Source organism: Arthrobacter zhaoguopingii, assembly GCF_009828595.1.
Taxonomy (GTDB): Bacteria; Actinomycetota; Actinomycetes; order Actinomycetales; family Micrococcaceae; genus Arthrobacter_D; species Arthrobacter_D zhaoguopingii.
Map to the genome: position 1 here is coordinate 57,672 of NZ_WPNY01000011.1, position 89,666 is coordinate 147,337.

Sequence of the window (89,666 nt, forward strand, 5' to 3'; positions counted from 1 at the left end):
AACGGCAGCGAGCCGCTCTTCTACGACGAGCGCGGCTACGCCGGGCTGTCCGACATGGCCCGCTGGTACATCGGCGGCCTGCTCAAGCACGCTTCCGCCGTCCTGGCCTTCACCAACCCGACCGTGAACTCCTACCGCCGCCTGGTGAAGGGCTTCGAGGCCCCGGTCAACATGGTGTACTCGCAGGGCAACCGCTCGGCCGGCATCCGGATCCCGATCACGGGCTCCAACCCGAAGGCCAAGCGCATCGAGTTCCGCGCTCCGGACCCCTCGTCCAACCCCTACCTGGCGTTTGCGGCCCAGCTGATGGCGGGCCTCGACGGGATCAAGAACCGGATCGAACCGGCCGACCCCATCGACAAGGACCTCTACGAGCTGCCCGCCGAGGAGGCCAAGGACATCCAGAAAGCCCCCGGCTCCCTTGAGGAGGCGCTGCTCGCCCTCGAGGCGGACAACGAGTTCCTGCAGGCCGGCGGGGTCTTCACCCAGGACCTCATCGAGACCTGGATCGCGTACAAGCGCGAGGTGGAGATCTTCCCGCTGTCGCTGCGACCGAACCCCTACGAGTTCGAGCTCTACTACGGCGTCTAGCCCGACCCCAGGGACGCAGCGGGTGTTTACCCGTAGACCGTCCTGACGACCTGGCACCGGCGCCTCACGCTGGCCGCCCGGAAGGCCCCTCCACCCGATCCGGGCGGAGGGGCCTTCCGCGTTCGCCCGCCGAAACTGCACCTCACCACGCTTCACCGCGTGCAGAACGTGGTGAGCTGCAGTTTCGAGGGGGTGAGGTGCGTTGAGGGGATCCCCCGGGATCGGCTGGGACCTGTTCAAACTTCCGGTTCGGCGCAACAATCGACCATGGAGAAAACTTATGAGGTCGAAGTTGAACTGGATCCCGGTGCTGAGGTTGAGGACAGCAAGGTCTTCGCGGTGGGGGCAGCGCAGATCCAGACGCTCGCCGCTGCCGACGGCCACACCCTGACCGATGAGGAGGTCCTTCAGGGCCTCCGCGCGGAGCGGGTCGCACCCGGCAGCAACAAATGCAGGGTCTCAAAGACCATCCAGATCTGACTCCGTCACCGCGACGCAGCCCCGGTCCGCCCGCCGGGTAGACGGCGAAGCGGGCCGGCCCCCGGACTACCGGGCGCGAGCCCCCGCACCGGACACGGACACCCAAGCACGCAGGACACAGGCGCGCGGCGGCACCAGCACGATGGCACACGGGCGCGGACAGGCCGGGATCAGCGCAGCACCGCGACGCAAGATTCCCGCACTGAAGCGGCGCCCTGACACAGCGCGGCCGGGACCGCCACCAAAAACTGGGTCGCCATCGCGCGGTTCGCCGATGAAAAAATGGGCCGGTGCCCGTCGGCTGGACGGTGGATGTCCAGCGTCACCTAATTGGGGAAAATCCTCAGCACCCTTATAATTTCCCGAGCGCCGAAAAACGAACAGTTCGACGGATCGAGGTGTCAGAGAATGAGCAACGCCGTGCGCACGATGACGCCTCCACGCCGCGCCAGTACACCGGTCAAAGAGGTCCGCAAGGATGTGCAGGGCCTCCGGGCCATCGCGGTGCTGCTCGTGGTGATCGCCCATCTCTGGCCTGCATGGCTGCCCGGTGGATATGTCGGAGTGGACGTGTTTTTCGTCATCTCGGGCTTCCTGATGACGAAGCACCTGCTCTCAGAGCTCGGTCGCACCGGCGGCGTCCGGCTTGGAGTCTTTTACCTCCGCCGCATCAAGCGTCTGTTGCCCGCCGCGCTCACCGTGGCCCTGGTTTCCCTCGCCGCGGCGTGGGCCTTCCTGCCCTTCCCGCGATGGGCCTCCCTCGCCTGGGAGACCATCGCCGCGACCGTCTATATCGAGAACTGGGTCCTTGCTGACAAGTCCCTTGACTACTCGGCGGACAACGCGGCACCCTCGACCGTCCAGCACTACTGGTCGCTGTCGGTCGAGGAACAGTTCTACCTCGTCTGGCCGCTGTTCCTGCTGGGGCTCTTCCTGCTCGCCTCCCGGTGGAGGCTCCCCTCCGTTCAGGTGGTCCGCGGCGGCCTGGCCGCCGCCGGGGTGCTCTCCCTGTTCGTCTGCATTCACCTGACCTACACCAGCCCCAGCGAAGCCTACTTCGTGACACAGACAAGGGTCTGGGAATTTGCCGCCGGCGGACTCATCGCGACCGTCCTTACGCTCCCCCGCTCCCGCGCCGGGGCAGGGTTGCTGGTGAGCGGAGCCGCTCAGTGGGCCGGACTCGGCCTGATCCTGTTCGCCGCGGTCAGTTTCAGCGACGAAACTCCCTTCCCCGGCGCCGCCGCGCTCGTGCCCGTGGTCGGCACCCTGCTCGTCCTGGTGTCGGGGCCACACCACCCCGGCTGGTCCCCGAACACGCTCCTGGCGGCACCGCCGGCCCAGTTCATCGGAGACATCTCCTACTCCCTCTACCTGTGGCACTGGCCGCTGATCGTCCTGGCTCCCAGCATCCTGAACCGTGACCCCGCTCTCGGTGACGAGGTGCTGCTGCTCGCCGTTGCGGTGGCCCTGGCCGCGCTCACCAAGTCCCTGATTGAGGATCCGGGGCGCTCGGTCCTCTTGGCCGGTGCTTCATTCGGCCGGGTCCTCTCCGCAACGGCCGCTTCGATGGCCGTGGTCACCGCGGTGGCCGCTGCAATGATCATCAGCGTCGACAGCGCCGAGCGTAACCACAGCGCCGTCCTCAAGGATGCGTCGCGGAGCGCCTGCTTCGGCGCCGGCGGCCTCCAGCCCGACCGGCTCTGCCCGGATCCCCTTGGGCCGCCCGCCACGGAGGTAGTGACCGCCGCCGAATCCTACGACACCTCCCCTCCCGAATGCGGGCGGGCCGCCGACCCCCTCTGGATCAAGAAGGCGAACCGGCTGATCGAATGCGACTTCGCCGGCGGAGCCGATCCGGCAGCCACCGTATGGCTGGTTGGGGATTCCCACGCCGAGCAATGGCAGGCGGCAATCTTCGAACTTGCCCGGCAGAACCGCTGGATGGTCAAGAAGAGCGTCGTGGACGGTTGCCCGGTCGTCGACGTGCCCCGGGTGGCGTTCAAGGGCAAGCCGACCACCAGCGAGGCGTACCGGAAGAAGTGCCTGAAGTGGAGCGGCGCCGTCTCCGAGCGGATCACGGCCGAGAAACCCGAACTCGTCTTCGTCTCCTCCTTCGGCGTGGTGGAGAAAATCGACGACGGAAGCGGCCGCTCACAGCCCGAGCAGTACCGCGACGGATTCGCCCGCCGGGCCCTGCCCTGGGCCGAGGCAGGCATCGAGGTGTTCGTCCTGCGCGACACGCCCCTGACCATCGAACGTACCACCGCCGAGTGCCTGGCGCAGAACCCCACCGCGCCGCGCGCCTGTTCCAACGACGGCGCTGACGCGCTTCCCGCCGATCCCCTCGCCGAAGCCGCGAAGGCGGCGCGATCGGACCGGATCAAGGTCCTTGACCTGTCGGACCATTTCTGCCCGGACGGGCGGTGCTACGCCTCCATTGGCGGAGCAAACGTGTACTACGACGATAACCATGTGACCTCCACCTACATGCGCTCCCTCGCCCCGGCCCTGGCGGCCGATCTCGAGGCCAGCCGCGCAGGCTGAGCCCTCCACTTCGGATCCGGTGGACCGGCCCAGCTGCCGGGAAGCAACCGGTGCCCCCACGAAAACGCTGCCGCCCACCGGGAACGGTGGGCGGCAGCGTTCATACGCACCGAACGGTTCAGCAGCGGTTGCGCCGCTGTTCGGCCGTCGCGGGATTCTTGTAGCAGGTCTGGCCGGTGGTGCGGGTGTCGGTTGTGACGATCGGAACACCCGGAGCCTCGGTCTCGACAACGAGAGGATCAATCTCCTCACGGGTCACCGTGACGGTGGGCTCCGCGGGGACCGTCGCCGTCTCCACGTCCTCCCTCGTGTCACCGTCGGCACTGGTGATCACCGGAGCGGTCGGTGTGCAGACAACGTCCGATTCCGGCTCGCCGGGCCGGGTTCCGGTGGTGACGACCGGAGTCCCCGGGACGTCCGCCGTGGTGATGATTGAGTCACCCGCGGCAGAGGAGGTCGATATCGCCGGAGTGCCGGTGGGGGTAGGTATGTCGGTGCCGCGCGGGAAGTTGAATGCGGTCTTCGTCGTGGTCGTCGTGCGTGTCGTCGGCTGGGTGGTGGTCGCCGTGCGCTCGGTCTGCTGCGTGGTCGCCGTCGCGATCTGCGTCTGGAAGGTCGTGGTGGTGCACGACTCCCGCGGCTGCGTGGTGGTGAACACCTCGGTGACCGGCGTGGTCGTGGTGACCAGCGTCTCCCGTGGCTGCGTGGTGGTGGTCACCCGCTCCTGGGGGGTGGTCGTCGTGGTGACGACCGTGGTGGGTGTCGTCCTGGTGGTCAGGACGGCGCGGTCGCACTTCTCGACGGGCTTTGCCGACCGCTCGTCATTGACCCTGCGGCAGTTGGTGGTCGTCGGCTGCTCGGTGGTCGTGGGCGTGCCGCGTTCGGTGCGGGTGGTGGACGTCGGGGTGCCGGCGACGACGACGTCCTCACTGGTGTCCTCACCGGCATCGCGCTCCTCCTCGGTGACGACGGGGGTGCCGGCGCGCTCGGTGCGGACGACGGTTGCCTCGCCGGTATCGCGTTCCTCAGTGGACATAGTGGGGTTCGGCTGGCGCACCGGCCGGGAGGTGTCCACGGTGACCGGATCGCCCACCGGGCGGTCCTCGCTGAAGGTGGTCGTCGCGGTGCCCGACGGAACATCGGGGCTAACGACCACCGTGGTGACGGTGCAGGTCTGATTGTTGCCGCTTCCGCTCAGCGTTCCGCCCAGCGCAGTGCAGTTGGCCTGCCGTTCGGCGGGCCCGGCGAGGACGGGTCCGGCTGGTGCCAGTGCGACGACGAGTCCAAGCGTCGTCGCGGCTACCAATGAAGAAAAACGCATAATGAACTCTCTCGTCGGGGCGCACCCGCGCGTGCGGGATGCCCCGACCGTAAGGCTACTGATCAATTCGCGGCAACGAAACCGGGCCCGACTTGGAAGGGTCGGGTAGCGTACGGACACGAAACAGGTAATTGCCTTAAGCACCGAGTGCCGAGGGGTGCGGTCCTACAGGCAGCCGGGTCCGCGGATGGGAGTAGCTGCCGGCGCCTCCGGACGGACCAGCAGAAGCAGGGCGGAACGTCAGGTTCCGTAGAAGTTGCGCTCGAAGATGGCCCGGCTCCGGCGGGTCAGACGGAGATAGTCCTCCTCCAGCTCTGCGCCCTTTCCGGGCCCGTAGCCGCACCAGCGGGCCACCGCCTCGAGGTCGCGTCGGGAGGAGGGCAGCAGGTCGGAGCTGCGCCCGCTCCAGATGACGTTGGCCGCACGGAGCCTGCTGGCCAGCAGCCAGCTGCGCCGCAGGGTTTCCACTTCGGCGGCCGGCAGCAGTCCGGCGGCCTCCACGGCGTCCATCGCCTCAAGCGTGGAGGCGCTGCGCAGTTCGGGCACCCGGGCGGCGTGGCGGAGCTGCAGCAGCTGGATCAGCCATTCGACGTCGCTGAGGGCGCCCCGGCCCAGCTTGAGGTGCCGGGAGGGGTCGGCCCCGCGCGGGAGGCGTTCGGCCTCCATCCGTGCCTTGATCCGGCGGATCTCCCGCTCGTCGGTCTCCGACAGTGAAGACGGGTAGCGGATCGGGTCGATGAGCTCGAGGAAGGCGGCCGCCAGGGGGTCGCTGCCCGCCATCGGCCGGGCCCTCAGCAGCGCCTGGGCCTCCCAGATCAGTGACCACCGCTTGTAGTACTCGCGGAATGAGTCAAGGGAGCGCACCATCGGCCCCTGCCTGCCCTCCGGACGCAGGGCGGCGTCGATCTCAAGGACCCGCTCCGCTCGAACCGGCGGCTTGGACGGCTGGGTGAGGTTGGCGGCCAGCTGTGACACGACCTTCTCCGCCTGCCGCTGGGCGGCGGCCGGATCGGCTCCGGGCAGCGGCCGGTGGACGTAGAGCACATCGGCGTCGGAGCCGTAGGTGATCTCCCGGCCGCCCTGACGTCCCATGGCGATCACGACGACGTCGGTGATGCGGGGCTCGGACGCATGGATGGAATTCTCCGCAACGTGGAGGGCGCCGAGCACGGCGGCCCGGTCGGCGTCGGCGAGCGCGTTTCCCACCGCGGGCTGTGTGAGGAGCCCGGCGCTGTCGGCGATGGCGATGCGGAGCAGTTCCCGGCGGCGGATGAGGCGGATCAGCCGCATCGCGTCCTGGGGCTGCGGGTGTCGCGACATCTTCGACCGGATTTCCTGCCACTGCGACTCGAAGGTGTCGGGGACCAGCTCGGGGTCCGAGCCCAGCCACTTCGTCGATTCAGGCGAGACTTCGAGCAGGTCGGTGATGAACCTGCTCGATGAGAGCACGTTGCACAGCCGTTCCGCCGCGGCCTTCGAGTCCCGCAGCATCCCGAGGTACCAGTGGCTCTCCCCCAGCGACTCGCTGAGGCGGCGGAAGCCCAGCAGCCCGGCGTCGGGGTCAACTCCGTCGGCGAACCACGCCAGCAGGATCGGCAGGAGCTGACGCTGCAGCACAGCCCGGCGCCGGATGCCGCCGGTGAGGGCCTCGATGTGGCGCATCGCGCCTTTCGGGTCGGAGTAGCCAAGGGCCGCCAGCCGCGCCTGGGCCGCCTCCGGGGTGAGCTTGGCGTCTTCGAGGCTGAGGTTCGCCGCGGTGTTGAGCAGCGGCCGGTAGAAGATGCTCTCGTGGAGGCGCTCCACCAGCCGGCGGGTCCGCTGCCACTTCTCGACCATGCTTCGTGCGGTGGGGCGCACGCTGACCATCGCACCCTCGGTGGAGCGCGCCAGCGCGTGCCGGGCGGCGTCGCCGTCGGGCATCAGGTGGGTGCGGCGCAGCTGCGTCAGCTGGATGCGGTGCTCAAGGAGGCGCAGGTACCGGTAGGCGTAGTCGAGGTCCGCGGCGTCGGCCCGGCCGATGTACCCGGCGGCGCTGAGGGCCGCGATCGCCGAGACGGTGTCCCTGACCCTCAGGCTTTCATCGGCCCGCCCGTGCACCAGCTGCAGCAGCTGCACGGTGAACTCGACGTCGCGCAGCCCGCCGCTGCCGAGCTTGAGCTGTTTCGGCCCCTCGTGCCGCGGGATGTTCTCGGTGACCCGCCGGCGCATCGCCCGGACGGACTCCACGAAGCCCTCCCGCTCCGACGAGGTCCACACCAGCGGTGCCACCGCCTCCTCGTAGCGGCGCCCCAGCTCCGGGTCCCCGGCCACCGCCCGCGCCTTGAGCAGCGCCTGGAACTCCCAGGTGGAGGCCCACCGGGAGTAGTAGGTCAGGTGCGATTCGAGGGTGCGCACCAGCGGACCGTCGCGGCCCTCCGGCCGGAGGTTGGCGTCGACCTCCCAGAGCGCCGGTTCGGGCCCCGGGGAGTAGACCCCGCGGGAGATGCCGGTGGCCAGGGCGGTGCCGATGCGGCTCGCGAGGGCCTCGTCGAGGGACGGGGCGTCGATCACGTAGATGACATCGACGTCGGAGATGTAGTTCAGTTCCCTCGCTCCGCACTTGCCCATCCCGATGACGGCGAGCCGGACGGCGGCGATGTCGTCGGCGGAATAGCTTTCGGCGAGGTCCGCACGGGCCACGGCGAGGGAGGCCTCGAGCGCGGCCGCGGCCGAGTCCGCCAGTTCGCGGGCCGCGGTGGGCAGGTAGTCGACAGGAGAGGGATGGGAGAGGTCGCGCACGGCCAGTTCGGTCAGGTGGCGGCGGTACGCCGCGCGCAGGCACTGGTGGGCGCCCGTCCCGGTCTTCCCGGCGACGGGGTTCTCCACCGCCGGGTCGGCGTCGACCGCGGCCAGCAGGGAGGCGCGGAGCTGCTCGGGAGCCACGGCGGGTGCCGCCCGAGCCGGGGGCCGGACCGCGTCGAGGTGCCCGGGGTGGCGCATGAGGAACTCCCCCAGCGCCTCGGAGGCACCGAGGAGGCGGAAGAGCGCCGTGGCCCGGTCCGGTTCCCGCGTGAACAGGTCCGCCACTGCCGGTTCGACGGCCAGCAGGCGCACGTACGACTGGAGGGCGAGGTCCGGGCTGGCGGCGTGGCCCAGGGCGGCGAAGAGCAGCTCCGCGTCAATGCCGGCCAGTTCGGGAGCCTCGAGGAACCGCGTGCTCTTCTCGAGGTCGGTGAAACCGGCACTGATGAGCCGTCCCGCCAGGCTCATCGGGCACCAGCGGCCCGGCGGGTGCCGTTACAGGATGCCCAGGTTGCGGCGCAGCTCATAGGGGGTGACCTCGATACGGTAGTCGTGCCATTCGGCGCGCTTGTTGCGCAGGAAATTCTCGAAGACCTGCTCGCCGAGGATCTCGGCGACGAGTTCGGAGTCCTCCATGGCGCGGACCGCATCGTGGAGGCTCGCCGGCAGCGGATCGTGGCCCATGGCGCGCCGCTCTGCGGCGGTGAGGCTCCAGACGTCGTCCTCGGCTCCCAGGGGCAGTTCGTAGCCCTCCTCGACGCCCTTCAGCCCGGCGCCGAGCAGGACGGCGTAGGCGAGGTAGGGGTTCGCGGCGGAGTCGATGCCCCGGTATTCGATCCGGGCGGACTGGCCCTTGTTCGGCTTGTACAGGGGGATGCGCACCAGCGCCGAGCGGTTGTTGTGGCCCCAGGAGATGTAGCTAGGCGCCTCGCCCCCGCCCCAGAGCCGCTTGTAGGAATTCACGAACTGGTTGGTCACCGCGGTGAACTCGGGGGCGTGCCGCAGGATGCCGGCGATGAACTGGCGGGCGGTCTTGGAGAGCTGGAACTCGGCGCCCGCTTCGAAGAACGCGTTCGAGTCACCCTCGAAGAGCGAGAAGTGTGTGTGCATGCCCGAGCCGGGGTGGTCGGAGAACGGCTTGGGCATGAACGTCGCGTAGCTGTCCTGGGTGAGCGCCACCTCCTTGATGACGGTCCGGAAAGTCATGATGTTGTCGGCGGTCTGCAGCGCGTCGGCGTAGCGCAGGTCGATCTCGTTCTGCCCCGGCCCGCCCTCGTGGTGGCTGAACTCGACGCTGATGCCCACCGACTCGAGCATGGCGACGGCGGTCCGCCGGAAGTCCTGGGCGACGCCGCCGGGCACGTGGTCGAAGTAGCCGGCCTGGTCCACGGGCACCGGGCGGCCGTCGGTGCCGAGTTCGGCGGACTTCAGCAGGTAGAACTCGATCTCGGGGTGCGTGTAGCAGGTGAAGCCCATGTCCGCGGCCTTGGCGAGGGTCCGCTTCAGCACGCTGCGCGGATCGGCGGCCGACGGCTGTCCGTCCGGGGTGAGGATGTCGCAGAACATCCGTGAGGTCTGCTCCTTGTCCCCACGCCAGGGCAGGATCTGGAACGTCGACGGGTCCGGCTGGGCGAGCATGTCGGATTCGAAGACCCGGGCCAGGCCCTCGATGGAGGAGCCGTCAAACCCGAGGCCCTCCTCGAAGGCCCCCTCCACCTCGGCCGGGGCCAGGGCGACGGACTTGAGCGAGCCGACGACGTCGGTGAACCACAGCCGGACGAAACGGACGTCACGCTCCTCGATCGTCCGCAGTACGAATTCCTGCTGCCGGTTCATTCCTACCCTCTTTCCTGCCGCGTCTGCGCTGCGCCGAGCCGTTCCCTGCCCGCGCCGGTTGGCCGGCTGAGCCGGAATCTCTCCATACTCTACTGACCCGGACGCCGGAATCGCGTCCGCCGGTGCCTGCCCAGTATGGCGCGGCGATGTTACAGGCCGGTTACCGGGCGGCGGGGACGCGGCTCAGGGAAGCCCGGGGCCGTGAAGTAGGCTCGGAACCATGACTTCCGCCGAAATGCCCGCCCCGTACGGCACCGGAGCTTCCACCCCGGAAGAACCCCGCCCGGCCCCGCGCCCGGCCAGGATTCGAACCCACCACCTGCAGCAGGCCAAGGCGGAGGGCCGGCGCTTCGCCATGCTGACGGCCTACGACCAGTACACGGCGCAGATCTTCGACGAGGCCGGCATCGAGGTGCTCCTGGTCGGCGACTCCGCCGCCAACAACGTGCTGGGGCACGCCACGACCCTGCCCATCACGCTCAATGAAATGGTGCTGTTCACCCGTGCCGTGAGCAGTGCGGCACGCCGTCCGCTCATTGTTGCCGATCTCCCCTTCGGCAGTTACGAGGTTTCGACCGCCCGGGCCGTTGAGTCCTCGGTGCGGCTCCTGAAGGAGGGCGGGGCACATGCGGTGAAGCTTGAAGGCGGCGCGCAGTTCGCCGACACCGTGCGCGCGCTGGTGCGGGCCGGGATCCCGGTGATGGCGCATGTCGGCTTCACCCCGCAGAGCGAACACGCCCTCGGCGGCTACCGGGTGCAGGGCCGTGGGGACACCGGCCGGAGGGTCATTGACGATGCCCTGGCCCTCGAGGCGGCGGGTGCATTCTGCGTCCTCATGGAGATGGTGCCGGCCGAGGTCGCGGCGAAGGTGGATGCCGCGGTGCAGGTGCCGACCATCGGCATCGGTGCCGGCGCCTCGACGACGGGCCAGGTGCTCGTCTGGCAGGACATGGCCGGCCTGCGCGGCGGGAAGCAGCCGAAGTTTGTCAAGCAGTTCGCCGAGGTCCGCTCGGTGCTGACCGATGCCGCCACCCGTTACGCCGAAGAGGTCCGCAGCGGAAGCTTCCCCGGCCCGGAGCACTCCTTCTAGCCGGGGCGCGGGCGTTCAGTCCTCGTCCTCGGCGTCCCACGCCTTGTTGCGCTGCTGGACCTTCTCAAGGGCCCGCTCGGCCTCCGCGCGGGTCTCGTAGGGACCGATGAGCTGCTTCCAGTCGGACTGCGCGTCAACCTCGACCTCATGGGTCCGAACATTGAACCAGTACTGCGGCATCGTCTTCTCCTCCTGCGTCGTCGATGGCGGCCGCCTCCGGTGCCGGCCTTCCGGCAGCCGTCCGCGGCCTTCTGGGCGGCGCTTTCAGCTCTGAACCCCGCCGCCTATAAGATCAAGGGTATGCCCCACAATCCTGGCACCGCACCCGTTGGCACGCTCCAGCGCGGCATGGTCAGTCCCCGGCTCCCCGTCCCGTCCGGAATCGCCCGCCCCGAATACGTCGGCCGCAAGGCCCCGGCGCCCTTCACCGGCTCCGAGGTGAAGACCGCCGAAACCATCGAGAAAATCCGCAAGGCCGGCAGGCTGGCCGCCCAGGCCGTCGAGGAGGTGGGGCGCCACGCCCAGCCCGGCGTCACGACCGACGCCCTCGACCGGATCGGCCACGAATTCCTCATCGACCACGGCGCCTACCCGTCGACGCTCGGCTACCGCGGCTTCCCCAAATCGATCTGCTCCTCAGTCAATGAGGTGATCTGCCACGGCATCCCGGACAGCACCGTCCTCCAGGACGGGGACATCCTCAACATCGACATCACCGCCTACCTCGACGGCGTCCACGGCGACACGAACTCCACCTTCCTCGTCGGCGACGTCGACGAGGAATCCCGGCTGCTGGTGGAGCGGACGAAGGAGGCGCTGAGCCGCGCCATCCGGGCCGTCGCCCCAGGCCGGGAGATCAATGTGATCGGCCGCGCCATCGAGTCCTACGCCCGCCGCTTCGGCTACGGCGTGGTGCGCGACTTCACCGGCCACGGCGTGGGCGAGGCGTTCCACACCGGCCTGATCATCCCGCACTACGACGCCGCCCCCGCGTACAACCGGGTGATTGAAACCGGAATGGTGTTCACCATCGAACCGATGCTGACCCTTGGCACCATCGAGTGGGACATGTGGGCCGACGACTGGACCGTGGTGACCCGCGACGCCAAACGCACCGCGCAGTTCGAACACACCCTGGTCGTCACCGACACCGGCGCCGAGATCCTCACCCTGCCCTGACCCGCTGACCGGCGGTCAGGGAACACCGACCACCCCCTCGAAACGGCCCGGGACGGGCGAACCGCCCACCCGGCCACGAATATCACCTGGAGAATCATGCCCAAGGACGTCGACAAGAAGAAGCCCGGCCGGAAGCTGCCGGCCACCGTCATCGGTGTCGATATCGGCGGCACCGGAATCAAGGGCGGCATTGTCGACCTGGCCAAGGGCGAAATCGTCGGTGAGCGCTACCGGATTCCGACCCCCCAGCCCGCCACCCCGGAGGCGGTCGCCGGCGTCGTTGCCGAAATCGTCACCGAGCTCTCCTCGCGGCCGGGCGGTCCGGCCGCCGATGTGCCGGTGGGTGTGACCTTCCCGGCCATCATTCAGCACGGCGTCGCCCGCTCGGCGGCGAATGTCGACAAGAGCTGGGTCGACACCGACGTCGACGCCCTCTTCACGCGGGTGCTCGGGCGGAGCGTCCACGTCATCAACGACGCCGACGCCGCCGGCCTGGCCGAGGTCCGCTACGGCGCCGGCAAGGGCGTCGCCGGGACGGTCCTGGTGATCACCCTGGGCACCGGCATCGGTTCCGCGTTCATCTTTAACGGGCAGCTTGTGCCCAACGCTGAACTGGGGCACCTCGAGATCGACGGGCACGACGCCGAGTCCAAGGCGTCGGCGGTGGCACGTGAGCGGGACGGGATCGACTGGGACGAGTACGCGGTGCGGCTCCAGCGGTACTTCTCCCACGTCGAGTTCCTCTTCTCCCCCGAACTGTTCATCGTCGGCGGCGGGATCTCCAAACGCAGCGCCGAATACCTTCCCTCACTGAACCTGCGCACCCGAATCGTCCCGGCCCAGTTGAAGAACCAGGCGGGCATCGTCGGCGGGGCGCTGCAGGCGGCGCTTCTGCTGTCCCCCTCAAGCACCAAGTAGCCCACGCACCAAGCGGCCCAGGGACGGGCAGCGCAGGAAAAGACCCGTGCCTTCCGGCAGCACCGGAGGGCACGGGTCTTTTGTGCGTTGACCGAGGGAAGATCCGGACATTCGATCCGGTGGAACGTGGTACCGGTGGTGGCGCCGGCTTCCCCTCCGCCGCCACCACCGGGGTCTCAAGGCGCACCTAGTGCGCGGACAGGGGCCGCTGCGCCCCCGAGGGTACCTTCGCGTTCTCGGATGACTGCAGCCGAAGGGTGGCGATCGCCTCTTCGAAGTCCTCAAGGGATTCAAAGCCCTGGTACACGCTGGCGAAGCGCAGGTAGGCGATCTGGTCGAGCTTCCGCAGGGGGCCGAGGATCGCCAGTCCCACTTCGTGGGCGTCGATCTCGGCGACGCCGCTGGCGCGCACTGATTCTTCGACTTCCTGGGCCAGGAGGGCGAGGTCGTCCTCGGTCACGGGCCGGCCCTGGCAGGCCTTCCGCACACCGTTGATCACCTTGCCGCGGCTGAAGGGCTCACCGGCACCCGAGCGCTTGATGACGCTGAGGCTCGTCGTCTCCACCGTGGTGAACCTGCGCCCGCAGGTGTGGCACTGCCGGCGCCGGCGGATCGCCGAACCGTCGTCGGCCAGCCGGCTGTCAACGACCCGCGAGTCGGAGTTGCGGCAGTAGGGGCAGTGCACTGCGTACTCCTGTCTCCGCTCGGGCCGGATGGGCGGGTGCCGGACCGCTGGGCGCTCCGGTTGGTTCAAGTGTAGAACCAGATGTAGGGAAACTACAAGCGTGCAATTACCACATCTAGTGGTTATTGCCGGGGAAGCGCGCCCGGACGGCGTCGCCGTGGGCGGGCAGGTTCTCCGCCTCGGACAGCGCCAGGATGGGCGCGCTGACCTCCGAAAGCGCATCCCGTGAGTACTCCACCACCTGCTGCGCCCGCAGGAAGGTTGTCGTGTTGAGCCCGGATGCGAAGGAGGCGGTCCCCCCGGTGGGCAGGACGTGGTTGGAGCCGGCGCAGTAGTCGCCAAGGCTGACAGGGCTGTACGGCCCGACGAAGACCGCGCCCGCATTGCGGACCCGGGCGGCGGCGGCCGCGGCGTCGGCGGTGTGTATCTCGAGGTGCTCGGCGGCGTAGGCGTTGCAGACCTCAAGGCCGGAGTCGAGGTCGTCGACCAGGATCACCCCCGACTGCGGGCCGGACAGGGCCGTGAGGACCCGTTCGCGGTGCCGGGTGGCGTCCGCCTGCCGGCCGAGTTCGATGCGCACCGCGTCGGCGAGGGCGGGTGCATCCGTAATGAGCACCGAGGCGGCCTGCGGGTCGTGCTCGGCCTGGCTGACCAGGTCCGCGGCGACGAGGACGGGGTCGGCGCCGGCGTCGGCCAGCACCGCGATCTCGGTGGTGCCCGCCTCCGAGTCGATGCCGACGACGCCGCGGACGAGCCGCTTGGCCGTGGCAACGAAGACGTTCCCGGGCCCGGTGACGACGTCGACCGGCTCAAGGGAGGGGTGGCCGTCGGCCTCCTCGAGGCCGTAGGCGAAGGCGGCCACCGCCTGGGCGCCGCCGATCGCATACACCTCGGTGATTCCCAGCAGGGCCGCCGCCGCCAGGATGACCGGGTGCGGCCAGCCGCCCTCCTCCTTCTGCGGCGGGGAGGCGAGGGCGATCGAGGCGACGCCGGCCGCCTGCGCGGGAACGACGTTCATCACCACCGACGAGGGGTAGACCGCCAGGCCGCCGGGCACGTAGAGGCCCACCCGGTCGACGGGAACCCACCGGGACACGAGCCGCGCCCCCGGGGCGGGTCGAACCTCCACCTCCGCCGGCACCTGCGCCGCGGCGAACAGGCGGGCGCGGGTGATCGCCTCGTCCAGGGCCTCACGGACCTGCGGATCGAGGTTCTCCAGGGCGCTGCGCAGGACACCGGCGGGCACCCGGGGGTGGTCCTGCTCCACGCCGTCGAAGCGGCGGGCGAGTTCCCTCAGGGCCGGCAGGCCCCGGTTCCGCACGTCCTCGAGGATCCGTCCGACCGCCTCTTCGGGCGGATGCTCCCCCACCAGCGGCCGGGGCAGTACGCGCTTCAGCTCACGCCGGCTGAGGGAGAGACCCCTGAGGTCGATGGTTCGGAAGCCCTCGCGGGCCGGGGCGGCAGCTGGATTTTCCACTCGATTAGTCTACCGGCGCCCGGGACACCGGCCCGCGGTCAGGGACGGCCGCGCCGCAGCCAGTCGAACAGGGCGGCCGCGAACACAATGAGGGCTGCGGCCGCCGGCCAGATGGCGGCGGCGCCCGGCGAGTGCAGCCCGAAGCCCGACCCGGGGATCTCGGGACTGCCGTGCGGGCCGATCCAGGCGCCGAGCGCGGTGCCGATCAGGACGGCGAGCAGGGACCCGAGGATTGAGCCGCCGACCGCGGCGAGGAGCCGCCGCAGCCCGCCGGGCCGCCCGAGGCGCCGGGCCAGCACCGTTCCCACGGCCACGCCCGCCACGAGTTCAAGCCCCGCGAGGGTCAGGTCGCGCAGCAGCCAGGTGCCGGGGAGGCGTCCGTCACCGTAGAGGATTCCGCCCGGGGCGCCGAGCCACCAGAACACGCCCAGGACGATACCGAGCACCGCCGTCGAGCCCGCCCACCACAGCAGGCCCACGGGAGGGGCCGCCGCGCGGTTCGGGGCCGGGGCGTACACCGGGGGCGGGTAGGAGCCGGCGTCGTGCGGGCGGGAGGGGTGCATGACTTCTACATTAACAAAAGCACGCCCCCGCCGCCCGGCTCGCCTAGGGTTGAGGGATTGCCGGAGCCGCCGGCGGCCGCCCCCGCACGCGGGGTGCGGATCGCGATCGTTGAAGGAGGAGCCATGGAGGGAAACCTGGTGAAGGAAAGTCCTGCCGCCGCCGATCCGGGCCCGGGATCGGCATTCCGCGGAGTTTTCCGGCGCCACGCGGCCGGGGTAGCCATCATTACCGCGTCGTACCAGGGCAGGCCCTTCGGGTTCACCGCCACGTCCGTGGCGTCCCTGTCGGCCGACCCGGCCCGTTTCACCTTCAATATGTCGCGGGGATCCTCCTCCTGGCCCGCGGTCGCCAACACCAGCTACGTTGGCGTTCATATGCTGGGCCTGAACAACCAGGCCCTCGCGGACCGGTTCGCCCGCACCTCGGACCGCTTCGGCGGGGACCACTGGAGCCCCGGCTCCCACGGGGTCCCGCTGCTGCACGGGGTGGCCGGCTGGCTGATCGGGCGCATCACTCTGAGGCTGTCCTTCGAGAACAATGCGGTGGTCGTCGCCGAGGTGACCGAGGGGGGCACCGGGGCCGACGGCGCGCCGCTGCTGTACCACGGGGGCGGCTATGCCGCGCCCACCGACTACATCATCTGAGGCATCAGCCGAGGAGTGCAGCCTGAAGTCTCACGCGCCCGGCAGTCCCACGCGCCCGGCAGTCCCACGCGCCCGGCAGTCCCACGCGCCCGGCAGTCCCACGCGCCCGGCAGTCCCACGCGCCCGGCAGTCCCACGCGCCCGGCAGTCCCACGCGCCCGGCAGTCTCACGCGTCAAGGCAGTCTCACGCGTCAAGGCAGGCGGGGCCGAGCAGCACCTTCAGGTCGCCGAACAGCGACGGGGTGGGGTTCACCCGCAGGTCCACGCCGAGCTTCATCACCTCGACCTTGCGGTTGCCGTTGAGCCGGATCTGCACCTCGCTGGTGCCCGGATGGGTGCGCAGCACCTCGCCCAGGGCCGTCACCGCCGCCTCGGTGGCCTTGTGCTGGGCCATGGAGATGACGACGGGCCCGGAGTGGCCCTCGCTGAGGTCGGGCACCGAGAGTTCCTGCGCGTTGAGCATCACCGCGCCGTCGTCCCGGCGCTGCAGCCGGCCGCGCACCACGACGATGAGGTCCTCGGCGAGCACCCCCGAGATCGGCCCGTACACCTGCCCGAAGAACATGACCTCCATCGATCCGGCGAGGTCCTCTACCTCCGCGCGGGCGTAGGCGTTGCCGCTGTTCTTGGCGATCCGCCGCTGCAGTGAGGTGATCATGCCCGCGATGGTGACGATGGCGCCGTCTGCCGGGCCCTCGTCGCTGATCACCGAGGGAATCGTCAGGTCGGCGTGCTGGCTGAGGATCCCCTCGAGGCCCTGGAGCGGGTGGTCCGAGACGTAGAGGCCCAGCATGTCGCGTTCGAAGGAGAGCTTGTCCTTCTTCTCCCATTCGGGCAGGTCCGGCACCTCGACCGAGAGGCTGCTGCCGGCGCCCGGGTCGTCGAAGGCGCTGAACAGGTCGAACTGGTTCGCGGCCTCGTTGCGCTTGAGCACGATGACCGAGTCGACGGCCTCCTCATGGATCATCGCCAGCGCCCGGCGGGGGTGCTTGAGCGAGTCGAAGGCCCCTGCCTTGATCAGGGATTCGATGGTGCGCTTGTTGCAGACGACGGCGGGGACCTTCTGCAGGAAGTCGCTGAAGGAGGTGAAGTCGCCCTTCTCCTCGCGGGCGGTGACCATCGCCCCGACGACGTTCGCGCCGACGTTGCGGATGGCGCCCATGCCGAAGCGGATGTCCTTGCCGACCGGGGTGAAGTTCACGCTCGACTCGTTGACGTCCGGCGGCAGGACGGTGATGCCCATCCGGCGGCACTCGTTGAGGTAGATGGCCAGCTTGTCCTTGTCGTCGCCGACGCTGGTGAGCAGGGCGGCCATGTATTCAGCCGGGTAGTGGGCCTTGAGGTAGGCCGTCCAGTAGGAGATCAGCCCGTACGCGGCGGTGTGGGCCTTGTTGAACGCGTAGTCCGAGAAGGATTCGAGGACGGTCCACAGCTTGTCCATGGCGGCCTGGGAGTAGCCGTTTTCCTTCATACCGGCGAAGAAGTCGGCCTGCTGCTTGTCCAGCTCCGACTTCTTCTTCTTGCCCATGGCGCGCCGGAGCATGTCCGCCTGGCCGAGGGTGAAGTTCGCCAGCTTCTGGGCCGCGGACATCACCTGCTCCTGGTAGACGATCAGGCCGTAGGTGCCGCCCAGGATCTCCTCGAGCGGGCCTTCGAGCTCGGGGTGGATCGGCTCGATCTCCTGGAGCCCGTTCTTGCGCAGGGCGTAGTTCGTGTGGGAGTTCACGCCCATCGGCCCGGGGCGGTAGAGCGCCAGCACCGCGGAAATGTCTTCGAAGTTGTCGGGGCGCATGAGCTTGAGCAGGGAGCGCATGGGCCCGCCGTCGAGCTGGAACACGCCCAGGGTGTCGCCGCGGGCCAGCAGCTCGTAGGAGGCCTTGTCGTCGAGCTCGAGGTCCTCGAGCACCAGGTCGATGCCCTGGTTCGCGGTGATGTTCTCCACGGCGTCGGTGATGATGGTGAGGTTCCGCAGCCCCAGAAAGTCCATCTTGATCAGTCCGAGCCCCTCGCAGGTGGGGTAGTCGAACTGGGTGATGATCTGGCCGTCCTGGTCGCGGCGCATGATCGGGATGATGTCGATCAGCGGGTCCGAGGACATGATGACGCCGGCGGCGTGGACGCCCCACTGGCGCTTCAGCCCCTCGAGGCCGAGCGCCGTCTCGAACACCTTGGCGGAGTCGGGGTCGGTCTTGAGCAGTTCACGCAGCTCGTCGGCCTCGGAGTAGCGCTTGGCGTCCTTGTTGTGCACGTCGGCCAGGGCCAGGCCCTTGCCCATGACGTCCGGCGGCATGGCCTTGGTAAGGCGCTCCCCCGTGGAGAACGGGTAGCCCATCACGCGCGAGGAGTCCTTCAGGGCCTGCTTGGCCTTGATGGTGCCGTAGGTGACGATCATGGCGACGCGCTCGTCGCCGTACTTTTCGGTGACGTAGCGGATCACCTCGGAGCGGCGCCGATCATCGAAGTCGACGTCGAAGTCGGGCATGGAGACGCGCTCGGGGTTCAGGAACCGCTCGAAGATCAGGCCGTGCTTGAGCGGGTCGAGGTCGGTGATGCGCATGGCGTAGGCCACCATGGAGCCGGCGCCGGAACCGCGGCCCGGGCCGACCCGGATGCCGTTGTTCTTGGCCCAGTTGATGAAGTCGGCCACCACGAGGAAGTACCCGGGGAAGCCCATCTGGGTGATGACGCCGACCTCGAACTCGGCCTGCTTGCGCACATCGTCGGGCACGCCGGCGGGGTAGCGGTAGGCCAGGCCGGTCTCGACCTCCTTGACGAACCAGGACTGCTCGTTCTCCCCCTCGGGCACCGGGAACCGGGGCATGTAGTTGGCCTTGGTGTTGAATTCGACGTCGCAGCGCTCGGCGATGAGCAGCGTGTTGTCGCAGGCCTCGGGGTAGTCGCGGAAGATGGCCCGCATCTCGGCGGGCGACTTGAGGTAGAACTCGTCGGCGTCGAACTTGAAGCGCTTGGGGTCCGCCAGGGTGGAGCCGGACTGGACGCACAGCAGGGCCGCGTGGGCCTTGGAGTCCTCGGCGTGGGTGTAGTGGAGGTCGTTGGTGGCGACCAGCGGCAGGCCCAGTTCCCGGGCGAGCTTGATCAGGTCGGCCTGGACATTGCGTTCGATGTCGAGCCCATGGTCCATCAGCTCGCAGAAGTAGTTTTCGGCGCCGAAGATGTCCCGGAAATCCGACGCCGCCTGCTTCGCCTCCTGGTAGAGCCCCAGCCGCAGCTTGGTCTGCACCTCGCCCGAGGGGCAGCCGGTGCTGGCGATCAGGCCCTTGCCGTAGGTCTGCAGCAGGTCCCGGTCCATGCGGGGTTTGTAGAGGTAGCCCTCGAGGGAGGCCAGCGAGGACATCCGGAACAGGTTGTGCATGCCCTCGGTGGACTCCGACCAGAGGGTCATGTGGGTGTAGGCGCCGGCGCCCGAGACGTCGTCGCGGCCTCCCCCGCCCCACTGGACGCGGGTGCGGTCGGAGCGGGCGGTGCCCGGGGTCAGGTACGCCTCCACCCCGATGATCGGCTTGATGCCGGCGCTGCGGGCTTTGCTCCAGAAGTCGAAGGCCCCGAACACGAACCCGTGGTCGGTGGTGGCCAGCGCATTCATGCCGAGCTCTTCGGTGTGGCTGAAGAGGTCGGTCAGCTTCGCGGCCCCGTCGAGCATCGAGTACTCGGTGTGATTGTGAAGGTGGACGAAGGACTCACGGGACGCTGCTGTTGAAACCACTCGACCATTCTAGGCCCGCCGTTCCGTCCCCGGGCCCCACCCCGGCGACCGCAGGCGTGTTAGGCCCGGTCCCCCGACAGGGCGCCCAGGGCGTACTCGAGGTCCAGCGGGTAGGGACTCACAGCTCGAACCGGCTCGCCGGTGCGCGGATTCTCGAAGCCCAGGCGGTGGGCGTGGAGCCACTGCCGGGTCAGGCCCAGCTCCGCCGCAAGCCGCGGGTCGGCCCCGTAGGTGAGATCGCCCACGCACGGGTGGCGCAGCGCCGAGAAGTGGACGCGGATCTGGTGGGTGCGGCCGGTTTCGAGGTGGACCTCGACGAGGCTGGCACGGCCGAACGCCTCGATGACCTCGTAGTGGGTCACGGAGGGCCGTCCGTCCTCCAGCACGGCGAACCGCCAGTCGTGGGCCGGGTGGCGCCCGATGGGCGCGTCGATGGTTCCCTCAAGCGGGTCGGGCAGGCCCTGCACGACGGCGTGGTACACCTTGTCCACGGTGCGCTCCTTGAAGGCCCGCTTCAGGGCCGTGTAGGCCCGTTCGGTCTTGGCGACGACCATGGCTCCGGAGGTGCCGACGTCGAGCCGGTGCACGATGCCGGCCCGTTCGGGGGCGCCGGAGGTGGAGATCCGGTAGCCGGCCGCGGCGAGGGCGCCCACCACGGTGGGGCCCACCCAGCCCGGGGAGGGATGGGCGGCGACGCCGACGGGCTTGTCGATGACCACGAAGTCCTCGTCATCGATGAGGATGCCCATGCCTTCGACGGCCTCGGGGATCACCCGCAGCGGGTCGGCGGCATCGGGGACCACCACGAGCAGTTCGGTGCCGGCCTGCACGCGGTCGGCCTTGGCCAGGACCGTGCCGCCGCGGCTGACCCTGCCGTCGGCGCACCAGGCGGCGGCCACCGACCGGGAGACCCCGGCCAGCTGCGCCAGCGCGGCGTCGGCGCGGGACCCGCCGAGGTCCTCGGGCACCGTGAAGGCGGTCGGGGTGCCCACCTTGGCGGCCCCGCTCACGAGGCGTTGCCCTCCGGCCGGGGCGTGTCCGGACCGGTTCCTGCGGCGCTTTCGCCGGGGGCGCTTTCCCCTGGGGCGCTTTCCCCGGCCGTACTTTCCTCGGCTGGACTGTCGCTGCTGCGCCGCCCATCCATGCCGATGCCGCGCAGGGTCATCAGGCACACGAGGATGACGCCGCTGACGACGGCGGAGTCGGCGATGTTGAAGATCGCGAAGTTGGGCAGGGCGATGAAGTCGACGACGTGACCCTGCCCGAAGGACGGTTCACGGAAGAGGCGGTCGGTGAGGTTGCCCAGCGCGCCGCCGAGCACGAGTCCCAGGGCGGCAGCCCAGCCCCAGGAGGCGACCTTGCGGATCTGGGTCAGGATGGCCAGGGAGACCAGCGCCTGGATGATGGTGAAGATCCACGTGACGTTGGTGCCGATCGAGAAGGCCGCCCCGGGGTTCCGGATGAAGTGCCAGTTCAGCAGCGGGGGCAGCACCGGCGTGACCTGGCCTTCGGTCATGGTGGAGACCACCCAGGCCTTGGTGACCTGGTCCAGGACGTAGGCGGCGAGCATGCAGCCCAGCAGGAGGACGGCGTACCGGGCACGGACCCGCTTGCTGTGACCGGGCCCGTCGGTCCGTTTCGTTTCCGCGGGGGTTTGCTCTGCCGGTGGATTCTCGCTCATAACGCTTTCATGCCGGGTGCATACGCTTCCGCACGGCGGCAGAGGTATGGAACAGGTGGATCGGACTGTCGTGGGGCGACTCCTCAAGGGTACGGCAAAGGCCGGCCCCTTTTCCGGGGCCGGCCTCAATCCGGTACTGCGCTGCGGTGCCCTGCCGGGCACCTCCGCGCGGTGCGCCCGAGGGGCTTTTAGGCGTCGGCAGTCTCCGAGGCGACCGACCCGCGGGAGTCGAGGTCGCGCAGCTGGCCCTCGATGTAGGCCTTGAGGCGTGAACGGTAGTCGCGCTCGAAGCTGCGGAGCTGTTCGACCTTGCGCTCCAGCACGCTCTTCTGCTGCTCGAGGGCGCCGAGGACCTTGCGGCTCTTGTCCTGGGCGTCGTTGACGAGGCTGCTTGCCTCGATCTGCGCTTCGGCGATGATCTTGTCGCGCTGCTCAACGCCCGCGTTGACGTACTCGTCGTGAAGCTTCTGGGCCATGGCGAGGACGCCGGCGGCGGACTCGGCGCTGGCAGCTGCGGGAACGGCGGCAGGCGAGACGGTCTCGACGCGGGGCTCGGGCTTTGCGGGCTCGGGCCGCTTCTCCTCCTCGCGGACCTCTTCGGTCTTGGTGCTGGCGGCAACCGGGGCGGGGACCGTGCCGGTCGAGGCGGTGCCTGCGGGAGCGTCCGAGAGCCGGCGGCGCAGCTCCTCGTTTTCCTGGTTCAGACGGCGCAGTTCGACGACGATCTCGTCGAGGAAGTCATCCACCTCGTCCTGGTCGTAGCCCTCGCGGAACTTCGTCGGCTGGAACCTCTTATTGACAACATCTTCTGGCGTCAGGGCCATCTGGTCACCTCGTAGTGTTAAAGACCTGCCTGCCCGGGGGCGGACCTGCCTGCGGTACCGAATTGTGGACGTGAAGAACTGGATTCACATCAGAATGGAATTCAGCTTATATCTATTGGGACTCGAAAACTAAACCGGACCTATGCTGTGGCGAAACCCCGTGACACACCCATCAGGATCACCACGGCGAAAAACAACACAAGAAAAGCCAGGTCGAGGGAAACTCCCCCAATTCGCAGCGGCGGAATCACGCGACGCAAAGCTTTGATCGGCGGATCGGTCACTGCATAAATACCGGAAGCAACGACCAGCGCAATTTTCTGGGGACGCCAGCTTCGGGCGAAAATCTGGACGGCGTCGTAAATAATCCTGATGATCAGCGCAAGCTGGAACAACATCAGAACGAGGTAAATCAGGGCAAATACCAAACTCACGGAGCGGTTCCAGTCCTTAGGGCCTTACAGGGGGCGGCAGGCACGGACAGCCGGCCGGCTTCAGCTCTGGTTGAAGAAGCTGGTCTGAGCTTCGCTGGCCTTCTGATCCTCACCCAGAACTTCAATATACGACGGCGAGAGCAGGAACACCTTATTGGTGACCCTTTCGATGCTTCCGTGCAGGCCGAAGACCAGCCCCGCGGAGAAGTCGACGAGGCGCTTGGCATCGGATTCGCCCATATCGGTGACGTTCATGATGACCGGGATGCCGTCGCGGAAACTCTCGCCGATCAGCTTCGCATCGTTGTAGGAGCGGGGGTGGACTGTGGTGATCTGCCGCAGCGCGGAGTCGTCGCGGGTCGACTGCACGCGCTTGATCGGTGTCACCGGGGCCCGGTACTCCTCGCTGGGGACGCTTCGTGGGACGGAGGCGGGTTCGGGACGGCGTTCGTCACGGTCATAATCCACTGCGTAATCCTCGTTCCTGCTGTGGGCGCTCTTCGCCTCGGGCTCGTAGTGCTCGTCACCATCGGCGAGCCCAAGGTAAATCATTGTCTTGCGCAGTGCGCCAGCCATGGTAACTCCTGTCATTGAGAGAGTGGATAGTTCGCTTCGTCCCGGTGCCGAAACCGCGCGCTGCGGGTCTCACTGCCGTCCCGGTGCAGACGCTACCGCAACGGTGGGCGGGGACCGAGCACATCTGAGCCAACCCGCAGGTGTGTCGCGCCCGCCTGGATGGCGGCCTCGAGGTCCCCGCTCATGCCGGCCGAGACGGCAGAGGCGCCGGGGTGGTCTGACCGCAGGTCGGCGGAGATGCCGGCCAGGCGCTGGAAGGCGGTCAGCGGGTCGGCGCCCAGCGGCGCCACCGCCATGACGCCCTCAAGGTGCAGTCCGTGCGCCCCGGCGAGCCGGGCGGCGATCTCCGGGACTTCCGCTGCCGCCGCCCCTCCCCGTCCGCCGGCGCGGGCGTTGGGGTCGAGGCTGACCTGGATGAAGCAGCGCAGGTCGGGCCGTTGGGGAAGGCCGGCACCGGACCGGCGTTCGGCCTCGGTGCCCGCGGCCTTCGCCAGGGCCTCCGCCGCCGAGGGCCGGTCCACGGAGTGCACCGCGGCGGCGTAGCGGAGCACCGAGCGGGCCTTGTTGCTCTGCAGCTGGCCGATGAAGTGCCAGCGCAGGTCGAGGTCGGCGCTCTCGGCGGCCTTGGCGGCGGCCTCCTGGTCGCGGTTCTCTCCCACGTCCCGCACGCCGAGCCCGGAGAGCAGCCGTACGTCCGCGGCGGGGAAAAACTTCGTCACCACGATCAGCGCGGGCGCGTCGGTCCGTCCAGCGGCGGCGCAGGCCGCCGCGATCCGCTCGCGTACCGCTCCCAGCCGTTCGGCGAGTTCCTGCCGGCGCGCGCCGGCGTCCGCCGTCAGGTCCGTGCCGTTCACGTGCGCCAGACCAGGCCGGCGAGCCGGCCGGCACCGGGTTCCCTGCGGTGCGAGAACAGCCGCGGGTTTTCGAGCGTGCACGCCGAAGATCCCGACGGCACCGCCGCCACGACGACACCGGCATCGCGCAGCTGCTGCCGCACGGCGGCCGGCAGGTCCAGCGCCGGGGTGCCCTGCCGTGTCTGCGCATAGGAGGCCGGCACGGCGGCGGCCACCTCGTCCCTCATTTCGGCCGGCACCTCGTAGCATCGCCCGCACACCGAGGGGCCGATCCAGGCGGTGAGCTCCCGGGCGCCGTGGGCGCGCAGGCCGGCGACGGCGTTGGGCACGATGCCGGTCAGCACACCCCTGCGTCCGGCATGGACGACACCGGTCGCCGGGCCGGAGCGGTCGGCCAGGACAATGGGGACGCAGTCCGCCACGAGCACGGCCAGCGCCTGGCTCCCGTCCGGGCTGAGCAGGGCGTCGGCCTCCGGCGGACTCCAGTGGGCGGACCCGGCCGGCACCTCGGCCACCGTACTCGAGTGCATCTGGGTCATAAACCGCAGGGAACCGGGGGCCACGCCCATCGCCGTCTCCACCCGTGCCCGGTTGCCGGCCGCCGTCGAGGGCCGCCCGAGGTTGAGTGCGAGGTTGCCGGCAGCGGAATCGGTAAAGGCGGCGTGCAGCCCGGGCTGCACGCCGCCTTGCCAGAAAAACATCCGCAGAAGATCCCGGTTACTTCAGGAAGTCGGGCACGTCGAGGTCGTCCGAGCGGCCCGAGGAGAGGTCCGGCTCCACCACGGCGGGCAGGTCGACGTCGAAGCCGGCGTCGGCCGGCACCGTGTTGGACTGGGAGAAGCGCTGCTGGGACCACGCACCGAGGCCCGCGGAGGCCGGAGCGGCGGCACGGGCGGTGTCCCCGCCGACCGTGGGTGCCGAGGCGGGCTTGACCGCAGGTACGGCAGGCTGCGAGGTCGCATCGACCTGGTCGAAGCCGGCGGCGATCACGGTGACGCGGGCCTCGTCGCCGAGGGCGTCGTCGATCACCGCACCGAAGATGATGTTGGCCTCCGGGTGGGCGACCTCCTGCACCAGCCGGGCCGCCTCGTTGATTTCGAAGAGGCCGAGGTCGGAGCCGCCCTGGATGGACAGCAGCACGCCGTGCGCGCCGTCGATCGATGCCTCGAGCAGCGGCGAGGCGATCGCGAGTTCGGCGGCCTTCACGGCCCGGTCCTCGCCGCGCGCGGAGCCGATGCCCATGAGGGCCGAGCCCGCACCCTGCATGACCGACTTGACGTCGGCGAAGTCGAGGTTGATCAGGCCGGGGGTGGTGATCAGGTCGGTGATGCCCTGCACACCGGAGAGGAGCACCTGGTCCGCGGACCGGAAGGCGTCGAGCATCGACACATTGCGGTCGCTGATCGAGAGCAGGCGGTCGTTCGGGATGACGATGAGGGTGTCGACCTCGTCGCGCAGGGTGTCGATGCCCGACTCGGCCTGGTTGGACCGGCGGCGGCCCTCGAAGGTGAACGGCCGGGTGACGACGCCGATGGTCAGCGCGCCGAGTGAACGGGCGATGCGTGCCACGACGGGCGCACCGCCGGTGCCCGTGCCGCCGCCCTCACCGGCGGTGACGAAGACCATGTCGGCCCCGCGCAGCACCTCTTCGATCTCCTCGGAGTGGTCCTCGGCCGCCCTGCGGCCGACCTCCGGGTCCGCGCCGGCGCCGAGCCCGCGCGTCAGTTCCCGTCCGACGTCGAGCTTCACGTCGGCGTCGCTCATCAGCAGCGCCTGCGCGTCGGTGTTGATGGCGATGAACTCCACCCCACGGAGCCCCACCTCGATCATCCGGTTGATGGCGTTTACGCCGCCCCCGCCGATGCCGACGACCTTGATGACGGCCAAGTAATTCTGCGGTGCTGCCACGTCCTGTGTCCCTTGTTCGAATCTGTGCGCTGTTGTCTGGGGTTACACCCGGCCGGAACCGGCTTCAACCTTCACCCGGCATAACGTTAACTCTCAGGTTGAGGGTTAATGTTATGTCAAGTAACTTCTATCTGAGACGCTATGGGCACCGGGAGTCTTCTGCAATGACCGGTGCCGCGTGTCGCCTTGTTTCTTTGAAATCCCGCTCACCGGGTAACCGGACGGTCGGGGGTGCTGACGTCATATTCCTTCACCGGTGGATCCGATGCCGGGACCTTCAGCAGGGCCGAGAGGACCTTCGCCTTGGCGGTGTTGCGCTCCGCGCTCCCCCAGAAGATTTTCTGGTTGCCGGTGAGCGAAAGCGAAACCGAGTCCACGCTTCGGGCGGAGGCGTGGTTGAGGCGGGACAGGATGTCCGGGGGCAGGTCGGCCAGCACCGCGGTGATCGAGCGGAAGACCTCCGAGTTGACCGCCTCCGTGCCGCCGTCGATCAGCGGAAGCTTCACCGCCTTCCGGTCCGCGACGGTCTTGAGCTGCCGGCCCTCCGAGTCGATCAGGATGAACTGCTTGTCCTTCTGCACGATGGCCACCGGCACCCGTTCGCGGATGGTGACCACGAGGGTTGACGGCGGCTCGGCCGCCACGCGCACCGACTCGATCGGCGCCTTGTCCCGCAGGAGGCCTTCGACCTTCTCGTCCGGGAGCCGGGTGAGCGAGGTGCCAAGGAGCGGCTTGAGCGCCGTGGTGACCTCCTCGGTGGAGACCAGCGTGTTGCCCTCGACCCGCAGGTGCTTCAGCGCCAGGACCGGAGAGAAGATCAGGTACGCGAGCAGGCCGCCCACCACCAGGACCAGACCCAGGAGGGTCCACAGCAGCACCCGCCGCCGGCGCCGGGACGGCGGTTCCGGGAATTCAAGGACCGTCGCTCCGGCCGGCTCCGCGTCCTCCCGGGGCAGCACGGAGACCTTGCCCGAGTTGGCCCGCGCACCGGCGGCGGCGCCGGTCCCGGCTCCGGCCGGACCGGTTGGCTTCCTAGGCTTCATCGTCCGCCGTTCCGGTGCTTTCCCGGCCGCGGAGGGCCTCAACCAGCCCGGAGGCAAGGTGCGTGACGTCCCCGGCACCGACGGTGAGGATGATGTCGCCGGCGGAGGCGCGGGCGGCCACCTCACGGACGGCGGCCTGCTGATCCTGGACGTATCCCCCGGGCCGGGTGAGCTTCGCGGCGATCAGGTCGCTGCTGACGCCCGGGATCGGGTCCTCGCGGGCCGGGTAGATGGGCAGCAGCGTCGCCGAGTCCGCCGAATCGAGGGCGCCGGCGAACCCGTCGGCAAACTCCCGCGTCCGGGAGAAGAGGTGGGGCTGGAACAGCACGTGCACCGCATGCCCGGCGGCGACGGTGCGGGCGGCCGCCAGGGCCGCAGCGACTTCCGTGGGGTGGTGGGCGTAGTCGTCGAAGACCCGTACCCCGGCGCCCTCGCCGCGGGCCTCGAAGCGCCGGGCTGCCCCGGAGAACGAGGCGAGGCCTTCGGCCGCGACCGCCGGGTCCACGCCGAGTTCGAGGCCGACGGTGAATGCGGCCGCGGCGTTGAGGATGTTGTGGGCCCCCGGCACGCTCAGCTGGAGTTCCTGCTGGGCGTCGAGTCCGTCGACGGCGAAGGAGAGCACGCTGTTGGAGGTGCTGCCCAGGGCACGGGTGGAGCCCAGCTGGATGTCGGCGGTCGGCGAGTACCCGTAGGTGCGCACCCGGCGGGTGGCGGCGGCAGCGGCGGCCAGGGCGGCCGCTCCGGGATCGTCGGCGCAGGCGACGATCACGCCGTCCTCGGGCAGGAGCCCGACGAACTGCTCGAAAACCGCGGTGACGGCGGCCGCCGTGCCGTAGTGGTCGAGGTGGTCCGCTTCGACGTTGGTCACCACGGCGATCTGCGGGCTGTAGTTCAGGAATGAGCCGTCCGACTCGTCGGCTTCCGCAACGAACACGTTCCCGCCGGACCAGCGCGCGTTGACGCCGAGCGCCGCGACGTCCCCGCCGATGGCGAAGGAGGGCTCGCGCCCGGCCGCCTGCAGCAGTACGGTGATCATCGCCGTTGTCGTGGTCTTTCCGTGGGTTCCGGCGACGGCGATGACCAGCTGGCCGGCCATGGCCGCGGCGAGGGCCTCGGAGCGGTGCTGGATGGTGATCCCGCGGTGGCGTGCCTCGAGCAGTTCGGGGTTGTCGGGCCGGATGGCCGAGGAGATGACCACCTGGCCGGCGCCGGTGACGTTCTCGGCGCGGTGGCCGACGTGGACCTCGGCGCCAAGGGCGGCAAGGGCCTTCAGGGCCTTGGAGTCCGCGGCGTCCGAGCCGGAGACGGGGATGCCCTGGCCGAGCAGGACCCGGGCGACAGCCGACATGCCGGCGCCGCCGAGACCGATGAAGTGGACGCGCCCGGCGGTTGGGCCCCCCGGCTGACGCTCGGGGGCGGAGTCCTGTGGAATGCCGGTCATGAGGAGGCTCCTGCCGCGTCGAGGACGAGTTTGGCCATGGTCCGGTCGGCGTCGCGGATGCCCTGCGCCGCGGCGGCAGAGGCCATCCGGTCAAGGGCGGCGGGGTCCTTCAGCAGGGCGAGGGCCTCCGAGCCCAGCCGCGCCGGGGTGAGGTCGGGATCTGAAATCAGCACCGCTCCCCCGTCGGCGGTGAGGGCTGCGGCGTTGAGGGCCTGCTCGCCATTGCCGTGGGCGAGCGGCACGAGGATCGAGGGCAGCCCGACGGCGCTGATCTCGCAGACGGTGGCGGCACCGGCCCGGGCCACGAGCAGGTCGGCCGCTGCGTACACGGCGTCCATGTCGTCGACGTACTCGAGCTGGTGGTAGCCCGGCAGCGTGAGCGGGGAGCCGTCTGCGGCGGTGATGGTCTTGCCCCGGCCGGTGATGTGGAGGATCTGGATCCCCTCGGCGCACAGGCCGGGAGCGGCCGCGGCGGCTGCGCGGTTGATGCTCAGGGCCCCGGAGGAGCCGCCGGTGATGATGAGGGTCGGGCGTGCCGGGTCGAGCCCCAGGGCCCGCCGGGCGGACTCTCGTGCGGTTGCCCGGTCCAGTCCGGCGATGGTGCGGCGCATGGGCATGCCCACCCACTGGGCCTTGGGCAGCCGGGTGTCCCGGAACGCCACGGCGACGGTCCCGGCGATGCGGGCGCCCAGCCGGTTGGCGATGCCGGGGCGGGCGTTGGCCTCGTGGATGACCAGGGGCACGCGCCGCAGGAACGCCGCGAGGTAAAGCGGCGCAGCGACGTAACCGCCCACGCCGACGACCACGGAGGGCTTGACCGTGTCAAGGATGCGCAGCGCCTGCCGGACGGCGGCGGCCAGGCGGTAGGGCAGCTTTAACAGGTCGGTGGAGGGCCGGCGCGGCAGCGGCACCCGGTCGATGGTCTCCAGGTCATAACCGGCGGCGGGGACCAGCCGGGTCTCCATCCCGGACTCCGTCCCGACGGCCGTGATCCGGGCGCCGGGGGCGAGGTCGGTGATGGCGTCGGCGATGGCCAGCAGTGGGCTGATGTGGCCGGCGGTACCGCCGCCGGCCAGGACGACGGACACGGGTGTCGGGGAGTTCATGACGCTGCGGTTTCGCTTTCGGTCTTGATGAAGGCCGCGGGCATGCGCCGGGCGAAGGAGAGCAGGACGCCCACCGCGGCGAGGGTGAAGGTCAGCGCCGACCCGCCGTAGGAAATGAAGGGCAGCGGGACGCCGATCACCGGCAGCAGGCCGGTCACCATGCCGACGTTGACGAAGGCCTGGCCGATCAGCCACACCAGGATCGACCCCATCAGGATACGCACGAAGGGGTCGCTGTAGCGCATGGCCACCTGGATGGTGGCCACCGCGAGAATCCCGAACAGGGCGACGACGACGATCGCGCCGACGAGGCCGAACTCCTCGCCGATGATGGCGAAGATGAAGTCGTTGTGCGCCTCGGGGATCCAGTTCCATTTCTGGCGGCTTTGGCCGATGCCCACGCCGAACCATCCGCCCGAGGCCATGGCGAACAGCCCGTTGTCGGACTGCAGGCACAGGTCGGCGCCGTCCTCGCAGTTCAACCGCAGCCACGCGCTGATGCGCCCGCCGCGGTTGGCGCTGGTGGCCACCATGAGGGTTCCGATGAGCGCAGAGCCGGCGCCGGCGAGGAGGAACATCTTCAGCGGTGCCCCGGCGAAGAACAGGGCCGCCGCGAGGATCATCATCAGGATCATGCCTGTGCCGAGGTCGCCTCCGAGCAGCACCAGGCCGATGGGCAGCCCACCCAGGGGCAGGGCGGGAATCAGGGCGTGCTTCCAGTCCCGGATCAGGCCCTTTTTGCGCTCCAGGACCGTGGCGCACCACAGGGCCAGGGCGAGTTTGGCCGGTTCGGAGGGCTGGAAGGACTGGCTGCCGATCATGATCCAGTTCTTATTGCCGTTGATGCTGACCCCGATGACCAGCACGAGGATCAGGAGCACCACCGCAATGCCGAGCCCGGGCCAGGCCAGGGCCTTGTAGAGCCGCGGACCGACGCGGGAGAGGATGAACATGAGCACCACGCCACCGCCGGCCCACACGGCCTGCTTGAGGAAGAGGTCGAACTCCTCCTTGCCCTCGGAGATCGCCTCGACGGAGGACGCCGACAGCACCATGAGCAGGCCGATGGCCGTCAGGGCGAGGGCTGCGCCGAGGATCAGGTAGTAGCTCGAGCCGCTCGGGCTCCGGCCGGTTCCCTCGAGGAAGCGCCAGCCCCGCGCCGCGGCTGCCCTGAGCCCGCCGCGCGGCGCCGGGGCGGTGGAGCCCGGAGTCTGCGTGGTGCCGCTGGCACGCCCTGCCGGCGCTCCGGCGGTGCGGCCGGCCGCGCCGGCGGTGCGGGCGCCCGCGGGCCTGCGCCCGGAGTGCCGGGTGGGGGTGGTAACCATCTAGAGCTCCTTCGCGGTTGGTGCCTGCCCCTCCACCAGCGCTCGAACCGCCGTGGCAAAGGCATCACCCCGGTGGGCGTATGAGGAGAACTGATCCATTGAGGCGGCGGCCGGTGCGAGCAGGACAGTGTCGCCCTCCCCGGCGAGGCGGGCCGCCTCGGAGACCGCCCACTCCATCACCTGTGCACCCTCTTCCCCGCCCTCGGGGTGTCCGTTTCCAGTGTGACTGGTGTGCCAGCTGATGATCGGCACATCGGGAGCGTGTCGGTGCAGGGCCTCCTGCAGTGCCGTGCTGCCGGCTCCGATCAGCACCACGGCCCGCAGGCGGGCGGCGTGGGTGCGGACGAGGTCGTCGTACGCGACGCCCTTGGACAGGCCGCCCGCGATCCAGACCACCGAGGTGAAGGCGGCCAGGGAGGCCGAGGCGGCGTGCGGATTGGTGGCCTTCGAGTCGTTGATCCAGAGCACGCCCCCGGCGGACGCGATGGCCTCGATGCGGTGCGCGCCCGGGGAGTAGGTGCCGATCCCCTCCCGGACGGCGGCCGGGGAGATTCCCGCGGCCCGCACCAGGGCGGCGGCCGCCAGCGCGTTGGCCACAAGGTGGCGGGGCACGACGTCCCCGAGTTCGCGGACCGACGCCAGTTCGGCGGCGGAGTCCCTGCGCTGTTCAATGAAGGCCCGGTCGACGAGGAGGTCCTCAACGACGCCCATCATGCTCACCGCGGGCGTGCCGGTGGTGAATCCGACCGCCCGGCAGCCTTCAATCACGTCGGCTTCCTCGACCATCACCTCGGTCTCGTGCTGTTCGGCGTTGTAGATGCAGGCGATGCGGGTGCGATCGTAGATCTTGGCCTTCGCCGCGGCGTAGGCCTCGTAGCTGCCGTGCCAGTCGACGTGGTCCTCGGCGATATTGAGGCACACGCTGGCCAGCGCCGAGATGGACTCGCTCCAGTGGAGCTGGAAGCTGGAGAGCTCCACGGCGAGGAAGTCGAAACCCTGCGGGTCGCGGATCACATCGAGGATGGGCGTGCCGACGTTCCCGGCGGCCACGGCGCGCTTCCCGGCGGCCAGCAGCATCGACTCGGTCAGGCCGACCGTGGTCGTCTTGCCGTTCGTGCCGGTGATGGTGAGCCATTCGGCGGTGGGCCGGCCCTCGCGGATGCGCACCCGCCAGGCCAGCTCGACGTCGCCCCAGATGGGGATGCCCGCCCCGGCGGCGGCCGCCAGCAGGGGCTGGGCCGGGCTCCAGCCGGGCGAGGCGATGATCAGCTCGGGCGCCTGTCCGTCGACCAGGGGGATGCCGGTGGTGGAGCCTGCGCCAAGGAGCACCTCGCGGACGCCGACGATCCGCAGCGTGTCGGCCTTGGCCCGGTTGTCCTCCGAGTCGGAGCCGTCGACGACGACGACGGCCGCGCCAAGCTCCACGAGGGTGTCGGCGGCGGAGAAACCCGAGGCGCCGATGCCGGCGACGACGACGCGCAGCCCCCGCCAGTCGGCGTCCCAGCTCGTGAGCCCCGCCAGCCGTCCGGCCGCATCCGATTCCGAAATGTCCGTCAACCCACTACCCAATCCGCATAGAAAATACCGAGTGCCACGGCCACGAAGAGGCCTCCGAGGATCCAGAACCGCACCACGACCGTGACCTCCTGCCAGCCCTTCAGCTCGAAGTGGTGCTGCAGCGGCGCCATCTTGAAGACGCGTTTTCCGCCGGTGGCCTTGAAGTAGCCGACCTGGATGATCACCGAGAGGGTGATCATCACGAACAGGCCCGCCATGACCACGAGCAGGAGTTGGGTCCGGGACAGGATCGCGAAGCCGGCGATCGCGCCGCCGATCGCGAGGGAGCCGGTGTCGCCCATGAAGATCTTCGCCGGCGAGGTGTTCCACCAGAGGAAGCCCACCAGCGCGCCGGCCATCGATCCGGCGATGAGCGCCAGGTCCAGCGGGTCGCGCACCTCGTAACAGACGTTCACGGGGACCTGCAGGGAGCCGCAGCTCTGGTTGGACTGCCAGATGCCCATCAGCATGTACGCGGCGAAGACGAGGATGGAGGCGCCCGCGGCGAGCCCGTCGAGCCCGTCGGCGAGGTTCACGCCATTGGTGGCGGCGGTCATGATCAGGTTCGACCAGAGGACGAACAGGATCGCCCCGACCAGGGTGCCCGCGAAGGCAAGGTCCACCGAGGTGTCCCGAAGGAAGGAGATGGCCGTCGAGGCCGGTGTGCGGCCCCTCTCGTCCGGGAACTGGAGGGCCAGCACCGCGAAGAGGATGCCGACGAAACTCTGCCCGGCGATCTTCGCGCCGGCGCTGAGCCCGAGGCTGCGCTGCTTGGAGATCTTGATGTAGTCGTCGAAGAAGCCCACGGCGCCCATCCCGGTCGTCACCAGGAGCAGCAGCAGGCCCGAGACGCTCGGCCCGGTTGAGGCGCCGAGCAGCGCCATCACGCCGTGGGTGAGGAAGTAGGCGAGCAGCACCGAGCCGACGATCACCGCCCCGCCCATGGTGGGGGTGCCGCGCTTGGTGTGGTGCGCCGTCGGGCCGTCGTCGCGGATGAACTGGCCGTAGCTTTTCCGGACTAGGAGTCGAATGAACAGCGGAGTGCCGACAAGTGCGAAGAACAGCGCCGACGCCGAACCGATCAGGAGGGCGATCACGGCTGCGGGCTCCTTCGAGGGGCAGTGCCGTCCGGGCTGGCGGCAGGAGGCTGAATGGGGTTCGCGGGGTGCGGTGGCACTGAATCCGGCGAGCCGGCAGCATCAGGGGCCAATGCTATCCGATCCCCCAGGAACCTCAGGCCCGCCCCGTTGGAGGACTTGAACAGCACGATGTCACCGGGCCGCAGCTCGGACCGCAGCAACCGTTCGGCCGCCTCGGCATCGGGCACCTGCTGGATCTCGTCGCCCCAGGAGCCTTCGAGCAGGGCGCCGTTGAACAGGGCGCGGACGTTGTCGCCGCCGACGACGACGAGCTTGGAAATGTTCAGCCGGACGATGACGCGCCCGAGGAGGTCGTGCTCCTCGATGGAGGACTCCCCCAGTTCGAGCATTTCACCCAGCACCGCCCAGGTGCGGCGCCGGCCGGCTCCGAGTTCGGCCAGGGTGCGCAGGGCCGCCCGCATCGACTCCGGGTTGGCGTTGTAGGCGTCATTGATGACGGTGACTCCGTCGGCCCGTTCGGTGAGTTCCATCCGCCAGCGGCTCGCCGCGGCCTGCGTGCGCAGGGCGGAGGCGATGCGCTCTCCGGGCACGCCGAGGGCCCAGCCCACGGAGGCGGCCGCGAGCAGGTTGGCCGTGTGGTGGAGGCCCAGCAGCGGGGACACCACCGGGTGGGAGGTCCCGTCGGGGAGCCCGAGGTCGAAGGCGGGGTGGCCCTCGGGGGTGGTGGTGCTCCCGGCCGCGGTGAGGATGTCGCCGTCGGCGGCCTCGAAGTCGCCGGAGGAGGTGAAGTAGACGCGCCGGGCGCCGGTGCGTGAGCGCATGGCCAGCACCCGCTCGTCGTCGGCGTTGATCACGGCCGTCGCCCCGGGGCCCAGGGCGGCGAACAGTTCGCCCTTGGCGCGGGCAATGGCCTCCACCCCGCCGAACTCGCCCACGTGGGCGGACCCGACGCCGAGCACGACGCCGACGTCCGGCCGAACCATGTCCGCGAGGTAGGTGATGTTGCCGGCTTTGGTGGCGCCCATTTCGATGATGAGGTAGCGCGTTCCGTAGTCGGCACGGAACACCGTCAGCGGCACCCCGACCTCGCCGTTGTAGGACCCGGTGGGGGCCACGGTGGGGCCTTCTGCGCCCAGCATGCCGGCCAGGAGGTCCTTGGTGGTGGTCTTCCCTGCCGACCCGGTGATGCCCACGACGGTCAGCGGCCCGCTGGCGCGGAGCCGGCGCACGGCCTCGGCGGCGAGGACCCCCATGGCGAGCACCGCGTCGGGCACGATCACGGCGGGCAGGTCGGATCCGTCGGCTCCGCTGACCGGGCGCTCGGCGAGGGCCAGCACGGCGCCCGCGCCGAAGGCCTGGGCCGCAAAGTCGTGGCCGTCGGTGACCTCGCCGGGTTTGGCGATGAACAGGCCCCCCGGGAGGACCTCGCGCGAGTCGGTGGCCGCGGAGGTGACGGTGAGGGTGGGGTTTTGGCCGGCACCCTGTGAAAGGTGGCCGCCGGTGAGTGCCGCGATGTCGGCTGCGCTGAATTCAATCATGACGGTCTAGGACTCTATCGCCACAGGCGTGCGCACAGAGAATCCGTGCCTTGTCAACGAGGCGGCGAGCTCCACGCGGTCGTCGAGGGCGTGATTCACGCCCTTGATCTCCTGCCAGACCTCGTGGCCGCGGCCCGCGACCAGGACGGTGTCCCGCTCCCCCGCCATCGCCACGGCCGCCTCGATGGCCTCCGCCCGGGGGAACACCTCGAGCACCTCGCAGGCAAGGTTTTCGGCCCGCACCGCGGCCAGCGCGCCGTCAAGGACGCCGCGCCGGATCTGCGCCTCGTCCTCGTCGTGCGGGTCGTCATCGGTGACGATGACCACGTCGGCGAGCCGCGCCGCGGCCGCCCCCATGATGGGCCGTTTGGTCTCATCGCGCTGGCCGGTGGCGCCGAAGACGATGATGACCCGGGAGCCGGGATCGGGGCGCCGCACCGCGGCGAGGGTGCGCACCAGGGCGTCGGGGTTATGGGCGAAGTCCACAATGCCCGTCGGGGCGTCGCTGATGAGCTGCATCCGCCCCGGCACCTGCGCCGTGAAGGGATCGTGTGCGGCGGCGGCCCGCTGCAGGTCCTCCGGGTCCACCCCCGAGGCGAGCACCATCACCGCGGCGAGGGCCGCGTTGGAGACGTTGAACGTGCCCGGAAGGCCCGTGGATAGCGCCAGGGCCGTCCCGCCGGGCCCGCGCAGGGTGAACCGGTGGCCCAGGCCCGCCGGTTCGATCGCCTCGACCGTCCAGTCCGCGGGCGCTTCCGGCGCATCCGGGTCGGTGCGCAGGGTGACCACCGGCCCGGTGGCGGCCGCGGCCATCCGCGTGCCCCACTCGTCGTCGACGGTGACGACGCCGACGCCGGAGCGTGCGGCGCCGAAGAGCGAGGCCTTGACGGCGAAGTAGGACTCCATGTCGCCGTGCAGGTCGAGGTGGTCCTGGGTCAGGTTGGTGAACCCGGCGACGTCGAACACCACGCCGTCGACCCGGCCGTATTCGAGGGCATGGGAGGAGACCTCCATGGCGGCCGCGCCGAGTCCGCGTTCGCGCATCAGGGCCAGAAGGGAGTGGACCTGCGGCGATTCGGGGGTGGTGAGGGTGCTTGGGATGGCTTCGGCTCCGGCGAGGATCTCGATGGTGCCGATCAGCCCCGTGGTGCGGCCCAGGGCCCGCAGGAGGGCGTTGATGAAGTAAGTGGTGGTGGTCTTGCCGTTGGTGCCGGTCACCCCGAAGAGCGCCGGCCGCGCCGCGTCGGCGGGCTGGCTGGCGAACACGGCGGCCGACAGCGGGCCGACGAGCAGCCGGGGCCGCTCCGCCACGAGGACGGGGAGCGCGGAGGGGTGGGGGCCCGCCCCGATCAGGGCGGCGCCGTCGGCGTCCGTCAGCACGGCGACGGCCCCGCCGGCGGCCGCCTGCGCGGTGAACTCGGCCCCGTGGCGCTGCGCTCCGGGCACGGCGATGTAGAGGTCGCCGGGCGCTGCGTCCCGGGAGTCCACGGCCACTCCGGTCACCTGCAGTGAGGCCACCGCTGAGTCCCCCACCGGCGCCCCGTCCACGGTGATGGCGGGCAGGGCGGCGTCGAGCCCGCCGAGGGCAGCGGCAAGGGACACCGGCTGGACACGGCGGGGCCTCATTCCAAGGCCTGCGGCGCTTGGAGGGGTGCGAATTGACACGGAGCTTTTACTTTCGGATCAGTACTCGACGGGGTAAGCCTCGGGCTTACCCGCCGACGGTGGAACGTTCGACGCGTTGAGGACCTGCTTCATCACCTTTTGGAACGACTCGCCCGGCACCAGGTAGTAGAGGTCGCCCTGCGGTCGCTGCAGGGTCACCACCACAACATATTCGGGGTCCTCGATCGGGGCGATCCCGGCATACGACAGAGTGTAGCCGTCGTATCCGCCGTTGGGCCCGGGCGCTTCGGCCGTGCCGGTCTTCGAACCGACCCGGTACTGCTCGAGGGCGCCGGACTTGCCCGAGCCTTCGACCGTGACCGTCTCAAGGAGCTTCTGCAGCTTTTTGGCCGTCGGTTCCGAGACGACTTCGGTGCCATCGCCCTGGGGCACCTTGTGCTCGGTGCCATCCGGGTCGATGTAGGCGTCGATCAGGCGGGGCGGGAGCCGGACGCCGTCATTGGCGACCGTCTGGAACACCATGGCGGTGTGGAGGGCGGTCTGGGCCAGACCCTGCCCGAAGAGGACCGTGTACTGCTGGCGGTCGTCCCAGGTTTCCGGCTGGGGCAGGAGCCCGCGGGTTTCGCCGTTGAGCCCCGTGTTCAGCTCCTCGCCGATCCCGAACTTCTTCAGCCAGTCGTAGCGCTGCTGCTTGGTGAGCTGCTCGCCGATCTTGACGGTGCCCGTGTTGAGCGACTTGGCGAAGATGCCGGCCACCGTGCGGCGCTCCTCGCCGTGCGCGTAGGCGTCCTTGAACGTCTGGTTCCCCACGGTGTACAGCGGGGGGATCTCGAACCGGGTGGTCGGCTCGATGATGCCTTCCTCGAGGCCGGCGGCGAGGGTGATCAGCTTGGTGGTCGAGCCGGGTTCGAAGGCCGCGGTCACCGACAGCGGGCTGCGGAATTCCGGCGGGGTGGCCCCGGGGTTGTTCGGGTCCGGCGTCGTCGATTCGGCGAGGGCCTTGATGGCCCCGGTCTTGGCCTCGACGACGACGATATTGCCCCACTCGGCGTTGTAGTCCTTCACCTGCGAGGCGATGGTCTGCTGGGCGAACCACTGGAGGTCCTGGTCGATGGTCAGCCGCACGGACTGGCCGTCCTTGGCGGGCACGTCCTCATTGGTGGCGTAGGGGATGCGGATCCCGTCGCCGCCGATCTCGTAGGTCTTGCTGCCGGCCTTGCCTGTCAGCTTGTCGGTCAGGGACAGCTCGAGGCCCTCGCGGGGCTCCCCGTCCGGGCCGACATAGCCGATGATCGACCCGGCCACCGAGCCGGCCGGGTAGGTGCGCACGCTCGTCTTGTCCGCGTACACGCCCGGCAGGCCGACGGCCAGGGCGCGGTTCTTGACCTCGGGGGTGACGGTGCGGGCCACGTAGTTGAAGCTCTTGTCCCCCTGGATGGAGGCGCGCAGGGTTTCCGCGTCGATGCCGAGCACGGCGGAGAGTTCCTGGAAGCCCTGCTCGATCGGCAGGTCGAGCTCCCGCTCACCCAGCTCCTCGTTGTACCGGTCGAAGGTTTCGCCGCCGCTGAGGCGCTGGTCGACGACGATGTCGAAGCGTTCGACGCTGCGGGCGAAGTACTTCCCGTTGGAGTCAACGATGGACCCACGCACCGGCTGCACCGCAGTGGTGGTGAGCCGCTTGGAAAGCCCAGCCTGGGCCAGCCCGTTCAGGTCGAGGGCCTGCAGCTGGAACAGCCGGACGCCGAGGACCAGCAGCAGGACCAGGACGAAGGCAAGCCCGACGCGCAGACGCCGTGATCCGAGCGCTACGCGGAGGGCGTCCTGGCTGCCGGGGTTGGGGTGTGCCACGTGGGGTCCTTGGTGATCGCGGGGAGTTTCTGGGCGAAGGCGGTGGCCCGGCGGGGCCGGGGTTGCTAGCGGGAGCTGGGGAGCTGTGCAGGGCCGGGGATGGTGCCGCCGGCGGGGCGCTCGGGTGCCGCACCCTGCCCGGGCGCACTGCGTGCCTGCTCCGGCAGCTCCACGGCCGCGCCGCGGGGCGCGGGCTCCTCGGCGGCCTGCCCTTCGGCGGCGTCGGCCGGCGCCGGGGCGGGCGCGGCCTCGGCGGGTGCCGGGGCGGGCGCGGCCTCGGCGGGTGCCGGGGCGGGCTGCGGCTCCGCGGCGGCCTCCGGTGCCGCGCGCGGGGCGGGAACAGGGGCGTCCTGGGCCGTGACGACCTCGGGTGCGGCAATGAGCGCCTCGGGGGCGCTGCCCTCCTTGGCCGGCTCGGGGGTGCCGGTGACCTTTCCAATCTCAAGGTCGATGGAGCCGAACGTCGGGGAGGACACCATGCCGAGCTTGGTCGCCGCGGCCGCCAGGTTCTGCGGCGCGCCGCGGTCTTCGAGCCGCTGGACGAGGGCTTCGTTCTCCTGGCTCAGCGCCACCTGCTGCCCGCGCAGCTGGACCAGCTCGTACTGGGTGCTCGAGACGGAGATGTTAAGGATCAGCACGGCCACCAGCGCGGCGACCAGCAGTGCGCAGCTGAACACGGCGAAGGGCACGCGGCGGCGCGAGGCGCGCGCCGGAACCACCGAGAGCGGTGTCCGGGGACGCTGGGGCGTTTCGGGCGAGGGCCTTCCACGGCGGACGGGATGAGAGGCAAGGGCGCTGCTGCCGGAAGTCGCGGGTGGCCGGGTGTGCGCACTCAATGCCTGGCTCATGATGTTTTCCTGTCCTTGGGACCTCGTGTGATTTTTTCGACAGCCCTGAGCTTCGCCGACGCCGCCCTGGGGTTTTCCTGTATCTCCTGTTCCGTCGGAGCCTCGGTGCCCCGGGTGAGAAGTCGGAGATATGGCTTGTGCTCCTCGAGTTCCACAGGGAACCCGACCGGAGCCGAAGACTTGCTTCCGGCCGCGAAGGCGCTCTTCACGATCCGGTCCTCGAGGGAGTGGTAGGACAGCGCGACGATCCGGCCATCGACATTCAGCGCATCAATCGCGGCCGGCACGGCCCGTTCGAGCACTGTCAGCTCTTCATTGACCTCGATCCGCAGCGCCTGGAAGGTGCGCTTCGCGGGATGGCCGCCGGTGCGGGCGGCCGAGGCCGGCACGACCGAGCGGATGACTTCGACGAGGCGGCCCGTGGTCGTGATGGGAGCGGCGGCGCGTGCCTCGACGATGGCGGAGGAGATCCGTCCGGCGAACTTCTCCTCGCCCCAGGAGCGGATGATCCGCAGGAGGTCCTCGCGGGAGTAGGTGTTGACGATCGTGGCGGCGGTGGGCCCCCGGCTGGTGTCCATCCGCATGTCGAGCGGCGCGTCGTAGGAGTAGGCGAATCCCCGCTCGCGTTCGTCGAGCTGCAGCGAGGAGACGCCGAGGTCGAAGAGGACGGCGTCGACTCCAGGAATCCCGAGATCGGCAAGGGCCTCACCGATCTCGTCGTAGACGGCGTGGACGAGGTCGAGCCGATCCTCGAACCGGCTGAGGCGGGCACCGGCGAGGCTCAGGGCCTGGGGGTCGCGGTCGATGCCGACGAGGTGCGCCGTCGGGAAGGCCTCGAGCATGGTTTCGGAGTGGCCGCCCATGCCGAGGGTCGCATCGACGATGACGGGCCGGCGGCCTGCCGCGGCGGCGGCCTCGACTGCGGGAGCCAGGAGGGTGACGGAGCGTTCGCGCAGAACCGGGATGTGCCGATCGCCGGTCGGGCGCTCATCGCTCATGCACTGACTCCTTCCTGAGTGTGGCTGTCCACCCGCACCACTTAGGCGGTGTTGGTGCGGTCGGTTGGTACGAATGGTCCACGCGTCGGGAGGTGTCCTTGAATCAGATCCCCATCCGGCCGGCCGTCCGTCCGCCTGGCTCCGGGGAAGTGAAGCCAGGTGATTCAGGGCGTCCGGCGGCTGGAGATCTCATCCAAGAAATTCACGCCGCAATGGTTTTGTGCAGTTGTTCCGGACCGGGCGGTCTGGTCTTTTCGGTGGTTCCGGCAGGGTCGCCGGTGCCGCCTAGAAGATTCCCGGCAGTCCCTCATCATCCGTTTCGGAGAAGGCTGTTTCCTTCTCTTCCAGATAGCTGTTCCAGGCTTCCGCGTCCCAGATCTCGGCCCGGCTTCCCGCGCCGATCACTGCGAGCTCTCGGTCCAATCCGGCATACGAGCGAAGCGCCGGCGGAATGGTTATCCGGCCCTGCTTATCCGGTACTTCATCCGAAGCCCCGGAGAGGAAAACCCGAATGTAATCCCGTGCCTGACGGGAAGAAATCGGAGCCGACCTCATTTGCTCGTGAACCTTTTCGAATTCGCTCTGGCTAAAAACGTAAATGCAACGTTCCTGCCCCCTGGTCAACACCAAACCGGACGAAAGTTCCTCCCGGAACTTCGCCGGCAGGATCAACCTGCCCTTCTCATCGAGACGGGGGGTATGGGTCCCGAGGAACATCCCCCACCGCCTGTTCTGACTCGGGCGAAGGCCGGTTCGTTACCGATTCGCTCTTATACTCCCCACTTTACTCCACAACGCTCCACAGTCAATCCACCGACACCACCAGTCCCTCCACTTTTATTTCAGGCGCGCCGGAAGCATTTTTGGTACGCATGTGAAAGCGCCGCAGCACCCTGGCGGGGAGGGGCGGAAGGCAGGAAAGCTTCGGGGGGCGGCCCCCGGACGCACGCCGGCCGGGGCCTTAAACCACGAAAGACCCGCGGCTGCGGGTCTTTCGGAAAGTTCAGTTCGGGGCTGGTCCGCTCACCGGGGGCGGGCCGTCAACGGCGGGATCAGGGTTGATCCCGCTTCCGCTCCTCCCACTTATCTTCGAGGCTGCTCATGAAGCCGCTCCTGCCGGCGGAGGCAGGTTTGGAGGGAATCCCCGCGGTGTGCCCTGTCTCGACGGTCTTGGCCTTCGTCGTCGCGAAGTAGACGCCGGCGCCCATCACGATGAAGCCGGCCACCCCCACCACGATGAGCTGGGATCCGATGCCCGCAAGGAGGACCAGGATTCCGGCGATGGTGACAAGCGAGCCGATAACGAGCCTTCGGGTTGACATCGACCGGCGTGTACTTGACGCCATCGAGTGTGCGAATTTCGGATCGTCGGCGTGAAGCTGCTGTTCGAGCTGGTCGAGCAACCTCTGCTCGTGTTCCGAGAGTGCCATCACGGCCTCCTTGATGTAAGTGCCAACGTTCCTTCATCCAACCAACGAGTCCGGCCCCGGGATGGTTCCCGGCTGGGCCCGCCGTTCCGGTCTGCGCCGCGCGGCCGTGGGGGCTGCGTGGCGCGGGTGCCGGAGATCGATTGACCTACACCAAGAGTAGTTCTCACCACGGTAACTTGAAAGTCACAATGTAGCGTTACCGGGCGTATTTCCGCCCCGGGCCGTCCGGGGCGCCGGAGGGCCCAGCAGACCCGCCGGCCGCACGCCGGCGGCGCCGAATTTCCGGTTCACCGCATCAAGGGCAACCTCGGCCGTCCGCCAGTTGTCATCCTGCCTGTCGATCGTCAGTTGGTGCGCCCCTGCTCCCCCGGATCCAAGCTGGTCGGCCCGCAGCCCGATCAGCCGCACGGCCAGTGGACGCTCACCGAGCGCGGTCAGCAGGGCCGTCGCTGCGCCGTAGATCGCGTGAGCGCTGTCGACGGGCTCGGCCAGCTTTTTCGATCGGGTCAGGGTTGAGAAGTCGGCATAGCGGAGCTTGAGGGAGACGCCCTGCGCCGACAGGCCCGCCGCGCGCAGCCGGGTGGCGGTCCGGTGGGCGAGCCGCAGGAGTTCCCGGTGCAGGACGGCGGTGTCGGTGACATCCTGCGCGAAGGTCTCCTCCGCCCCGATGCTCTTCTCGGCGCGGGAGACGACAACCTTCCGTGGATCCCTGCCCCAGGCCAGTTCGTGGACGTGCCGGCCGGAGGTGCCGAGGAGCTTGGTGAGCGCCGAAACCGGAGTGGAGGCGAGGTCCTCCACCGTCCGGATGCCCAGGCGGGCAAGGGTCTCCTGGGTCTTGGCACCCACTCCCCACAGCACGGAGACCGGCTGGGCGTGGAGGAAGGTGACGGTGTCGCTGCCTGGCACCAGCAGGAGTCCATCGGGTTTGGACTGGGTCGAGGCGATCTTCGCGACGAATTTGGTGGTGGCGGCCCCCACGCTCGCCGTGATGCCGAGGCTCCTGCTGATCTCCGCGCGGATCTGCTCCCCGATCTCCCGGGGATGCCCCAGCCGGCGCGTGGCTCCGGCGACATCGAGGAAGGCCTCATCGACGCTGAGCTGTTCAACCAGCGGGGTGACCGATCGGAAGATTGCCATCACCGCCGCCGACACCTCCGCATAGCGGTCGTGGTGGGGCTCAAGGACCACCGCCCCCGGGCAGCGCCGCATCGCCACGGCCATCGGCATGGCTGAGCGGACGCCGAACCGGCGGGCTTCGTAGGAGGCGGAGAGGACGACCGAGCGGCCCGACGGGCTGCCGACGATGACCGGCACGCCCCGGAGTTCGGGCCGGTTCATCAGTTCGACCGATACATAGAAGGCGTCCATGTCGATGTGCAGGATGGTGCACTCCGCGCCTACCGGCAGCTGGTCCCGAGTCCCGTTCACCACGGAGCCATCGTATCCGAGGTCCCCGACACCGCAGGCCGGGCCCGGCCCCGGCTGGGGGCCCCGGCCGAGGGGGTTTAGAGTTGGATCCGTTCACGCCTGCCTAGCCGTACGGGGAATTCATGCAGTCCGCCACCCGACCCGCCGACCCGGACAACCGCCTCACTGACTCGGTCCGCCGGGACCAGGGCGCCTTCCTCTCGTCCATGTCCGAGGAGACCGGAGCGTTCCTCGCAGCGCAGGAGGAACTCCTCGCGGAGATCTCCCCCGAGTCGCTGTCACTGCTATCCGCCATCCGCGGGCTGACTTCCGGGGGGAAACGGATCCGCGCCCTTCTCTGCTTCTGGGGCTGGCGTGCTGCCGGCGGAACGGGCGACCTGCAGCCGGTGGCACGGGCGGGAGCGGCGCTTGAGTTCTTTCAGGCCGCGGCGCTCATGCACGACGACGTCATCGACCGGTCGGAGACGCGCCGCGGGGCCCCCAGCATCCACCGGCAGTTCAGGCAGCAGCACCTGGACGCCGGGTGGCACCTCGACGCCGACCGCTTCGGCACGTCGTCGGCGATCCTCGCCGGAGATCTGTGCCTCGCTTTCAGCGAAGAGCTGTTCACCGGGGCGTGCGTCGGGGCCGGGGCGTCCTCCGCCCGGGCCATCTTCAACCGGATGCGTACCGAGGTGATGGCCGGCCAGTACCTCGATCTCCTGGAGGAGGCCGTGGGTCCGGACCTGCCGCCGGCCACCGCGGCCGATCGCGCCCTCAACATCCTCCGGTACAAGTCGGCGAAATACTCGATCGAGCGCCCGGTGATGCTCGGTGGCGCGCTGGCGGGCGCGGACGCGGCCACGCTGGCGCGGTTCTCAGCGTTTGCGCTGCCGCTCGGCGAGGCCTTCCAGCTGCGCGACGACGTCCTCGGGGTCTTCGGCGACCCGGCGGTGACCGGGAAGCCCGCCGGAGACGACCTCCGGGAAGGCAAGCGTACCTACCTCGTGGCCCGCACCCTGGCCGGCAGCAGCCCGCATGATCAGGGCGTGCTCAACTCGCTGCTGGGCGATCCGGCCCTGGACGACGAAGGAGTCTCCCGGCTGCGCGAGCTCATTACCGCCAGCGGGGCCCTGCGGGATACCGAAAAGCTGATCCAGGACCGCTCGGCCGAAGCCTTCGCCGCCCTTGGCGGCCTTGGGACCGATGAGGTGTCGGCGGCTGCCCTGGGGCTCCTGGCGGAAGCGGCAGTGACCCGGACCTTCTAAACCGTCCACACGCCGGGCGGACCCGCCTGCGCACGACGTGGGCGCCGGCGGGCGCCCGAAGGACGGCTGTCCACCAGCCGCCCTCTACCCTGCTCTGGCTACCAGGCCGCAGCCTGCGCCCGGCGCCGAATCTCGGTCTTGCGGCCTCCGCGGAGGGCGTCGATAGGACGGCCCGGCAGCGAGTCGTCCTCGGTGTAGAGCCAGCGGATGATGTCCTCATCCCCGAACCCGGAGTCCGAGAGGACCACGACGGTGCCCTTGAGGCTGTCGAGGACCGCCCCGTCGACAAGGAATTCCTCGGGGACGCTCCGGATCTTTCGGTCGGTGATCCTCAGGGCGACCAGTGCGCGCTCATCGAGCAGCGCATGGACCTTCGTGATGGGGACGCCAAGCAGTTCGGCGACCTCCGGGAGATTTCTCCAGTGGGGCACAAGTTCTTCGATTTCAGTCACCTTCTAAGGGTGCCACGACCCGGCACACACGCTCTACCCTCCGCCTGCAGGGGAACCGACACGCCGTACGGGCTCCTGATGTGGAGTTCCCACCTGTTGTGATACGCCCACCATCGTGTACATTCACTACAGTCACACATGTAACTGGAGTCACAGAAGACCCATTGCTTAACACTTACACCTTGGCTTGCCGGGACAGGAGAACGATTGCTCCCGGTGGTCCGACGACCGTGCGGCTCCGGCCGCCCATAGATGAGGAAATGCCCATGACTGCCCAGCCACCGTCTACACCCCTGAGCGGAGCCTCCCGGCGCGCCGCCGCAGGCACCTCCTCCTCCCGGCGGCGGAACCTGGCCGTGTCCACGGCCGCCATCCCGGCCGTCATCCTGTCCTCGGTGGCTCTGGCGGAATCGGCAGCCGCCCACCAGCCCTCCCCTGCCACCTCGGTGCGGCAACACGTGCCTACCGTGCAGGCCTCCCCTGCCCGCACCCTCATTCCGGCCGCCGAGGTCGCCGCCCGGGTTCCCGCCCTGAAGGTTCCAGCCGTGACAACGCCGGCGGCCTACACGATCAAGGCCGGCGACACCATGGGCGCCATCGCCCGCAAGCACGGAATCGAGCTCGGCGCCCTGCTCAAGCTCAACCGGATGAGCGCCGCCACGGTGATCTACCCGGGACAGAAGATCCGGCTGGTGGCCGGATCATCCCCTGCACCCGCCGCTCCTGCGGCGGTCCGCGCCCAGACCACGGGCAGCTATGTCGTCAAGCCCGGTGACACCCTCGGCGCGATCGCCTCACGCCACGGCGTCAGCCTCGACAGCGTGCTCAAGGCCAACAACCTCTCGATGACCTCGATCATCTACCCGGGCCAGAAACTCGCCCTGGGCGGACAGGCCGCCGTCAAGCCGTCGGCTCCGGCCCCGGCCAAGCCCGCTCCCGCCGCCCCGGCCGCTCCGGCCGGCAGCTACGTCGTCAAGCCCGGAGACACCCTCGGCGCCATCGCCTCACGCCACGGCGTCAGCCTCGACAGCGTGCTCAAGGCCAACAACCTTTCGATGAGTTCGGTCATCTACCCGGGCCAGAAGCTGGTCCTCGGTGGGAAGCCGGCAGCCCCTGCGGCTCCGTCTGCGCCGACCGCACCGTCCGCGCCCACCGCGCCCGCCGCCCTGGCGGGAAGCTACACGATCAAGGCCGGAGACACTTTGGGCGCCATCGCGGCCCGCCACGGTGTGAGCCTTGCCGCGCTGCTCCAGGCGAACAACCTGCAGGCGTCGACGGTGATCTACCCGGGCAAGAAGCTCACGATTCCCACCGGCAACGGCGGCTCCCCCACGACACCGCCCCCGACGAACCTCGTCCCCTCGACCTTCCTTGGGGTCACCTACCCCCAGGCGGTCGTCGCGGACGCGAACCGCAACAAGCAGATCCTCAACTCGCTGCCGGTCCCGAGCTCGGCCGAGATGCGTACGATCGTGGCGAACACCGCACGATCGATGGGCGTCGATCCCAGCCTCGCCATGGCCTTCGCCTACCAGGAATCGGGCTTCAACCAGCGCGCGGTCTCCCCGGCCAACGCCATCGGCACCATGCAGGTCATCCCGATGTCCGGCCAGTGGGCCAGCGACCTGGTCGGGCGCAAGCTCAACCTCCTCAACCCGCAGGACAACGTGACGGCCGGCGTGGCGATCATCCGCTCGCTGCTCGCCACGAGCCCCTCGCAGGACATCGCGATCGCGTCCTACTACCAGGGCGCGTATTCCGTGAAGACCCATGGAATGTTCAGCGACACCAAGAACTACGTCGCCGCCATCAAGGCCCACCAGAAGAACTTCCGGTAGGAACGGTGGAGGGCGGGGCCGGGTGTTGATCCTGCCCTCCACCGCAGCCAGGACTTAGTATCAATAGGTGCACCAACGGCTGAACGACCCCCTGATCGGCGAACTTGTCGATGGGCGCTACCTCGTCGAGTCGCGCATCGCGCGCGGAGGAATGTCCACGGTCTACCTCGCCCTCGACCGCAGGCTGGACCGCAGGGTTGCGTTGAAGGTCCTGTTCACGCACCTCGCCGAAGACCGCACCTTCCTGGACCGGTTCGAGCAGGAAGCGAAATCGGCCGCCCGCCTCTCCCACCCGCACGTTGTGGGTGTCCTTGACCAGGGCGTCGACGAGACGGCCGAACGCAGCACCGCCTATCTCGTGATGGAGTACGTTCCCGGACGCACGCTTCGGGATCTGATCCGCGAACGCGGACGGCTCACCCCGCGGCTGGCCCTCGCCCTGATCGACCCCGTCATCGAGGGCCTCGCCGCCGCCCATGAGGCGGGGCTGGTGCACCGCGACGTCAAGCCGGAAAATGTGCTCCTGTCCAGCAACGGGCAGATCAAGATCGCCGACTTCGGGCTCGCGCGCGCCGTCACCGCAACCACCGGCACCGCCACGCTTGTCGGCACCGCGGCCTACCTCCCGCCCGAACTTGTCACCGGCTCGCCTGCCGACGCCCGCAGCGACATCTACTCCGCGGGCATCATGCTCTTTGAACTTCTGACGGGGCGGCAGCCCTTCACCGGCGATGCCCCGGTCCAGATCGCCTTCCAGCACGCCTACGAGCATGTACCGGCGGCATCGGAGTTCCTGCCGGGGCTGGCCGAGGACATCGACGAACTGGTGCAGTGGTGCACCTCGCGGGATCCCGAGGACCGGCCCGTCGACGGCACCGCCCTGCTCGGCGAACTCCGCCATGTCCGCACGACGCTCACGGGCGCCGACCTCGATTACTGCCCGCCGTCGCCGGTGGGGCGCGTCGACCGCGGAGCCGGAAACGCCGGCTCACCGGGGACCGGCGGGATGCCGGAGGGCGGCGGTACGACCATGGTGCTGGGCGCCCCCGCAGGCAGCCCCACTGAAGTGATCGGCGGCCCCATCGATGGAATGGGCATCGGCAGCCCCACCGAAGTAATCGGCACCGGCATCCACGCAGCCAATCCCACCGAAGTGTTCGGTGAAGGGCGCTCGGGGGCGACCGCGCTTCCGCCCGGACCGGCGGACTCGCCAACGGTGGTCCTGCCGGCCCATTCGGGCAGCCCGAACGCCACGACCCGGATCTTTCCGCCGGAGCCCCAGGTCCGGCCGGCCGGTCCGGGCAGGGACAACGCCACCCGCGTCCTCGGCAAGGCGGTCCAGCGGAGCGCCGCTCCGCCTCCTGCCGTCCAGCCCCGCGCCCAGCCTCATCCCGCGCAGGTCCATCCGCCGCAGTCCCAGACTCCGCATTCGGCGCAGCCCGCCCCCAAGGTGGGCCGGTCCCAGCAGCGCAAACAGGCACGCGCCGCGCAGCGGCCGGTCAAGCGGCTGCGCACCCGGCGCGCGGCGCAGTGGCAGGCCGTGCTGGTCCTGCTGCTGGTCCTGCTGGCCTTCCTGGCCGCGTCCGCGGGCTGGCTGCTCGGGATCAGCCAGCCCGGTGCCGGCGTTCCCGTGGGGGCCGGGCTGCCCAGCCCCGCGGCGTCCGGCTGCGAAGCGGATCAGTTCTTGGAGAGCGCCCCGGCCACGAGGAAGGCCATCTCGAGCGACTGCATGTGATTCAGCCGCGGGTCGCACACGGATTCGTAGCGCTCGAGGAAGGATTCCTGGTCCACCGGGTCAGCCCCGCCGAGGCACTCGGCGACGTCGTCGCCGGTCATCTCGACATGCAGCCCACCGGGGAACGTCCCGAGGGCCTTGTGGACCTCGAAGAATCCGCGGACCTCGTCCATGACATCGTCGAAGTTCCGGGTTTTGTACCCGTTCGGCGAGGTCACAGTGTTCCCGTGCATGGGGTCGGTCACCCACAGAACCTGTGCGCCGGAGGCCGTAACCTTCTCGACGAGCTGGGGCAGCTTCTCGCGGATGTTCCGGGCACCCATCCGGGTGATGAACGTCAGGCGGCCGGGCTCGCGGTTGGGATCGAGCTTGTCGATGAGGGCGAGCGCGTCGTCACCGGAGGTGGTGGGGCCAAGCTTCACCCCGATGGGATTGCGGACCCGGGAGAGGAAGTCGACATGGGCGCCGTCGAGGTCGCGGGTACGCTCCCCGATCCAGAGGAAGTGCGCCGAGGTGTCGTAGGGCAGATTGGTGCGCGAGTCGATGCGGGTGAGCGCCCGCTCGTAGTCCAGGAGGAGCGCCTCGTGGCTGGCGAAGAACTCGACGCGCTTCAGCGCTTCGAAGTCGGCGCCGCAGGCGTCCATGAAGCGCACCGCCCGATCGATCTCCCGGGCGAGCGACTCATAGCGTGAGTGCGCCGGATTGGCGGTGAAGCCCTTGTTCCAGTGGTGCACCAGGCGCAGGTCGGCGAACCCGCCCTGGGTGAACGCCCGGATCAGGTTCAGGGTGGAGGCCGAGGTGTGGTACGCCTTGACCATGCGGGAGGCGTCGTGGCCGCGGCTTTCGGGGGTGAAATCGTAGCCGTTGACCATGTCGCCGCGGTAGGCAGGGAGGGTGACGCCGTCGCGGGTCTCGTCGTTCGAGGAACGGGGTTTGGCGAACTGGCCGGCCATCCGGCCCATCTTGATCACCGGCAGGGACGCACCATAGGTGAGGACGACGGCCATCTGGAGGATCGTCTTGACCCGGGCGCTGATCCGGTCGGCGGTCGCGCCCTCGAAGGTTTCGGCGCAGTCGCCGCCCTGGAGCAGGAATGCCTTGCCCTGGGCCGCCGCGGCCAGCCGTTCCCTCAGGACATCCACTTCACCGGCGAACACCAGCGGCGGAAGCGACGAGAGTTCCTTGATGGAGGAGGTGTGGACCGCGGGGTCCTGCCACTGGGGCTGCTGCGAAATGGGAAGGCTCCGCCAGTGGTCGAGCCCTGCTGTACCGGCGGCGGGGAGCGGAAAAGGAGGCAATAACGCTGAGGCTGCAGTATCGGTCACCCCTCAAGCCTAATGGCTTCGACACCGCGGTTCGTCGCCGCCCGTCACGTAGCCGCCCGGCTGTGTCACATAGGCCACATCAAGCCCACCACCCCGCCGGCGGGCGGGAAAAGCACCTCAGGCGGTGTCCTTCTTCCGCCCCTTGGGCGGCTGGGCCTTGCCCACTTCGGTCACGGCCCCCGGTGCCGGTGCCGGTGCCGGTGCCTGCGGAACCTCCGGCGGCGGCATCCGCACCGCGGCCCTGCGGGTGTCGGCACCGGGGCGGTGGTGCTTCCTGCCGGCGGCTTTCTCCGCTGCCAGCTTTTCCTTGACGCTGCTGGCGTAGGCGTCGACGTACTCCTGACCCGAAAGGCGCATCAGTTCGTACATGATCTCGTCGGTGACCGAGCGCTGGATGAACCGGTCATCGGCCATGCCCTCGTACCGACTGAAGTCGAGGGGCTCCCCCACGATGATGCCGACCCTGCGGATGTTCGGGATCCGCCGCCCGATGGGCTGGACCTTGTCGGTGCCGATCATGGCGACGGGAATGACGGGAACCCCCGTGGCCAGGACCAGCTTGGCGACGCCGGTCTTACCGCGGTAGAGGCGTCCGTCGGGGCTGCGGGTGCCCTCGGGGTAGATGCCCAGGAGGCCTCCGCCGTTGAGGATGTCCATGCCGGCCGTCAGCGAGGAGGAGGACGCGGCGCCGCCGGAGCGGTCCATCGGCAGCTGGTTCGAGAGCCGGAAGAACATGGCCGTCAGCCTGCCCTTGAGGCCCTTGCCGTTGAAGTACTCCGATTTGGCCAGGAACACCACGGGCCGGGGCGCCGCCACGGGGAGGAAGATCGAGTCCGAAAAGGAAAGGTGGTTGCTGACGAGGACGGCCGGCCCCTCCGCGGGAATGTTGTCGAGGCCCTTGACCCAGGGTCGGAAGAGCACTCTCAGAATCGGACCGACGATGATCCTCTTCATGACCCAATAGAACACGCTGCCAGCCTTCCCTGCAGGGACCGTCCGGCTCCCGCCGGACGGCACGCTTTTTCCTTTTGTGACATTACTCTAAGGATCCCGCCGGCTGGTACGGCGTGGTGAACGGGTGCGACCATTGACCCATGACATCGATTCCCGGGGCGGTTGCCTTCTCCCACGACGGCACCGGAGAGGCGGGCCGGACCGGCGTGCTGCTCAGCCATGGATTCACCAGTTCGCCGGCGAGCGTCCGGGCGTGGGCGGAACACCTTTCGGGGCAGGGGTTCTCGGTGCGGCTGCCGCTGCTGCCCGGGCACGGCACCTCCTGGGAGGAGCTGGCGCGCACGCCCTGGCGGGCCTGGTACGGCGAGTACGAGCAGGCCTACGAGGACCTGGCACGAAACACCGACAGGATTGTCGCCGCCGGGCTCTCGATGGGAGGTGCGCTGGCGCTGCGCCTTGCCGCCCAGCACGACGTCGCGGGGGTGGTCGTCGTCAATCCCGGACTGACCTTCGCGGATCCGCGCGCCCGGTACGCGGGGTTCCTTAAGTACGTGATGCGCTCGGTTCCGGCGATCGGCAACAGCATCCGGCTCGAGGGCCAGGACGAGGGCGCCTACCTGCGGACTCCGGTCGCCGCCGTGCACCAGCTGGCCGGGCTGTTCCGCGATACGACGGCCCTGCTGCCACGGGTCACGGCACCGACCCTCGTCTTCCGGTCAGACACCGACCCGGTGGTTCCCGAAACCAGCATCGAGGTCCTGCGGCAGCACCTGGGCAGCGCCGACCTGGAGATTATCCGGTTGACGAACAGCTACCATGTGGCCACGATGGACCATGATGCACCCTTCATTTTTGACCGGTCCGCGGACTTCATCAGGCACGTGAGCGCAGGTACCAGCGTATGACCCCCCGAGAGCCGAATGAGTCCACCGACGACGCCGTCTGGCGGGACCTCGTGGCACGGTTGGAAAGCACCCCCGGCGGCCCGGAGGCCGAGGCATCCGACGACCCGGAGCTCAGCGACCGGGACCGCGTCGAGGCGATTTTCAGGAACCAGCCGCTGCGTCCGGCCGGCCCGAGGGACTACGAGGAACCCGAGGACGACGAGGGCTTCGACGGCGGGGCGGGATACGAGCCCCCCGAACCTCCTCCGCTCGGCATGGGAGACCCCCTGGTGGTGCTGGCCTGGCTCGGCGCTGCGGGCGGGCCCGTCCTCCTGCTGCTCTTCGCCATGTTCTGGCGGGACGCGCCGACGGCGGTGACCCTGGGTGTACTCGCCGGGTTCCTGGCCGGCGTGGCGTTCCTGGTGCTGCGCCTGCCGCGTCAGCGCGACGACGACGGCGCGGAGGTCTGATCCTGCTCCCCCCGGCGCGGGAGGCTTCCTAGCGGCCGCGCGGCAGCGAGCGGGAAAGGTCCGCCGCCCCGATCAGGCCGGCCGACGGTCCCAGGGCAGCCGCCTCGATGGCGGCGGCCGGCCGGAAACCCCTCCCGGTGAGGTTGCGGGCGAAAGCCCGGCGGGCCGGTCCGAGGAGGAGCCCGCCGGCCTCGCTCAGTCCGCCGCCGATGACGAAGGTGCCCGGGTCCAGTGCCGCCGCGAGGTTGGCAAGTCCCAGCCCGAGCCACTGCCCCACCTCCTCGACCAGCTCCTGGCAGGCAGGATCCCCGTCGAGGGCAAGCCGCGTCACCAGCGCCCCGGTGATCGCCTGGACATCCCCACCGACTGCCGCTCGGAGCGACTGCGCCACGGGCGAGTTCGCCGCCGCCAGCTCCCGTGCCTCCCGGCCCAGCGCGTTGCCCGACGCGTACTGCTCCCAGCAGCCCCGGTTGCCGCACTCGCAGCGGTGGCCGCCCGGCACTATGACCTGGTGACCGAACTCCCCGGCCACGCCGTGACGGCCGCGCTCCACCCGCCCGTCAAGGATCATGGCCCCGCCGATGCCGGTCCCAAGCGTCACGCACACCAGCCGGGGCTCGCCGCGGCCGGCGCCGAACCGCCATTCCGCCCACGCGGCAGCGTCGGCGTCGTTGACAACGGTCACGCGCCGCCGGAGCAGTTCCTCGAGATTGCTGCGCAGCGGCTCGTTGCGCCACGCCAGGTGGGGACTGAAAAGCACGGTCCCGTTCGAGAGGTCCATCCAGCCGGCGGCGCCGATGCCGATCGAGCGGATCCGGTGCCCCCGGCCCAGTTCAGCCACGAGGTCGACGATGACGGCCTCCACCTCGCGGGCATCGCTTCCCGGTGTGGACCGGCGGGCCTGCGCGAGGAGGCGTCCGGAGCCGTCGACGACGCCCGCTGCGACCTTGGTCCCACCGACGTCAATGCCGATGGCGAGTCCGCGCCGGGCCGCGGGAAGCCCGGCGCGTCCGGCCCGGCCGGGCAGTCCGGCCCGGCCGGGCAGTCCGGCCCGGCGGACCGACCGCGGCTGCCCTGCCGCCCAGGGCGGTGCGCCGCGGCGCCGCGGGTAGGACGACGCCGGCTCCGCTCCAGCTGCCATCTCGTCCTCCTTCAGGATCCCGCGGCGGGAGCCGGTGCGCATTTTCCTCCACCGTTATCAATTCGTACATTACTGGACAGTAACGGGGACTGCGGCACCCTATAGTCTATGAAAATGCCTGTAGTCGTCGGCGATATCAAAGGAGCTATTGTGCGCGAAATCAGCGTTCCCGTCCTAGTGGACGTCCCCCGCAACAGCAACACTACCGACCTCGTGGTGCGGCAGGCGGAAAAGGCGTCGAACCCGGCCCTGTTCTCCGTCCAGGACGCAGCAGGCCAGTGGCGGGACATTCGCGCCACCGAGTTCCGCGAGCAGGTCGAGGCCGTCGCCAAGGGCCTGATCGCCTCGAACGTCAATCCGGGTGACCGGGTGGCAATCATGGCCCGCACCCGCTACGAGTGGGCCCTTGCCGACTTCGCCATCTGGTTCGCCGGCGCCGTCCCGGTTCCGGTCTACGAGACCTCCTCGCCGGCACAGGTCGCGTGGATCCTCTCCGACTCGGGCGCCGTGGCCGCCTTCGTTGAGTCGGCCCGGCACGAGAACGTCGTCCGTGAAGCCGCTGCCTCCGAGAGCACGACCGCCCTGACCCACGTATGGCAGTTCGACGGCAACGGACTCGAAACCCTCCGGACCGCGGGAACCCTCGTCGAGGACTCGACCCTCGCGGACCGCCGGTCGCTGGCGAACCTCGACGACATCGCGACCATCATCTACACCTCCGGCACCACGGGGCGCCCCAAGGGGTGCGAGCTTACCCACGCCAACTTCGTCGAGCTCTCCGAAAACGCCGCCGCCGCACTGTCCGAGGTCGCCCACGAGGGTGCGCGCACCATCATGTTCCTGCCGCTGGCGCACGTCTTCGCCCGGTTCATCTCGGTGCTGTGCGTCGCTGCCGGAGCGACGGTCGCCCACACGGCGGACGTCAAGAACCTGCTGCCGGACCTGCAGAGCTACCAGCCAAGCTTCATCCTGGCCGTGCCCCGGGTCTTCGAGAAGGTGTATAACAACTCGATGCTCAAGGCCGAGGACGGCGGCAAGGGCAAGATCTTCCACGCCGGCGCCGACGTCGCCATCGCCTGGTCGAAGGCCGACCAGGCCGGGAAGGTCCCGCTGGCGCTGCGCGCCAAGCACGCCCTGTTCGACCGGCTGCTCTACCGCAAGATCCGGGCTGCCATGGGCGGGAAGGTCGAATACGCCGTCTCTGGCGGGGCGCCGCTGGGCGACCGGCTGGGCCACTTCTTCCACGGCATCGGCCTGCTGGTCCTTGAGGGCTACGGGCTCACCGAGACCACGGCGCCGCTCACGGTGAACACCCCGCGCAAGGTCAAGATCGGCACGGTCGGCGCTCCGCTGCCGGGCAACGCCGTCAAGATCGCCGACGACGGCGAGATCCTCGCGAAGGGCGTCGCGGTGCTTCGGGGCTACTTCAACCGGCCGGACCTCACGGCGGAGAACTTCATCGACGGCTGGTTCCGCACCGGTGACATCGGCGAACTCGACGCCGACGGGTACCTGAGCATCACGGGCCGCAAAAAGGAAATCATCGTCACGGCCGGCGGCAAGAACGTGGTGCCCGCGATGCTTGAGGACACCATCCGCGCCAACGCCATCGTGTCGCAGTGCGTGGTGGTCGGCGACCAGCGGCCGTTCATCTCGGCACTGATCACCCTCGACGAGGAGGCCCTGCCGGGCTGGCTCGAGCGCCACCAGCTGCCGGCCGGCACCACCATGGAGGAGGCTGTCAGCCACCCGGCCGTGCTGGCCGAGATCCAGACCATTGTCGACGAGGCGAACAAGACGGTCTCCCAGGCCGAGGCCATCAAGGTGTTCCGGATCGTCCCCTCCGACTTCACGGAGACCAGCGGCCACCTCACGCCGTCCCTGAAGATCAAGCGCTCCCAGGTCCTCACCGACTACTCCGACATCGTCGAAGGGATCTACGCCACCCCCCGCGTGTAGGGAGCCGGGCGCCGTCGAAAACGACCGGCGGACCTCATAACGACAAACGCACCCGAATTATCGGGTGCGTTTGTCGTTTTCGGTGCGTTTGTCGTTTTCGGTGCGTGCGTCAGTTTCCGGCGGCGGCCGCAGGCCTCAGTCGTGCAGTTCGTCGACGACGAGCGCGGCCAGTTCGATCACCGCGTTGCGCGTGGCCGGCTGCAGCTTCGCCAGGTCGATGCGTGAGCCTTCGGCCAGATGCCGGTCGTACGGGATGCGCACCACGGTGCCGACCCGGGAGAGGAAGTGCTCCTCGATCTCCCCGACCCTCACCTGCGTTCCATTGCCCGAGGAAAGGTTGATCACGACGATGGCCTTGGCCACCAGGTCGTGCCGGCCGTGGGCCTCGAGCCAGGACAGGGTCTCCGAGGCAAGCCTCGCCTCGTCGACGCTTCCGCCGGAGACGAGCACCACCGTGTCCGCCTTCTCGAGGGTTCCCTTCATCACCGAGTGCACCATTCCCGTGCCGGAATCGGTGAGCACGATGGAGTAGTACCGGCCGAGGATGTCGGTGACGGCGCGGTAGTCGGCATCGTCGAAGGCCTGCGCCACCGCGGGGTCGGTGTCCGAGGCCAGGACGTGCAGCCGGGAGCCGTCGCGGGTGACGTAGTGGGCCAGCTGAGCGAAGGAGTCGACCATGAACCGGTTTTGCACCAACTGGCGGGCGGTGAAGTCGGCGCGTCCCGGGGAACGGTCGGACAGCGTTCCCCGGTCGGGGTTGGCGTCCATCGCGATGATGCGGTCCTCGCGCATATCGGCGAGCGCCATGCCGAGGAGGGTGGTGACGGTGGTCTTGCCGACGCCTCCCTTGCGGGAGAGGACCGGCACATAGCGGGTGTGCCCGCCGAGGCGGACGGCGATCCGGTGTTCGGTCGCCCTGCGGATCCGCACCGCGTCGGAGTCGCCGAGGTTCACGTAACCCAGCGTCGCCGAGTAGAGCCAGCGCCGCCAGCCGCCGGAGGGAGGCCGCTCGGTGCCGGTCAGCAGGCGGTCGGCGGTCAGGGCGGACGCCGGTTCCGGCCCGGTTTCGCGCACGCGGCGGGCGCTGGGCGGCTCCTCGGCGGCGGAATCTCTGGTCCCTGGGGCGGCACTGCCGGCCGGCTCCCCCGCGGAAGGCTCGGCGGACCCGCTGGGGCGCCACCCGGTGGGCTCGGCGGACACCGGGATGGAGAGGAGGTTCGGCGCGGAGGTGGCCCCGATCTCCGGAATGAGCGTGGGCGGCAGCGGTGCCTGGATGACCGGGACCGGGCCGACCTGCACCCCGCCGTTCCACAGGGCAGCGGCCGAGGCCTCCGGAACCGCCGGCAGCGCATCCGTTCCGTTTCCCGGCTCGGCGCCGGGCCCGGCGTCCTGCCCGGACGCGGCCGGGAGGGCCGGGGACTGCGGAGGCGCGGCCGGGGCCCCGCCCGGGGAGGGCGCTCCGACGGCGGGATCCTGGCCCGAGGCAGGGAACCCATCAGAGGGGCCCTCGTCACTGGAGGGCACACCGGTGGAGGGCACGTCGGTGGAGGTTGCGGCGCCGGCGGCGGGGACCGTACCGGCGGGGGTTTCCCCGCGGGCCGATGATTCCGCGCCGGAAACTGTGTCCACGTCTGATGCCTTCGCCGCGTCCGAGGCCTTCGCCTTGGTCTTGCCGGCCGGGGCCGGACCGGCTGTCCCCCTGGCCGCCGTCCCGGATCCCTCTGCCTCCCCTGCGCCCTGCCCCGGCTCGGCGGCGGCGTCCGGTTGTGCCGGGTCGGGTGGTGTGGGACTTGAGGGGGATTTCGAGACCATGGTTCCTCACGGGGTTGGGTACGGGCCGGGCGCGCCGGGAGGCGCGGGGCATCAACGATGAACTCTAGCGCAGCGCGTCCGGACCGGGACGGGCCGCGTCCCGGTCCGGAGGCCGAACGCTCAGGCGGGGCTGATGACGACGAGCAGGTCTCCGCCCTGGACCTGCTGGGCGCCGTCGGCCGTGATGCGCTGGACGGTGCCGGCCGTCGGGGTGGTGATGTTCGCTTCCATCTTCATCGCCTCGATGGTGGCGACGGTGTCACCGGCGCTCACCGTCGCGCCCTCCGTAACGGTCACCGTGACCGCGCCGGCGAAGGGTGCCGCGATGTGGCCGGCATTGGACGGGTCGGCCTTTTCCGCGGCCTTGACGTCGCTCTGGACGCTGAGGTCGCGCACCGAAACGGGCCGCATCTGGCCGTTGAGGGTGCACATCACCGTGCGCAGTCCCTTCTCATCGGCGTCCGAGACGGCCTCGAGGGTCGCGATCAGCCTCACGCCCTTCTCGAGCTCGATGACGTGCTCGCCGCCCTGCTGCAGTCCGTACAGGTAGTCGGCAGTGTTCAGCACCGACACGTCGCCGTAGGTCTCCCGCGTCCGGGTGAAGTCCGCGGCCGGCCCGGGGAACAGCAGGCGGTTCAGCGTGGCCCGCCGCTGGGCGGAATCCCCGGCCAGTGCCTGCTCGTCGGCGGACTCCAGGTCAACGATGCGCGGCTTCACGGCCCGGCCCTGCAGCGCCTTGGAGCGAAACGGTTCGGGCCAGCCCCCCGGCGGGTCGCCGAGTTCGCCGTTGAGGAACCCGATCACCGAGTCGGGGATGTCGTAGTTCTGCGGGTTCTCCTGGAAGTCGGCCGGGTCGGCGTTCGCGCCGACCAGCTGGAGCGCCAGGTCGCCGACCACCTTGGAGGACGGGGTGACCTTGACCAGCCGGCCGAGGATCCGGTCCGCCGCGGTGTACATGTCCTCGATCGCCTCGAAGCGTTCGCCGAGGCCCAGGGCGATGGCCTGCTGCTTGAGGTTTGACAGCTGTCCGCCCGGGATCTCGTGCCGGTACACCCGTCCGGTCGGGCCCGGCAGCCCGGACTCGAACGGCGAGTACGTCCGCCGCACGGCCTCCCAGTAAGGTTCGAGGGAGCTGACCGCGTCAAGGTCGATCCCCGTATCCCGCGGAGTGTGGGCGAGCGCTGCCACGAGTGCCGACGCGGAGGGCTGGCTGGTGGTGCCGGCCAGCGGGGCGCTGGCGGTGTCGACGGCGTCCACCCCGGCGTCGATGGCGGCAAGGAGCGTCGCGAGCTGCCCGCCGGCGGTGTCGTGGGTGTGGAGGTGGACCGGCAGGTCGAAACGCTCGCGGAGGGCGGTCACGAGCTTCGCGGCCGCGGCGGGACGGAGCAGCCCCGCCATGTCCTTGATGGCCAGGATGTGCGCGCCTGCGGCGACCATCCGCTCGGCCAGCCCCAGGTAGTACTCGAGGGTGTAGAGGGTTTCCTTCGGGTCGAGCATGTCCGCGGTGTAGCACAGGGCCACCTCGGCCACCGCCGTGCCGGTGGCCCGGACGGCGCGGATCGCCGGTTCCATCTGGGACACGTCGTTGAGCGCGTCGAAAATCCGGAAGATGTCGATGCCCGAGGCGGCGGCCTCCTTGACGAAGGCCTCGGTCACGGCCTCCGGGTACGGGGTGTAGCCGACGGTGTTTCGCCCGCGCAGGAGCATCTGCAGGCAGATGTTGGGAATCTCCCGCCGCAGCGTATCGAGGCGGTCCCACGGATCCTCCCCGAGGAAGCGCAGGCCGACGTCGTAGGTGGCACCGCCCCAGGCCTCAACCGACAGCAGCTGCGGGGTCAGGCGTGAGACCGACCCGCCGGCGGCCGCGAGGTCGCGGGTGCGCACCCGGGTGGCGAGCAGTGACTGGTGGGCGTCCCGGAACGTGGTGTCGGTGACGGCGACGGCCTCCTGGGCGCGCAGCCGGGCGGCGAATCCCTCCGGGCCGAGCTCCTGCAGCAGCTGGCGGGACCCGGGCGGCAGGTCCTGCCCGCCCTCGGGCGCCGTGGGCAGCTTTTCCCGCGGGTCGAGGTGGGCCGGGCGCTCTCCATTGGGCTTGTTGACCGTGACGTCGGCCAGCCAGGTCAGCAGCTTGGTCCCCCGGTCCGCCGGGACCCTCGCGGTGAGCAGCTCGGGGCGTTCGTCGATGAAGGAGGTGGCAACGTTCCCGGAGATGAAGTCAGGGTCGTCGAGCACGGCCTGCAGGAAGGAGATGTTCGTTGAGACCCCGCGCACCCGGAACTCCGCCAGCGCCCGGCGGGCACGGGTGACCGCCGTGGGGTAGTCCCTGCCCCGGCAGGTCAGCTTTACGAGCATGGAGTCGAAGTGCGGGCTGATCTCCGCGCCCGCGTACACGGTGCCGCCGTCGAGGCGCACGCCCGCGCCGCCGGCTGAACGGTAGGCGGTGATCCTTCCGACGTCGGGGCGGAACCCGTTGGCCGGATCCTCGGTGGTGATCCGGCTCTGCAGGGCGGCCCCGCGGAGCTGGACCGTCTCCTGGCTCAGGCCGAGGTCGGCCAGGGTCTCCCCTGCCGCGATCCGCAGCTGGGACTGGACGAGGTCGACGTCGGTGACCTCCTCGGTCACCGTGTGCTCGACCTGGATGCGGGGGTTCATCTCAATGAACACGTGCTGGCCGGCGCGCTCACCCACGGTGTCGACGAGGAATTCGACCGTACCGGCGTTGACGTACTTCAGGGCCTTGGCGAAGGCGACGGCGTCGCGGTACAGCGCCTGGCGGATGGAGTCGTCGAGGTTCGGCGCCGGTGCGATCTCGATGACCTTCTGGTGGCGGCGCTGGAGGGAGCAATCGCGCTCGAATAGGTGCATCACGTTGCCCTCGGCATCCGCCAGGATCTGCACCTCGATGTGGCGGGGGCGCAGCACCGCCTGCTCGAGGAACATCGTCGGATCGCCGAAGGCCGATTCGGCCTCGCGCATTGCCGCCTCAAGCGCTCCCGGGAGGGCCTCGCGGGTGTCAACCCGGCGCATCCCGCGTCCTCCGCCGCCGGCGACTGCCTTGGCGAAGACCGGGAAGCCGATTTCGTCCGCCGCCGCGGTCAATTCGTCGAGGTCCGCGCTCGGCCTCGAGGATTTCAGGACCGGGATGCCGGCCTGCCGGGCGGCGTCAAGGGCCTTGACCTTGTTGCCCGCGAGTTCGAGCACGTCGGCGGGCGGCCCGACGAAGGTGATGCCCGCCTCGGCCGCGGCCCGTGCGAGGTCCGGGTTCTCGGAGAGGAAACCGTACCCGGGGTAGATGGCGTCGCATCCTGATTCCTTCGCGACGCGCACCACCTCGGCGACGTCGAGGTAGGCGCGCACCGGGTGGCCCTGCTCCCCGATCAGGTAGGCCTCATCGGCCTTCTGCCGGTGGATGGAGTTGCGGTCCTCGTATGGGAACACGGCGACGGTCTTGGCTCCCGCCTCATGCCCTGCCCGGAAGGCCCTGATGGCGATTTCGCCGCGGTTTGCTACAAGAATCTTGGAGAACATGCCGCTCCTGCTTATTTACGGTGAATATGCTGGGGAATGTGCCGATAATTCGGTGGTACGCCGTGCGGGGAAGGATTGCGTGGTTTCAGCACGAGCCTACAGTCGGTTGACCACACCCGCTCAAATTGCGTCCGAATACTGGCCGCAGGACGCGGCGCGGCATGCCGGACGGAATTACCTCCCGCGGGACCATACAATAGGGAAGCGCATCAGTGCCGCTGTGCCCGCAGCCGGAATTCCCGCGATTTAAGGTAGAGGTCCAACCAGTGCAAGTAGTGAGTATCAGCAGCCTCAAAGGCGGCGTGGGGAAAACCTCCGTGACCCTGGGGCTGGCATCGGCGGCACTCGCAGCTGGCATCCCGACCCTCGTGGTCGATCTTGACCCGCATGCCGATGCGACAACGGGCCTCGGCGTCCGCGCCGGTGGGCAGCTGGACATCGGCCGGCTCCTGAAGAACGCCCGCCGCGCCGACCTCGCGGCCAACACCGTGCCCAGTGGGTGGGTCGGGACGGCGATCGAGCAGAACCTGGCCGGCTCCGGCGTGAAGCCGGTCCTCGACGTCGCCATGGGCTCGGCCTTCTCGGGCATCTACGACCGCCCGGACCTTGGGCGCCGCGACCTGCGCCGCCTCTCTACGCTGCTCTCCCGGGTGACCGGCTACGGCCTGGTCCTCATCGACTGCCCGCCCTCGCTCAACGGACTCACCCGGATGGCCTGGACGGCGAGCAACAGGGTGCTGCTGGTGGCCGAGCCGGGCCTGTTTTCGGTGGCTGGCACCGAACGCACAATGCGCGCGATCGAACTGTTCAAGGCCGAGTACGCGCCGGGCCTGCAGACCGCCGGGATCGTGGCGAACCGGGTGCGTTCCTCCTCGAACGAGCACACCTTCCGTCTGGCGGAGATGAAGCAGATGTTCAATGACCTGCTGCTCAGCCCCACGATTGCCGAACAGGCCAACTGGCAGCAGATCCAGGGCGCGGCGCACGCGGTCCATCACTGGCCCGGCGAGTCGGCCCGGCAGGCCTCGGAATACTTCGACGAACTGCTGCGCTCCCTGGTGGGCGCCGGCCGCCTGCGCAGCCGCGTCGCCCGCCGCTGACCGCGCCGCGGAGCAAACACAGGCTAAAAAGAACAACCGCTGAGTCAGGCCGCTGACTTACGTCACCTCTCCGGGAAACGGCTGACCCGGGAAAACACCTCGAACAGGGCGATACCCGCTGTCTGATGCTCTACGGGGAGGGCGCTGTCAACGCGAGCCCACCGATGCGCGGGTGAGGGGAAGAGGATGCAGCCCGGCGGAGGCCGGTAAATCCGGCCGCTCGCCGAGGAAGGCCGGGGGCGGCCCTAGCCGATCCGGCGGGCCGTGCGGCGCTTGCTGAGCTCGTCGTCAGGGAAATCCTGGTCGGCCGCGTGCTCGCTCGGGAGCGCGGCGAGGCTTCCTTCGACCTCACGCCACACCCGGCCGACCGCGATGCCGAAGACGCCCTGCCCGCCCTGGACCAGGTCGATGACCTCGTCGGCGGAGGTGCACTCGTAGACGCTGGCGCCGTCGCTCATGAGCGTGATCTGGGCGAGGTCCTCAACGCCGCGTTCGCGCAGGTGTTCGACGGCGGTGCGGATCTGCTGGAGTGAAACCCCGGTGTCGAGGAGCCGTTTGACGACCTTGAGGACGAGGATGTCGCGGAAACCGTAGAGCCGCTGCGTGCCGGATCCTGAGGCTCCGCGGACGGCCGGTTCGACGAGTCCGGTGCGGGCCCAGTAGTCGAGCTGGCGGTAGGTGATGCCGGCGGCCTTGCACGCGGTGGGGCCGCGGTATCCGGCGTCTTCGTCGAGCACGGGGAGATCTTCGGTGAACAGGAGGCCCTGGGCGCTCGAGGGTATGCCAGTGCCCGCCGCTGCCGGGCTTTTCAGCTTACCGGCGTCACCCTTCGGACTCACGCGTGCCTCCTCATTGGGTTCCCGGGGAAGTAGCCTCTGGAGGCCGGATCTCAGGGCTCTGTTACAGTGTGCCCCGAGTTCCTCTCCGTTGCAATGGGAACCGTATGCTTTGACGTTAGATCGCGCGGGACACAAGGTCAAAGATGCGGGCCTCGAAGATTTGCGTGTCGGGCGGTCAGGGCTCGAAATCCTCGGGCTCGACGTCGGCGAGGAATTCGCGGAACTGCTTGAGTTCCTTCTCGGCCGTTTCCTGATCGCCGGTTTCCTCGTCGTCGGCCTCGGGGTCGGCGATCTCCACACCGGCTGCATCGAGGACCTGCTCCGCGCAGTAGATGCTGCAGGGGACGCGCAGGGCGACGGCCAGGGCGTCGGAGGCACGGGAGCTGACCCGGGTACCGTCGTCGAGCACGAGTTCCGCGTGGAAGACGGTGTCCTGCACTGCGACGATGCGAACCTCGGTGATGGCACGCCCCGCGGCGGCGACAACGCTGACGAGAAGGTCGTGGGTCATCGGCCGGGGCGGGACGATGCCCTGCTGGACGAACGCAATGGCACTGGCCTCAGGTGCCCCGATCCAGATGGGGATGTGCCGCTCCCCCGTCAGTTCCTTCAGCAGCACAAGGGGCTGGTTGGAGGGCAGCTCAATTCGAACTCCGACAACTTCGACTTCGATCATGGCCGGCCTAACTGTCCATTCTGGCTATCTGAGAGTAAACCAGGGCGCTGTGAAGGTTGAGGCACAATTCGCTGATCTCGCGGGCGGTTTCGGCCGCCCGGGCCTTCGAGGCCACGTCGCGGCGGGAGGCCACCGGGGCGACGACGCGTTCGACCAGTCCGAGCTCGCGGTCGGCGGCGGCCCGGAAGGGGCGCAGGTGGCGGGGTTCGATGCCGTGGCTCTCGAGCTGGACGCAGGCCTGGGTGACCTTCAGGGCATGCTCGTCGAACCGGCCCTCCACCGGGGCGATCAGCCCGAAGCTGACCAGGTCGTCGACCAGGCGGCGGGGGGCCTTGGCCTCGGCCGCGAGGGTCTCCGCGGTGAGCCTGCGGGCGTGGGAGCTGAGCTCGCGGGCCAGCTGGTCCGAGACCATCCGCGGGGACAGGCTCATTCCCCCGGGCAGCGACTCGGGCCGTTCACCGCGGTCGATGGCGTCGACGTAATCCTTGATCACCTTCAGCGGCAGGTACTGATCGCGCTGAAGGGCAAGGACGAACCGCAGGCGCTCGACGTCGGTGGGAGCGTATTTGCGGTACCCGGCACGGGTGCGCTGCGGGCTGATCAGTCCCTTTTCCTCAAGGAACCGGATCTTGGACGCCGTGACCTGCGGAAACTCCGCCGCCAGCTCCCGCAGCACTTCCCCGATATTGAGGACTCCGGGGCCGGGATGGGCCGGGGCGATGCCGACGCTGCGCCGGCTGGGCTGGGGTGTCGGCATGAAGTGGATCAGGCCTGTGCCGCGGGCTGGGAGGGCGTCTGGCCGGCCATGGTGGCGCGGGCGGCGTAGAAGGTAAGCCGGAACTTGCCAATCTGGACCTCGTTGCCGCTGCGCAGCACCACGCTGTCCACGCGGTCGTTGTTCACGTAGGTGCCGTTGAGGCTCCGGGTGTCGACGACCATGAACCCGTGGGGGGTGCGGCGGAACTCGGCGTGCTGCCGGGAGACGGTGACGTCGTCAAGGAAGATGTCGGCATTGGGGTGGCGCCCGGCCTTGGTGACGTCCTCATCCAGGAGGAACCGCGCTCCGGCGTTGGGGCCGGAATGGGCCACAAGGAGGGCGGAGCCTGCCGGCAGCGCTGCCACCGAGGCCTGTTCCTCCTTGGTGAGGTGCCGCTCAACCTCCGCGAAGGCTGCCTGCGGAGGCAGGCCGATCGTCGTAGTTTCCGGGGACTCCTCGTGGTGCCCTCCGACGTTTACGGCTGCGCTATCGTCGCCAACCATTGGTGTTTCCTCCCACATTAGGCGGCCAACCGGACAATGCCGGTTGGCCGTGAAGTACTGCCAGAGCCGGTGTGTCTAGCCTACCTGCTGTGAGTATTCCGTTGAACTCAGCAAGTCCTCGACAACCGATGCACTCTCGACCTTGATCTCCATCAGCCAGCCCTCGCCGTAGGGATCGGAGTTGATGAGGGCGGGATCGTCGTCGAGCCCCTCATTGCGTGAAACAACCTCGCCGGTGACGGGAGCGTAGATGTCGCTGACGCTCTTCGTCGACTCGACCTCCCCCACAACGTCCGCACCGGTCACCGAAGTACCGACCTCGGGCATCTGGACGTACACCACGTCGCCCAGGGCGTCCTGGGCGAAGTCGGTGATGCCCACCCGGACGATGCCGGCCGCATTGGGCTCGGTGACCCACTCGTGTTCGGCGGTGTAGTAGAGGCCTTCGGGGACGTTGCTCATGATTGCCTTTCGTCGTTCTTCGGGGGGAGGAGAGGGGCAGCGCTGCCCGAGCCGATCCTGATCGAGTATAGGCATAAATCATCGGCGGGTAGCGTGCCGTCCGGTTCGAATGAAGGCCTTATACGCTCCCCCGCGAACCTGAGGAAGTTATCCGTGCGGTACCGGATTTATTGCCCATGCGGTTTATCCCTGCCTAGGGTTAACCGCGCGATCAGGGCGGGAGGTGATCAATATGATCTCCACAAAATTGAAGACTCTCCCGGCGGCGCTGGGTGTGAGTGCGCTGCTTCTCGTTGGTTGTGGCGGGACCGGCGGTCCCGGCCCGGAGAACCCCGTCGAGGAGGTGACCCAGGACCCGACTGTGCCGGCCGCTGAGTCCGCGACAGCCGAGGCGTCCTGCGAGCCGCGCGGCGGGGAAGGAGGAGGGACCGGCGGAACCGGGACCGAAACCGAAGGCACTGGGGCCACGGATCCCGAGAGCGTTCAACCCTCGATCGGAGCCACCGGCACCGGCGCAACCGAAACCGGCGCGGCCGGAGGCGGCGAAACCGGAGCCACCGGCACCGGAGCGACCGGCACCGCAGCCACCGGCACCGATGGCACCGAAACCGGAGGCACGGGCACCGATGGCACCGAAACCGGAGGCACGGGCACCGAAACCGAGGCGGCCGATGGAACCGGCACGGGCCGGGGTACCGACGCCTGTGAGCCGACAACCGGGGCTACGGACGCCGGCGCAACCGGGACCGACAACACCGGCGGCGGGGGCACCGGGACCGAAGGCGAAGGGACCGGGCCGGAAACCGCGGGACCCGATGGCGAGGAGGAGGGCACCGGCGGCGGTTAGCCGCGGAGCGGATTTCCGGCGGCGGCCAGCGCCGGGCGGAACGGACGGCGGTCGTGAGCACACCGCTCAACGCGCCGGATAACGCAGCAGGGGCCGTTTCCGGTTGTTCCGGAAACGGCCCCTGCTGTGTTTTCTCTGTCGGGATGACAGGATTTGAACCTGCGACCCCTTGACCCCCAGTCAAGTGCGCTACCAAGCTGCGCCACATCCCGATCGGTTCAACCAGCCGGTCAAACCACCTCAATTACTGTACAGCATTTTCCGGGTGGCTCCGGACAATGCTCAGCGTTTGCGTCCCCGCTTTTCCCTCACGCGCATGCTGACCTCGATGGGTGTCCCCTCGAAACCGAAGGTTTCCCGCAGGCGGCGGGTGATGAAGCGCCGGTACCCCGGGTCGAGGAAACCTGTGGTGAAGAGCACGAACTTGGGCGGACGGCTTGAGGCCTGGGTGCCGAAGAGGATGCGTGGCTGCTTGCCCCCGCGCACCGGGTGCGGGTGGGCGGCCACGAGCTCGCCGAGGAACGCATTGAGCCGCCCCGTGGGGATACGGCGGTCCCAGGACTCGAGGGCGGTGTCAAGGGCCGGTACCAGTCGGTCCTTGTGCCAGCCGGTCAGTGCGGAGATGTTGACCCGCGGCGCCCAGTCGACGTGCGCGAGGTCCTGCTCGATCTCGCGCTCAAGGTACCGGCGGCGCTCGTCGTCGAGCAGGTCCCACTTGTTGAAGGCGAGGACCAGGGCCCGGCCGGATTCGATCGCCATGTTCAGGACGCGCACGTCCTGCTCGCTGAGGACCTCATCGACGGCCAGCAGCACAACGGCGACCTCGGCCTTCTCCAGCGCCGACTGCGTGCGCAGGGAGGCGTAGAAGTCGGCGCCCTGCTGCATGTGCACGCGGCGCCGGATGCCGGCGGTGTCGACGAAGCGCCAGGTGCGCCCGCCGAGTTCGATCATTTCGTCGACCGGGTCGCGGGTGGTGCCGGCCAGCGGGTCGACAACGACGCGGTCCGAGCCGGCGAGCTTGTTCAGGAGGGATGACTTGCCGACATTGGGCCGGCCGATCAGGGCCACCCTGCGGGGGCCGCCGGTGCGTTCGATGCCGCCGTGTTCGGAGAATTCGGGCAGGATCTCAATGACCTGGTCGAGCATGTCGGCCGTGCCCCTGCCGTGCAGGGCGGAGACCGGCCAGGGCTGGCCGAAACCGAGCCCCCACAGGAAGGAGGCGTCCGCCTCGTTCTGGATGTCGTCGACCTTATTGGCTACGAGGATGACCGGCTTCTTCTTCCGGCGGAGCATCTTCACGACCGCCTCGTCGGTCGCCGTGGCGCCCACGGTGGCGTCGACGACGAGGAGGACGGCGTCGGCCATGTCGACGGCGATCTCGGCCTGGTCGGCGACGCGCGCCGCGATGCCCTTGGCGTCGACCTCCCACCCGCCGGTGTCGACGAGGGTGAAGTTCCGCCCGTTCCACTGAGCCGGGTACGACACCCGGTCGCGGGTCACCCCGGGGGTGTCCTCAACGACCGCCTCACGGCGGCCGAGGATGCGGTTGACCAGCGTCGACTTTCCGACGTTGGGCCGGCCGACGATCGCGAGCACCGGATTGAGGCGCTGTTCGGCCTCTTCGTCGTACTCCTCGTCCCCCTGGGCGAGCAGCGCGGCGTCCTCTTCGTCGAGCTCGTAATCGGCCAGCCCGGCGCGCAGCGAGGCCGCGCGCACCTCGGCTTCGGCGTCATCGAGCGCGTCGAGGTGTTCGGCGATCTGGTCGTCGCCGGTCGGTTCAAAATCAGTGTCGGACCCGGTGGGGTCCTGGGGCGAGAGGTTCCCGCTCATGAGTGTTTTCCTTAATTCAGTCGAAACTGCTAGTGGGCGACGGTGTGGACGACGTCCAGGACGGCTTCGACCGTCTGCTCGAAGTCGAGCTCGGACGAGTCGACGGTAACGACCCCGTCGGCGGCCTGCTGGAAATTGACGACCGTCGAATCCTTGGCGTCCCGTTCGAGCACCTGCTGCTGCAGCTGGGACGAGGACTGGGTTCCGCCGAGCTGGTCACCGCGCCGCCGCAGGCGTGCCGATTCGCTGGCGGTGAGCAGGATCCGGACCTCGGCGTCGGGGGCGACGACGGTGGTGATGTCCCTGCCCTCGGCGACGATCCGGTGCCCGGCACCGGCGATCAGCGCCCGCTGGCGCCGGATCAGTTCGGCCCGTGCGCCGAGTGTCGTCGCCACGGCACTGACGGCTTCGGAGACCCGGGGTTCGCGGATCGCCGTGGTGACATCCACGCCGGCCAAGGTGACCAGCTCGCGGTCGGGGCTCGTGCTGATGTACAGCTCGATGGCCCGTGCTGCGTGCTCGACGGCGGCGGCGTCCTTGAGGTCGATCCCGGTTGAGAGGCAGTGAAGCGTCACCGCGCGGTACATGGCCCCGGTGTCGAGGTAGGCGGCGTGGAGCCGGCGTGCAACCTCCCGGCTGACGCTTGACTTGCCGGAACCGGACGGACCGTCGATGGCCACCACCAGCGACTTCCCGAGCCGGAAGTGGGAGTGGATCGTGGATTCGCTCATTGAACGACCTTCCAGCCGCGGCCGGTAAGTGACTCCGCCAGCTCGTTTCGACGGCCGGGGACAACCCAGACCTCTGCCATGCCGACCTGGCGGCCGGGTGAATGCTCAAGGCGCAGGTCCTCGATGTTGACCCCAATGTCGCCGATTTCGGTGAGGAGGCTGGCGATCTGGCCCGGCACGTCCTCGACGAGCACCGTGAGCCGGGCGAAGGATCCCGGCGGCGTGCCGTGCTTGCCCGGGATGCGTGCCTGGCCGGCGTTTCCCTCGGCCATCAGCTGCGCCATGTCGAGACGCGCGCCGGCGGCCACGGGATTTTCGAGGGTGCCGATCAGCCGGTTGAGGTCCTCCCGCACGCCGTACAGGATCCGCACGAGCTTCTCGGCGTTCGCCGAGAGGATCTGTACCCACAGGCGGGGGTCGCTGGCGGCGATGCGCGTCACGTCCCGGAGCCCGTTGCCTGCGAGGGCGAGGGAGTGTGCGGGGGTGTCGGCGAGCCGGCTGGCAACGAGGGAGGAAAGCACCTGCGGAAGGTGGGAGATCAGCGCGACCGTCTCGTCGTGCTCCTCCGGGGACATGCGCGCCGGCACGGCTCCGAGATCCACTGCGAGGGCTTCGGCGCAGCGGACCGCGGCGGGCGAACTGGCAGGGCCCGGGCACAGGACCCAGGGCATTCCGGTGAACAGTTCGGCAGTGGCAGCCACGGGACCGGACCGTTCCCGGCCGGCCATGGGGTGGGTGCCGACGTAGCGCTCAAGGATCGCCGGATCCCTTACCGCTGCCTCGACCCCCTGCAGGACAGCCGACTTGACGCTCGCAATATCGACGACGACGGCGCCGGGGTAGTCGGCGAGGGCCGAGGCGGCGAGCGCCGCGGCCACGTCGGGCGGGGCCGCCACGACGACGAGTTCGGGCGCGAGCCCGGAGGCATCCCCGAGGGCGCGCCCGGCGCCGATATCAACGGCGACCGCCTGGGTCGACGGCGAGATGTCCGAGAGTGCGACGTCGACTCCGCGGGCGCGCAGCCCCAGACCGATGCTCGCGCCGAGCAGGCCCGTGCCGATCACCAGCACCGGACCGGCAAGATGCGTTCCGTTGTCCCTTGCAGGTTCCATCCGCTAGAGGCCTACCGATGCAAGGAGGTGGCCGACCTCCTGGCGGCCCAGAACACGGATGCTTCCCTGCCGCTGGTCGTTCAGGCGGATCGGGCCGATCTGGGTGCGGACAAGACGCTCCACGGGGTGCCCGACGGCGTCGAACAGGCGGCGTACCACGCGGTTCTTCCCCGAGTGCAGCACCACCTCGACGAGGATGTGTCCGGGCGTGGAGTCGATGAGCTTGAAGGAATCGACCTTGGAGATGCCGTCCTCGAGCTCGATGCCTTCCTTCATCTGGGCGCCGATGCCCGGGCCCATCGGGCCGCGGACCTGCACGTAGTACGTTTTGGGCACTTCGTAGGACGGGTGGGTGAGCCGGTTGGTGAGCTCGCCGTCGTTGGTGAGGAGCAGGAGTCCCTCGGTTTCGGCGTCGAGCCGGCCGACGTGGAACAGCCGCTCGTTCTTGTTCTTGTTCTTGAGGAAGTTCCCGATGCTCGGACGGCCCTCGGGGTCCTCCATGGTGGAGATGACGCCGCGCGGCTTGTTGAAGACGTAGTACTTCAGGTCCTCGTTGAGCTGGAGGCGCATGCCGTCGACGTGGATTGACACCTCGGACGGGACCACCCGGACACCGAGTTCGCGCACGATGGTGCCGTCCACCTCGACCCTGCCGTCGAGGATCATCTCCTCGCAGACGCGGCGGGAGGCGACCCCTGCCGAGGCCATGACCTTCTGGAGCCGCACGCCGTCGGGGTTGTGCATGTCGAGTTCGTCGGCGGGACGGGTGGTGCGGGCGGCCTTGGGACGGCGTACCGGACCCAGGTCCTTGCCGAAGCGCTCTCCGCCAAAGGCACGGGGGCCCGATGGCTTCTGTCGAGGCTTCCCGGCGCCTGACTTCTTGGCCGCGTATCGGTCGGCGGCGGGGTTTCCGGTGCCCCGGTAGCCGGAATCGCGCCGCGCCTCCCCCGGACGGCCAGCACCACGTGCATCACCGGCGGGACGGCCCGAACGCTCGCCCGTGGGACGGCCCGCACCACGTGCATCACCGGCGGGACGGCCCGAACGCTCGCCCGTGGGACGGCCCGCACCGCGTGCGTCACCGGCGGGACGGCCCTGGGCGGGACGCCCTGCGGCGTGGCGGCCCTCGGTGGAGCGTCCGCGCCCGGCTCCAGTTCCCGCGCGCTGGGGGCGGTCATCACGCTGAGGGCGCTCGGCCCGCTCGTCGCGCTGGGGGCGGTCATCACGCTGGGGACGTGCGGCGCCTCCGGAGCGCTCGTAACCGCCGCCGGAGCGTCCACGGCCCGTACCACCTGTTGGCCTACCAGTGGACCTGCCGCCACCTCGAGCGTCGTTCCGTCCGGAGCCGGATCCTGGCGCCTGTGTCATTAAGAGTCCTTCTGGTCAGCGTTTTCAGTAAGTTGTGTCTTCATAGTCCCCAAGGTTTTCGAGGCCGGGCAGGTGGGGCGAAAGCCGCGGCAGCTCGGCTACGCTGCCGAGTCCTAATCTTTCCAGAAAATGCGGGGTGGTCCCATAAAGGACTGCCCCGGTCTCCGGGTCGGTTCCGACGGCGGCGATCAACGCCCGCTGGGTCAACGTGCGCACCACCGAATCGACGTTCACCGCACGGATTGCCGATACCCGTGCCCGCGATACGGGCTGGCGGTAGGCAATGACCGCCAGGGTCTCCAGCGCGGCCTGGGAAAGCCGTGATGACTGGCCGCCCAAAACGAAGGCCGAAACCACCGGAGCGAACCAGCTCCGGGAGTAGATGCGCCACCCGCCGCCGACGTTGCGCAGCTCAAAACCACGGGGTTGAGGATCATCGGCACTCTTCGGGCCCTTCACAGTATAACCGTCGTACTCCTGCTGGAGGTTCACGAGCATCGCCCGAACCTCCTCGGCGCCCACGGCGAGTGCCTGCGCAAGTTCCTGCTCGGTCACCGGATTCTCAACGACCATGAGCACCGCTTCGAGGGCCGCCTTCAGTCCACCGGGCTGTTCGGCGGCGGAAAAGGCCTCGGCCGCAGCGGCTTCTGCTCCGGTGGGGGCGGCCTCGTCGAGATCGGTACCGGTCACTGGATGTCCTTTCGTGTTGTGCTCTCCCCCGCGCTGGGCAGCTGCTGAGCCGCCGCGGGCGCGGGATCCGATGGGGCCGCCGGCTCGCGGCCGAGGGCATCCAGGCCTGGTGGCTCCAGGCCCAGCGGCTCCTGGTCCCCTGCCGGGACCAGGCTCACTGCTGCGTCGACTCCACGGTACCGGGCCCCACTGACTCCGGACCGTAACCCGCACCGAAGTCAGCACCGATGCTGTCAGCCGGGAAGGGCTCATCGCCGCCCGACCAGCGGATGCGCAGCTCCCCGAGCGGCTCGTCCTGGTCGAAGGAAACCACCCCGTCGCGGAACATCTCCAGGAGTGCGAGGAACCGCACCACGACCACCAGGGTCTCCGCGGCGTCGGCGGTGAGCTCCCCGAAGGACAGCGATCCGGCGTTCCGCAGGTGGGCCTCGAGCAGGCCTGCCTCCTCCCGGATGCTGACCGCCGATCCGTGGAGGTGGTCTACCCGCACGCCCTCCGGAACGGCCTCCCGGGGCTGCAGCGCAGCAGCAGCCAACGCAGCGAGGTCCTCCGCCGTGGTGGTCCAGACCAGGTCGGGAAGCAGCGCCGTGAAGGCCGGCTCAAGCGGGGTGTCCCGGGGGTACCTGTCCCCTTCGGTCTCGAACCGTTCGGCGAGCTGGCGCGAAATCTCCTTGAACGCCCGGTACTGCAGCAGGCGCGCGAACAGCAGGTCGCGGGCCTCAAGCAGCGCAATGTCCTCGTCGTCCTCCACCTCGCCGCGCGGCAGGAGCCGTGCCGCCTTGAGGTCGAGGAGCGTCGCGGCGACAACGAGGAACTCGCTGGCCTCGTCGAGCGCCCAGGAACCGTGCTCGGCCTGCATCCTGCGGATATGGGAGATGAACTCGTCGGTGACCTCGGCGAGGGCGATCTCCGTGATGTCCAGCTCCCGTTTGCTGATCAGACCCAGCAGGAGGTCGAAGGGGCCGGAGAAGTTGGTCAGGCGGACCTCGAAGACCGCCTTGCCTGCCGCTGGCGGATTCTCCGGCAGCCCCGCCGTCAGCGGCGGAGGGTGCGCGCCCTCAGCCGTGCTGCCCATGGCGGGGGGTCATCAGGGCGCGCCGCCCCTGGCGATCAGTTCCTTGGCGAGCCTGCGGTAGGCGTCGGCCCCCGGGTGGTTGCCCGCGTAGGTGGTGATCGGCTCGGCGGCCACCGTGGCATCGGCGAACTTGATGGTGCGTTTGATCACCGTCTCGAAGACCTTCTCGCCGAAGGCCTCCACGAGCCGCGCGATGACCTCCCGACTGTGGAGGGTCCGGGCGTCGTACATAGTCGCGAGCACACCGTCGACCTGCAGCCGCGGGTTGAGCCGGTCCTGGACCTTCTCGATGGTCTCAACGAGCAGGGCGACAGCGCGCAGGGCGAAGAATTCGCAGATCAGCGGAATGATGACGCCGTGGGCGGCGGTCAGCGCATTGACCGTGAGCAGTCCCAGCGAGGGCTGGCAGTCGATCAGGATGACGTCGTAATCGTCGGAGACCTTGCGCAGGGCCCGGTCGAGCACCTGTTCGCGGGCGACCTCGTTGACCAGTTGGACCTCGGCCGCGGACAGGTCGATGTTCGCCGGCAGCAGGTCGACATTCTCGAAGGCCGTCGTGTGGATGGCGTCCCGGATGTCGACCTTGCGGTCCATGAGGACGTTGTACACCGTGACGTCGAGCTCATGGGGGTTGGTGCCGAGCCCGGCGGACAGCGCGCCCTGCGGGTCGAAATCAACAAGGAGCACGCGCCGCCCGGCCTCGGCGAGCGCGGCCCCGAGGTTGATGGTGGACGTCGTCTTGCCGACACCGCCCTTCTGGTTCACCATGGCGATGATGCGGGCTGGGCCGTGGGAATCGAGGACTGCCGGCTCGGGAAATAAGGTCACCGGACGTCCGGTCGGCCCTAGTTCAGGGGTGGCGTTCTGCAGAGTTGTGGAACCCTGTTCGCTACTCACGTATTTCTCCACGCTTCCGTTTGTATCTCTACATTGCTTTTTGAGCTAATCCTTTGGTCAACGTTACAACCGGCCGGCACGCCCTCGGTGCACGAGGACCCCGGCGGGGCGCGAGCCTTGAGGTTCAACCTGAGGTCGAAAGTTGCGGGTGGATGACCACTGTCCGGCGTGGCTCGGACTCTGGATCTGTCGGGAGTGACCGCCCGCCGGTACCTCGAGTACCTCGAGTACCTCGCCGACGGTCAGCCCGAGCGGCACGGCTCCCGGTACGAATCCCCGGTCGGCCGGAATTCGAGGACCGGTGGGCGCGATAAGGGCACTCTGTATACAAAGATGCCTCGCTAAACCGTTGCGTGCCCGTGTTCTTGCGGACCACCACGTTCAGTGTATACATTGAGCGGAGGGCTGCGATCAGCACCCCAAGCCTTCCGGGAGGACTCCGATGCGCGCAAGTGACAGGGCATACGGGTCGCTGCGCGCGGACATCCTCGAGTGGCGCCTTCCCCCGGGGACGCTCCTGGCCGAGGTTGAGCAGGCCCGCCGGTTGGGCATTTCCCGCACGCCGCTTCGGGAGGCCCTCTCGCGGCTTGTGGCCGAGGGGCTGGCGGCCGCGCATTCCGGCCGCGGCGTGGTCGTGACCGGGGTGTCCCTGGCCGGTGTCGCCGACCTCTTCGAGGTCCGCCTTCCCCTCGAATGTGCAGCGGCCCGCCTCGCCGCGGCCCGGCGAGACCCGGCGGCCTTCGATGACCTGGCCGAACGCTTCGAGGCCGCGGGCGCCCTGATCTCCTCCGGCGGCACCGACCAGCACGCCTACTACGGGCTGGTCGCCGAGCTCGACGCCGCCATCGACGAAGCCGCCGCCAACCCGTACCTGGTGCAGGCCCAGCGCCAGCTCCGGACCCACCTCGTGCGCGCCCGCCGTCTGGCCCGCGACAACCCGGACCGGCTGCTCGCCTCCGCCGGCGAACACCGCCAGATCGCCGAGGCGGTCGCCCGGGGGAACGCCGAACTCGCCGCGGCCGCCGTGACCATCCACCTTTCCAACAGCCTCCACCACCTCCAGGCTTCGGTCCCCGGACCGCTCGGCGCCTGAACCCCGAAAGGAAGCACCATGGAGCTCCACCCCGTTCGAGTCCACCGCAGCGAGGATAACCTGCCCAAGGAGGGCCAGCTGGCGTACCGCATCGCGCAGGTCGCAGCCGATCCGGTCGCCGTCACCCCTGAGGCCGCCGACATGGTGATCAACCGGATCATCGACAACGCCTCGGTGGCACTCGCCTCGCTCACCCGGGCGCCGGTGAGCGCTGCCCGTGCGCAGGCGGCGAGCCACAGCGCTCCCGCCTCGGGCCGCGGGGCATCTGTGTTCGGCGTTGACACCCCCTCCTCCCCCGAATGGGCTGCCTGGGCCAACGGGGTGGCGGTGCGCGAGCTCGACTACCACGACACGTTCCTCGCCGCCGACTACTCCCACCCCGGCGACAACATCCCTCCCCTGCTGGCCGCGGCCCAGCACACCGGGGCCTCCGGGGAGGCGCTGCTGCGCGGCATCGTGACCGGCTATGAGGTCCAGGTCGATCTCGTGAAGGCCATCAGCCTTCACAAGCACAAGATCGACCACGTGGCCCACCTCGGCCCCTCGGCCGCCGCGGGGCTCGGCACCCTCCTCGGCCTCGATCCGGACACCATCTTCCACGCCGTCGGGCAGGCCCTTCACACCACCACCGCCACCCGGCAGTCCCGCAAGGGCGAAATCTCAACCTGGAAGGCCTACGCACCGGCCTTCGCCGGGAAGATGGCCATCGAGGCCGTGGACCGGGCCATGCGCGGCCAGACCTCCCCCACCCCCATCTACGAGGGTGAGGACGGCGTGATCGCCTGGCTCCTCGACGGGCCCGAGGCCCGCTACGAGGTGCCCCTGCCCGCGCCGGGCGAGCCGAAGCGGGCCATCCTCGACACCTACACCAAGGAACATTCGGCCGAATACCAGGCCCAGGCCTGGATCGACCTGGCACGGCGCCTTCACGCGGCCCACCCGGAGCTTCGGGACCCCGCCAATGTGCGCGGGATTCTGCTCTCCACCTCCCACCACACCCACTACGTCATTGGCTCGGGGGCCAACGACCCGCAGAAGTACGACCCCTCGGCTTCCCGGGAGACGCTCGATCACTCCATCCCGTACATCTTCGCCGTGGCGCTGCAGGACGGCGCCTGGCACCACGAGCGCTCCTACGCCCCGGAGCGCGCCAACCGTCCCGACACCGTCGAGCTGTGGCGGAAGGTCGAGACGACCGAAGACCCCGAGTGGACCCGCCGCTACCACTCCCTCGACATCACGGAGAAGGCCTTCGGCGGCCGCGTCGACATCACGCTGACCGACGGGCGGGTGGTCTCCGACGAGATCGCCGTCGCCGATGCCCACCCGCTCGGGGCGCGCCCGTTCGGCCGGGCCCAGTACATCGAGAAGTTCCGCACCCTGGCGGCCGGTGTCGCCGAAGACTCCGAGGTCGAGCGGTTCCTGGACGTCGTCGGGCGCCTGCCCGAGCTTCCCGCCGGCTCGCTCTCCTCGCTGAACCTCCGGGCCCGCCCCGGCCTGATCGACACCGCCGCGGCCCGCGGCGGCCTGTTCTAGGAAGGACGCCATGCTGTATTCAGCCACCACCCCCGAATCGAAGCGAGCCGCGCTGCGTGCGGGGCTCGCCTCCGGCACCCTGCAGCAGTTCCCCGGTGCCTTCAACCCCCTCTCCGCCCGCCTGATCGAGGACAAGGGATTCGACGGCGTCTACATCTCCGGGGCGGTGCTCGCCGCCGAGCTCGGCCTGCCCGATATCGGCCTCACCACCCTCACCGAAGTGGCGCAGCGGGCCGGGCAGATCGCCCGGATGACCGACCTCCCCTCGATCGTCGACGCCGACACCGGCTTCGGGGAGCCGATGAACGTCGCACGCACGGTGCAGGAACTCGAGAACGCCGGCCTGGCCGGCTGCCACATCGAGGACCAGTTCAACCCCAAGCGGTGCGGACACCTCGACGGGAAGCAGGTCGTGGATCTCGACACCGCCGCGAAGCGGATCCGCGCGGCGGTCGACGCGCGCCGCGACCCGAACTTCCTGGTCATGGCCCGCACCGACATCCGCGGCACCGACTCGCTGCGCGCCGCCCAGGACCGCGCGCGGGCGCTCGTCGACGCCGGCGCCGACGCGATCTTCCCGGAGGCCATGCGCGACCTCGAGGAGTTTCGAGCCATCCGGGCGGCCGTGGATGTGCCGATCCTCGCCAACATGACCGAGTTCGGCAAGAGCGAGCTGTTCACCACCGACCAGCTCCACGACGCGGGGGTCAATATTGTTATCTATCCGGTCACCTTGCTGCGCAGTGCCATGGGCGCCGCGGAGCGTACGCTGGACTCCATCCGGGCCAACGGCACCCAGCAGCAGGCGGTCCCGGAGATGCAGACCCGGGCCCGCCTGTACGAACTGGTGGACTACGAGGGCTACAACAGGTTCGATACGTCAGTCTTCAATTTCCAGGTTCCCGACGGGCGCTAGCGGACCTTCCGCCGGCACCGTGTTTCCACCGAAGGAGTTCGATTTGACCAGCACCCAGCCAGCTCCCCCGGCCGCACCCGAGATCCACAAGGGCCTGGCAGGGGTGACTGTCGACTACACCTCCGTCTCGAAGGTGAACCCGGAGACCAACTCCCTGCTGTACCGCGGATACCCGGTCCAGGAGCTCGCCGCTCGATGCTCCTTCGAGGAGGTGGCGTGGCTGCTGTGGCACGGCGAACTGCCCGGCACGGAGGAACTGGCTGAATTCACGGCGTTCGAGCGCGCCGGCCGGGCCCTGCCCGGAAACGTCCGGCAGGTCATCGACCTGCTGCCCCTGACGAGCCACCCGATGGATGTCGGGCGGACCGCGGTGTCGGTGCTCGGCGCCGGGCACCCGCTGGCCGGGGACAACTCCCGCCAGGCGAACCTCGAGAAGGCCGCCGCGCTCTTCGCCGCCTTCCCCGCCGTCGTCGCCTATGACCAGCGGCGCCGCCGGGGCCTTGACGTGGTGGAGCCGCGGGAGGATCTCGGGTACGCCGCGAACTTCCTGTGGATGACCTTCGGCGAGGAGGCACCGCCCGAGGTCGTCGAGGCCTTCAACATCTCGATGGTGCTCTACGCCGAGCACTCCTTCAACGCCTCGACGTTCACCGCGCGGGTCATCACCTCGACCCTGTCCGACCTGCACTCCGCGGTCACCGGGGCGATCGGCGCCTTGAAGGGCCCGCTGCACGGCGGCGCGAACGAGGCGGTGATGCATACCTTCGAGGAGATCGGGATCCGCGAGGACGAGCCGGCGGAGGACGCCGCGGCCAGGGCCAAGGCCTGGATGGAGGACGCCCTGGCGCAGAAGAAGAAGGTCATGGGCTTTGGGCACCGGGTCTACAAGAACGGTGACTCGCGCGTCCCCACCATGAAGGCGGCGCTGGATGCCATGATCCGCTACTACGGCCGGGACGAGATCCTGGGCCTCTACAGCGGGCTTGAGACCGCCATGGAGGAGGCCAAGGGAATCAAGCCGAACCTCGACTACCCGGCCGGGCCGACCTACCACCTGATGGGATTCGACACGGAGATGTTCACTCCGCTGTTCATCGCCGCCCGCATCACGGGGTGGACCGCCCACATCATGGAGCAGCTCGAGTCCAACTCACTGATCCGGCCGCTGAGCGCCTACAACGGGCCGGAGGAACGTCACGTCCCCTGAGCGATCGGCCGCTCCGGCGTCCCGTCGGTCCCGCCCGCCCGGTCGGGACTCACGGAGGCGGAAGCCACACCGACGCTGTGGGCGTCAAGGACGATGTCGGCGCTGAAGGGCTCCCGCGCGAGCACACGCGGCAGCCAGTGGGCGGCGTCCTCCCACATGCCGTCCCAGGGCGGCGCCGTCACCGGGAACCACTCCGGGGTGATTTCGTCGCTGAGACCGGCATCCCCGGTGAAACGGTCGGCCGTGAAGATCCAGGCCCGCATGTTCCACGCCGGGTTGGCCGGAAAGTCCCAGGTCACTTCGCCGAGGAACCCCAGGTCGGCCTCCTCCACGAGCAGGCCGGACTCCTCGGCCACCTCGCGCACGGCGGCCTGGGCGGGGGTCTCCCCCGGCTCGAGCTTCCCGCCGAGGGCGACGATCCGCCCGGTGCCGAAGCCCTGGTGCTTGAGGCCCAGCAGCACCTCCCGGCGACCGGCGGCGGAACGGAACAGGAAGCACAGCACCACCGGACGGAACGCCCCGGCGGGCAGGGGCTCGCCGGGCGCCGGCACCTCAGGGGCGGACGCTGATGGCATGCGGTCAGATAGCAGGGGGTCGGGTGGCAGAGCGGCGGAGCCGCCGCTTGAAGGCATCAGCTGCCCGCTCAGCCGAAGGCCCGGGGGTGGGAGGCCGCATACACTTCGCGCAGCGTCTCGGCCGTCACCAGTGTGTAGACCTGCGTCGTGGTCACCGAGGCGTGTCCGAGCAGTTCCTGGACGACGCGGACGTCGGCGCCGCCTTCGAGCAGGTGGGTGGCAAAGGAGTGCCGCAGGGTGTGCGGTGAAACCTCACGGGTGACCTGTGCCTTCCCGGCCGCAGCCTTCAGGATGGTCCAGGCGCTCTGGCGGCTCAGCCGCCCGCCGCGCATGTTGAGGAACAGGCCCGGCCCGCCCTTGCCCTTGCCGGAGAGTGCCGGCCGGCCGCGCACCAGGTAGGAGTCGATGGCCTTCGCGGCGTAGGAGCCCAGCGGCACGAGCCGTTCCTTGGAGCCCTTGCCGAACAGCCGGACGACGGCGGGGCCGCTGAGCGCCTCGTCGACCGACACGTCGTCGACGTCGAGCCCGACGGCCTCGCTGATCCGCGCCCCGGTCGAGTAGAGGAATTCGAGCAGGGCGCGGTCCCGCTGGCCCGAGGGGGTCGAAGTGTCGACGGCTTCGAGGATGCGGAAAACCTCGTCCACGGAGATTGCCTTGGGAAGGCGCTGGCCGGCGGCCGGCGGATGGACGTCCCGGGCCGGGTCTGTCTCGCTCATCCCCTCAAGCGCCCAGAAGCGGTGGAGTCCGCGGACGGCCACTACGGTGCGGGCCGCCGACCTCGGGCTCAGCGGCGACTGGCCGTCCGAGCCGGTTGCGACGGCCTGCGCGAAGCCGGTCACGTCACGACGGGTGATCCTTGAGATGTCGTCGATGCCGCTGGCCTGCAGGAAGCGGTGGTAGCGCAGCAGGTCGCGCCGGTAGGCCGCAAGGGTGTTCGCGGACAGGCCCCGTTCCACGGCCATATGCTGAAGGTATTCATTGATCAGCCGGCCCGGCCGGGTGGCCTGGAACTCGTCCCCTGCGGTTTTTTCCGCTGCTGCCGGCACGATCAGTCCCGCAGGACCGCGCCGTGCGGCCACGTGCCGTGCTGGCTTGGGTGTTCCGGCCAGGGCGCGTCCGCGGGGCGCAGGCGCGCATAGCCGTCGGCGCGGGCGGCATGGGCCGCCAGGACGGCTGCCGCAGCGGACGGGCTGTGCATCCGGCCCTCAAGGACCGCCGTGACGGCTTCGTTCAGGGGCACCCACAGCAGTTCGATCTCCGCTTCCTCGTGGGTGCGGGTGTGCCGGTCGGCCTCGGGCACGGAGCCGATGCCGCGCGCGAGGTAGATCCGCAGGGCCTCGCTTGAGGATCCCGGGGAGAGGAACAGGTCGGCCAGGACGTTCCACTCCCCCGCAGTCAGGTCGGCTTCCTCGGCCAGTTCGCGCGCCGCCGCCTCCACGAAGTCCTCGCCGGGCTCGTCCAGCAGCCCGGCCGGGATCTCCCAGAGCACCATCCGGGCGGGGTGGCGGTACTGGCGGATGAGCAGGATCCGATCCTGCTCATCCATCGCCAGCACTGCCACCGCGCCAGGGTGGTCGATGTACTCCCGGGTGATTTCCTCTCCGCCGTCGTCGAGGCTGAAGGTCTCCTCGACGACGTCCCACACGTACCCGCGGTGGATCACCGCAGAACGGTGGAGCCGGCGCGGGCTCTGTTCATCGGAGAAGCGGTCGGCCGCGGGAGTCTCGCTCATCTCAGACCTTGGCGCCCCTGAGATCAAGGGCGGCCTTCACGAGTCCCGCGAAGAGCGGGTGCGGCCGCGTGGGGCGCGAACTCAGTTCGGGGTGGGCCTGGGTGGACACGTAGTACGGGTGGACGTCCCGGGGGAGCTCCGCGAACTCCACCAGCTTGCCGTCCGGCGAGGTGCCCGAGAACACGAGCCCGGCCTCGGCGATCTGGGCGCGGTACTCGTTGTTCACCTCGTAGCGGTGGCGGTGGCGCTCGGTGACGGTGGTCTTGCCGTAGGTGCCGGCGACGACGGAGCCTTCATCAAGGCGCGCCTCCCAGAGGCCAAGGCGCATGGTTCCGCCCATGTCACCCTCCCCGGCGACGATGGAGAGCTGCTCGGCCATCGTGGCGATCACGGGGAACTTGGTGTCGGGTTCGAATTCGCTCGAGGACGCGTTCTCGAGGCCGACCACGTTCCGGGCGTATTCGATGACCATGCACTGCAGTCCAAGGCACAGGCCCAGGGTGGGGACCTTGTTCTCGCGGGCGAACAGCAGGGCGCCCAGCTTGCCTTCGAGGCCGCGGATGCCGAAGCCGCCCGGAACGCAGATGGCGTCGACGCCGGCGAGGGCCTTACGGGCGCCCTCCGGGGTGTCGCATTCGTCCGAGGGCACCCAGCGGATGTTGACCTTGGCCTTGTTGGCGAAACCGCCGGCCCGCAGCGCCTCGGTGACCGAGAGGTAGGCGTCGGGCAGGTCGATGTACTTACCGACCAACGCCACCTCGACCTGGTGCTTCGGGTTGTGCACCGCGTCGAGGAGCTTGTTCCACTTGGTCCAGTTGACGTCCTTGAATTTCAGGTCGAGGGACTGGACGATGTACGCATCGAGGCCCTGCCTGTGAAGGGTCTTGGGGATGTCGTAGATGCTGGGGGCGTCGGCCGCATTCACGACGGCGTCGATGTCGACGTCGCACATGCGTCCGATCTTCTCCCGCATCGCCAGGGGGACCTCGCGGTCGGAGCGGATCACGATGGCGTCGGGCTGGATGCCGATGGAGCGGAGCATCGCGACCGAGTGCTGCGTCGGCTTGGTCTTCAGTTCCTGGGAGGGCCCGATGTAGGGAACCAGCGACACGTGGAGAAAGAAGACGTTGTTGCGTCCGATGTCCTGGCGGACCTGGCGGGCCGATTCGAGGAACGGCTGGGATTCGATGTCGCCGACGGTTCCACCGATTTCGGTGATGATGACGTCGGGAACCTTCTTCAAGGCCACCGGCTCGGCCGGCAGGCGCATGCGCCGCTTGATCTCGTCGGTGATGTGCGGGATGACCTGGACGGTGTCGCCGAGGTACTCCCCGCGGCGTTCCTTGGCGATGACGGTCGAGTACACCTGGCCGGTCGTCACGTTTGCCGAGCCGTCGAGGTTCTCGTCGAGGAACCGCTCGTAGTGGCCGATGTCGAGGTCTGTTTCGGCGCCGTCCTCGGTGACGAAGACCTCACCGTGCTGGAACGGGTTCATCGTGCCGGGATCGACATTGAGGTAGGGATCAAGCTTCTGCATGGTGACCGAGAGTCCCCGTGCCCGAAGCAGGTGACCGAGGCTTGACGCCGTCAATCCCTTGCCGAGGGAGGAGGCCACGCCACCAGTCACGAAGATGTGCTTGGTCGTCTTTGCGGACTTTGGGAACCGGGAGTTTGTTTGCTGCACCACGGAGTTCGAGCCTATCATCTGGAAGTGGTCCGCGCCGCATCCGCGAGGAGTTCCTCGGCATGGGCGCGGGCGGAGGCTGAGTCCTCCTGGCCCGCAAGCATTCGGGCAAGTTCGCGCACGCGCTCCGCCTCGGGCAGCACCTGAACATCACTGGCTGTGAATCCGCTGTCCTCCCCGTCCCCACCGGTGGAATGCACGTTCTTTGTGACACGGACATGGCGCGCCGCGAAGGCCGCCACCTGCGGCAGGTGGGTCACCACGATCACCTGGACGTGCTGGGCGAGCATGGCCAGCCGCCGGCCGATCTCGACGGCGGCCTTTCCGCCCACCCCGGCGTCAACTTCGTCGAAGACGAACGTGGGAACCGGGTCGACGGCGGCGAGCACCACCTCGATGGCGAGCATCACCCGGGAGAGTTCGCCGCCGGAGGCCCCCTTCCCGAGCGGCCGGGGGGCGGACCCGGGGTGCGGGCGCAGGTTGAAGCTGATGTCGTCGCCGCCGTGGATCGTCAGGGACTCCGCGGGGGTGACCTCGATGAGCAGCGTGGCGTCGGGCATGGCGAGGGCGCTCAGTTCGTCGCTGACCCGCTCGGCGAGGTGCCGGGCGGCCTCCTGCCGCAGGGCCGACACCGCGGCCGCACCGGCGCGCACCACGGCGTCGAGCCCCTCGATCTCCGCTTCGAGCTCCTCGACGCGGGAGGAGTCCCCGGTGAGCTCCTCAAGGCGCCGGGCGCTCTCCTCGCGCCACTGCAGGACCTCGTCGATGCTGGGGGCGTACTTGCGCACCAGCACCGCAAGCGCGGCGCGCCGGGCCTCGACCTCGGCGAGGCGCGCCGGACCTTCTCCCTCAAGGGCCGTTCCGTAGGCGGCGAGCTCTCCGGAGATGTCGGCGAGCAGATACCCGACCTCGGCCAGCCGGCCGGCGAGCGTCTCGAGCTCCTGGTCGTGCTCGGCCACCCCCTCGAGCTGCCGCTTGGCCTCGTCAACGAGGGAGACGGCGTCGACCGCGGCGCCGAAGTCCTCGGACACCAGTGCGGAATGGGCGGTCAGGGCCGCGGTCCGCAGCTCTTCGACGTTGCCCAGGCGCATCGAGTCGGCCTTCAGCGTGACGTCCTCCCCCGGCTGGGGGTCGACCTCGTCGATTTCCGCGAGGGCCGCCGTCAGGCTTTCGGCTTCCCGCGCCCGCTCCCTCGCCTCGCTCTGGAGCCGGTTGCGTTCGGCGATCGCGCCGCGCCACCGCTGGTAGCTGCCGGCGTAGGCCTCGAGTTCGGCCGCGAGCTTCGGTCCGCCGAACTTGTCGAGGGCCCCGCGCTGGGCGGCGGCGCCCTTGAGCCGCAGCTGGTCCGACTGCCCGTGCACGACGACGAGGTGCTCGCCGAGTTCCGAGAGCACCCCAACGGGCGCCGTCCTGCCGCCCACGTAGGCCCTGCTGCGGCCTTCGCTGGTCACGGTGCGCGCCAGGATCAGTTCGGCCGTGCCGTCGAACTCCTCAAGGACCGCACCGGCCTCCACTGCGCGCTCGGCGACGGCGCTGCCGTGCTCGAGGCGCACGATGGCCTCCGCCGAGGCCGACTTCGCCCCAAGGCGGACCGAACCGGCGTCCGACCGCGCGCCGAGCAGGAGGCCGAGGGCGGTGATCACCATGGTCTTTCCCGCGCCGGTTTCGCCGGTGACGACGGTCAGGCCGGGGCCCAGGGTGAGGGTCGCATCGCTGATGACGCCGAGGTCGCGGATCCGCATCTCCTCGATCATTGGAGGTGCCTTCCGGTGGAGGCGACCGGCCCGCGCCAGCCCTGGACGGGAAGCTGGAACTTCTGGACGAGCCGCTCGGAGAAGGGAGTCTGGCGGGTCCGGGCCAACCGGACCGGATTATCGGAACGCCGGACCTCCACCCGGGCGCCGGGCGGAAGGTCGATGCTGCGGCGCCCATCGCACCACAGCACGCCCCAGGCGTCCGTGCGGGTGAGGATCTCCACGGCCAGCACGGAGGTCGGAGCGACAACGAGCGGTTTCGCGAAGAGCGCGTGGGCGCTGATGGGGGCCATCAGCAGGGCTTCCACCTCCGGCCACACGATGGGGCCGCCGGAGGAGAAGGCGTAGGCGGTTGACCCGGTGGGGGTGGCAAGCACGATGCCGTCGCATCCGAAGGAGCTGACGGGCAGACCGTCGACCTCGATGACCACTTCGATCATGCGTTCCCGGTTGGCCTTCTCGATGGCCGCTTCGTTGAGTGCCCACGTTTCCCCAAGCAGGGTATCGCCCTGCCAGGCGGAGACCTCGATGGTCATCCGTTCCTCGACGCTGTAGTCGCGTTCGGCGACCCACCGGACCGCCTCGTCGAGGTCGGCGCGTTCGCTTTCGGCAAGGAAGCCGACGTGGCCGAGGTTCACCCCGAGGAGCGGGATTTCGCGGCTGCGCACCAGTTCCGCGGCGCGGAGGATGGTGCCGTCGCCGCCGAGGACCATGACCAGTTCGATGCCGTCGAGGGTGACGTCCTCCCCCAGCGTTTCGGTCGGTGCCGCGAGGGCGCCGTACGCCGCCTGGAGCCCGGAGGCCTCCTCCGGCCGCATGACGGGCGTGAGCCCGAGGGCGGAGAGCCGCGTACACGCCTGCTGGGCGGCCGCAATCGCGTCCTGCCTGCCGGTGTGCGCAAGCACCAGAATTTTCCTAGTCATTCAGCTCCGTCGTTGTCTTTCGCCCGGCCGCCGAATGCGGCGCTCGTGGAGAGCAGCCCGTCGGTCAGGCGGTCCAGGTCCTCTTCGATCCTAGGGTCCATTGTCCGATGCGGCACCCTCACCCACAGGAAGTACTCAAGATTTCCGTCCTGGCCGGGCAGGGAGCTCTGCTCCAGGCCTCGTACTTCCAGCCCAGCCGCGAGTGCCTCCCGGACCACTCCGTGCACGCCCCGCCTGCGGGCGGCCTCGGAGGTCACGACGCCCTGGCCGTTCAGGGCACCGCGTCCCACTTCGAACTGCGGCTTGATCATCAGCACGAGGTCCCCGCCCGGCACCGTGGCCGCGGCGAGGGACCGGATCACGAGCTTCAGGGAGATGAAGGACAGGTCGGCCACGGTGAGCTCGGCGGGTCCCCCGATCTCCCCCGGGTCGAGGTAGCGCACGTTGAGCCCCTCAAAGACGTGCACTCGAGGATCCTGGCGCAGCACCTGCACCAACTGGCCGTGGCCGACGTCCACCGCCGCCACCTCGCGGGCGCCGGCCCGCAGCAGCACGTCGGTAAAGCCGCCGGTGGAGGCTCCGGCGTCAAGGCAGCGCCGCCCGGCGACCGCGACGCCGGGGAAGGCGGAGAGCGCGCCGGCGAGCTTGTGTCCGGCCCGGCTCACGAACTCGGGCCCGGCGTCGGCGACCGCCAGCTCCTGGTCGCCGCTGACCGGTGCGGAGGCCTTGAGCATCACCTCGCCGGCTCGGAACACCCGCCGGGCCGTGATGAGCTGGGCCGCATGGGACCGCGAGCGTGCCAGGCCACGGGAGACAAGTTCCTGGTCCAGGCGCGCCACTGATCAGTCCTCCGCGTTGAGTTCGGTGAGCAGGGCATCGTGGAGGGTCGCGTAGAAATCCGCGTGCTCGCCCACCGGGTGTCCGCCGAGGTCCGCGAGCCTCCCGAGGACGGCGTCGACCGAGGAATCCCCTGTGGGCGGTACCTCTCCGGGCCCGGAAAACTCCGCGGCGGCACCGGCTTCGCCGTCCGGGCCCGGCATGCCACCGTCCCGGGCAGCCTCGGATGCATCAGCGGGAACGCGGCCGTCGTCGTCGCGCACGATTTCCCCCTTCGTCGGTCCTGCCATTGTCGGTTCTGCCATTGTTGCAGCGTCCCGGATTCAGGCCGCTGCGCCGGTGAAGCGGAGATCCGGCATCCGGGCCGTCTCCAGCGCGGGCGCAGCCGCCCACCACGCAGCGCAGGCCGCCCGCCAGGCGTTGAGGCTGCTTTCGCTGCCCTCCACTCGAACGGCTCCTGCCTCGACCCGGGCCGAATCGGTTCCGCAGCGGTATGCGCCGTCGTCGGCAGTCACCGGCGGGTAGGGCTCGTACAGGCCCCCAAGGTCCGGGAGCAGGTAGGTGGGACGCTCGGCGGCCACCGCAGCCAGTGCGGTGCGCACCGTGTCGACCCCGGTCAGGATCAGCGCGGTGTCCATGCCGGCCCGGTTCCCGCCGAGAATGTCGGTGTCCAGGCGGTCGCCGACGACAAGCGGGCGTTCCGACCCCAGATGGCGCGCCGCCGTGGTGAACAGCGGTGCCTCCGGCTTCCCGGCGACCACAGGACGGGTCCCTGTGGCGGCTGCGACGGCCGCCACGAGCGACCCGTTGCCGGGGGCGATCCCGCGTGCCTGCGGGATCGACATGTCGGTGTTCGTGGCAACCCAGACTGCGCCGGCCGCGATCGCATAGGACGCCTCGGCGAGGTCCCTCCAGCCGAGTTCGGGTGAGAAGCCCTGGATGACCGCGTCGGGGCCGTCCTCGGCCGAGTCCACCGGGATCAGCCGGTGGCTGCGCACCGCGTCGGCCAGGGTCCTGCTTCCGGTTACCAGCACCTTGGAGCCTGCCGGAACCAACCCGGCCAGGAGTTCGGCACCGGCGAGGGCGGACCCGAAGACCTGGTCCCCCCGGGCCGGCGCGCCAAGGCTCCTCAGGTGCGCCGCGACCTCATCGGCCGAACGCGACGCATTGTTGGTGATGTAGGCCAGCTTCACCCCCACCTCCAAGAGCTTCGTCAGCGCCTCGATGGCTCCCGCAATGGCGTGCGGGCCAGCATAAACGACGCCGTCGAGGTCCGAAAGGACCGCGTCATAGGCGCCGATCAGGGCACCCTCAGCCTCCAACGGAATCCTCGGCCGCCTTGATCGGAGCACCACCGCCGGGCGCGGTCCCGGAAGGGGCATCCCCATCCCCCGCGCCGGGGGTGCTGTCTGTGTCGTTATCCGCGGCTGGAAGGAGGGTCCCTTCGGTGCTGTCGGTCCCGGTGCCTTCCTCAACGTCGGCGCTCCCACCATCAGCGCTTGCACCATCGGTGTCGGGCCCGGCGCCCTCAGACTCGTTCGAATCACCATCGGAGTCGATAACGGAGGCGGGTGCTTCGGCTGTCACGTCCTCGGCGGCGTCCTTTTTCGGCCCGCCCAGAACCTCGGCCACCGTCGGTACCGGACGCGCTGCACCTTCCTCGTCATCGCCCAAAAGGTCGATGATGTCGGGCTCAGCTGGGTCCTCGACCCCCAGTGCGGACTCGGCCACCTTGGCCTGCTTGCGCCACTTCTCCGACTCCCCGGTGCGTCCGGCGGCATCGAGTGCATCCGCGTACGCCCGGAACAGCCGGGGACTGAAGGAGAAGGCACGGTGCAGATCCAGCTGTGGGATCTCGAGGGCGGCCACGGCTGCCTCAAGCTGGCCGAGATCGGTCCGTGCGCCGGAGACGACCATGGCGAGCTCGGCCTTGCCTGCCGCATCGAGGGTCTCGGCCTCCTCACTGCGGGCAAGGTCGAGCGCCCGGTCCGGCCGTCCCAGTCCGCGTTCACAGTCGGCCATGACCGGCAGGTGCGCATTGGAGCCACTGATCCGGCGGAAGGTCCTGAACTCCCGCAGGGCCTCGCCGTAATGGCCGGCGGCATACGCTGTAAGGCCGACCGCTTCACGGACGGCCGCGAGCCGTCCGCCGCGCCTGCTCGCGGCGAGGGCATGCTGGAACGCGAGCTCGGGATCGTCCTCGAGGAGGCGTCCGGCCATCACCAGGTGACGCGACACCCACAGTGCGCTGCGCTCCTCGAGGTTGCGGATCTGGGCACGGGTGACCCGGTCCAGCTCGTCGCCCTTCACGTCCTCGTCGATCTCCGGTGAACGTTCCCGGTCCGGCCGGTTGGAGCTGCGCAGGTCACGCGCGTTGTGCTGGCGGGGCGCGGCCGGCGGACCACTTCGGGGACCGTCCCCGGCCCCGAAGCTGCGGCGCGGCGCGGTGCCGTGCTGCCCGGCGCCCCGGCCACCGGCGCGGGGACCCCCGCCGCGTTCGTCTCGGCGACCGTCGCGCCGGTCATCACGCCGGTCATCACGCCGGTCATCGAAGCGGGAGCCGGTCCGGCCCTCACCGCGTGGGTGCTCCCCCGATCCGCCGGGACGCCGGTCGGCGCCCTGATCCGGGCGCTTGGCCCAGGCGGGCCGGTCGGCCGGGCCGCCGCTGCGTCCTCCAGCAGCACCACCGGCGCGCGGCCGGTCGGAAGCGTTACCCGAGAACGACCCGCCCCTCGAGGCGGAGCCCCTCAGCTGTGCGCCGCGGGAATCGCCACCCCGGTAGCCCCCGCCGGAGCGATGATCGCCTGCGCCGCGCCCTCCTGCACTTCGGTCCGAAGAAGTGCGGCCCTCAGTGCCGCGGCCTTCACCGGCGCGGTCAGGGCGAAGCCCGGGGCGGTCCGCATAGCGGCCACCAGCCGACGGGGCACCGGCATCCCGGCCGGCACCGGATTCACCCCGGCCCTGGTACCCGCCGCGCCCGTCGGAGCTGCGCTGTCCATCACGGGCGCCGTCGCGGCCGCGGGAGGCGCCGCCGAAACGGTTGCCTGATGTACCCGAGGAGGAGCCCGGTCCCCGCCGCTGCGGCGCAGCACCCCGGGCTCCCCCGGTCTCACCGTCGCGGCCGCCGGAATCTGCGGCCGACCTCGCCGCCCCCTTCGATCCCCACGAGTGGCGCTTCCCGGCGGCCTCGGTTTGATTCGAGTTTCCTCCGCCTGCGGGCTTTCCGTTGTCCGGGGAGTCCCCGTGCGTGCGTTCCTGCTCAGCCATGGCGGCGAAGTTCCTCTCATTTACAGCAGCCGCATCTCGCGTTCCGCTGTTCTCTATTGTTCTATAAGTCGTTTGCATCAATGCAATCACGTCCTGCCCCGGCCGCGCGATCCTGTGCGGGGTGGCACCTGCCAGGCACGCCGGCCAGCCCGGCCGGATGGCCGTGGCCCGCCAACCGTCCGCCATCCCACCGCGACATACCGTCGCTCCGGATGCGAACCACGGCGGCCCGCGGCGGCCCAGGTGCGACCGGCGAGGGGCAGCGGGCCGGCGGTAGTGCCGGCCGGGTCTGCGGCCCAGGTGGGTGCCGGTGCTGGGGTGCGTGCCGGCCCAGCGGGTTATGGGCCTGGTGGCCGTGGTGGGGGGTGGGCCCGGTCTTGTGGTGGTGGTTAAAGGGGTGCAGGCCCCACCGGTGGTGGGGCCTGCATTTTAAGGGTGGTCCGGCGGTGTCCTACTCTCCCACACTCTCTCGGGTGCAGTACCATCGGCGCTGTGGGTCTTAGCTTCCGGG

General features: G+C 69.5%; 78 protein-coding genes and 1 tRNA gene (1 of these 79 only partly in view). 20 read left to right on the plus strand and 59 right to left on the minus strand.

The features are described from left to right. The 3 genes from glnA (GVV86_RS14125) to GVV86_RS14135 all read left to right on the plus strand — a co-directional run. Positions 1-591: the 3' end of a type I glutamate--ammonia ligase gene (gene glnA, locus GVV86_RS14125; protein WP_159618965.1), read on the plus strand. Its footprint begins 834 nt before the window's first position; the window shows 591 of its 1,425 coding nt (coding positions 835-1,425); its start codon lies beyond the left edge, outside the window; the stop codon is at positions 589-591. Between the two features lie 267 nt (positions 592-858). Next, positions 859-1,071: a hypothetical protein gene (locus tag GVV86_RS14130; protein ID WP_159618967.1), complete on the plus strand. Its 213-nt coding sequence runs from the start codon at positions 859-861 to the stop codon at positions 1,069-1,071. A 408-nt stretch (positions 1,072-1,479) separates the two neighbouring features. Then, positions 1,480-3,615 (plus strand): acyltransferase family protein, encoded by a 2,136-nt coding sequence (locus GVV86_RS14135; RefSeq protein WP_159803126.1) that lies wholly within the window; start codon positions 1,480-1,482, stop codon positions 3,613-3,615. Between the two features lie 118 nt (positions 3,616-3,733). Here the strand turns inward: GVV86_RS14135 and GVV86_RS14140 are convergent, their stop codons facing one another. The 3 genes from GVV86_RS14140 to glnA (GVV86_RS14150) all read right to left on the minus strand — a co-directional run bounded on the left by GVV86_RS14140 (position 3,734) and on the right by glnA (GVV86_RS14150) (position 9,553). Continuing rightward, positions 3,734-4,936: a hypothetical protein gene (locus tag GVV86_RS14140; protein WP_159803127.1), complete on the minus strand. Its 1,203-nt coding sequence runs from the start codon at positions 4,934-4,936 to the stop codon at positions 3,734-3,736. Positions 4,937-5,176: 240 nt separating this feature from the next. Next, positions 5,177-8,185, minus strand: coding sequence for a bifunctional [glutamine synthetase] adenylyltransferase/[glutamine synthetase]-adenylyl-L-tyrosine phosphorylase (locus GVV86_RS14145; RefSeq protein ID WP_159803128.1), 3,009 nt, complete (start codon positions 8,183-8,185; stop codon positions 5,177-5,179). Positions 8,186-8,212: 27 nt separating this feature from the next. Beyond that, complete coding sequence (glnA, locus tag GVV86_RS14150; protein ID WP_159618975.1) at positions 8,213-9,553, minus strand: type I glutamate--ammonia ligase; 1,341 nt, start codon at positions 9,551-9,553, stop codon at positions 8,213-8,215. Positions 9,554-9,773: 220 nt separating this feature from the next. Here glnA (GVV86_RS14150) and panB point away from each other — a divergent pair, with 220 nt between their 5' ends. Further along, positions 9,774-10,643 carry a 3-methyl-2-oxobutanoate hydroxymethyltransferase gene (gene panB / locus GVV86_RS14155; RefSeq protein ID WP_159803129.1) on the plus strand — a complete coding sequence of 290 codons (870 nt, stop codon included), beginning with the start codon at positions 9,774-9,776 and terminating at the stop codon, positions 10,641-10,643. A gap of 15 nt (positions 10,644-10,658) precedes the next feature. Here the strand turns inward: panB and GVV86_RS14160 are convergent, their stop codons facing one another. Beyond that, complete coding sequence (locus GVV86_RS14160; protein WP_133404849.1) at positions 10,659-10,823, minus strand: SPOR domain-containing protein; 165 nt, start codon at positions 10,821-10,823, stop codon at positions 10,659-10,661. Positions 10,824-10,943: 120 nt separating this feature from the next. On the opposite strand from GVV86_RS14160, the gene map reads away from it, so the two are divergent. After that, positions 10,944-11,822 (plus strand): type I methionyl aminopeptidase, encoded by an 879-nt coding sequence (gene map, locus GVV86_RS14165; RefSeq protein ID WP_159618979.1) that lies wholly within the window; start codon positions 10,944-10,946, stop codon positions 11,820-11,822. A gap of 96 nt (positions 11,823-11,918) precedes the next feature. Next, a complete protein-coding gene (ppgK, locus tag GVV86_RS14170; protein WP_159618981.1) occupies positions 11,919-12,740 on the plus strand; it encodes a polyphosphate--glucose phosphotransferase in 822 nt (273 codons plus the stop codon). A 187-nt stretch (positions 12,741-12,927) separates the two neighbouring features. On the opposite strand, the gene nrdR is transcribed toward ppgK, so the two are convergent. The 3 genes from nrdR to GVV86_RS14185 form a co-directional block, all read right to left on the minus strand. Continuing rightward, on the minus strand, positions 12,928-13,425 hold the full coding sequence (nrdR, locus tag GVV86_RS14175; RefSeq protein WP_159803130.1) for a transcriptional regulator NrdR: 498 nt from the start codon (positions 13,423-13,425) through the stop codon (positions 12,928-12,930). A 115-nt stretch (positions 13,426-13,540) separates the two neighbouring features. Beyond that, positions 13,541-14,902: a histidinol dehydrogenase gene (gene hisD / locus GVV86_RS14180; protein WP_159618985.1), complete on the minus strand. Its 1,362-nt coding sequence runs from the start codon at positions 14,900-14,902 to the stop codon at positions 13,541-13,543. A 38-nt stretch (positions 14,903-14,940) separates the two neighbouring features. Next, entirely contained in the window at positions 14,941-15,465 is a 525-nt protein-coding gene (locus GVV86_RS14185; protein ID WP_159803131.1) for a hypothetical protein, read from the minus strand. A gap of 123 nt (positions 15,466-15,588) precedes the next feature. Between GVV86_RS14185 and GVV86_RS14190 the strand changes: the two genes are divergently transcribed. Continuing rightward, on the plus strand, positions 15,589-16,110 hold the full coding sequence (locus GVV86_RS14190) for a flavin reductase family protein (RefSeq protein ID WP_159803132.1): 522 nt from the start codon (positions 15,589-15,591) through the stop codon (positions 16,108-16,110). Positions 16,111-16,294: 184 nt separating this feature from the next. On the opposite strand, the gene dnaE is transcribed toward GVV86_RS14190, so the two are convergent. From dnaE to dinB, 23 genes are all read right to left on the minus strand, one after another. Continuing rightward, on the minus strand, positions 16,295-19,834 hold the full coding sequence (gene dnaE, locus GVV86_RS14195) for a DNA polymerase III subunit alpha (RefSeq protein WP_281350593.1): 3,540 nt from the start codon (positions 19,832-19,834) through the stop codon (positions 16,295-16,297). Positions 19,835-19,893: 59 nt separating this feature from the next. Continuing rightward, on the minus strand, positions 19,894-20,844 hold the full coding sequence (locus tag GVV86_RS14200) for an RluA family pseudouridine synthase (RefSeq protein WP_246199802.1): 951 nt from the start codon (positions 20,842-20,844) through the stop codon (positions 19,894-19,896). Further along, positions 20,841-21,515: a signal peptidase II gene (gene lspA, locus GVV86_RS14205; RefSeq protein ID WP_159803133.1), complete on the minus strand. Its 675-nt coding sequence runs from the start codon at positions 21,513-21,515 to the stop codon at positions 20,841-20,843. Before lspA ends, GVV86_RS14200 begins: the two co-directional genes overlap by 4 nt. 188 nt (positions 21,516-21,703) lie before the next feature. Continuing rightward, positions 21,704-22,339, minus strand: a complete 636-nt coding sequence (locus GVV86_RS14210) for a DivIVA domain-containing protein (RefSeq protein WP_159618993.1) — start codon at positions 22,337-22,339, stop codon at positions 21,704-21,706. Between the two features lie 140 nt (positions 22,340-22,479). Next, positions 22,480-22,773 carry a YggT family protein gene (locus GVV86_RS14215; RefSeq protein ID WP_120169683.1) on the minus strand — a complete coding sequence of 98 codons (294 nt, stop codon included), beginning with the start codon at positions 22,771-22,773 and terminating at the stop codon, positions 22,480-22,482. A 60-nt stretch (positions 22,774-22,833) separates the two neighbouring features. Further along, positions 22,834-23,349, minus strand: coding sequence for a cell division protein SepF (locus GVV86_RS14220; RefSeq protein WP_159618995.1), 516 nt, complete (start codon positions 23,347-23,349; stop codon positions 22,834-22,836). Between the two features lie 92 nt (positions 23,350-23,441). Then, entirely contained in the window at positions 23,442-24,212 is a 771-nt protein-coding gene (locus GVV86_RS14225) for a YggS family pyridoxal phosphate-dependent enzyme (protein ID WP_425483369.1), read from the minus strand. Then, positions 24,200-24,904, minus strand: coding sequence for a purine nucleoside phosphorylase YfiH/LACC1 family protein (locus GVV86_RS18725; protein ID WP_246199804.1), 705 nt, complete (start codon positions 24,902-24,904; stop codon positions 24,200-24,202). Before GVV86_RS18725 ends, GVV86_RS14225 begins: the two co-directional genes overlap by 13 nt. Positions 24,905-24,920: 16 nt before the next feature. Further along, positions 24,921-26,111 carry a cell division protein FtsZ gene (gene ftsZ, locus GVV86_RS14230; RefSeq protein ID WP_159618999.1) on the minus strand — a complete coding sequence of 397 codons (1,191 nt, stop codon included), beginning with the start codon at positions 26,109-26,111 and terminating at the stop codon, positions 24,921-24,923. A gap of 206 nt (positions 26,112-26,317) precedes the next feature. Further along, on the minus strand, positions 26,318-27,154 hold the full coding sequence (locus GVV86_RS14235) for a cell division protein FtsQ/DivIB (protein ID WP_159803134.1): 837 nt from the start codon (positions 27,152-27,154) through the stop codon (positions 26,318-26,320). Then, entirely contained in the window at positions 27,144-28,595 is a 1,452-nt protein-coding gene (gene murC, locus GVV86_RS14240) for a UDP-N-acetylmuramate--L-alanine ligase (protein ID WP_159803135.1), read from the minus strand. The genes GVV86_RS14235 and murC overlap by 11 nt, the downstream gene beginning before the upstream one ends. After that, positions 28,592-29,701 (minus strand): undecaprenyldiphospho-muramoylpentapeptide beta-N-acetylglucosaminyltransferase, encoded by a 1,110-nt coding sequence (gene murG, locus GVV86_RS14245; RefSeq protein WP_159803136.1) that lies wholly within the window; start codon positions 29,699-29,701, stop codon positions 28,592-28,594. The genes murC and murG overlap by 4 nt, the downstream gene beginning before the upstream one ends. Next, the gene (gene ftsW, locus GVV86_RS14250) at positions 29,698-31,026 is read right to left on the minus strand and encodes a putative lipid II flippase FtsW (RefSeq protein WP_159803137.1); all 1,329 of its coding nucleotides are present in this window, start codon (positions 31,024-31,026) and stop codon (positions 29,698-29,700) included. The genes murG and ftsW overlap by 4 nt, the downstream gene beginning before the upstream one ends. Further along, complete coding sequence (gene murD / locus GVV86_RS14255) at positions 31,027-32,583, minus strand: UDP-N-acetylmuramoyl-L-alanine--D-glutamate ligase (protein ID WP_246669994.1); 1,557 nt, start codon at positions 32,581-32,583, stop codon at positions 31,027-31,029. Then, positions 32,580-33,680: a phospho-N-acetylmuramoyl-pentapeptide-transferase gene (gene mraY, locus GVV86_RS14260; protein ID WP_159619008.1), complete on the minus strand. Its 1,101-nt coding sequence runs from the start codon at positions 33,678-33,680 to the stop codon at positions 32,580-32,582. Before mraY ends, murD begins: the two co-directional genes overlap by 4 nt. Further along, complete coding sequence (locus GVV86_RS14265) at positions 33,677-35,221, minus strand: UDP-N-acetylmuramoyl-tripeptide--D-alanyl-D-alanine ligase (RefSeq protein ID WP_159803138.1); 1,545 nt, start codon at positions 35,219-35,221, stop codon at positions 33,677-33,679. Before GVV86_RS14265 ends, mraY begins: the two co-directional genes overlap by 4 nt. A 6-nt stretch (positions 35,222-35,227) precedes the next feature. Further along, complete coding sequence (locus tag GVV86_RS14270; RefSeq protein WP_159803139.1) at positions 35,228-36,847, minus strand: UDP-N-acetylmuramoyl-L-alanyl-D-glutamate--2,6-diaminopimelate ligase; 1,620 nt, start codon at positions 36,845-36,847, stop codon at positions 35,228-35,230. Positions 36,848-36,904: 57 nt separating this feature from the next. Continuing rightward, the gene (locus GVV86_RS14275; protein ID WP_159803140.1) at positions 36,905-38,695 is read right to left on the minus strand and encodes a peptidoglycan D,D-transpeptidase FtsI family protein; all 1,791 of its coding nucleotides are present in this window, start codon (positions 38,693-38,695) and stop codon (positions 36,905-36,907) included. Between the two features lie 65 nt (positions 38,696-38,760). After that, positions 38,761-39,543 carry a cell division protein FtsL gene (gene ftsL / locus GVV86_RS14280; protein WP_201291458.1) on the minus strand — a complete coding sequence of 261 codons (783 nt, stop codon included), beginning with the start codon at positions 39,541-39,543 and terminating at the stop codon, positions 38,761-38,763. Then, positions 39,540-40,541, minus strand: coding sequence for a 16S rRNA (cytosine(1402)-N(4))-methyltransferase RsmH (rsmH, locus tag GVV86_RS14285; protein WP_159619013.1), 1,002 nt, complete (start codon positions 40,539-40,541; stop codon positions 39,540-39,542). Before rsmH ends, ftsL begins: the two co-directional genes overlap by 4 nt. A 285-nt stretch (positions 40,542-40,826) precedes the next feature. Continuing rightward, the gene (gene mraZ, locus GVV86_RS14290; protein WP_133404868.1) at positions 40,827-41,258 is read right to left on the minus strand and encodes a division/cell wall cluster transcriptional repressor MraZ; all 432 of its coding nucleotides are present in this window, start codon (positions 41,256-41,258) and stop codon (positions 40,827-40,829) included. A gap of 335 nt (positions 41,259-41,593) precedes the next feature. Then, the gene (locus tag GVV86_RS14295) at positions 41,594-41,971 is read right to left on the minus strand and encodes a DUF3040 domain-containing protein (RefSeq protein ID WP_159619014.1); all 378 of its coding nucleotides are present in this window, start codon (positions 41,969-41,971) and stop codon (positions 41,594-41,596) included. Between the two features lie 183 nt (positions 41,972-42,154). Continuing rightward, positions 42,155-43,402, minus strand: a complete 1,248-nt coding sequence (gene dinB / locus GVV86_RS14300) for a DNA polymerase IV (RefSeq protein WP_281406962.1) — start codon at positions 43,400-43,402, stop codon at positions 42,155-42,157. 119 nt (positions 43,403-43,521) lie between these two features. On the opposite strand from dinB, the gene GVV86_RS14305 reads away from it, so the two are divergent. After that, positions 43,522-44,646 (plus strand): polyprenyl synthetase family protein, encoded by a 1,125-nt coding sequence (locus tag GVV86_RS14305; RefSeq protein ID WP_159803141.1) that lies wholly within the window; start codon positions 43,522-43,524, stop codon positions 44,644-44,646. A 98-nt stretch (positions 44,647-44,744) separates the two neighbouring features. Here the strand turns inward: GVV86_RS14305 and GVV86_RS14310 are convergent, their stop codons facing one another. Next, complete coding sequence (locus GVV86_RS14310; RefSeq protein WP_159619016.1) at positions 44,745-45,098, minus strand: Rv2175c family DNA-binding protein; 354 nt, start codon at positions 45,096-45,098, stop codon at positions 44,745-44,747. A gap of 266 nt (positions 45,099-45,364) precedes the next feature. On the opposite strand from GVV86_RS14310, the gene GVV86_RS14315 reads away from it, so the two are divergent. Both GVV86_RS14315 and GVV86_RS14320 read left to right on the plus strand, forming a co-directional pair. Next, positions 45,365-46,936 carry a lytic transglycosylase domain-containing protein gene (locus GVV86_RS14315; protein ID WP_159803142.1) on the plus strand — a complete coding sequence of 524 codons (1,572 nt, stop codon included), beginning with the start codon at positions 45,365-45,367 and terminating at the stop codon, positions 46,934-46,936. A 67-nt stretch (positions 46,937-47,003) separates the two neighbouring features. Continuing rightward, positions 47,004-48,671 carry a protein kinase domain-containing protein gene (locus tag GVV86_RS14320; protein WP_201291459.1) on the plus strand — a complete coding sequence of 556 codons (1,668 nt, stop codon included), beginning with the start codon at positions 47,004-47,006 and terminating at the stop codon, positions 48,669-48,671. On the opposite strand, the gene GVV86_RS14325 is transcribed toward GVV86_RS14320, so the two are convergent. Further along, positions 48,614-49,996 carry a class II 3-deoxy-7-phosphoheptulonate synthase gene (locus GVV86_RS14325; protein WP_425513934.1) on the minus strand — a complete coding sequence of 461 codons (1,383 nt, stop codon included), beginning with the start codon at positions 49,994-49,996 and terminating at the stop codon, positions 48,614-48,616. The two genes, GVV86_RS14320 and GVV86_RS14325, sit on opposite strands and share 58 nt — an antisense overlap. Positions 49,997-50,113: 117 nt before the next feature. Next, positions 50,114-50,965, minus strand: a complete 852-nt coding sequence (locus GVV86_RS14330) for a lysophospholipid acyltransferase family protein (protein ID WP_159803143.1) — start codon at positions 50,963-50,965, stop codon at positions 50,114-50,116. Between the two features lie 125 nt (positions 50,966-51,090). Here GVV86_RS14330 and GVV86_RS14335 point away from each other — a divergent pair, with 125 nt between their 5' ends. After that, entirely contained in the window at positions 51,091-51,855 is a 765-nt protein-coding gene (locus GVV86_RS14335) for an alpha/beta hydrolase (protein WP_159803144.1), read from the plus strand. Further along, positions 51,852-52,304 carry a hypothetical protein gene (locus GVV86_RS14340; RefSeq protein ID WP_159619020.1) on the plus strand — a complete coding sequence of 151 codons (453 nt, stop codon included), beginning with the start codon at positions 51,852-51,854 and terminating at the stop codon, positions 52,302-52,304. The genes GVV86_RS14335 and GVV86_RS14340 overlap by 4 nt, the downstream gene beginning before the upstream one ends. Positions 52,305-52,332: 28 nt before the next feature. On the opposite strand, the gene GVV86_RS14345 is transcribed toward GVV86_RS14340, so the two are convergent. Next, positions 52,333-53,445 carry an ROK family glucokinase gene (locus GVV86_RS14345; protein WP_159803145.1) on the minus strand — a complete coding sequence of 371 codons (1,113 nt, stop codon included), beginning with the start codon at positions 53,443-53,445 and terminating at the stop codon, positions 52,333-52,335. Between the two features lie 114 nt (positions 53,446-53,559). Here GVV86_RS14345 and GVV86_RS14350 point away from each other — a divergent pair, with 114 nt between their 5' ends. After that, on the plus strand, positions 53,560-55,404 hold the full coding sequence (locus GVV86_RS14350; RefSeq protein ID WP_246199806.1) for an AMP-dependent synthetase/ligase: 1,845 nt from the start codon (positions 53,560-53,562) through the stop codon (positions 55,402-55,404). A gap of 135 nt (positions 55,405-55,539) precedes the next feature. On the opposite strand, the gene GVV86_RS14355 is transcribed toward GVV86_RS14350, so the two are convergent. Both GVV86_RS14355 and GVV86_RS14360 read right to left on the minus strand, forming a co-directional pair. Beyond that, positions 55,540-57,216, minus strand: coding sequence for a nucleotide-binding protein (locus tag GVV86_RS14355; protein ID WP_159803146.1), 1,677 nt, complete (start codon positions 57,214-57,216; stop codon positions 55,540-55,542). A gap of 120 nt (positions 57,217-57,336) precedes the next feature. Further along, a complete protein-coding gene (locus tag GVV86_RS14360) occupies positions 57,337-60,744 on the minus strand; it encodes a pyruvate carboxylase (RefSeq protein ID WP_159803147.1) in 3,408 nt (1,135 codons plus the stop codon). 266 nt (positions 60,745-61,010) lie between these two features. Here GVV86_RS14360 and GVV86_RS14365 point away from each other — a divergent pair, with 266 nt between their 5' ends. Continuing rightward, entirely contained in the window at positions 61,011-61,844 is an 834-nt protein-coding gene (locus GVV86_RS14365; protein WP_159803148.1) for a ParA family protein, read from the plus strand. Positions 61,845-62,089: 245 nt separating this feature from the next. Here GVV86_RS14365 and GVV86_RS14370 read toward each other — a convergent pair whose 3' ends face one another. The 5 genes from GVV86_RS14370 to gcvH all read right to left on the minus strand — a co-directional run bounded on the left by GVV86_RS14370 (position 62,090) and on the right by gcvH (position 65,081). Further along, a complete protein-coding gene (locus GVV86_RS14370; protein ID WP_120169733.1) occupies positions 62,090-62,683 on the minus strand; it encodes a MerR family transcriptional regulator in 594 nt (197 codons plus the stop codon). A gap of 175 nt (positions 62,684-62,858) precedes the next feature. Next, on the minus strand, positions 62,859-63,359 hold the full coding sequence (locus GVV86_RS14375; RefSeq protein WP_159619030.1) for a bifunctional nuclease family protein: 501 nt from the start codon (positions 63,357-63,359) through the stop codon (positions 62,859-62,861). Between the two features lie 7 nt (positions 63,360-63,366). Further along, positions 63,367-64,116 carry a transcriptional regulator FtsR gene (ftsR, locus tag GVV86_RS14380; RefSeq protein WP_159619032.1) on the minus strand — a complete coding sequence of 250 codons (750 nt, stop codon included), beginning with the start codon at positions 64,114-64,116 and terminating at the stop codon, positions 63,367-63,369. 8 nt (positions 64,117-64,124) lie between these two features. Continuing rightward, positions 64,125-64,619 carry an FHA domain-containing protein gene (locus GVV86_RS14385; protein WP_159619034.1) on the minus strand — a complete coding sequence of 165 codons (495 nt, stop codon included), beginning with the start codon at positions 64,617-64,619 and terminating at the stop codon, positions 64,125-64,127. 75 nt (positions 64,620-64,694) lie between these two features. Next, positions 64,695-65,081 carry a glycine cleavage system protein GcvH gene (gene gcvH, locus GVV86_RS14390; protein WP_120169741.1) on the minus strand — a complete coding sequence of 129 codons (387 nt, stop codon included), beginning with the start codon at positions 65,079-65,081 and terminating at the stop codon, positions 64,695-64,697. 232 nt (positions 65,082-65,313) lie between these two features. Here gcvH and GVV86_RS18875 point away from each other — a divergent pair, with 232 nt between their 5' ends. Next, positions 65,314-65,928: a hypothetical protein gene (locus GVV86_RS18875; protein ID WP_201291460.1), complete on the plus strand. Its 615-nt coding sequence runs from the start codon at positions 65,314-65,316 to the stop codon at positions 65,926-65,928. 138 nt (positions 65,929-66,066) lie between these two features. Here the strand turns inward: GVV86_RS18875 and GVV86_RS14400 are convergent. From GVV86_RS14400 to GVV86_RS14435, 8 genes are all read right to left on the minus strand, one after another. Continuing rightward, positions 66,067-66,140, minus strand: a tRNA-Pro gene (locus GVV86_RS14400). A 70-nt stretch (positions 66,141-66,210) separates the two neighbouring features. Then, positions 66,211-67,758 (minus strand): ribosome biogenesis GTPase Der, encoded by a 1,548-nt coding sequence (gene der / locus GVV86_RS14405; protein WP_159803149.1) that lies wholly within the window; start codon positions 67,756-67,758, stop codon positions 66,211-66,213. Between the two features lie 29 nt (positions 67,759-67,787). After that, on the minus strand, positions 67,788-68,489 hold the full coding sequence (gene cmk, locus GVV86_RS14410; protein WP_159803150.1) for a (d)CMP kinase: 702 nt from the start codon (positions 68,487-68,489) through the stop codon (positions 67,788-67,790). After that, positions 68,486-69,601 (minus strand): prephenate dehydrogenase, encoded by a 1,116-nt coding sequence (locus tag GVV86_RS14415; protein WP_159803151.1) that lies wholly within the window; start codon positions 69,599-69,601, stop codon positions 68,486-68,488. Before GVV86_RS14415 ends, cmk begins: the two co-directional genes overlap by 4 nt. A 3-nt stretch (positions 69,602-69,604) precedes the next feature. Then, entirely contained in the window at positions 69,605-70,969 is a 1,365-nt protein-coding gene (locus GVV86_RS18735) for a pseudouridine synthase (protein WP_159803152.1), read from the minus strand. 24 nt (positions 70,970-70,993) lie between these two features. Beyond that, complete coding sequence (gene scpB / locus GVV86_RS18740; RefSeq protein ID WP_425483366.1) at positions 70,994-71,659, minus strand: SMC-Scp complex subunit ScpB; 666 nt, start codon at positions 71,657-71,659, stop codon at positions 70,994-70,996. A gap of 154 nt (positions 71,660-71,813) precedes the next feature. Then, on the minus strand, positions 71,814-72,734 hold the full coding sequence (locus GVV86_RS14430; RefSeq protein ID WP_159803154.1) for a segregation and condensation protein A: 921 nt from the start codon (positions 72,732-72,734) through the stop codon (positions 71,814-71,816). A gap of 12 nt (positions 72,735-72,746) precedes the next feature. Continuing rightward, positions 72,747-73,631: a ParA family protein gene (locus tag GVV86_RS14435; RefSeq protein WP_159619048.1), complete on the minus strand. Its 885-nt coding sequence runs from the start codon at positions 73,629-73,631 to the stop codon at positions 72,747-72,749. Positions 73,632-74,073: 442 nt separating this feature from the next. Between GVV86_RS14435 and GVV86_RS14440 the strand changes: the two genes are divergently transcribed. Genes GVV86_RS14440 through GVV86_RS14455 form a run of 4 tightly spaced genes read left to right on the plus strand, consistent with a single transcriptional unit; the run spans position 74,074 to position 78,383 of the window. Beyond that, positions 74,074-74,724, plus strand: a complete 651-nt coding sequence (locus GVV86_RS14440; protein WP_159619050.1) for a GntR family transcriptional regulator — start codon at positions 74,074-74,076, stop codon at positions 74,722-74,724. Positions 74,725-74,742: 18 nt separating this feature from the next. Then, positions 74,743-76,260 carry an MmgE/PrpD family protein gene (locus GVV86_RS14445; protein WP_159803155.1) on the plus strand — a complete coding sequence of 506 codons (1,518 nt, stop codon included), beginning with the start codon at positions 74,743-74,745 and terminating at the stop codon, positions 76,258-76,260. Positions 76,261-76,270: 10 nt separating this feature from the next. Next, the gene (prpB, locus tag GVV86_RS14450; RefSeq protein WP_159803156.1) at positions 76,271-77,176 is read left to right on the plus strand and encodes a methylisocitrate lyase; all 906 of its coding nucleotides are present in this window, start codon (positions 76,271-76,273) and stop codon (positions 77,174-77,176) included. 43 nt (positions 77,177-77,219) lie between these two features. Continuing rightward, positions 77,220-78,383 carry a bifunctional 2-methylcitrate synthase/citrate synthase gene (locus GVV86_RS14455; protein ID WP_159619056.1) on the plus strand — a complete coding sequence of 388 codons (1,164 nt, stop codon included), beginning with the start codon at positions 77,220-77,222 and terminating at the stop codon, positions 78,381-78,383. On the opposite strand, the gene GVV86_RS14460 is transcribed toward GVV86_RS14455, so the two are convergent. The 10 genes from GVV86_RS14460 to GVV86_RS14505 all read right to left on the minus strand — a co-directional run bounded on the left by GVV86_RS14460 (position 78,371) and on the right by GVV86_RS14505 (position 88,198). Further along, positions 78,371-78,958 (minus strand): 8-oxo-dGTP diphosphatase, encoded by a 588-nt coding sequence (locus GVV86_RS14460; protein ID WP_159803157.1) that lies wholly within the window; start codon positions 78,956-78,958, stop codon positions 78,371-78,373. The genes GVV86_RS14455 and GVV86_RS14460 overlap by 13 nt on opposite strands. Positions 78,959-79,026: 68 nt before the next feature. Next, a complete protein-coding gene (xerD, locus tag GVV86_RS14465; RefSeq protein ID WP_281406963.1) occupies positions 79,027-80,004 on the minus strand; it encodes a site-specific tyrosine recombinase XerD in 978 nt (325 codons plus the stop codon). Positions 80,005-80,006: 2 nt separating this feature from the next. Next, entirely contained in the window at positions 80,007-80,690 is a 684-nt protein-coding gene (locus GVV86_RS14470) for an NUDIX domain-containing protein (protein WP_159803158.1), read from the minus strand. Between the two features lies 1 nt (position 80,691). Further along, positions 80,692-82,395 carry a CTP synthase gene (gene pyrG / locus GVV86_RS14475; protein WP_159803159.1) on the minus strand — a complete coding sequence of 568 codons (1,704 nt, stop codon included), beginning with the start codon at positions 82,393-82,395 and terminating at the stop codon, positions 80,692-80,694. After that, positions 82,392-84,128, minus strand: coding sequence for a DNA repair protein RecN (gene recN / locus GVV86_RS14480; RefSeq protein WP_159803160.1), 1,737 nt, complete (start codon positions 84,126-84,128; stop codon positions 82,392-82,394). Before recN ends, pyrG begins: the two co-directional genes overlap by 4 nt. Beyond that, positions 84,125-85,051, minus strand: coding sequence for an NAD kinase (locus GVV86_RS14485; RefSeq protein WP_159619066.1), 927 nt, complete (start codon positions 85,049-85,051; stop codon positions 84,125-84,127). The genes recN and GVV86_RS14485 overlap by 4 nt, the downstream gene beginning before the upstream one ends. Further along, positions 85,048-85,890 carry a TlyA family RNA methyltransferase gene (locus GVV86_RS14490; protein WP_159803161.1) on the minus strand — a complete coding sequence of 281 codons (843 nt, stop codon included), beginning with the start codon at positions 85,888-85,890 and terminating at the stop codon, positions 85,048-85,050. Before GVV86_RS14490 ends, GVV86_RS14485 begins: the two co-directional genes overlap by 4 nt. A gap of 3 nt (positions 85,891-85,893) precedes the next feature. Beyond that, positions 85,894-86,193, minus strand: coding sequence for a hypothetical protein (locus GVV86_RS14495; RefSeq protein WP_159619070.1), 300 nt, complete (start codon positions 86,191-86,193; stop codon positions 85,894-85,896). A gap of 18 nt (positions 86,194-86,211) precedes the next feature. Next, positions 86,212-87,210 (minus strand): HAD-IIA family hydrolase, encoded by a 999-nt coding sequence (locus GVV86_RS14500; protein ID WP_246669995.1) that lies wholly within the window; start codon positions 87,208-87,210, stop codon positions 86,212-86,214. Then, a complete protein-coding gene (locus GVV86_RS14505) occupies positions 87,200-88,198 on the minus strand; it encodes a hypothetical protein (protein WP_246669996.1) in 999 nt (332 codons plus the stop codon). Before GVV86_RS14505 ends, GVV86_RS14500 begins: the two co-directional genes overlap by 11 nt. A 66-nt stretch (positions 88,199-88,264) precedes the next feature. Between GVV86_RS14505 and GVV86_RS14510 the strand changes: the two genes are divergently transcribed. After that, on the plus strand, positions 88,265-88,936 hold the full coding sequence (locus GVV86_RS14510) for a hypothetical protein (RefSeq protein WP_159803163.1): 672 nt from the start codon (positions 88,265-88,267) through the stop codon (positions 88,934-88,936). The last annotated feature ends 730 nt before the right edge of the window (positions 88,937-89,666 follow it).

What these genes read in the sequence shown, in the direction of transcription:
- GVV86_RS14130 (WP_159618967.1), top strand. Translation starts at nt 859, where the DNA reads ATGGAGAAAACTTATGAGGTCGAAGTTGAACTGGATCCCGGTGCTGAG.
- GVV86_RS14135 (WP_159803126.1), top strand. Translation starts at nt 1,480, where the DNA reads ATGAGCAACGCCGTGCGCACGATGACGCCTCCACGCCGCGCCAGTACA.
- GVV86_RS14140 (WP_159803127.1), bottom strand. Translation starts at nt 4,936, where the DNA reads ATGCGTTTTTCTTCATTGGTAGCCGCGACGACGCTTGGACTCGTCGTC.
- GVV86_RS14145 (WP_159803128.1), bottom strand. Translation starts at nt 8,185, where the DNA reads ATGAGCCTGGCGGGACGGCTCATCAGTGCCGGTTTCACCGACCTCGAG.
- glnA (WP_159618975.1), bottom strand. Translation starts at nt 9,553, where the DNA reads ATGAACCGGCAGCAGGAATTCGTACTGCGGACGATCGAGGAGCGTGAC.
- panB (WP_159803129.1), top strand. Translation starts at nt 9,774, where the DNA reads ATGACTTCCGCCGAAATGCCCGCCCCGTACGGCACCGGAGCTTCCACC.
- GVV86_RS14160 (WP_133404849.1), bottom strand. Translation starts at nt 10,823, where the DNA reads ATGCCGCAGTACTGGTTCAATGTTCGGACCCATGAGGTCGAGGTTGAC.
- map (WP_159618979.1), top strand. Translation starts at nt 10,944, where the DNA reads ATGCCCCACAATCCTGGCACCGCACCCGTTGGCACGCTCCAGCGCGGC.
- ppgK (WP_159618981.1), top strand. Translation starts at nt 11,919, where the DNA reads ATGCCCAAGGACGTCGACAAGAAGAAGCCCGGCCGGAAGCTGCCGGCC.
- GVV86_RS14185 (WP_159803131.1), bottom strand. Translation starts at nt 15,465, where the DNA reads ATGCACCCCTCCCGCCCGCACGACGCCGGCTCCTACCCGCCCCCGGTG.
- GVV86_RS14190 (WP_159803132.1), top strand. Translation starts at nt 15,589, where the DNA reads ATGGAGGGAAACCTGGTGAAGGAAAGTCCTGCCGCCGCCGATCCGGGC.
- lspA (WP_159803133.1), bottom strand. Translation starts at nt 21,515, where the DNA reads ATGAGCGAGAATCCACCGGCAGAGCAAACCCCCGCGGAAACGAAACGG.
- GVV86_RS14210 (WP_159618993.1), bottom strand. Translation starts at nt 22,339, where the DNA reads ATGGCCCTGACGCCAGAAGATGTTGTCAATAAGAGGTTCCAGCCGACG.
- GVV86_RS14220 (WP_159618995.1), bottom strand. Translation starts at nt 23,349, where the DNA reads ATGGCTGGCGCACTGCGCAAGACAATGATTTACCTTGGGCTCGCCGAT.
- GVV86_RS18725 (WP_246199804.1), bottom strand. Translation starts at nt 24,904, where the DNA reads ATGTTTTTCTGGCAAGGCGGCGTGCAGCCCGGGCTGCACGCCGCCTTT.
- GVV86_RS14235 (WP_159803134.1), bottom strand. Translation starts at nt 27,154, where the DNA reads ATGAAGCCTAGGAAGCCAACCGGTCCGGCCGGAGCCGGGACCGGCGCC.
- murC (WP_159803135.1), bottom strand. Translation starts at nt 28,595, where the DNA reads ATGACCGGCATTCCACAGGACTCCGCCCCCGAGCGTCAGCCGGGGGGC.
- murG (WP_159803136.1), bottom strand. Translation starts at nt 29,701, where the DNA reads ATGAACTCCCCGACACCCGTGTCCGTCGTCCTGGCCGGCGGCGGTACC.
- ftsW (WP_159803137.1), bottom strand. Translation starts at nt 31,026, where the DNA reads ATGGTTACCACCCCCACCCGGCACTCCGGGCGCAGGCCCGCGGGCGCC.
- GVV86_RS14265 (WP_159803138.1), bottom strand. Translation starts at nt 35,221, where the DNA reads ATGATTGAATTCAGCGCAGCCGACATCGCGGCACTCACCGGCGGCCAC.
- GVV86_RS14270 (WP_159803139.1), bottom strand. Translation starts at nt 36,847, where the DNA reads ATGAGGCCCCGCCGTGTCCAGCCGGTGTCCCTTGCCGCTGCCCTCGGC.
- ftsL (WP_201291458.1), bottom strand. Translation starts at nt 39,543, where the DNA reads ATGAGCCAGGCATTGAGTGCGCACACCCGGCCACCCGCGACTTCCGGC.
- rsmH (WP_159619013.1), bottom strand. Translation starts at nt 40,541, where the DNA reads ATGAGCGATGAGCGCCCGACCGGCGATCGGCACATCCCGGTTCTGCGC.
- mraZ (WP_133404868.1), bottom strand. Translation starts at nt 41,258, where the DNA reads ATGTTCCTCGGGACCCATACCCCCCGTCTCGATGAGAAGGGCAGGTTG.
- GVV86_RS14295 (WP_159619014.1), bottom strand. Translation starts at nt 41,971, where the DNA reads ATGGCACTCTCGGAACACGAGCAGAGGTTGCTCGACCAGCTCGAACAG.
- GVV86_RS14305 (WP_159803141.1), top strand. Translation starts at nt 43,522, where the DNA reads ATGCAGTCCGCCACCCGACCCGCCGACCCGGACAACCGCCTCACTGAC.
- GVV86_RS14315 (WP_159803142.1), top strand. Translation starts at nt 45,365, where the DNA reads ATGACTGCCCAGCCACCGTCTACACCCCTGAGCGGAGCCTCCCGGCGC.
- GVV86_RS14335 (WP_159803144.1), top strand. Translation starts at nt 51,091, where the DNA reads ATGACATCGATTCCCGGGGCGGTTGCCTTCTCCCACGACGGCACCGGA.
- GVV86_RS14340 (WP_159619020.1), top strand. Translation starts at nt 51,852, where the DNA reads ATGACCCCCCGAGAGCCGAATGAGTCCACCGACGACGCCGTCTGGCGG.
- GVV86_RS14345 (WP_159803145.1), bottom strand. Translation starts at nt 53,445, where the DNA reads ATGGCAGCTGGAGCGGAGCCGGCGTCGTCCTACCCGCGGCGCCGCGGC.
- GVV86_RS14350 (WP_246199806.1), top strand. Translation starts at nt 53,560, where the DNA reads ATGCCTGTAGTCGTCGGCGATATCAAAGGAGCTATTGTGCGCGAAATC.
- GVV86_RS14355 (WP_159803146.1), bottom strand. Translation starts at nt 57,216, where the DNA reads ATGGTCTCGAAATCCCCCTCAAGTCCCACACCACCCGACCCGGCACAA.
- GVV86_RS14360 (WP_159803147.1), bottom strand. Translation starts at nt 60,744, where the DNA reads ATGTTCTCCAAGATTCTTGTAGCAAACCGCGGCGAAATCGCCATCAGG.
- GVV86_RS14375 (WP_159619030.1), bottom strand. Translation starts at nt 63,359, where the DNA reads ATGATCGAAGTCGAAGTTGTCGGAGTTCGAATTGAGCTGCCCTCCAAC.
- ftsR (WP_159619032.1), bottom strand. Translation starts at nt 64,116, where the DNA reads ATGCCGACACCCCAGCCCAGCCGGCGCAGCGTCGGCATCGCCCCGGCC.
- GVV86_RS14385 (WP_159619034.1), bottom strand. Translation starts at nt 64,619, where the DNA reads ATGGTTGGCGACGATAGCGCAGCCGTAAACGTCGGAGGGCACCACGAG.
- gcvH (WP_120169741.1), bottom strand. Translation starts at nt 65,081, where the DNA reads ATGAGCAACGTCCCCGAAGGCCTCTACTACACCGCCGAACACGAGTGG.
- GVV86_RS18875 (WP_201291460.1), top strand. Translation starts at nt 65,314, where the DNA reads ATGATCTCCACAAAATTGAAGACTCTCCCGGCGGCGCTGGGTGTGAGT.
- der (WP_159803149.1), bottom strand. Translation starts at nt 67,758, where the DNA reads ATGAGCGGGAACCTCTCGCCCCAGGACCCCACCGGGTCCGACACTGAT.
- cmk (WP_159803150.1), bottom strand. Translation starts at nt 68,489, where the DNA reads ATGAGCGAATCCACGATCCACTCCCACTTCCGGCTCGGGAAGTCGCTG.
- GVV86_RS14415 (WP_159803151.1), bottom strand. Translation starts at nt 69,601, where the DNA reads ATGGAACCTGCAAGGGACAACGGAACGCATCTTGCCGGTCCGGTGCTG.
- GVV86_RS18735 (WP_159803152.1), bottom strand. Translation starts at nt 70,969, where the DNA reads ATGACACAGGCGCCAGGATCCGGCTCCGGACGGAACGACGCTCGAGGT.
- GVV86_RS14430 (WP_159803154.1), bottom strand. Translation starts at nt 72,734, where the DNA reads ATGGGCAGCACGGCTGAGGGCGCGCACCCTCCGCCGCTGACGGCGGGG.
- GVV86_RS14440 (WP_159619050.1), top strand. Translation starts at nt 74,074, where the DNA reads ATGCGCGCAAGTGACAGGGCATACGGGTCGCTGCGCGCGGACATCCTC.
- GVV86_RS14445 (WP_159803155.1), top strand. Translation starts at nt 74,743, where the DNA reads ATGGAGCTCCACCCCGTTCGAGTCCACCGCAGCGAGGATAACCTGCCC.
- prpB (WP_159803156.1), top strand. Translation starts at nt 76,271, where the DNA reads ATGCTGTATTCAGCCACCACCCCCGAATCGAAGCGAGCCGCGCTGCGT.
- GVV86_RS14460 (WP_159803157.1), bottom strand. Translation starts at nt 78,958, where the DNA reads ATGCCATCAGCGTCCGCCCCTGAGGTGCCGGCGCCCGGCGAGCCCCTG.
- GVV86_RS14470 (WP_159803158.1), bottom strand. Translation starts at nt 80,690, where the DNA reads ATGAGCGAGACTCCCGCGGCCGACCGCTTCTCCGATGAACAGAGCCCG.
- pyrG (WP_159803159.1), bottom strand. Translation starts at nt 82,395, where the DNA reads ATGATAGGCTCGAACTCCGTGGTGCAGCAAACAAACTCCCGGTTCCCA.
- recN (WP_159803160.1), bottom strand. Translation starts at nt 84,128, where the DNA reads ATGATCGAGGAGATGCGGATCCGCGACCTCGGCGTCATCAGCGATGCG.
- GVV86_RS14485 (WP_159619066.1), bottom strand. Translation starts at nt 85,051, where the DNA reads ATGACTAGGAAAATTCTGGTGCTTGCGCACACCGGCAGGCAGGACGCG.
- GVV86_RS14495 (WP_159619070.1), bottom strand. Translation starts at nt 86,193, where the DNA reads ATGGCAGAACCGACAATGGCAGGACCGACGAAGGGGGAAATCGTGCGC.